Annotated in this window: 98 protein-coding genes and 6 pseudogenes (1 of these 104 running past the window's edge); 59 read left to right on the forward strand and 45 right to left on the reverse strand. The window is 58.7% G+C overall.

Annotated features, from left to right (window positions below; genetic code table 11):
• Window positions 1-75: 75 nt before the first annotated feature.
• Complete coding sequence (gene tnpB, locus AC5ZFO_RS23165) at window positions 76-396, forward strand: IS66 family insertion sequence element accessory protein TnpB (RefSeq protein WP_496122584.1); 321 nt, start codon at window positions 76-78, stop codon at window positions 394-396.
• A 74-nt stretch (window positions 397-470) separates the two neighbouring features.
• Window positions 471-2063, forward strand: a complete 1593-nt coding sequence (tnpC, locus tag AC5ZFO_RS23170; RefSeq protein WP_496122585.1) for an IS66 family transposase — start codon at window positions 471-473, stop codon at window positions 2061-2063.
• Here the strand turns inward: tnpC and AC5ZFO_RS23175 are convergent.
• From AC5ZFO_RS23175 to AC5ZFO_RS23185, 3 genes are all read right to left on the reverse strand, one after another.
• Window positions 2038-2358, reverse strand: coding sequence for a hypothetical protein (locus AC5ZFO_RS23175; protein WP_496122586.1), 321 nt, complete (start codon window positions 2356-2358; stop codon window positions 2038-2040). The two genes, tnpC and AC5ZFO_RS23175, sit on opposite strands and share 26 nt — an antisense overlap.
• Window positions 2359-2472: 114 nt before the next feature.
• Complete coding sequence (locus AC5ZFO_RS23180; RefSeq protein WP_496122711.1) at window positions 2473-2883, reverse strand: tyrosine-type recombinase/integrase; 411 nt, start codon at window positions 2881-2883, stop codon at window positions 2473-2475.
• Window positions 2850-3116 (reverse strand): tyrosine-type recombinase/integrase, encoded by a 267-nt coding sequence (locus tag AC5ZFO_RS23185; protein ID WP_496122587.1) that lies wholly within the window; start codon window positions 3114-3116, stop codon window positions 2850-2852. Before AC5ZFO_RS23185 ends, AC5ZFO_RS23180 begins: the two co-directional genes overlap by 34 nt.
• Before the next feature lie 271 nt (window positions 3117-3387).
• On the opposite strand from AC5ZFO_RS23185, the gene AC5ZFO_RS23190 reads away from it, so the two are divergent.
• On the forward strand, window positions 3388-3711 hold the full coding sequence (locus AC5ZFO_RS23190) for a transposase (protein ID WP_496122588.1): 324 nt from the start codon (window positions 3388-3390) through the stop codon (window positions 3709-3711).
• Here AC5ZFO_RS23190 and tnpB (AC5ZFO_RS23195) read toward each other — a convergent pair.
• Both tnpB (AC5ZFO_RS23195) and AC5ZFO_RS23200 read right to left on the reverse strand, forming a co-directional pair.
• The gene (tnpB, locus tag AC5ZFO_RS23195; protein ID WP_496122589.1) at window positions 3605-4135 is read right to left on the reverse strand and encodes an IS66 family insertion sequence element accessory protein TnpB; all 531 of its coding nucleotides are present in this window, start codon (window positions 4133-4135) and stop codon (window positions 3605-3607) included. The genes AC5ZFO_RS23190 and tnpB (AC5ZFO_RS23195) overlap by 107 nt on opposite strands.
• 15 nt (window positions 4136-4150) lie before the next feature.
• A complete protein-coding gene (locus AC5ZFO_RS23200; RefSeq protein WP_496122590.1) occupies window positions 4151-4549 on the reverse strand; it encodes a transposase in 399 nt (132 codons plus the stop codon).
• A 1566-nt stretch (window positions 4550-6115) separates the two neighbouring features.
• On the opposite strand from AC5ZFO_RS23200, the gene AC5ZFO_RS23205 reads away from it, so the two are divergent.
• On the forward strand, window positions 6116-6637 hold the full coding sequence (locus AC5ZFO_RS23205) for an Lrp/AsnC family transcriptional regulator (RefSeq protein WP_496122591.1): 522 nt from the start codon (window positions 6116-6118) through the stop codon (window positions 6635-6637).
• A 653-nt stretch (window positions 6638-7290) separates the two neighbouring features.
• Here the strand turns inward: AC5ZFO_RS23205 and AC5ZFO_RS23210 are convergent.
• Together AC5ZFO_RS23210 and AC5ZFO_RS23215 are read right to left on the reverse strand one after the other, a co-directional pair.
• Window positions 7291-7617, reverse strand: a pseudogene (locus tag AC5ZFO_RS23210) (IS110 family transposase); the annotation flags it as partial.
• A gap of 87 nt (window positions 7618-7704) precedes the next feature.
• Window positions 7705-8630: pseudogene (locus AC5ZFO_RS23215) on the reverse strand (IS3 family transposase); the annotation flags it as partial.
• Between the two features lie 592 nt (window positions 8631-9222).
• Here AC5ZFO_RS23215 and AC5ZFO_RS23220 point away from each other — a divergent pair.
• The 4 genes from AC5ZFO_RS23220 (at window position 9223) to AC5ZFO_RS23235 (ending at window position 16845) form a co-directional block, all read left to right on the forward strand.
• Window positions 9223-10512, forward strand: coding sequence for an aminotransferase class I/II-fold pyridoxal phosphate-dependent enzyme (locus AC5ZFO_RS23220; protein ID WP_496122592.1), 1290 nt, complete (start codon window positions 9223-9225; stop codon window positions 10510-10512).
• Window positions 10513-10701: 189 nt separating this feature from the next.
• On the forward strand, window positions 10702-11490 hold the full coding sequence (locus AC5ZFO_RS23225; protein ID WP_496122593.1) for an SDR family NAD(P)-dependent oxidoreductase: 789 nt from the start codon (window positions 10702-10704) through the stop codon (window positions 11488-11490).
• Between the two features lie 551 nt (window positions 11491-12041).
• Window positions 12042-14363 (forward strand): CaiB/BaiF CoA-transferase family protein, encoded by a 2322-nt coding sequence (locus AC5ZFO_RS23230; protein ID WP_496122594.1) that lies wholly within the window; start codon window positions 12042-12044, stop codon window positions 14361-14363.
• A gap of 1108 nt (window positions 14364-15471) precedes the next feature.
• Window positions 15472-16845 carry an aspartate aminotransferase family protein gene (locus AC5ZFO_RS23235; RefSeq protein WP_496122595.1) on the forward strand — a complete coding sequence of 458 codons (1374 nt, stop codon included), beginning with the start codon at window positions 15472-15474 and terminating at the stop codon, window positions 16843-16845.
• Window positions 16846-18474: 1629 nt separating this feature from the next.
• Here the strand turns inward: AC5ZFO_RS23235 and AC5ZFO_RS23240 are convergent.
• Entirely contained in the window at window positions 18475-18756 is a 282-nt protein-coding gene (locus AC5ZFO_RS23240) for a helix-turn-helix domain-containing protein (protein WP_354101746.1), read from the reverse strand.
• 463 nt (window positions 18757-19219) lie between these two features.
• On the opposite strand from AC5ZFO_RS23240, the gene AC5ZFO_RS23245 reads away from it, so the two are divergent.
• The 3 genes from AC5ZFO_RS23245 to AC5ZFO_RS23255 all read left to right on the forward strand — a co-directional run bounded on the left by AC5ZFO_RS23245 (window position 19220) and on the right by AC5ZFO_RS23255 (window position 20453).
• On the forward strand, window positions 19220-19498 hold the full coding sequence (locus AC5ZFO_RS23245; RefSeq protein WP_496122596.1) for a DNA -binding domain-containing protein: 279 nt from the start codon (window positions 19220-19222) through the stop codon (window positions 19496-19498).
• Between the two features lie 168 nt (window positions 19499-19666).
• On the forward strand, window positions 19667-19861 hold the full coding sequence (locus AC5ZFO_RS23250; protein WP_496122597.1) for a transcriptional regulator domain-containing protein: 195 nt from the start codon (window positions 19667-19669) through the stop codon (window positions 19859-19861).
• A gap of 46 nt (window positions 19862-19907) precedes the next feature.
• Complete coding sequence (locus tag AC5ZFO_RS23255) at window positions 19908-20453, forward strand: DUF2285 domain-containing protein (RefSeq protein ID WP_496122598.1); 546 nt, start codon at window positions 19908-19910, stop codon at window positions 20451-20453.
• A gap of 231 nt (window positions 20454-20684) precedes the next feature.
• Here the strand turns inward: AC5ZFO_RS23255 and AC5ZFO_RS23260 are convergent, their stop codons facing one another.
• The 3 genes from AC5ZFO_RS23260 to AC5ZFO_RS23270 all read right to left on the reverse strand — a co-directional run bounded on the left by AC5ZFO_RS23260 (window position 20685) and on the right by AC5ZFO_RS23270 (window position 24048).
• The gene (locus AC5ZFO_RS23260) at window positions 20685-21593 is read right to left on the reverse strand and encodes a LysR family transcriptional regulator (RefSeq protein WP_496122599.1); all 909 of its coding nucleotides are present in this window, start codon (window positions 21591-21593) and stop codon (window positions 20685-20687) included.
• Between the two features lie 374 nt (window positions 21594-21967).
• Entirely contained in the window at window positions 21968-22837 is an 870-nt protein-coding gene (locus AC5ZFO_RS23265) for an isocitrate lyase/phosphoenolpyruvate mutase family protein (RefSeq protein WP_496122600.1), read from the reverse strand.
• An 11-nt stretch (window positions 22838-22848) separates the two neighbouring features.
• Window positions 22849-24048 carry a pyridoxal phosphate-dependent aminotransferase gene (locus AC5ZFO_RS23270; protein WP_496122601.1) on the reverse strand — a complete coding sequence of 400 codons (1200 nt, stop codon included), beginning with the start codon at window positions 24046-24048 and terminating at the stop codon, window positions 22849-22851.
• Between the two features lie 346 nt (window positions 24049-24394).
• Between AC5ZFO_RS23270 and AC5ZFO_RS23275 the strand changes: the two genes are divergently transcribed.
• The 9 genes from AC5ZFO_RS23275 (at window position 24395) to AC5ZFO_RS23315 (ending at window position 35890) form a co-directional block, all read left to right on the forward strand.
• Window positions 24395-26038, forward strand: coding sequence for an ABC transporter substrate-binding protein (locus AC5ZFO_RS23275; RefSeq protein ID WP_496122602.1), 1644 nt, complete (start codon window positions 24395-24397; stop codon window positions 26036-26038).
• Window positions 26039-26120: 82 nt separating this feature from the next.
• On the forward strand, window positions 26121-26615 hold the full coding sequence (locus AC5ZFO_RS23280) for a hypothetical protein (RefSeq protein WP_496122603.1): 495 nt from the start codon (window positions 26121-26123) through the stop codon (window positions 26613-26615).
• A 23-nt stretch (window positions 26616-26638) separates the two neighbouring features.
• The gene (locus AC5ZFO_RS23285; protein ID WP_496122604.1) at window positions 26639-27625 is read left to right on the forward strand and encodes an ABC transporter ATP-binding protein; all 987 of its coding nucleotides are present in this window, start codon (window positions 26639-26641) and stop codon (window positions 27623-27625) included.
• The gene (locus AC5ZFO_RS23290) at window positions 27622-28620 is read left to right on the forward strand and encodes an ABC transporter ATP-binding protein (protein ID WP_496122605.1); all 999 of its coding nucleotides are present in this window, start codon (window positions 27622-27624) and stop codon (window positions 28618-28620) included. The genes AC5ZFO_RS23285 and AC5ZFO_RS23290 overlap by 4 nt, the downstream gene beginning before the upstream one ends.
• Window positions 28620-29552, forward strand: a complete 933-nt coding sequence (locus tag AC5ZFO_RS23295; RefSeq protein ID WP_496122712.1) for an ABC transporter permease — start codon at window positions 28620-28622, stop codon at window positions 29550-29552. Before AC5ZFO_RS23290 ends, AC5ZFO_RS23295 begins: the two co-directional genes overlap by 1 nt.
• Window positions 29553-29594: 42 nt before the next feature.
• Window positions 29595-30431 (forward strand): ABC transporter permease, encoded by an 837-nt coding sequence (locus tag AC5ZFO_RS23300; protein WP_496122713.1) that lies wholly within the window; start codon window positions 29595-29597, stop codon window positions 30429-30431.
• Between the two features lie 1268 nt (window positions 30432-31699).
• Entirely contained in the window at window positions 31700-33268 is a 1569-nt protein-coding gene (locus tag AC5ZFO_RS23305; RefSeq protein ID WP_496122606.1) for a porin, read from the forward strand.
• A gap of 588 nt (window positions 33269-33856) precedes the next feature.
• Complete coding sequence (locus tag AC5ZFO_RS23310) at window positions 33857-34672, forward strand: DUF2971 domain-containing protein (RefSeq protein ID WP_496122607.1); 816 nt, start codon at window positions 33857-33859, stop codon at window positions 34670-34672.
• A gap of 117 nt (window positions 34673-34789) precedes the next feature.
• Window positions 34790-35890: a DUF4236 domain-containing protein gene (locus tag AC5ZFO_RS23315; protein WP_496122608.1), complete on the forward strand. Its 1101-nt coding sequence runs from the start codon at window positions 34790-34792 to the stop codon at window positions 35888-35890.
• Window positions 35891-36067: 177 nt separating this feature from the next.
• Here AC5ZFO_RS23315 and AC5ZFO_RS23320 read toward each other — a convergent pair whose 3' ends face one another.
• Window positions 36068-36274, reverse strand: a complete 207-nt coding sequence (locus AC5ZFO_RS23320) for a cold-shock protein (protein ID WP_496122609.1) — start codon at window positions 36272-36274, stop codon at window positions 36068-36070.
• Between the two features lie 81 nt (window positions 36275-36355).
• A complete protein-coding gene (locus AC5ZFO_RS23325) occupies window positions 36356-36760 on the reverse strand; it encodes a hypothetical protein (RefSeq protein ID WP_496122610.1) in 405 nt (134 codons plus the stop codon).
• Between the two features lie 1173 nt (window positions 36761-37933).
• Between AC5ZFO_RS23325 and AC5ZFO_RS23330 the strand changes: the two genes are divergently transcribed.
• Window positions 37934-39346 (forward strand): MATE family efflux transporter, encoded by a 1413-nt coding sequence (locus tag AC5ZFO_RS23330; protein ID WP_496122611.1) that lies wholly within the window; start codon window positions 37934-37936, stop codon window positions 39344-39346.
• Here the strand turns inward: AC5ZFO_RS23330 and AC5ZFO_RS23335 are convergent.
• The gene (locus AC5ZFO_RS23335) at window positions 39340-39498 is read right to left on the reverse strand and encodes a hypothetical protein (protein WP_496122612.1); all 159 of its coding nucleotides are present in this window, start codon (window positions 39496-39498) and stop codon (window positions 39340-39342) included. The genes AC5ZFO_RS23330 and AC5ZFO_RS23335 overlap by 7 nt on opposite strands.
• A gap of 227 nt (window positions 39499-39725) precedes the next feature.
• Entirely contained in the window at window positions 39726-39935 is a 210-nt protein-coding gene (locus AC5ZFO_RS23340; protein ID WP_496122613.1) for a hypothetical protein, read from the reverse strand.
• A gap of 442 nt (window positions 39936-40377) precedes the next feature.
• On the opposite strand from AC5ZFO_RS23340, the gene AC5ZFO_RS23345 reads away from it, so the two are divergent.
• The 4 genes from AC5ZFO_RS23345 to AC5ZFO_RS23360 all read left to right on the forward strand — a co-directional run bounded on the left by AC5ZFO_RS23345 (window position 40378) and on the right by AC5ZFO_RS23360 (window position 43583).
• Complete coding sequence (locus tag AC5ZFO_RS23345) at window positions 40378-41844, forward strand: alkaline phosphatase family protein (protein WP_496122614.1); 1467 nt, start codon at window positions 40378-40380, stop codon at window positions 41842-41844.
• A gap of 196 nt (window positions 41845-42040) precedes the next feature.
• Window positions 42041-42199: a hypothetical protein gene (locus AC5ZFO_RS23350; protein WP_496122615.1), complete on the forward strand. Its 159-nt coding sequence runs from the start codon at window positions 42041-42043 to the stop codon at window positions 42197-42199.
• Between the two features lie 222 nt (window positions 42200-42421).
• The gene (locus AC5ZFO_RS23355; protein WP_496122714.1) at window positions 42422-43306 is read left to right on the forward strand and encodes a helicase-related protein; all 885 of its coding nucleotides are present in this window, start codon (window positions 42422-42424) and stop codon (window positions 43304-43306) included.
• Window positions 43299-43583, forward strand: coding sequence for a hypothetical protein (locus tag AC5ZFO_RS23360; protein ID WP_496122616.1), 285 nt, complete (start codon window positions 43299-43301; stop codon window positions 43581-43583). The genes AC5ZFO_RS23355 and AC5ZFO_RS23360 overlap by 8 nt, the downstream gene beginning before the upstream one ends.
• Window positions 43584-43728: 145 nt before the next feature.
• Here the strand turns inward: AC5ZFO_RS23360 and AC5ZFO_RS23365 are convergent, their stop codons facing one another.
• Both AC5ZFO_RS23365 and AC5ZFO_RS23370 read right to left on the reverse strand, forming a co-directional pair.
• Window positions 43729-44121 carry a type II toxin-antitoxin system HicB family antitoxin gene (locus AC5ZFO_RS23365; protein WP_496122617.1) on the reverse strand — a complete coding sequence of 131 codons (393 nt, stop codon included), beginning with the start codon at window positions 44119-44121 and terminating at the stop codon, window positions 43729-43731.
• A gap of 46 nt (window positions 44122-44167) precedes the next feature.
• The gene (locus AC5ZFO_RS23370; RefSeq protein ID WP_496122618.1) at window positions 44168-44356 is read right to left on the reverse strand and encodes a type II toxin-antitoxin system HicA family toxin; all 189 of its coding nucleotides are present in this window, start codon (window positions 44354-44356) and stop codon (window positions 44168-44170) included.
• 222 nt (window positions 44357-44578) lie between these two features.
• On the opposite strand from AC5ZFO_RS23370, the gene AC5ZFO_RS23375 reads away from it, so the two are divergent.
• Window positions 44579-44815, forward strand: a complete 237-nt coding sequence (locus tag AC5ZFO_RS23375; protein ID WP_496122619.1) for a hypothetical protein — start codon at window positions 44579-44581, stop codon at window positions 44813-44815.
• A 53-nt stretch (window positions 44816-44868) separates the two neighbouring features.
• On the opposite strand, the gene AC5ZFO_RS23380 is transcribed toward AC5ZFO_RS23375, so the two are convergent.
• From AC5ZFO_RS23380 to AC5ZFO_RS23390, 3 genes and pseudogenes are all read right to left on the reverse strand, one after another.
• Window positions 44869-45276, reverse strand: coding sequence for a type II toxin-antitoxin system VapC family toxin (locus AC5ZFO_RS23380; protein ID WP_496122620.1), 408 nt, complete (start codon window positions 45274-45276; stop codon window positions 44869-44871).
• Complete coding sequence (locus AC5ZFO_RS23385) at window positions 45276-45530, reverse strand: type II toxin-antitoxin system Phd/YefM family antitoxin (RefSeq protein ID WP_496122621.1); 255 nt, start codon at window positions 45528-45530, stop codon at window positions 45276-45278. The genes AC5ZFO_RS23380 and AC5ZFO_RS23385 overlap by 1 nt, the downstream gene beginning before the upstream one ends.
• A 155-nt stretch (window positions 45531-45685) precedes the next feature.
• Window positions 45686-46470, reverse strand: a pseudogene (locus AC5ZFO_RS23390) (tyrosine-type recombinase/integrase); the annotation flags it as partial.
• An 81-nt stretch (window positions 46471-46551) separates the two neighbouring features.
• On the opposite strand from AC5ZFO_RS23390, the gene AC5ZFO_RS23395 reads away from it, so the two are divergent.
• Together AC5ZFO_RS23395 and AC5ZFO_RS23400 are read left to right on the forward strand one after the other, a co-directional pair.
• A complete protein-coding gene (locus AC5ZFO_RS23395) occupies window positions 46552-46827 on the forward strand; it encodes a hypothetical protein (RefSeq protein ID WP_496122622.1) in 276 nt (91 codons plus the stop codon).
• Window positions 46828-46844: 17 nt separating this feature from the next.
• A pseudogene (locus AC5ZFO_RS23400) lies at window positions 46845-47323 on the forward strand (PIN domain-containing protein).
• Window positions 47324-47693: 370 nt separating this feature from the next.
• Here the strand turns inward: AC5ZFO_RS23400 and AC5ZFO_RS23405 are convergent.
• The 7 genes from AC5ZFO_RS23405 to AC5ZFO_RS23435 form a co-directional block, all read right to left on the reverse strand.
• Window positions 47694-48935, reverse strand: coding sequence for a cytochrome P450 (locus AC5ZFO_RS23405; RefSeq protein ID WP_496122715.1), 1242 nt, complete (start codon window positions 48933-48935; stop codon window positions 47694-47696).
• 184 nt (window positions 48936-49119) lie between these two features.
• The gene (locus AC5ZFO_RS23410; protein ID WP_496122623.1) at window positions 49120-49629 is read right to left on the reverse strand and encodes a hypothetical protein; all 510 of its coding nucleotides are present in this window, start codon (window positions 49627-49629) and stop codon (window positions 49120-49122) included.
• Window positions 49630-50245: 616 nt separating this feature from the next.
• Complete coding sequence (locus AC5ZFO_RS23415; protein WP_496122624.1) at window positions 50246-51355, reverse strand: pyridoxal phosphate-dependent aminotransferase; 1110 nt, start codon at window positions 51353-51355, stop codon at window positions 50246-50248.
• A 237-nt stretch (window positions 51356-51592) separates the two neighbouring features.
• A complete protein-coding gene (locus AC5ZFO_RS23420) occupies window positions 51593-52198 on the reverse strand; it encodes a CDP-alcohol phosphatidyltransferase family protein (RefSeq protein WP_496122625.1) in 606 nt (201 codons plus the stop codon).
• 7 nt (window positions 52199-52205) lie between these two features.
• Window positions 52206-53009, reverse strand: a complete 804-nt coding sequence (locus AC5ZFO_RS23425) for a phosphocholine cytidylyltransferase family protein (RefSeq protein WP_496122626.1) — start codon at window positions 53007-53009, stop codon at window positions 52206-52208.
• A 358-nt stretch (window positions 53010-53367) separates the two neighbouring features.
• Window positions 53368-54240: a phosphoenolpyruvate mutase gene (gene aepX, locus AC5ZFO_RS23430; RefSeq protein WP_496122716.1), complete on the reverse strand. Its 873-nt coding sequence runs from the start codon at window positions 54238-54240 to the stop codon at window positions 53368-53370.
• Window positions 54241-54859: 619 nt separating this feature from the next.
• Window positions 54860-55198 (reverse strand): IS1096 element passenger TnpR family protein, encoded by a 339-nt coding sequence (locus AC5ZFO_RS23435; protein ID WP_496122717.1) that lies wholly within the window; start codon window positions 55196-55198, stop codon window positions 54860-54862.
• On the opposite strand from AC5ZFO_RS23435, the gene AC5ZFO_RS23440 reads away from it, so the two are divergent.
• Both AC5ZFO_RS23440 and AC5ZFO_RS23445 read left to right on the forward strand, forming a co-directional pair.
• Window positions 55136-55270: an IS1096 element passenger TnpR family protein gene (locus AC5ZFO_RS23440; RefSeq protein WP_496122718.1), complete on the forward strand. Its 135-nt coding sequence runs from the start codon at window positions 55136-55138 to the stop codon at window positions 55268-55270. The two genes, AC5ZFO_RS23435 and AC5ZFO_RS23440, sit on opposite strands and share 63 nt — an antisense overlap.
• 326 nt (window positions 55271-55596) lie before the next feature.
• Window positions 55597-55806 carry a response regulator transcription factor gene (locus AC5ZFO_RS23445; RefSeq protein ID WP_091967237.1) on the forward strand — a complete coding sequence of 70 codons (210 nt, stop codon included), beginning with the start codon at window positions 55597-55599 and terminating at the stop codon, window positions 55804-55806.
• A 1005-nt stretch (window positions 55807-56811) separates the two neighbouring features.
• Here AC5ZFO_RS23445 and AC5ZFO_RS23450 read toward each other — a convergent pair.
• The 3 genes from AC5ZFO_RS23450 to AC5ZFO_RS23460 all read right to left on the reverse strand — a co-directional run bounded on the left by AC5ZFO_RS23450 (window position 56812) and on the right by AC5ZFO_RS23460 (window position 59756).
• On the reverse strand, window positions 56812-57066 hold the full coding sequence (locus AC5ZFO_RS23450; protein WP_496122627.1) for a hypothetical protein: 255 nt from the start codon (window positions 57064-57066) through the stop codon (window positions 56812-56814).
• Between the two features lie 992 nt (window positions 57067-58058).
• A complete protein-coding gene (locus tag AC5ZFO_RS23455) occupies window positions 58059-58895 on the reverse strand; it encodes a Crp/Fnr family transcriptional regulator (RefSeq protein ID WP_496122628.1) in 837 nt (278 codons plus the stop codon).
• A gap of 384 nt (window positions 58896-59279) precedes the next feature.
• Window positions 59280-59756 (reverse strand): Lrp/AsnC family transcriptional regulator, encoded by a 477-nt coding sequence (locus AC5ZFO_RS23460; protein ID WP_496122629.1) that lies wholly within the window; start codon window positions 59754-59756, stop codon window positions 59280-59282.
• Window positions 59757-61189: 1433 nt separating this feature from the next.
• Between AC5ZFO_RS23460 and AC5ZFO_RS23465 the strand changes: the two genes are divergently transcribed.
• The 4 genes from AC5ZFO_RS23465 to AC5ZFO_RS23480 all read left to right on the forward strand — a co-directional run bounded on the left by AC5ZFO_RS23465 (window position 61190) and on the right by AC5ZFO_RS23480 (window position 68904).
• A complete protein-coding gene (locus AC5ZFO_RS23465) occupies window positions 61190-63052 on the forward strand; it encodes an alpha,alpha-trehalose-phosphate synthase (UDP-forming) (RefSeq protein ID WP_496122630.1) in 1863 nt (620 codons plus the stop codon).
• Between the two features lie 977 nt (window positions 63053-64029).
• Entirely contained in the window at window positions 64030-66186 is a 2157-nt protein-coding gene (locus AC5ZFO_RS23470) for a prolyl oligopeptidase family serine peptidase (protein ID WP_496122631.1), read from the forward strand.
• A gap of 738 nt (window positions 66187-66924) precedes the next feature.
• On the forward strand, window positions 66925-67131 hold the full coding sequence (locus tag AC5ZFO_RS23475; RefSeq protein WP_496122632.1) for a cold-shock protein: 207 nt from the start codon (window positions 66925-66927) through the stop codon (window positions 67129-67131).
• A 1047-nt stretch (window positions 67132-68178) separates the two neighbouring features.
• A complete protein-coding gene (locus AC5ZFO_RS23480) occupies window positions 68179-68904 on the forward strand; it encodes an FkbM family methyltransferase (protein WP_496122633.1) in 726 nt (241 codons plus the stop codon).
• 516 nt (window positions 68905-69420) lie between these two features.
• On the opposite strand, the gene AC5ZFO_RS23485 is transcribed toward AC5ZFO_RS23480, so the two are convergent.
• Complete coding sequence (locus tag AC5ZFO_RS23485) at window positions 69421-69687, reverse strand: hypothetical protein (protein ID WP_496122634.1); 267 nt, start codon at window positions 69685-69687, stop codon at window positions 69421-69423.
• Between the two features lie 196 nt (window positions 69688-69883).
• On the opposite strand from AC5ZFO_RS23485, the gene AC5ZFO_RS23490 reads away from it, so the two are divergent.
• The 3 genes from AC5ZFO_RS23490 (at window position 69884) to AC5ZFO_RS23500 (ending at window position 73151) form a co-directional block, all read left to right on the forward strand.
• Entirely contained in the window at window positions 69884-71236 is a 1353-nt protein-coding gene (locus AC5ZFO_RS23490) for a M16 family metallopeptidase (protein WP_496122719.1), read from the forward strand.
• Window positions 71233-72603 carry a M16 family metallopeptidase gene (locus AC5ZFO_RS23495; RefSeq protein WP_496122635.1) on the forward strand — a complete coding sequence of 457 codons (1371 nt, stop codon included), beginning with the start codon at window positions 71233-71235 and terminating at the stop codon, window positions 72601-72603. Before AC5ZFO_RS23490 ends, AC5ZFO_RS23495 begins: the two co-directional genes overlap by 4 nt.
• A 275-nt stretch (window positions 72604-72878) precedes the next feature.
• Entirely contained in the window at window positions 72879-73151 is a 273-nt protein-coding gene (locus AC5ZFO_RS23500) for a hypothetical protein (RefSeq protein WP_496122636.1), read from the forward strand.
• 328 nt (window positions 73152-73479) lie between these two features.
• On the opposite strand, the gene AC5ZFO_RS23505 is transcribed toward AC5ZFO_RS23500, so the two are convergent.
• Window positions 73480-73671, reverse strand: coding sequence for a hypothetical protein (locus tag AC5ZFO_RS23505; RefSeq protein ID WP_496122637.1), 192 nt, complete (start codon window positions 73669-73671; stop codon window positions 73480-73482).
• An 869-nt stretch (window positions 73672-74540) separates the two neighbouring features.
• Between AC5ZFO_RS23505 and AC5ZFO_RS23510 the strand changes: the two genes are divergently transcribed.
• From AC5ZFO_RS23510 to AC5ZFO_RS23560, 11 genes are all read left to right on the forward strand, one after another.
• The gene (locus tag AC5ZFO_RS23510) at window positions 74541-74993 is read left to right on the forward strand and encodes a (2Fe-2S)-binding protein (protein WP_496122638.1); all 453 of its coding nucleotides are present in this window, start codon (window positions 74541-74543) and stop codon (window positions 74991-74993) included.
• A 2-nt stretch (window positions 74994-74995) separates the two neighbouring features.
• Window positions 74996-77314 (forward strand): xanthine dehydrogenase family protein molybdopterin-binding subunit, encoded by a 2319-nt coding sequence (locus AC5ZFO_RS23515; protein ID WP_496122639.1) that lies wholly within the window; start codon window positions 74996-74998, stop codon window positions 77312-77314.
• Window positions 77315-77470: 156 nt separating this feature from the next.
• On the forward strand, window positions 77471-79189 hold the full coding sequence (locus AC5ZFO_RS23520) for a PQQ-dependent dehydrogenase, methanol/ethanol family (RefSeq protein ID WP_496122640.1): 1719 nt from the start codon (window positions 77471-77473) through the stop codon (window positions 79187-79189).
• Between the two features lie 68 nt (window positions 79190-79257).
• A complete protein-coding gene (locus AC5ZFO_RS23525; protein ID WP_496122641.1) occupies window positions 79258-79878 on the forward strand; it encodes a c-type cytochrome in 621 nt (206 codons plus the stop codon).
• Window positions 79875-80528 carry a hypothetical protein gene (locus AC5ZFO_RS23530; protein ID WP_496122642.1) on the forward strand — a complete coding sequence of 218 codons (654 nt, stop codon included), beginning with the start codon at window positions 79875-79877 and terminating at the stop codon, window positions 80526-80528. The genes AC5ZFO_RS23525 and AC5ZFO_RS23530 overlap by 4 nt, the downstream gene beginning before the upstream one ends.
• Window positions 80529-81029: 501 nt before the next feature.
• A complete protein-coding gene (locus AC5ZFO_RS23535; RefSeq protein ID WP_496122643.1) occupies window positions 81030-82544 on the forward strand; it encodes an amidase in 1515 nt (504 codons plus the stop codon).
• A gap of 35 nt (window positions 82545-82579) precedes the next feature.
• Complete coding sequence (locus AC5ZFO_RS23540; protein ID WP_496122644.1) at window positions 82580-83437, forward strand: branched-chain amino acid ABC transporter permease; 858 nt, start codon at window positions 82580-82582, stop codon at window positions 83435-83437.
• A 7-nt stretch (window positions 83438-83444) separates the two neighbouring features.
• Window positions 83445-84662 (forward strand): substrate-binding protein, encoded by a 1218-nt coding sequence (locus tag AC5ZFO_RS23545; protein ID WP_496122720.1) that lies wholly within the window; start codon window positions 83445-83447, stop codon window positions 84660-84662.
• Window positions 84663-84667: 5 nt separating this feature from the next.
• Complete coding sequence (locus AC5ZFO_RS23550; RefSeq protein WP_496122645.1) at window positions 84668-85762, forward strand: branched-chain amino acid ABC transporter permease; 1095 nt, start codon at window positions 84668-84670, stop codon at window positions 85760-85762.
• On the forward strand, window positions 85749-86483 hold the full coding sequence (locus AC5ZFO_RS23555) for an ABC transporter ATP-binding protein (protein WP_496122721.1): 735 nt from the start codon (window positions 85749-85751) through the stop codon (window positions 86481-86483). The genes AC5ZFO_RS23550 and AC5ZFO_RS23555 overlap by 14 nt, the downstream gene beginning before the upstream one ends.
• Window positions 86476-87180, forward strand: coding sequence for a branched-chain amino acid ABC transporter ATP-binding protein (locus AC5ZFO_RS23560; protein ID WP_496122646.1), 705 nt, complete (start codon window positions 86476-86478; stop codon window positions 87178-87180). Before AC5ZFO_RS23555 ends, AC5ZFO_RS23560 begins: the two co-directional genes overlap by 8 nt.
• An 801-nt stretch (window positions 87181-87981) precedes the next feature.
• Here AC5ZFO_RS23560 and AC5ZFO_RS23565 read toward each other — a convergent pair.
• The 4 genes from AC5ZFO_RS23565 to AC5ZFO_RS23580 all read right to left on the reverse strand — a co-directional run bounded on the left by AC5ZFO_RS23565 (window position 87982) and on the right by AC5ZFO_RS23580 (window position 92895).
• Entirely contained in the window at window positions 87982-89043 is a 1062-nt protein-coding gene (locus AC5ZFO_RS23565; protein ID WP_496122647.1) for a LacI family DNA-binding transcriptional regulator, read from the reverse strand.
• Window positions 89044-89129: 86 nt separating this feature from the next.
• The gene (locus tag AC5ZFO_RS23570) at window positions 89130-90578 is read right to left on the reverse strand and encodes an aldehyde dehydrogenase family protein (protein WP_496122648.1); all 1449 of its coding nucleotides are present in this window, start codon (window positions 90576-90578) and stop codon (window positions 89130-89132) included.
• Between the two features lie 74 nt (window positions 90579-90652).
• Entirely contained in the window at window positions 90653-91582 is a 930-nt protein-coding gene (locus tag AC5ZFO_RS23575) for a dihydrodipicolinate synthase family protein (RefSeq protein ID WP_496122649.1), read from the reverse strand.
• Between the two features lie 260 nt (window positions 91583-91842).
• Window positions 91843-92895, reverse strand: a complete 1053-nt coding sequence (locus AC5ZFO_RS23580; RefSeq protein ID WP_496122650.1) for a LacI family DNA-binding transcriptional regulator — start codon at window positions 92893-92895, stop codon at window positions 91843-91845.
• 293 nt (window positions 92896-93188) lie between these two features.
• On the opposite strand from AC5ZFO_RS23580, the gene AC5ZFO_RS23585 reads away from it, so the two are divergent.
• The 6 genes from AC5ZFO_RS23585 to AC5ZFO_RS23610 all read left to right on the forward strand — a co-directional run bounded on the left by AC5ZFO_RS23585 (window position 93189) and on the right by AC5ZFO_RS23610 (window position 99579).
• Entirely contained in the window at window positions 93189-94784 is a 1596-nt protein-coding gene (locus tag AC5ZFO_RS23585; RefSeq protein WP_496122651.1) for an acyl CoA:acetate/3-ketoacid CoA transferase, read from the forward strand.
• Between the two features lie 13 nt (window positions 94785-94797).
• Entirely contained in the window at window positions 94798-95562 is a 765-nt protein-coding gene (locus AC5ZFO_RS23590; RefSeq protein ID WP_496122652.1) for an enoyl-CoA hydratase/isomerase family protein, read from the forward strand.
• Window positions 95563-95606: 44 nt separating this feature from the next.
• A complete protein-coding gene (locus AC5ZFO_RS23595) occupies window positions 95607-96392 on the forward strand; it encodes an enoyl-CoA hydratase-related protein (protein ID WP_496122653.1) in 786 nt (261 codons plus the stop codon).
• Window positions 96393-96499: 107 nt separating this feature from the next.
• Window positions 96500-97846, forward strand: coding sequence for an MFS transporter (locus AC5ZFO_RS23600; RefSeq protein WP_496122654.1), 1347 nt, complete (start codon window positions 96500-96502; stop codon window positions 97844-97846).
• Window positions 97847-97911: 65 nt separating this feature from the next.
• Window positions 97912-99063 (forward strand): hypothetical protein, encoded by a 1152-nt coding sequence (locus tag AC5ZFO_RS23605; protein WP_496122655.1) that lies wholly within the window; start codon window positions 97912-97914, stop codon window positions 99061-99063.
• A gap of 288 nt (window positions 99064-99351) precedes the next feature.
• On the forward strand, window positions 99352-99579 hold the full coding sequence (locus tag AC5ZFO_RS23610) for a hypothetical protein (RefSeq protein WP_496122656.1): 228 nt from the start codon (window positions 99352-99354) through the stop codon (window positions 99577-99579).
• Window positions 99580-99955: 376 nt separating this feature from the next.
• Here AC5ZFO_RS23610 and AC5ZFO_RS23615 read toward each other — a convergent pair whose 3' ends face one another.
• The 8 genes and pseudogenes from AC5ZFO_RS23615 to AC5ZFO_RS23650 all read right to left on the reverse strand — a co-directional run bounded on the left by AC5ZFO_RS23615 (window position 99956) and on the right by AC5ZFO_RS23650 (window position 106799).
• Window positions 99956-101155 (reverse strand): MFS transporter, encoded by a 1200-nt coding sequence (locus AC5ZFO_RS23615; protein WP_496122657.1) that lies wholly within the window; start codon window positions 101153-101155, stop codon window positions 99956-99958.
• Between the two features lie 31 nt (window positions 101156-101186).
• Window positions 101187-101765 carry a hypothetical protein gene (locus AC5ZFO_RS23620; protein ID WP_496122658.1) on the reverse strand — a complete coding sequence of 193 codons (579 nt, stop codon included), beginning with the start codon at window positions 101763-101765 and terminating at the stop codon, window positions 101187-101189.
• A complete protein-coding gene (locus AC5ZFO_RS23625; protein WP_496122659.1) occupies window positions 101765-102076 on the reverse strand; it encodes a chorismate mutase in 312 nt (103 codons plus the stop codon). Before AC5ZFO_RS23625 ends, AC5ZFO_RS23620 begins: the two co-directional genes overlap by 1 nt.
• Window positions 102073-102288 (reverse strand): hypothetical protein, encoded by a 216-nt coding sequence (locus AC5ZFO_RS23630; protein WP_496122660.1) that lies wholly within the window; start codon window positions 102286-102288, stop codon window positions 102073-102075. The genes AC5ZFO_RS23625 and AC5ZFO_RS23630 overlap by 4 nt, the downstream gene beginning before the upstream one ends.
• A 161-nt stretch (window positions 102289-102449) precedes the next feature.
• Window positions 102450-103040 (reverse strand): annotated as a pseudogene (locus AC5ZFO_RS23635) (hypothetical protein); the annotation flags it as partial.
• A 17-nt stretch (window positions 103041-103057) separates the two neighbouring features.
• The gene (gene pabB, locus AC5ZFO_RS23640; protein WP_496122661.1) at window positions 103058-105085 is read right to left on the reverse strand and encodes an aminodeoxychorismate synthase component I; all 2028 of its coding nucleotides are present in this window, start codon (window positions 105083-105085) and stop codon (window positions 103058-103060) included.
• 2 nt (window positions 105086-105087) lie between these two features.
• Entirely contained in the window at window positions 105088-105732 is a 645-nt protein-coding gene (locus AC5ZFO_RS23645) for an anthranilate synthase component II (RefSeq protein WP_496122662.1), read from the reverse strand.
• Between the two features lie 710 nt (window positions 105733-106442).
• Window positions 106443-106799 carry a hypothetical protein gene (locus tag AC5ZFO_RS23650; RefSeq protein WP_496122663.1) on the reverse strand — a complete coding sequence of 119 codons (357 nt, stop codon included), beginning with the start codon at window positions 106797-106799 and terminating at the stop codon, window positions 106443-106445.
• Window positions 106800-108105: 1306 nt separating this feature from the next.
• On the opposite strand from AC5ZFO_RS23650, the gene AC5ZFO_RS23655 reads away from it, so the two are divergent.
• The 4 genes from AC5ZFO_RS23655 (at window position 108106) to AC5ZFO_RS23670 (ending at window position 113094) form a co-directional block, all read left to right on the forward strand.
• Window positions 108106-108405: a hypothetical protein gene (locus AC5ZFO_RS23655; protein ID WP_496122664.1), complete on the forward strand. Its 300-nt coding sequence runs from the start codon at window positions 108106-108108 to the stop codon at window positions 108403-108405.
• A 624-nt stretch (window positions 108406-109029) separates the two neighbouring features.
• Window positions 109030-109986, forward strand: a complete 957-nt coding sequence (locus tag AC5ZFO_RS23660) for a hypothetical protein (protein WP_496122665.1) — start codon at window positions 109030-109032, stop codon at window positions 109984-109986.
• Between the two features lie 554 nt (window positions 109987-110540).
• A complete protein-coding gene (locus tag AC5ZFO_RS23665; RefSeq protein ID WP_496122666.1) occupies window positions 110541-111839 on the forward strand; it encodes a glycoside hydrolase family 28 protein in 1299 nt (432 codons plus the stop codon).
• A gap of 253 nt (window positions 111840-112092) precedes the next feature.
• Complete coding sequence (locus AC5ZFO_RS23670; protein ID WP_496122667.1) at window positions 112093-113094, forward strand: pectinesterase family protein; 1002 nt, start codon at window positions 112093-112095, stop codon at window positions 113092-113094.
• Between the two features lie 828 nt (window positions 113095-113922).
• On the opposite strand, the pseudogene AC5ZFO_RS23675 reads toward AC5ZFO_RS23670, so the two are convergent.
• Window positions 113923-114186, reverse strand: a pseudogene (locus tag AC5ZFO_RS23675) (DnaJ domain-containing protein); the annotation flags it as partial.
• A gap of 695 nt (window positions 114187-114881) precedes the next feature.
• On the opposite strand from AC5ZFO_RS23675, the gene AC5ZFO_RS23680 reads away from it, so the two are divergent.
• On the forward strand, window positions 114882-115343 hold the 5' portion of the coding sequence (locus tag AC5ZFO_RS23680) for a DUF6088 family protein (protein ID WP_496122668.1). The gene runs 132 nt beyond the window's last position; 462 of the gene's 594 nt are visible here — the first part of the coding sequence; its start codon is at window positions 114882-114884; its stop codon lies off the right edge, out of view.

Raw genomic sequence — 115343 nt, forward strand, 5'->3', positions numbered from 1 at the left:
GTGAAATAGGCGAGAAGACCGCGGCGGGAACCAACTTCCCGCCGCACACTCCGCATAATCGTGGGCTCCGCATAATTGCGGTTATGTGGTGCACCACATAACCGCAAGGGTATCGATGGCCTTGTTGCGCTGGTGCGCGATGCGGGCTCGGATCCGTTCGACGGTGCGCTTTATGTATTCCGGGCCAAAAGAGCCGACAGAATCAAGATCGTGTGGTGGGATGGCTCCGGCGTGTGCCTCTATTTGAAACGTCTCGAGAAAGCGAAGTTCTGCTGGCCGCGGATCGGGCATCATCGGGTGCAGCTGAATCCCGCGCAGTTGATGGCCCTGGTGGATGGGATGGACTGGAAGCGGGTCCGGACCATGGCGGTCAAGCCGCCGGAAATTGTTGGGTAAAAGCACTGCGGCGAAGTGAATCAACGGCCTGAAAGGACGAGAGAACCGGAGCGAAATGTGCTCTGGTCGGGTCAATGTCGCCGCCCGATCTCAGCCTCCCGAATGACGTAGAGACGCTGAAGGCCATGGTTCTTGCCATGGCCGAGAAAGTGGCTCGCGCCGATGCCTTGGCGAGCGAAATCGCCGATCTCAAGGGCCGCAACGCCGATGCCGATGCGCGCATCGAGCGGCTGACACAGATCCTGAAGGCCTTCGACCGCGCCCGGTTCGGCCGAGGATCGGAGAAGCTCGGCTCGGCGAACGGCGACGATGAACAGCAGGCCTTAGTCTTCGAGGAGATCGAGATCGGCATCTCTGCGATCAAGGCTCAGGTCAGCAAGGGGCGTGCGCAAACGGATGGCACGCGTGCACCGCGCCGGCGCAAGGGCTTTGCGCCCCATCTGGAACGGATCGAAACCGTCATTGAGCCGGAAGAGCTGGCCGTGCATGCCGGTAAGCAGAAGGTGCTGATCGGCGAGGACGTGTCGGAGCGTCTGGATGTGGTGCCGGCGAAGTTCCGCGTCATCGTCACGCGCCGTCCCAAGTATGCCTTCAAGAACGCGGACGGCGTGATCCAGGCGCCGGCCCCAGCTCATATCATTGAAGGAGGCATTCCGACCGAAGCCCTTCTGGCCCAGATCGCCGTCGCCAAATATGCCGACGGCCTGCCGCTCTACCGGCAGCAGGCCATCTACGCCCGCGATCGTGTCCAACTCGACCGGCAGCTGATGGCGCAATGGATGGGCAAGCTCGGCTTCGAGCTCGAGATCATGGCCGACTACATCTTCAGCGAGGTCAAGAAGGCCGAACGGGTCTTTGCCGACGAAACTACTTTGCCAACGCTCGCTCCGGGCTCCGGATCGACGAAGACAGCCTATTTGTGGGCCTATGCCAGGGATGACCGAACCTTTGGCCGCAGCGGTCCGCCGATGGTGGCTTATCGCTTCGAAGACAGCCGCGCCGGCGAATGCGCGGCCCGTCATCTCAATGGTTATCACGGCATCCTGCAAGTTGATGGATACGCCGCCTATAACAAGCTGGCGCGATCCGATCGCGGCAATGACGGCGTCACATTGGCTGGCTGTTGGTCACACAGCCGGCGCAAGTTCTACGAGCTGCATGTTGCGGGGAGCTCAGAAGTGGCAACGGCGACGGTCGAGCGGATGGCGAGGCTCTGGCAGGTCGAGAAATCCGTGCGCGGTCAAAGCCCTGACACCCGCGTTGCCGCGCGCCAGCTGGCCTCCGCGGCGATCGTCGCAGATCTCTTCGGTCTCTGGCAGCAGACCTTGCGGCGCATCTCCGGCAAATCAAAACTGGCTGAGGCGATCCGCTATGCCGTCTCGCGCCGTGCCATCTTCGAACGCTTCCTGACCGATGGTCGCATCGAGCTCGACTCCAACATCGTCGAACGCGCCATCCGGCCACAAACAATCACGAGAAAGAATAGCCTCTTCGCGGGCAGCGACGGCGGCGGACGAACCTGGGCGACCATCGCAACACTGCTGCAGACAGCGAAGATGAACAACGTCGATCCGTTCGCTTGGCTCACCCTAACCCTTCAGCGTATCGCCAACGGCTGGCCAAGCAGTGAAATCGACGCGCTTATGCCATGGAACCACGCCGCCTGACGGCCTCAGCTTGCCGCTTACGGTACATCGGTGCCTGCAAGCGACTGTGGCCAACATGCAGAACCGATGCGGCATCGACTAGCCGAAGCAGCTCGTCGGTCGAGTAGACATATGGCGTTTGTTGCGGTGGCAGCTTCGGCACGCTCGTCGGGAGGGGCGAGGCACTGACATAGTCCCTGGCGATCGCGAACCGATACAATCCGGATAACACGCTATGCTTGAGCGCCCACGTCGCATTGAGCGGACCTGCACCCCGCAGGAACTCCGCCATGTTCTGCGCTTGGATCTCGTCCATGCGAACGTCTCCCATCGCGGGCAAACTGCCTCAGCAAGCGGTGCGCCGATTCGAAGCGCATGCCCAGCGACAATTGCAGGGAAACATTGGCGTCGATCACGTCGATCAGCTTCATCACAGATCCCCCAGGTCGAAGCCACCGACTTCACGAAGGGCTGCGAGGGTGACCTTCGCGTATATGCTGGTGGCCGATGTGCTGCGATGACCCAGGTGGTCGCCGATCTCCTTGAAGGATAGGCCATCAGCAACCGGGCGCGCCGCGCAGGCGTGACGCAACGCATGCGGGCCGCGGTGGGCGATCTGAACGCTGAGGGTCAGCAACCTGGGACTAACGACGCCATAGATTGCGCCGGGCGTCGGTGGTTGCCCGGGTGACTGCAGGTCGATGAAGATCTCCTGGTGCCGTGTATTGGGGCGGACAGTATCGATGTATCGGGCGAGCGCTTCAGCGACCGACCCAACCAGCGGGTATGCTTGCAGTCCTCGACGCTTCAGGCGAACAGGCGGATGACGCGGTGGCCCCAGTCCACCTGGTCAAGTCGCAAAGATGCAACCTCGCTGGAACGCATCCCATAGATCGCCAGCAACATCAGGATCGCGCGATCGCGCACGTGGCGTGGTCGGTTTGTCAAAGTATCTGCCAACATCCTCTGTACATCGGACCACGGCGGCGCGAACGGCAGTGACTCCTGCTGATAGATTCGAGGACCGCGGATCGCTGCGGCCGGGCGCGGGGCACGCCCCTTCAGACGCTGCATGGCGGAGAAATACCCGCAACGCTCCCGCATTGCTGGCTGTAGAGGTGCGAGACCAACGCTGAGTTCCTGCACTGATGAGGTAGTGATCGACGTCGCTTGGTCTCAAGTTAGACAGCTGTTGGTTGGTTGCCGAGGACCACTGAAGGAACTCTCGAGCCCGGCCTTGCCACTGCTGGAACGGAACCTCGATCACCGGCTCGCGCGACCATTCGCGATATCGGAGCCATGGCCGGGCAATGTCGATCAGTCTCCGTCCGCCACATAATCTTGAATGGCCCGCTTCGTCCCAGGCGAGCACAGTAGCGGCGGCACGGTAAGGCCGCGCGACATCACCAAGGCGGGCAGTTCGATCGCGCGGGCCGTACTGTGTGAAGCTGCTTGGAGCTATCTTACCACGCCGAAGGTCGGGCAATGGAAAGAGCATTGCCCGCCAGTTTCACAAGATATCGCTGCTCTGGCCTGGAAGCGCAGCTACGTCTGCACAAGACCTATCGGAAGCTTACCGCGCGCGGAAAACGCTCAGTCGTCGCCACCGCTGCAGTTGCGCGGGAACTGCTCGGCTTCATCTGCTCCATCGGCCAGCGCGTCCCGCTAGGCGCGTAAACGACCACGCATCCTACGATCCGCATCAGCGCGGACGCCGAGCGCGGCCAATCCCCGCACAGGAGTCTGAGCGACCGTCGAGAACACTCGGCGTCCTCACCCGTGCGGATCGTATGCATTAAACATCCACGTCCCAAAACGGGCGATCGGGTAGCTGAATTCAAAACAGTTGACAAAGGCCATAGGAGATGAACTTGCCTCGATCCAGACGCTTGGCGTTGAGACATGCCAAGCCCGTCATGCCAGAGGAGCTTGACCAGATCGCCGCGGCGACCGCGGAAGATGTAGAGATCACCAGCATGAGGATCGCGCTTCAGGCTCTCCCGGGCCGCAAGCGCCAGGCCTTGCACGCCGCGGCGCATGTCGGTGTGGCCGGTGGCAATCCAGACCCTGATGCCGCTCGGGATCGGGATCATCGCCGTCTCGGAAGCTCAAGAACTCGCTGCAGCGCCTCGTGTCCACGTCCCGGTCAACGCGCACGCGACAGCCGCCGCCAAGCTCGATCTCGATAATGCCGGCCCTTGGACGTTGCGCAGAGACAGCGGTTGTGGCACGTCACTCGAGATCGGAGCCGCCGCAGGCGTGATCTCAACCGGAACAAGCGCCGGCGCGGTATCCGCGCTCAACTTGCCGTCGCACGCCAACCGGCGCCACGTGAACAATTGGCGTGTCGACAGCCCGTTGCGTCGTGCCGTGACCGACACCAGACGCGGCCCGCCATAGCTCTCGGTGACGATCCGCTGCTTTTCTTGCAATGTCCAACGGCGTCGAGCGCTCGTCGAGACGACTTCAAGTCGGGAAACCTTCGGCATAGGCATATGGTCAGTCATACGCCTATGTCTTCATCCTCCATCGAACCGCGCAAAGCGGTCACCGCCGGAGCGATACACCGCAAGTTACGAAAGCGCGGAATCTATCGCGTTCGAGAAGGCGCTAGTCGGCGTCACGCGGACGGTCACTCTTCATCAAAGGTCCGAAGGTCCGGCTGCCTCCAGACCCGCCCCGCCGCGCTCGAGCGGTCTAGCGTCGCGGACGCTGTCCGCGCTGCCGCGAAACTGCAGCGCAGTCTGTTATCGTCGTTCACTTGGTCAATTGCGGATGGGGCGATTATTTATGGCCATGGGTCTAGAATCGGCACGCTCTTGATCAACGCAAAGGCCGGAGTAGTTTCTGCGTCAGTTGTGTGCCGGGACGCGACAGCTTGCGGCCTGGTCAACTACCAACGTTAGCAATTGATCGAGATGACAGGCCCCTGGCAAGCATAGCCTCGTCAAATCGCTCATGTCACACGTCACCTGGTAGCCATTCGCTTGAAGAGCGGTGTCGATTGGTGCGGACTTTGACGAATACTCCCTGGACGTTCCGATCTAACGTTTAGCTCGAACCTGCAGAATACCATGATGAGTGAGATGGTCTTGACCGATAAACATTATTCCCCTTATCGACCAAGTCTGGAGCGGACAGGCTGTCTAGCCGGCAATATCTTTCTCCAGGGCGAATGAGAGTTGGGTCTGTTCGAGGCCCGTACGAATAGCAAGCCAAGGGCGAGATGAGTGTCGACTGATTGGAGAAAAATGGGAACGTCGTGAAAAAGTGAAATGCAAAAAGTCTCCTCCGGACTGCTCAGCGATAGAACCTGGAGCTGCAATCGTACGCGCGCCAGCGCTTCTCCATACCAGAAAAATCAGTTCCGCGGCTGCGCGCCTGACGGTGGAATGTATACGATCTTTACCTGTTGCGATCGCGTCACACCGCCCGAGGTGGCGCCAACTGCCGACGAAGGCGTCGACTTTCTCGGCACTTGGGTTACCTACCCGGCAAGTTTCTCTCGCCGATAACATCGGTCCACCACATCGGCAGCTCTGAAACCAGACGTGGACCAGGACTGACCAAGTTCGCTATTCCGTGCTTATTGGCGGCACCCTCACAATCGCACCTGTGCCTTACAAGGATTACCGAGGCGGCACTATGGGGCGGTCGATCCTAGCCCCGCATTTGGGTGCGCTGACATCCCAAAGAGCAACCCGATCGTCTGTGTTTTATATCTCCCGCCCAATCATTCACATTAAGAAACACGCGACTGGCTTGGTAGCGTTGCGCCCCACTGCCGACCCCGAGGATAGGGCTGCTATGCAAACGGACAGCATCTGCGAGCACATCACTTTAAAACGGTTTTCCCTTCGTGATCCGTCGAGATCGAGCCTTCTTTCCGATCTCACACTGATGCTCAACGGTATCGAGGGCTTATGCTGCAACAGTTTTTTAACGCGGTCGACCTCCGCACGTTCAGCGCCGCTTCCAGCAAGAGAAGTTCTAGGCCGGGGGCGATGTCCTTCAGGCGATTGGCCACCTCGCGGACGCAAAGCATGACGAGAATGTGGTCTTGAGAGATGCTGGTGGACATTCTTGTCACCGGCTGGTGGACCGTGCAGAGGTGTGTTCAAGCCCAAAGGACGACCATGAAGCTCACCAACAAAGATCGCCAATTGCTCACGTTGTTGCAACGAAACGCGCGCGAACCGATCGCGTCGCTGGCGCGTCAGCTGGGTGTTTCCCGCACCACGCTCCAAGAACGCATCAAACGGCTAGAGACGAGCGGCGTCATTGACGGGTATGTGCTACGCCTTGGCAGATGTCTAAGCCAAAACACAATACATTGCTTTACCCTGGCAGTTGTGGCCAACAAAAGGTATGCCGATGTGGAGTGTCAATTGAAGGTCATTCCGACCGTGCAGGCGGTGTATGTAACAGCAGGTGATTGGGACCTTATTATCCATGTCGTGGCCGAAACGCTTGAGCAATTGGGCGTAGAGGTCGCTAGGTTGAACGAGATCGATGGCATTATTCGAACCGTATCTCATATAGTGATAGGAACGAAGTTCGATCGCAACGTCTATCGAGATAACACTCGGCCGTAAGCGGCCAGGTCTGACGCGGAGCACGCCGTCGACGGGGGGATGCCATACATAAAGACGATGATTATTCACCTCTCAGAATGCAAAAGGTAGCATCGCATAGAAATCAGTCCGGCGCGACGCACCCGGATTAAAAGCTTGATTGGATCATAGTCGGCAAACGCGGTCGGCAATCATCTTGATGACAGAAGAACGCATGAGTCGAGATGGCCCGTCGAACCCACTAATTGTCCATGCTGAAGTTTATGCTGGTGCAAGACGGGGCCCAGAGCACGATGCGCAGCCCCTTTTTGGAAGAGCAGTTATCGGTTTATGAAGACGCATAGGTAGGCCTTTCGGTCGATCTGTTCCGCACGATGTCAGCCTCTCGGACGTACGAATGGAAAGCGAGCTTCGGTCTGACTGGCCCCCATATGTGGAACGGCCCGCGAGGCAAGAGCGTTTTCAGTCGATTTCACACATTGGGACGGTGCGGTCATATGTCCGGCCTTTGCGCGCGGCACAATATGGCCGCTGGCCTCGATGAGATCCGCGGAACGAGGAGCCAAATCAAGTTTACGCGCTTGAGCGCACTGGGGCAGTGGCTTCACTCGTTTCGGGATTCGTCCCAAGGGTGCATCGCCTGTTGTTGCACCTTGCCCTCTACCGTCCTGCTGGACGAAGCGTATGGTCTTTCGGGTCACCGCTTCGCTGATGGCCTCTGCGTCCGTCACATCCGTTTTGCCTCGCTTTACGAAGGGTTTGACATAAGCCGGCGGGAAGAGCCGCACCTCATGACCGAGAGCTGCGATCTCGCGCGCCCAATAATGGGCACTACCGCAGGCTTCCATCCTCACCAGGCATGGTGGCAGTTTCTCGAAAAAGCGCAGAACCTCGCTGCGCCGCAATTTCCTGTTAAACACGGGCGAGCCCTCCGGATCCGCGCCGTAAACCAGGAAAACGTGCTTGGCCAAATCTATCCCGATGGTGCTAACCTGTTTCACGGAACGGACTCCTTTGTGGCGTTCGAACAATGACCACGTTCTAGCACTTTGATGCGGTTGGAGCGGGCCGTTCCACCACATCAAGTTTTATCCAGTCCTGAGTTCGCCCTGGCTGGTGGATTTACCCGAATGGGCGGTGGTAGCGACCGGAGCTGGTGCGGAGCCATGGGCATAGCGCAGCGCCAGATCCCGTCGCGGGTTGCAGGTGAACGCGAAACTCAGATGGTGTTTTCCATCCGAGTCGCAGTGTGGTCGTGCCTCGTTATAATCGGCCCGCCTGCATCCGAGCGCAACGCGGGCCTGGGCCAGCGACGTGAACAGCATCTCGTCCAACAGTTCATCGCGCAGTCGGCCGTTGAAGCTTTTCGATGAAGGCATTTTGCATGGGCTTGCCCGGAGCAATGTAGTGCCATGCCACGCGGTTCTGATAGGCGCATGTCAGGATGGCGTTGCTGGCGAGCTCGCTGCCGTTGTCGCTGACCACCATCTTCGGCTTGCCGCGCTCAATGATCAGCCGGTCAAACTCCCGAGCCACCCGGGCGCCGGAGAGCGAGGTGTCGGCTACCAGCGCCAGGCACTCGCGGGTACAATCATCGACCACGGTGGGATACGGAAGCGGCGACCATCGGTGGGCTGATCCGATACGAAGTTGAGCGACCAGCGGTCGTTCGGCGCCATCGGCACCGTCATCGGCGCCCGTGTCCCGATGCCCGCTTGCGACCCCACGGCGACGCACCGTTAGCTTCTCTTCCCGGTCGAGCTGGAACAGCTTCTTGTGGTTGATCACATGGCCCTCCCGCTTGAGCAGAACGTGGAGGCGCCGATAGCCAAAGCGGCGGCGCTCCTGGGCGATCGCCCTCATGCGCTGGCGAACGCCGGCGTCGTCCGCCCGGGTCGTCTGGTATCTCATGGTCATGCGACCAGCCGATGGCTTTACACGCCCGCCGTTCGCTCATTCCGAAGGCGTCTCGGAGATGGGCGATAGCTTTCCGCTTAGCCGCGGGCGTCACCATTAATGGGATGGTCCGCCCCGTCCTCCTCTCTCATTATAGGAAGGTCAGATCAAAAGAGGAGAGTATCATGGCCCATCGCAATGCTCTGGTCCTTTGTCGTGGGCCAGAACGAACTTCAAACTGGAGTAGACCCGCGGGGCAAGGTCAAGATCAATGCAATTTTCTACGAAGATGATCCACAGTCATAACTTTAATCTGAGAGCGAGATCGAACTCACTTAGTTTGTGATTGCTGCTCGGCGGCCTAATGCTGCGACATAGCGCCCAGAATCGGTGCCACCATCCGTTTCAGAAAGTGAAAAAGCAATGCTCACTGCTCTCTGGCCTCCGACCTCAAATTAGAGATTTCAATCGAAATCTGTAATCATTCCGCTTTCGATCACCAAGCTGATCGTCACTGTCGGCCTACGCCGTTGGTCCCATCTGATCTGGTAGCTGCCCAAGTGATCTCGGTGGTGATTTAACCTGTCCGGTCCAAGCGAGGCTGGTGGGCTGCCCGTAAGATGTTCCGAAGCTCCACCGCGGCGTTGAGCTCGCCGGGCACCGGTCCGTCCCACGCATCCAGGCGCTGGGGTGCATGCTTGGGAGATTAAATGGAGAATGAAATGCAAAAGCGGACCCCGCTCTCCGATGATGGTCGGCCGGCCGGACATCTTCGGAACACCGCTTATATGATCAATAAGAGCCGTCCGTATTTTGACGCAGCCCATGAGGCTGGTCTCATGGCCGTCCATGGACGTTCCATGACCGGACGCGCCTTTGTTTTGGGTTCCGGTCCACTTGAAGGTCGAGCGGAAAAAATTGATTTCGTGCGATGTTCCTATCTTGGCTTGGACAATCATCCTCTGATCATCGCTGGCGCGATCGACGCAATCGAGGCGCATCGGTCATTGCACTGGTCATGCGCACGAACGCGCCTCAATTTCGATCTACTGGCAGAGCTTGAGGCGACCCTGTCGGAGATGTTCTGCGCATCCGTGGTCGCCTTCTCCACTGTCATGCTCGCCAATCTGGGTGCGATGCCCCTCCTTTCTTCGGGGCAATTGACGGGCGGAAGAAAGCCGCTTGTCGTATTCGACCGCCTTGCGCACATATCGCTGGCCTATCACAAGCCAGTGGTCGCTGATGAAACGCGTTTGGAAACGACCGAGCACAACGACATCGACGCTCTCGAGCGCTTGTGCCGCGAACATCCAGTGGTTGCCTACGTATGCGATGGTATTTATTCCATGGGGGGGAACGCGCCCATCAAGGAACTGCGCCAACTCCAGGAACGGTACGGGCTCTTTCTCTATATCGACGATGCTCATGGAATATCGATCTTCGGACGCCAAGGTGAAGGATTTGCTCGCTCTCAATTTCCGCAGGTGCTGGGTGACCGCACGATCATAGTAGCCTCGCTGGCTAAGGGCTTCGGCGCATCGGGCGGCATGGTGATGCTTGGAACGGGCGACCAAGAAGCTCTGTTTCGACGGTACTCAGTTCCCTATGCGTTTTCGGTGCCCCCCAATCTGGCGGCGGTTGGTGCGGCGCTTGGGTCTTGCAAGATTCACCGCTCGGCAGAACTCGGCGATCGGCAGAGGCGGCTAGCGCAACGTATCAAGGTCTTTGATCGTCATGTTGCAACCGCCCAGCAAGGAAATGCATTTCCCATCAGAATGATTGCAATAGGATCGGAAACCAAGGCGATTGCAATCGCCAAAAAGCTTCTCGATGCCGACTTCTACACTTCGGTGACGTTCTTCCCAACGGTCGCGCAAGGAAAGGCGGGGATTCGGGTGTGCATTACGGCCGATCATGAAGAAAATGATATTGAGCGATTGTGCGACTGCATCTTGGAAGCAGTGGCAGAGACAACCGGAAAGCCATACCCTCTGAGGTGATGTGATGAATCGGCCGATGAATTCATGTAGCAGCCCGGTACGGTTGCTATCAGGTTATACCGAGAAGGCTGATGAAAGCGCATCAAGTCTCGATCAATTGTTCGACGCCGAAGGATTCTCCGGACCGCTTGGGCCAATGTTCTCGACGGGGCGGTGCTCGCTCCTTACGCGGTTTGCGACAGTCCGACTATGCTGAAGCCAGCAAAACTCAGTGACCAAGGCGACCGGCGCGTTGCGCTTGTGACCGGAGGAGCGCGCGGAATTGGATTGGAGATCGTGCGCCGGCTCTTGGTCGATGGCTATCGCGTCGCTTTTGTGGCGACAAAAGCGGAACACGTGGAGCGGGCGCTTAATCTTCTCGGTTGCCCGGAAGATCGGCTCTATGCTGAGAGGATTGATGTAACGCGACACAACGATGTGCAGGGATTTGTTGACCACATCCGGGAACGTTGGGGCGAAATAGCGATTTTGGTGAACAATGCGGGCATCTCGCCCAAGCGCGTGGACCAAAATGCACCTTGGCTTTCGCAGACGTCCCTAGATGAATGGGCGCGGGTCATCGATGTCAATCTCTACGGCCCGTTCATTCTCATACGGCTCTTGGCGCCAGCAATGATCGCGAAAGGCTACGGACGCATCATCAATATCGGGTCACTCGCCGGGCGTGCCATGCCGATGATCGCAGGCCCGCATTATGCCGCGTCGAAGGCGGGACTGGTCGGATTAACCCGGGCTGCTGCGCGGGATCTCGCTCCACACGGTATTACGGTCAATTGTATCTCTCCTGGACGGGTTCTCAGCGATCTGACTGGACCACCTGAGGCCGCGGTCAACCGCTCCGCTCTCAGCAGGATTCCGGTCGGCCGTTTTGGAACTGCTGAAGAGGTGGCGCACGTCGTGACCTTTTTGGCCTCGCCGATGGCGGGCTTCATCACCGGGGCAACCATCGATATCACGGGCGGCGAGTTTGCCGCGTAAGCCAATGCATATCGCATTTGATCGCCGACAGCACAATATGGCTGCCTCGCTCCGGCTCACGGCATCCTCGAATGCCACGCAGCGTCAAAACAGCATTCAGTCGCGCGTGAACATGAAGAACGTGAATGCGACCGGAGTTGATAGGCCAATCGGCGGCGGGTCCCCTCGTGGTTCGGTTTGATGCCTTCTTCTTTGCAGCAGGGGCGCCCAGCAGCGAATTCGGCGGCGTGGAGAAGGCCTCCGTGCGGCTTGCCCTCCGCAAGGAGGAGACAGAAGAAGTCACCGATCTGTCCCCTTAGCTATTTCGAGGTGAGAAGTTGCGGGGCTCTAGGCTGACGGCACGTCAGTATCGCTGTTCGCGAAAGATCAACGAGGTCATCGGTGCCCGAAAGATGCCAATGTTCGATCAATGCTTGTGTGCGCTGGATCGCGTGCCGGCCCCGCCGCTAATCGCCTGGTAAGACGCGCCGCGCTTGCCGCGCCAAACTGGCCTCCGTTGCGGGCAAGTGACATCGCGGAGTATCAGATGACAGGGAAAAATGGAGCCCTCGATGGAAGTGTTTACGCATCTGCGAGTCGTCGAGATAGGTAGCTCGGCCGCGACCAGCTATTGCGCGCGGTTGTTTGCCGACTTCGGCGCCGATGTTCAGAAGGTCGAGCCGCCAGGTGGAAATCCACTCCGCGGTAGTGCGCCGCCTTCTTGCCAAAGCGCGTGGTTTGCGTTCCTGAACTTCAACAAGTCAAGTGTGGTCATCGATAACAACAACCCCGACGCGATTTCGCAGCTGACGGCATTGATCGAAGATTGCGACATTTTGATCGATGGCCGCGATATTGATCCCGCAGATTGCCCTTCCATTGATATTGCCGCGATTCGCCAGAGACTTCCCAGGTTGATTTACCTCGAAGCAAGCTGGTTTGGCCGCCAGGGACCCTATGCAGGATTCGCCGCAACCGATTCGACGGTCCGCGCGCTCGCCGGCCTCATCAAGCTGGCTGGACCAGTAGAGGGCCCGCCATTGCACGCACCGGATTTCCAGACTGGTATCCTGGCCGGTCTGTGGGGCTTCATCGCCGCGGTTTCTTCGACGATTCCGGAAGAACAAGGCGGTGGGAGAAGATGGTCGTGGTCGCTCAGTGTTTTTGAATCGAGCCTCGTTCTGAGCGAATATCAGATGTTCGAGGCGTATGAGCGCGGGGACGTGATGCGACGGATTGGCATCAACCGCTTCTGGCCGAACTTTCCGGTCGGCATTTACGAGACCAAAAATGGCTGGCTCGGCGTCACGACGATCACTCCGGCACAATGGCGCGCGTTCTGCGAAATGCTCGATCTGACCGAATTGTGTGACGATACGGCTCTCCTTCTCGGCGCCGATCGTCTGCAACACATGGACCGGATCGAACGACAGTTCATCCCGAGGTTGAAAACGCGGACAGCACACGAGTGGTTTACGGAAGGACTGAAACGCAAGATCCCGATCGTGCCGGTGCCAGAAATGTCCGATCTGCTGCAGGATGCGGAGAAGAGGGAGCGCGGCGCTATCGTGCCCGTCCTGCTTGGCAGAGAAGAGGGCTCGACGGCTGGCTCGATGCAGCGGCTGACATCGACGCCGCCGCGCCGGGGCGGCAAGGTTCCGGCTCCCGGCGAGCAGCAGCACTTCTCCTATGCGCGGAGACGTCTCACTGGCGCTGCCCCGGCGTCGCCCGGCCGCATCGATTCCTGCGCGCCGCCACTGCAGGGAATTCGCGTTGTCGATTTCTCGATGGGGTGGGCGGGTCCGCTATGTACGCGCACTCTGGCTGATCTCGGTGCCGACGTCATCAAGATAGAAGGCATCCAGTATCCGGACTGGTGGCGTGGCGTTGACCGACGAGCTGCTTACATTGAGGACCAGATGTATGAAAAGACGGCGCGCTTCTGCATGGCGAACCGCAACAAGCGCGGTATCACACTCGACCTGACGCGGCTGGAGGGGCGCACTCTTGCCAAGCGGCTTGCCGCGCGAGCCGACATTGTCGTAGACAATTATTCGGCCGATGTGCTGCCGAAGTTCGGGCTTGGCTACGACGTGCTCAGCATGCTCAATCCTCGCCTTGTCATGATGTCGATGTCAGCCTTTGGCACGAACAGCGTCCGGCGCAGTTGCCGAGCCTACGGCTCGACTCTCGAACAGGGCTCGGGGTTGCCGAGTGTGATTGGAAGTCACAATGGGCCACCCGCGATGAGCCACATCGCCTTCGGGGATGCCGTCGGCGGGTTGAACGGCTGCGCCGCAGTTCTAGTTGCGCTGATTCACGCCCGCACCAGCGGGCAGGGTCAGTTCATTGATCTTGCGCAGATCGAATGCATGATGCCCTTTGCAGCTCCATGGATCACTGCCCATTCAATCGACGGTGCGCCACCGGTCAAATACGGTAATCGACATCCAGAGTTCGTGCCGCATGGCTGCTTCCGGTGTGCCGGTGAGGACAACTGGATCGTGGTAGCCGCGACCAACGAGCACATGTGGCAGAGGCTTGCCGTTCTTATTGGTCGACCAGATTGGGCCACAGACGTGACGCTGAAATCTGCGGAAGCTCGCCGCGATATCGAGGAGTTGATCGAGAGGGCGATTGAAGACTGGACGATCACCCGCGACGCGGACCAGGCGATGTCCGAGTTGCAGGCCGCAAGGATTGCGGCCGGCGTGGCCCGCCTGCCAATTGATCTGCTCAGCGATCGGCATCTCAGGTTGCGCGGGTATCTGCAAGAAGTCGACCGCGCATTCATTGGCTCGCATCCGCAGCCGTCAATGCCTATTCGGGAAGGTGAAGGACCCTATGCAATCCGCAACCCGGCACCGACGCTTGGACAACACAGGGCTTCTTGAGCTCTCCGACATTGAGATCGCGCACTTGGCTAGGGACGGTATCATCGGTACGGCAATGCTTTCGGAAGGGGAGCTCGCTGAAACAAAGACGGTATCGCCAGGCCGATAAAGTAACCTTACATCAGATTGACGAACTCTCAGGCAGCCGGCGGGTTTGAAATTTATAGTGGCGCACTGTTCAGTGCTCCGCAGCAGTTCCGAACACTACCCCACTGCATGGACTTCATCGGCGCCAACAACGTTGATCATCGGCCGTCCTTGCGCCGATATCGCCCGGACCGCTGGATGGCAACAAAACGCGGTGTACACTTAGGAAACGGTACGAGTCATGCGCTGAGCTGCGTGCGGTGCAGCTACACCAACCGTCAAGGCGCGTGCCGCATGTCATAGCCGGGCGAGTTTACGTCAAATTCAGACTATACGATCCTTAAAACGAATACGCTTGCTCGTGCGTGTGCCGGAAAGAGCGAATCCAAGCCTGCTTCCGACTGCCGAGTAGCCGATGCGCGATCTCCAAGGCGACAAGCGGCGAATACGGTTTCGCGCCGCGCGGCAGGCAACGCGACCTTGCGATCTCATACTTCCATCCGGGCCAAGCGTTGGCGTACGACGGAAATTTAGCTACGTAGCGAGAGCGCTCTCGATAGTCGAAGGCACTATTCTCACCAGAGTAGGTAGTATCTCGATCTATTATTGGTGTGTACCGTCAATTAGCATCTCGCCGTACACGGTTATGATGAAGCTTATCTGAGGGCACCCGCCCAGTCCGCCACACACGCAGTCGTCATTTATGCCACTCCCCGCAATCCCGAATCTGCGATTCCGGCTCACGCGCCCGGCGTGCCTGCCAGCAACCTTGCGACCATCGGGGCTCGAAGATACATGGGAGTACCGAGCAATGTAGAAAGTTGAGGGCATAAGCCGAATGTCGGCGGTTCGGCACGAAGCGATTTTCAGGTCGCCGCGATGCTCAAATTGGCTCGATGTCACCCCAGAGAGACCCTCCGGCACTCCCGGAAGCCGAACAGCAAGGCCCGAAAGTTGTGGCACGCGACGGTTGTTGGTCGGCCCACTCAGCAAAAGTGGCAAAGAAATCGAGGAGGATATTGTGAACCAGGAGATTGCAGGTTCCAATACGGCGACTGGATTTCTGAGCGCTGGGCAGCGGTCCAACGAAAACTTTGTCCGGGCCCAAAAGGTCTTCCCAGACGGTACCTCGCGAGTAACAATTGAACGAAATCCAACCCCGCTCTACATCGAGCGTGGGATGGGCAGCTATCTGTTCGATGCTGATGGCCGCCGGTTTCTCGACCTCAATTGCAACTTTACGACGTTGATCCATGGACATGCCTTCGGGCCCGTGGTGGAAGCGCTAACGCATCAGCTCCAGCGCGGCAGCTGCTTCGCAAATCCGACCGAGAGCGAGATCGAACTCGCTGAACTACTTTGCGGCCGCATTCCGCAGGTTGATCGTGTTCGCTTCGTCAATACGGGAACTGAGGCCGTGCTGTTTGCGATCAAAGCTGCGCGGGCCTTCACCGGACGTTCGAAGCTTGCCAAGCTCGAGGGCGCCTACCATGGCGCCTATAACTGGGTCGAGGTCAGTCAAGCAGCGACACCCGACAATTGGGGGGACGCAATTGAGCCCAAGTCGACGGCGTTCTATCGGGGGATGCCTGTGAGCGTGCTCGACGAAGTGGTTGTGCTGCGTTTCAATGATGTTGAAGGGGTGCGCCGCTTGATATCATCGAATGCGCACGATCTTGCCGCCGTCATTCTGGATCCGATGCCGAGCCGCGGTGGCCTCGTTGCGCCAAAGCCTGACTTCATGGCTGCGGTGCAGGAATCTGCCCGCGAGAACGGCATTCTGGTCATTGCTGATGAGGTCCTCAATCTTAGGCAGAGTTTCCAGGGTGCTTCCGCCCGTTACGGCCTTGTTCCGGACCTCATCACGATGGGCAAGATCATCGGTGGCGGGTTGCCGATTGGAGCAATCGGCGGTCGCGAGGACGTAATGAAGGTATTCGATGCTTCAGCAGGTCGGCCGCTGCTTCCGCAAGGCGGTACGTTCTCCGCCAATCCACTATCCATGACAGCGGGGCTAGCCGCAATGCGGCATCTAGATCCTGCCGCTTTTGCACATCTGGAGATCCTTGGGGACATTGTCCGGGACGGGATTGGTCGGACCCTCTCGAACCGGGGCGCGCCGCTGTGTGTCACCGGAGCCGCCTCACTCTTCCGCATTCATCCGCGGGCAAAAACTCCGAATGACTATCGCGAGGTCTATCCCACGCCTGCCGGAGCAACTCTAATGAAGGAGCTCACGCGTTTCTTTGCAGAAAATGGCGTTATCCTACCGCAGGCTGCCGCATCGATCTCGACACCGATGACGCGCGCCGACGCTGAGTTCATCGTGGATGTGTTCGCAGGCTTTATTGACAGCCATCATGACATGCTAGACTCGATAGAGGTACGCAAATGACCGCACTGTCTCGGCAGTGCTTTTCGACATCATGCCGTTAAGATGATCTTCGGTCAGAGTCTACCGTCCACGGTGATTCCGGCTGGCGAAGCGGGCCGGCGATATCCAGGTGGGACAGTAGCGGCGATGAGTGGTCCATCGGCTGATAGTGGGTCGTTCGGACTCCGCTGCACACGTTGAGCGCCCGACCAGGACCGCGTCGTGAGGCGCTTGGCAACCTCGATCCAAATGCAGTCCGATCCAATGCCTGATGAAGCGATACACCTCAGCCGCGCTCGCGACGTCTCGACCCTGACCAGCTCCCATTGAACGAGCGCTACCGTCGCGCCTTTGTTGAGTTGCAATCAATGGGCCGATATCGATAGCCTGAGTTAAGGGTCGAAGGCGCGCCCCAACCTGACGGCCTCGCAGAAAGGACTTCAGAATTCCTTCCGGGATATGACCATGGGTGAACCCACGCGGCGACAGCGGTCGACGAAGATCCGGCTTGGTTCCCGTCCTCTTGGCGCTGCTCGTGAGAGTCCCACAGCCAACCTGCATGCTTACATAAGGGCGTGGCGGTCTGTTTTCGCGGGGGTCCAGCAAAGCTAACTTAACCTTTCTCAATTGCGCCGATTTGTTAGACCCCGCGCCTCGTGCTGACTGTGGGAAAAAACGAGTTCGATCTCGCTAGGTACCTCGAGGATAGCTTCTGGATGTTGGCCATTCTCACAGAGTGCGTATTTGAGCGCTTGCGCGCGGCTCGCGAACAGGCCACCAAAAATACCATTCTATTCGCGGACGACCCAGTTGCCAAAACGATTCTTGCCAACAAAGACGTTCGAGCTCGTGGAGCGTTCGGAAGGATATTCGACAAGCTTCATGACCAAATGTCCATGAGTTTGCAGCTCCATCGTTTGGAAATCACCGCGCTGAAATCGGTTCGCTGCAGAGCACGAGCGGACCGATTGCCTACGTGTTTTGGTGCCGCGAGACCATCGCCGTTTCGGCTGAGATAGATGAGCTGGAACGGCTCGCCTAGCGCGGCCGCCTCTGAGTTGTCCGCTAACTTCTAGCAGCATCGCGCTATGGTGCCGCTTCTGATTAAAGCTGCTGCACTTTCCTTGGGCTCATGAAATGCGCAACGAGCACTACGCCGAAGTTCGCCGCCGCAGCGCGGCCAAGCGCAAACGGCGTCATTGCCATCGGGATTGTCAGCCAAGCTCGTCGGCTGGCGCCTCCAGGTACGACCGCGCCGGTTCCGCGACGTACCGTCGTGGTATTTGTGAGTGCTGTTGGATACATGGATTACCTATCGGACTTGGCATCTGCAGCTCCGTTCTTAGATCGCGATTAATGAATAGCGGGATTCGTTCCCTTTGTTAGAGAGCCCTCAGGATTGTAGTCATCTGGCACGATCGTTGCTGATCGCGGTCACCAATTACGGCGCTTTAGCTGCGAACCGGTCGTCGATCTCGATGGCGAAGTCTACAGACAAACACGAAGCGACACCCGCTACCAATTCTAGTGAGAAAGATCGCTTTCGCCTTCGCTGGAAACGAGGAAACGCGCCCTGCCGTCATTTGCGGCAATTGCGACATTGATGTTTGCCGCTTGGGCAGCAAGCGCAAACCCCGTCATCGAGGAGTGCTATTTCGTTTTTCGACGTGAACGTGCCGGCTTGCGACCCTTACGCAAGGTCTTTGGCGGCGCCGCACCTTTGGGTGGTTGAAGAAAGAATTCAGACAAATGAACATCAAGCGTTTCTGCGATGCGCTCGAGAATATCGATTGTCGGGTTCTCCGATTGCTGCTCGATACCGCCCAAATAGGAGCGGTCAACCCGTGCATCGTACGCCAACCCCTCTTGCGAAATACCGCGATCTACGCGGATCCGGCGCACATTCCAGGCGACAAGCGCACGAGCTTTCATGCGCTAAAGCAGCCATTCTGACGGCCATCAAACCACTGGCTATAACCGGCCTATTGCGGTAGGTTCGCCTCGAATACAGATCAGCAGAGCCCGCGCGTAAGCTAAGTGAAAGTGCTGGTACTGGATCCAGACGTCGCTATGTCGCGATGGGTGAGCCAATGCTGTCGAGTCATGACGAGAAACATCCGATGTCGACCTCTTGATTCGGGCCGACGGCGCCGCACGCAGGACGGCAGTTCTGCTGATCGCGCTCTGAGCGTATGACTGCGATCAAATGCATTCTGGCGGTTGTCGGAGTGAGCGAAATCGAAGGGAACGACGGGAATAACCGCTGCCAGCCGCTAATTGGCTTTGGCAAGGAATGTTCCTGCAGACCGCGACAATCGGTTCTCTACGAAGAGGCTCTGAATACGGCTACTCTCGCTTAAATCGATGCTTCTCAATCTGATAGGACTTTCGGACAGTGCCGCCCGATCCCAAGATCGCAGATACCGCGCCTAACGCGCCCCAGCTCACGCCGTATGACGAGCAACATGCCGTCACCTATATGCGTCTCCTGGATGCCGAGGCCGATAACGCTGATTGGCGCGAAGTTGCGCGCATTGTGCTTGGTATTGATCCTACCCTTGATCCGGATCGCGCTCGCCAGACTTTTGAAAGTCATCTGGCTCGCGCCAAGTGGGCGGCGGATCACGGATTTCGGCATCTCCTACAGCGCGGTTGGCCGAAGAGTGAGGAATGAGCGCGTTTGGAACGGACGTCACTTGTTGATGTTCGATCGCAAAATTAAATCGTCCCATCGCGTAACTGCATTGATAGCGAATATTTGCATCGGCACAACCAGAAATAGTCGCATTTCTCGGGCGGCAATCCCTTGCGTGCGTTAAAAACATACAGGGAAAGTAGTACGATGCCGGGTGCAGACTGGAAATCAGCGGAAGCCTATCCTGACGCCAAGAAAGCAGAAGCTGCGGACATAGCTTGGGAGTGGCTGCGCCGCAATTGCGGGTACCGAAGGGACTATATGGCCCTGGCCGCCAGCGAACGATCCGGCGTGATGGCGGACCACTTCCGACAGCAGTGGGGGCTGTCTTTTCGCAGCTGATCCGCAAAAGACGTTCGACCAACAAGCCATTTTCTGGGCGCCTGAAGTGCTGTCGACCGTGCTGTCCGTGCGCGCGGCCGTCCGCTCGACGGCGTCCAAACGGTACGATCTAGATTTCAGCAAGCTAGCGGGCAGCGAGCTTCGTTGCGCGCCGGATGGATGGCATGCCATCGTGGCGCTCGGAGGAGCGAAGCATCGCCTGTGGCTAAGCGAACTTCCATCGGGCGCCTCACCGGTTGCTGTCGACCTGCCGCTCGATCGCAATTTCGAGGTTCGTTTGCGGGCAGCTCATCGACTTTGGCTGGCGCTCGAACGGCGGCCCCTTGGACCACCTCCTCTGGCGCTGCCAATCTTGACCCGTCATCGGCTCATCCTCGCCTTGCGTGCAGTCGATGGATCGCTGGAAGGAAATAGCTATCGCGAGATCGCGCAAGGCCTATTCGGTAAGCATCGTATTCCCGATCGCGGCTGGAAAACAGACCATCTCCGCAGCCGGACCATTCGCCTAGTCCAGACGGGACTGCGTCTCATGCGAGGCGGCTATCGCGCATTGCTCCGCCGTAACCGCAAAGACAGGGGCGAGGGGTCCTGAGCTTTTGGTTAATGGTACGGTCTGAATGTCTCACAAGACGATTGTAGTTGGCCGGTTTGAAGGCGGAAAGGGTTCTGGCGGGGCGCGGTTAGCGTTCTGGACTGCGGGTTGGCCGCGGTACTTGCCAAAAAAAGTGCCTCCCCGTCGATCGGGAACGATCTGCATGTGCAAATGGACGCGCTAGCATTATTCAAAGCATCGACCGAACTTCTGCTATCTCCGAATACGCGGTTAGGTGGCTTCCGGAAGTGCGGCCTTTTTACAGAGCCGAGCGACCCATCGGCAAAAGGCACGAGCGACTTCGGGATTGTCACTTCGGTCCACCGCATAGGCCCGATACTGCATGCCGCTTGAAGTACGCGATCCCGGTATCACATGGAGCGCCCCCGTGCGCACGAGATCGCTGACAATGATTTCAGGCGCTACCAGCAGGCATTTTCCGGTTATGACGGCCGGCAAAGCAAGGTAATTATGATCGTATCGCGCCCCCGACTTGATGTCCTTTGCGGTCAGGTTCATGGCCCTGAGCCATGTGGGCAGTATGTCGGGCCGCGATGTGATGTTCAGAATTGGCATCGAACGGGCAGTTGCAAGCGTTTTTCCCATGACGTGATTTGGCGAGCCTACGCATACGAGCGTCTCATTGTGGATTGCCCAATCGTCGGCCGGTTCAACGACACAAAGATCGCGAGTAAGCAAGATGTCGTAATTGTCGGAGGATCTCGGCGGAGACAATGAACTGATCACATCAACGACTACACCGCCCATCTCAGCAGAGAACGCCTGGAGATTCGGAATCAGAAAGGAGTATGCGAAGGTGGAAAGAGACGTGCGGACCACGATTCGATTAGCGTCCGTTCGGCTTCTACGCCGCATTCTCTTCGCGGTGAAACACACTGTGTCGAGCGGTTCGGCAACGGCGTTCGCGAAGAGCCTACCGAATTCTGTCAATTCGCTCCGCCGGCCTCGCCGGTGTACAAGATCCGTACCAAAGTAGTCTTGTAACACAGCCAAATAACGACTGACCGAGCTCTGTGTCGTTCCCAATGAGCTCGCGGCACGCGTTACGCTTCCCTCGCGCGCAATGGTCACAAACGCCCGGATAGCATTGAGAGGCACGTCATCGTGTTCGGCAGCCATCTTCTGCTCCGGTAGCTTCTGGATTGTCCGCTGATTGTCACGGCGGCCCCATTGCCAGTAATCAATGCTCCATCACATTATTCGATGTGTATAGCCGGATTACCGCGTATAAACGATATCTCGCGCACAAAATCCGCCTTCTCCGGTACGGTTCGTGCGTCGGGCTCGCGAATTTCGATTGCTTTCGACGTCTTTTTAAGAGGCGGATCTCCAGGTGCCGGCAAGGGTGACCGATCGCCGATGTCGCAATCGACATCGAGGGCCGTCTAGATGACAGGCCCGCGACCTCTCAACAGCGTCAGGATTGCGCCCGGGCAGGGCTCGGTGCTGAGTGCCGTCGCAAAAATCTCGACCGTAGGTATCAAGCGCAGCGTTCAGCGAAGGAAGCGAGCTTCAGCCGCCTTAACTTCGTGCATATTCTGGATCCTGAAAATCTCATCCACCGGCACAATATCCTTGTAGACGTTCTGGACGCCGCCGTCAGCGATGATCCGGCGGAAAGTCTCCTGCATGGCGGTTGCAGCAGCACGGATGCCGTAATTGCCATAGATCATCATGCAAACATTGCCCAGCGCTTTGACCCGCTTGGCGTCGAGGTCAGGGTAGGCGTTTGGCACGATCACCAGCGGAACCGATCCGGTCCAGGCGCGCGAAAAGCTTTCGATTTCGTAAGGAGTCTTCCTTTTCGAATGGATCAGGATCATGTCCGCGCCAGCCTCCGCATAAGCGTGCGCCCGATGCAGGGCCTCCGCTTCGCCGAGGCTGGCGATCAAAGCTTCGGTGCGAGCGATGACGAGGAAATCCGGATCCGATCTTGCCGTGATGGCAGCCTCGATCTTTCCCTGGAATTCTTCAATGCGCAACAGGTCCTGACGGCCGTCGGCAACAAGGCTCGTCATTTTTGGAAAAGTCTTGTCCTCGATGACAACGGCGCTGGCGCCGGCCCGCTCATATTCCGTGATAGCGTTTATGACGTTGATCGCATTGCCATAGCCCGTATCGATATCGGCAACGATCGGCAGCCTCGTGCGTCCGGCGATCGCCCGCAGCATGTCAAGATGCTGTGTCATCGAAATCAGGCTCATGTCCGGCAGCCCATAAAGCGCTGACAGCTCGAAGCCGGACGCCCACAGTCCGTCAAATCCAGCTTCTTCCGCGAGAATCGCTGAAAACGGGCTGTGGGCGGCCATGATGTGGACCAGGCCAGTTTCGGCCATGCGGGCGCGCAGGCTTTTGGGGGACATCAGAAGATCTTTCAGGAAAGGGTCGCGCAGGCTGCAATGATACGGTCGCAAGCCCGGGTGAGCTCCTCGGGCGAGGAAGCATAGGAAATCCGGATATAGGGTGATGCCATGAAGCCGCTGCCAGGCACGACAGCCACGGCGAAAGCGTCCAGCAAATACATGGCAAAATCGGTGTCGCTTTCGATCACCTTGCCCTCCGGCGTGCGTTTGCCGATGACACCCGCGCAGGAGGGGAAAACATAAAAAGCGCCGTCCGGCACACGGCAAGAAAGCCCCTTGGCCTGATTCAGCTTGGCGACGACAAGGTCGCGGCGCTCCAAAAACGCGCGCACGAACTCTTTGATATGGTCCCGCCTTCCTGACAGTGCCTCGAGCGCGGCATATTGAGAAATCGAGCTGGTGTGCGAGGAGGTCTGGCTCTGGATGAGGTTCATGGCCTTGATCAGCGCCAGAGGTCCTGCACCGTAACCGACGCGCCAGCCCGTCATTGCGTCTGCCTTGGATACGCCGTTGACTGTCAAGGTGCGCTCGTAGAGGTCCGGCGCGACCGCGGCCATCGTTGCGAAGTCGGCGTCATAGGTGAGCTTTTCATAGATGTCGTCGGATAGCACGTGCACATGGGCATGCTCGCGCAACACCGCGGCAAGCGCGACCAAATCACTTCCGCTGTAGACCGCACCGGTCGGATTGCATGGCGAATTCAGCATCAACCATTTGGTGCGCGGCGTGATCGCCTTCTTCAACGCCTCGGAGCGCAACTTGAAGCCATCGAGTTCATCGCAGGCGACGAGCACCGGCTTGCCGCCGGCTAGCGCCACCATGTCGGGATAGGAGACCCAGCATGGCGTCGGGATCACAACCTCGTCGCCCGGATCGAGGCTGGCGAATAGTGCGTTGAACACAACCTGCTTGGCGCCACAGCCCACCGTGATCTGGTCAATACCGTAGTCGAGCCCATGATCGTGACGCAGGCTCTCGCGAATAGCTCCCCGCAGTGGCTTGATTCCGGCGATCGCCGTGTATTTCGTCTGCCCGTCGCGGATTGCCCGGATGCCAGCTTCACAGATAGCGGACGGCGTGTCGAAATCCGGCTCGCCCTGGCTGAGCGTAATCACATCGGCGCCCTGATCGCGCAGCTCGGCGGCGCGAGCCGTCATGACCTTGGTTTGAGAGGGGCGGACGACCGTGAGCCGTTCTGAAACGAGAGACAAGACACAATATCCTATGAGCTCGAATGAGCAGTTCGTGGGGATCTATCCGAACGTGAACGGCCAAACTAACCGGGTGATCGCGTCTTTGGATAAAATCATCGAAGATTGCGATAGCTGTATCGCTTCTTCGTGCGGCTCTGTGGGGCGCTCGCGCAGTGCTTTGCGTCGCAGCTTTTCCTCTTCATCAGCCTGCCAGGATCGCCGACCATCGCATGTTCGCAAGCTTACATCGACTTATTCGATGAATGTCATTCTGACGTAGCAGTTCAGGTTTTTAAGGTCGCGCACAATCGCGAATATGCCTGAATGACACAAGCGCCCAATTTCGGTGGTCCGACCAAAGTCCGTGCCGATCTTAAGAATTCACGCTTGTGGCATTTGTATCAATGGAAGTGAACCGGAGGCGGTGATGACCCGTATTGATCTGACGCGACGCCAAGCCATCGCAGGCGCCGTTGCCGCAAGCGTGTTCGCCAGCGCAGGCGCCGGCGCTGCGGAGGGCGAGCCTAAGACATTGACGCGTCGGCGCCTTCGGGTCGGCATGCCCGGATTTCCGCGATCCTTCGACCCGGTCATCGCGACCGATACTGCCATTCGCCGGATCATGCCGCAGCTTTTCGATACGCTGATCACCTTCGACCACGCCCACGACATGGCACTACGACCCAGCTTGGCTGAGCGTTGGGAGCGGATCAATGCGCAGTCGCTGCGGCTGTTCTTGCGCAAGGGAGTGGCTTTCCATGACGGAACGCCTTTGACGGCCGAAGATGTTGCCTTTAGCCTTGGTCCTGACCACCTGCTGGGACCGGGACGCAGCGGAATGTCCGAGGCGCTTCAGTCGCTTGATCGGCTGGAGAAGGTCGAAATTGTCGATCCTTACACCGTCATTGTGCATGCAAAGGGCGGTGACGCGCTCCTTGAGCAGCGTCTGGCTGCTTGGGGATCGGAGATCGTTAGCCAGCGAGCCTTCGTGGCGGCGGGCTCGTGGGAGCGCTGGACCACAGCCCCTGTCGGAAGCGGTCCCTACAAGCTCGTCGATCACAAGCTCGATATTCGTATCTCGTTGACCGCCCACGATGCGTATTGGGGCGGGCGGCCGCCGTTCGATGGCATCGAATACCGCATCATTCCCGAACTTTCCGCGCGCGTGAACGGCCTGCTCGCCAGTGAGCTCGACATTGCCACTGACATTCCGCCGGACCAGTTTGCGGGCATCGAGACGCGTGCTGATCTCGAGGTCGTGGGTGGTGCCGTGCAAAATATCCGCTCGCTCGTCTTCGATCAGACCGCCCCCCTTCTGAAGGATGCGCGTGTTCGCCGTGCGATGAGCCTTGCGCTCGACCGCAAGCTGATCGTACGGAGCTTGTGGGAGGACCGGCTCCCGATTCCGAACGGTTACCAGTTGCCGAGCTACGGCGAAGGCTACATCCACGAGTTCCCCTCGCTTGCCTATGATCCCGACAAAGCCAAGGAGCTGCTGGCCGAAGCGGGCTACAAGGGAGAGCAGATCACCTATCGTCTGCTCAACAATTACTACCCCAATCAGGTCTCTGGCGCGCAGACCATGATCGAGATGTGGCGTGCGGTTGGCCTGAACGTCAAACTTCAGATGATGGAAAACTTCGCGCAAATTCAGCGCCAGCCGGTGCGTGCCATCTTTGATACGTCCAATACGGCGCTCTTTCTGGATCATCTCGGCCATCCCTGGCGTGAATACGGTCCGAGCGGCACCCTGCCAAAGTCGATTGGAATCTGGAGGAACGAGGAATATTTCGCGCTCGGCACCAAGCTCCAGGACACCGTTCAGGGCGAACAGCGCCGGCCGATCATCCGTCGCATGCTCGAGATCATCAACGAGATCGATCCGCCTTGCGTGATCCTGCACGTGTCCGGCCAGTTCTATGGCAAGCGTCGCGACGTGCCGTGGCTGCCGGGGCTGACGCTCGACCTCAATTTCGGCCCGTTCAACAGAGCTCTGATCCGGACCTGATCGCGATGACGCACACCTTGAATCGACCATTGTGCGATAGCAATCCCCCCTCGGAGCTAGCCCTCGGCCAGAGGTCTTGGCGATGACCTGGTTTGACGACAACCTTGCCGCTGGCGATCTTGCGATCCTGTTCAAAGTCTCGCGGACGATCCGACGGGACAGCCGCGCCGCCTGGAAGGCGCGGACGCTGCGCCGCATTCATCAAAGCCTGGCTCCGAACTGCGCCGACAATCTGACAGCGCGCCGGCAAGTGACGGAGCGCCTTGAGATCGGATGCGAGGTCAAGACTGTCGGGGGTACCCGGCCCATGTTTGAAAGCTGCACGAACATCGGCCGTTCCGAGGCGCATGGTACGATCTCATTTGGGGAGCATTCGTGCTCCTATGCAGACGTTGTCGATGCCAGCAGTTCCAGGCGCGCGCGCGCACCTGTCGCGCAATTGTCCCGCTGGGTAGGCACGCTTGCCGCTGATCACCGAATATCGGCGGAGTTGCCACCCGAGGATGCCGCCGTAGCGTCGTTTCTCTCCTGCCGCGGCAAGGGCGGCGTTCCAACCGACCTGGTGCAATCCCTATGATGCGGGAAGGGCAGGGACCTCGCATGGAGCCGCTTCTTCAGGTCGCAGGTTTGCGTGTAGCGTTCGACGGTGTGCCGACGCTGCGCGGAATCGATCTCACTCTACGGCGTGGCGAGTCGCTGGGCATGGTCGGCGAAAGCGGTTGCGGCAAATCCGTGACATGGCTCGCTGCGCTCGGACTATTGACGCAGCGCGCCAAAATAACGGGCAGCGTACGCCTGGCCGGAAAGGAGCTGCTCCATGCGCCAGCCTCTCGCCTCGACAAGGTGCGCGGCGGGCAGATCGCCATGATCTTCCAGGACCCGGCGAGCGCGCTTAATCCTGTGCGCACGGCGGGCGATCAGATCTCTGAAGCCCTGCGCCTCCATCGCAGCATGGACCGCCGCACGGCGCTTGCCGAAGCGCGACGTCTGCTCGACCAGGTCGGCATCCCCGATGCAGCGCGCCGCCTTGGCGCCTATCCCCACGAATTATCCGGCGGGCAGAACCAGCGCGTCATGATCGCCATGGCTCTCGCAGGGCAGCCCGACATCTTGATCGCTGATGAACCTACCACCGCCTTGGATGTCACTATTCAAGCGCAGATCCTTGAGCTTCTGCGGCAGATCCAGCGCGAGACAGGCATGGCGCTGGTCCTGATCTCGCATGATCTCGGCGTCGTCAGCGAGATATGTGAACGCATCATGGTCCTTTACGGCGGGCACATCGTCGAAGAACTGCCGGCCTACCGTCTTTTTGAGCATTCCGCTCATCCATATACGAGAGGTCTTCTTGCGGCTCTTCCAAGCCTGGATGCGCCGCGGCAACGCCTCTTCGCCATTCCGGGTGTCGTGCCAAACGCAGCCGATTTTCCGCCAGGCTGTCCTTTCACCCCTCGTTGCGATCGACGTATCGGACGCTGCAGTGAATGGGCAATTGAGCTCGCCTCGCTGGATGGCGACATCAGACACAGGGCCGCCTGCTTGCATGTCACGAGCGAACCGCCCGCGGGCGAGGTCGTGGCTGCATGACCGGGACTGCTCCGCCGATCCTCCAAGCCGATGGGCTTGTCCGCCGTTATCGCTTGCGACAGGGCCTTTTCCACCGTGCAGCGATGGTCCACGCGGTCAATGGGCTCTCCCTGCGGCTGGCTCGCGGCGAAACGCTCGGACTGGTTGGCGAATCCGGCTGCGGTAAGTCCACTACGGGCCGGCTCCTGATCGGCCTGGACCGGCCGGATGCCGGCACGGTGACCTTCGCCGGAGAAGCTTTGCCTGCTATGGGCGATATTCGATGGCGCCGGCTCAGGATGCGAATCCAAATGGTGTTTCAGGATCCGCTAGCTGCGCTCGATCCCCGCCTGACGATCGGCGCGCAAATGGCCGAGCCGCTCGAAATTCATCGGCTTGGCAGCAAGTCGGAACGAGACGGGCGGGTCAATGCGCTTCTCACGGATGTGGGGCTCAGGACCGATCACCTCAGGCGCTATCCGCACGAAATTTCAGGCGGCCAGCGTCAGCGTGCCGTCCTGGCTCGTGCGCTTGCGACCGATCCAGATCTCATTGTCTGCGACGAGCCAGTATCAGCGCTCGACGTCTCGATCCAGGCGCAAGTGATCAATCTTCTACGCGACCTGCAGGAGCGGCGGCACATGGCGATGATCTTCATCAGCCATGATTTGCGAGTAGTCCGGCTGATCAGCGACCGGATTGCTGTGATGTATCTCGGCGCCATCGTCGAAGAAGGCGCCTCTGAGGCGGTTCTGCTGGATCCTTTGCATCCTTACTCGCGGGCGCTCGTTTCCGCGGTGCCGAGGCCGGGGAGACTTCGGTCTCGCACGATCCTGCAAGGAGATCCGCCCGATCCGGCTGCGCGACCGGGCGGTTGCGCATTCCATCCTCGCTGTCCGGTAGCGCTTCCACTTTGCGCGCGGTTCGCCCCAGAGCTCAGATCCGCTCCTGACGGGCGCCGCGTCGCCTGCCATCTGATCGGCGATCATGGTGCCGAACTCGACAAGGAGGCATGATGGCTCGCTTCATAGCGGTCCGCTTGGCGCGCGCGTTGCTGACCATCGGAGTTGTGGTCACATTCGCGTTCGTGGTGCTGCGCGCCTCTGGCGATCCGGCCCGCGCGTTGCTGTCGCCGGAAACCCCGGCGGAAGCGGTCGAGGCCTTCCGAAAGGCCTGGGGCCTCGATGCGCCACTCTGGGAGCAATACGCCAGATACCTCTTTGCGGTCGTTCATGGAGATCTCGGCCAATCGATGCGTGATGGGCGTTCCGCGATCACGGTCGTCGCCGAGCGCATTCCTGTCACGCTGATGCTGACTGCGCCGGCGCTGATCCTCAATCTGGTGATCGGCATTCCGGCCGGCATCTACGCGGCTCTCAAACGAGATAGCATCGCGGATCGATTGGTGATGATGATAGCGGTCGTGGGCTTCACCGTGCCATCTTTCGTGCTTGGCCTCGTGTTCGTACTGGCTTTCGCAGTCGAGCTTCCCTGGTTCCCCTCGGGCGGCGCCGGCGGTTGGCAGCATTTGGTGCTGCCTGTCATCACGCTGGGTCTGGGCGGCGCGGCCGTTTTGGCGCGTTTCAGCCGCAGCGCCATGCTCGAGGTTCTTGGGCAGCCCTATATTCGTGCCGCCAGCGCCAAGGGTGTCCCTTGGCCCCGCGTCGTGACCGGCCACGCTCTGCCCAACGCGGCGATAGCGGTGCTGACCATCGTCGGCTTCATGGTTGGTAATCTCATCGCGGGAACGGTGCTCGTCGAAAGCGTTTTTTCGTGGCCAGGCATTGGTAGCCTCCTGGTCGTCTCAGTTGCGAGTCGTGATTTGGCTGTCGTCCAGTGCATCATGCTCGTCGTGGCCGCCGCCATGATTACCACCAATGTCACGATCGATCTGCTCTATGGCATGCTCGATCCACGTTTGCGCGACTTGCGCTCTGGGAGGCGGTAAGTGTCGAGCATTTCTGCAGAAAAAGTTCTGCCGTCTTCGAGGATGCGCAGGCTGTGGTGGTGGCGCGACCACGCGATCGGGATAGCGGTTGCCTGGCTGGGCCTCATGCTTCTTGTCGCAATCTTTGCTGATCGCCTCGCCCCTTATGACTATGCAGCCCTCGACCTTCATCATCGCCTTGCTGCGCCTCTTGGCCTCGGCGGAACCATCGCGCATCCCTTCGGTTCGGATGAGCTCGGCCGGGACGTGCTGTCGCGCCTGGCCATATCGATCCGCATCAGCCTACTTATTGCCTTCGGGGCGACGTTGATCGGCGCCGTCCTTGGCATCACGCTTGGCATTTTGGCCGCTCACTTCCGCGGCTGGGTAGAGCAGGTCATCCTCGGTTGTGTTGATTTCCAGGCAAGCATGCCGTTTCTCGTTTTGGCACTCGCAGTGCTTGCCTTCTTCGGCAACTCTCTGCTGCTCTTCGTGGGGCTCATTGGTCTGCACGGATGGGAACGCTACGCCCGCGTCACCCGCGCGCTCGCAATGAGTTCCAACGAGCAAGCCTATGTGATCGCCGTACGCCAGCTTGGCGCAAGGCCATGGCGCGTCTACCTGCGCCACATCATGCCGAACATCGCGTCGACCTTGATCGTCACCATGACGCTCGCGTTTCCGGACATCATTCTGCTCGAGAGCGGTCTTAGCTTTCTTGGACTTGGAGTGCAGCCGCCGCTTACGTCGCTTGGCAATATGGTCGGCTACGGTCGTGACTATCTGACCCGTGCTCCCTGGATCCTTGTGCTCCCCTCGCTGGTCATCTCGCTCACGACTTTGTCAATTTCGCTTGTTGGCGATTGGCTGCGCGACCGGATCGACAAGACATTATCGTGAGGCCTCCAGAACCCTGCTGTCGATCCGACAGCCCCGCGACATCCTGCCTCTCGACTAGCTGCACCGATCCCGCGGCCGCCGCATTCGATGGCAAGGGCACTTCGTTGCCCGGAGCCAGGATCCGCAGGGAGGCCCGAGCGGCTGAGTTTGATGGACCATCTGGGCATGTGAGCTGTTGCTGGTCGAGACGACAAGCCGTGTGCCAGCGCTAGGTGAGCGTGGCAATATTACCAATCGGCTGGATAAGCTAATCATGCGGTGACGTACACACGCACCATCATCTTGGGCGTGAGGGCGAAACTTCAGAACAGTTATGGTCTGCTGACTTGCTACATGCGGGCTTGATGATGAGCTCCAGGATAATATCTGCAGCTGCGGCTGGGCGCTCCGCGTCGGGCATCACCTTTGGATGCCTGATCTTGAATCCGCGGCTGACGGGTCAATGGCGGAGCTCTCTCTCTGGTCGGAAAACGAGAGAGGATACGGATCGCGCTGGTCGCGGGATCGGGAAGTTGACCCGGCAAGGACACTAGGCTCGTGGCGCGACTTGCGATCGGTGCTCGTGGGCGTGAATTCATATCGAGTCTCGCGCGTGCATGTTTGACTGAGTCTACGCCGGAGTTTGCATCTGGCTACTCAACGAGCAAAAGGTCGCGTTTGGCGCTCTGATCGAGTACCTGCCTGCCTCAAGCTCATTACTGGCCGGAAGTCGGCTGGTAGAAAGAGTCGAGCTTTACGCACTTTCCGCCCGTTTTTGGTGAGCCGATTTCCGGACACCGCCACCTGCGACGCTCACTCCGCGTCACCTGATCGACGATCGACTCGGCTTCAAGGTCGTTCCTTTGGCATTCAGCGCGACCGGCAATATCAAAGCTCCATGCCGATCCCATAGTACCCGCATTAAGTATCGGCCAACGCAACCTTAGCTCTGACCAAGCCACCCTGACTTGGCGCGCAAACGCGACAAAGGCGGCTGAGAGTGCAGCTGCAAATGCAGTGTGCCCACATTCTATCCGCTGAGGTGCTGCATCACGGACACGCAACAGGAGGAGCCAGAAAGCTCCGTCAAGCTCTCAACGGAGTTGCTTGGGTCACTTTGGGCGTCGACCCGCGATCGATATTGCGCCTGTTTCAAGACGGTCGCGTTTTCTTGGAATGCCATCATCAAATCAGAACGTCCCATCGCACGATTTGATGTCTGTCACCGAAGGTTTGCGCGACGACGATACAGCCTCGCCCGCACAAGTTCTGACCAAGAGGATAGGGCAATGACATTCTCAAATTTGAGCTCTCCACATCAAACGATCAAACGGCTTGTACTGACGTCAGCGGCAAGCTTATTCGCGTTGCAAGCTGCACAAGCAGGCGATCTTCCTGCCAAGTCCAAAGCGATCGAGTACGTGAGGGTTTGCGCGCTATATGGCGCCGGCTTCTACTACATTCCCGGCACGGACACGTGCATCAAGCTGGGTGGTTATCTGCGCGCTGACTTGGTGTTGAACAGCAATAGCGACTTTGACCCCGCAGCTAATGGTGTTGCGGGAGCTCGAAATCGCCTGAGCAATTCCTACACCTGGCGGTCACGGGAGGGCTTGAGTATCGACACGCGCACTACGACCGAGTACGGCGCGGTTCGCACCTTCTTCCAAGGCGTGTTCAGCTGGACCTCGGGTGGCTATATCGGTGCCGGCACAGGCGAGGTCGCAGGCGCAACCACCTATAACGCTGCTGTGTCCGGAGGACAGGGCAGTGGTGCGATCGCACAGGGATCGCTCGGCGTCTACTCCGCGTTTATCCAGTTCGCCGGCTTCACCGTGGGAAAGGCGGTCTCGCAGTTCTCCGCGCCTTGGACCAACTATCCGGCGAACGAATACGACGATCTACCCGGTGGCGGCGGCTGGGTCACTGGTGTGAACCAGTTGACCTATACTGCCGACTTCGGCCAAGGCATCACAGCGTCGCTCTCGGCCCAGGATCAAGTCGTTTATGGTACAACGAACATCTGGAACGTGAGCGGCGCCACGGCTGCCGGCCTCGCGACGGGGGCCTACGGCACCAACGACATCGGCGCTTCGCGCTCGCCTGACCTTATCGCGATGGCCCGCATCGATCAGGCCTGGGGCCTCTTTCAGGCGTCACTCGCTGCGCATGATAACCATGCGGCCTACTACGGTGTTGACGAAACCACCGGCCATCCAGGGGACAAATGGGGCTGGGCTGCTCAGTTGGCCCTATCACTCAAAAACATCCCGACAGGGATAGGTGACACAATCAACTTGTCCGCCGCGTATACGAATGGTGCGACCCGCTACAACTTCAACGATCTGATGGCGACCACCTACGCGATGTACGGCGGTACGGGCCTGGCTGGCGGTTACCAGAGCGTCGGCCTGGCCGGTCTGTCCGACTCCGTGTTCGTTGCGGGCGCCAGTCAGGAGTTGACCACGACCTACGGCTTCCGTGGTGGCTATACCCATAACTGGGATCCACAGTGGAATACGGCCGTTTATGGCGCGTGGGCCGCCGTTCGGCATGGAAGCACTGCCAAGGGCTATATCTGCGGTGCGTTCGTTGCGGGACTTGCGCTTTCGAGCGGCATGGCTGGCTGTAATCCCGACTTCAATTACGGGGTTGTTGGCCTCGTGACGCGCTGGACCCCGATCAGGAATCTGACCTTTACGGCCGACCTCGCCTACACCATGCTCGACCAAAAATACGCGAGCGGAAGCACGGTAACATTACCGCTGCTTTCGGCTGTCGCCAAACCAGCTGCGACCTACGCGTTAAAGGACCAGAGCACGCTGACACTGCTGCTCCGAGCTCAGCGCAACTGGTGAGTCTCTGCCAAGCCCCAGCGATAAGGAGAAAAGAAAAGGCTCTATCGATCCACATTAACCTCCAAGGAGGCCTTCGGCATGCCCGCCGAGGCCCTTCTTCATCTATGGGCAACTTTTGGTCAGAGGGGGCACGCCCGGTCATTTGCGCAGATAAAGGCCTCGAGCTGAACGGTGAGACACCGAGGCACTTGGGAGATCGAGTGCGCCAGTATATGAATTGTAGGCCCCAACTATTGAATGTTGATTGAAAACGGGCCAGGGGGCGTACTGGAACGGAACTCAAGGACGTAATTGGAGCGACAATCCACCAGGTCCGCGGCCCGAGTGGGGATCGCCCGATTGCTGTGCTCTCTCCGGGGGGGAGGCCGAGATCAGGATCCTCAAGGCACAAATTGAGCACACTGAGGTGGATCAGCTCATCCCTGTCACTGGGTGCTGGCGCATGGCCCAACGCCGCCCATTCTGTCGAGGCTCAGTCTCGATGAAGATCAGTGTTCGAGACATTCGCGATCTCTTTGTCGAAGTCGACCGCAAGCGGCCCGGCATCGCATTTGTTTGAAATCCATCGCTCGGCCATCGAGGAAACGAATGATTCTGTACCACTACACATCCGCCGCAGGGCTCCATGGCATCGTGGCCAGTCGCTCGCTTTGGACGTCACACTATCGCTTTCTCAACGATACATCGGAGTTTCTGCACGGCTGGAAGATCGTGCTCGACGCAATCGATCGTCGTGGCGCCGAGATCAGAGATATCTCATCGCGTGCCTGGGAGACGGTCGCACTCTTTCGTCAGCATGGCAGCGAAGTTCATGGCTTCGTCGGATCTCTGACGTCTGAAGGTGATCTGCTCTCGCAATGGCGAGGCTACAATCGTGGACAAGGCTTCTCAATCGGGTTCAATGCAGACTGGCTTTTGCAGAACGCCGCGGCCCAGGACTTTGATGTCACGCCGGTCCTCTATGACACAGAGGAACAGCGAGCGGCGGCTGACAGGGCGGTGACGCTGCTCATCGGACGGCTGGTGGAAGGGACGGATGAGCCGGAGGGCGCCCGCGCCCAAGTCAGGACCTGGTGGCCGCATGCGCTGAAGACAGCTCTCGTTCTCAAGAACCAGCACTTCCAAGAGGAGCGCGAGCAGCGCCTGGTTTGGGTCGGAGTTTCCTGGCCTGCCGGCCTGAAGACGCGTGTCTCACGAGCCGGCCTTGTTCCTTACCGGGCTTGTCAGTTCGACAAAGTCGTCATCAACAATGCCGCTCTGCATCCCAATAATTGCGGCATCGAAGAAATCATCATCGGGCCCGCGTTGGGGCGACAGCAAACGTTCGCAGTGGAAGCCCTGTTGACCACGCATCGTATGCGCTTGACGATCAAGCGGTCGGATATCCCTTATGTTGCGGACTGAGCGGCTTGGGCTTCCCGGTCCGGGCGGCTTTGATCTGCAGTCTCCTGTCTTGCCGCTTGAAGGCGTTCGATCTATGCGCGATAAGAAGCAAAGTCACAACTTGCGACCGATTTCCAGATGGGTTTCCGATTTCGCCGTAGTTTTAAGATTATCCCGGGCGTCCGCTTAAATCTAAGCGGCAGCGCAGCGAGCGTCTCGCTTGGCCCACGCGGACTGCATTACACCATCGGGCCGCACGGCACGAGAACGACCGTCGGCCTGCCAGGCTCGGGCGTTTCGTGGACGTCCTATCAGCCTTACGCGTCGGTTGGCGCATCGCCGCCCCCTCTGCCGGAAACGCCCAATTCCCCAACCCGAAAACTAAAGGCTTCGGACCAGGGCACTATCATCGACAGTGCTTCTATCGATGAACTGGTCGCCAACTCGACTATCGAGATTACACAGACCTTGGCAGCCGGCCGATCCCGTTGGCGCCGATACAAGATACTCATCGCGATATTGTCGGCGATCTTCGCGTTCGGCGCCCTCATGCTCGCGGGTTCAGCTTCGGCCGTTCCTCCTGCTGCAGCCTTTGTCCTGACTGCCGGAGCGGTGCTTGTCCTCGGATCTCTGGCCATCCATGGCCGCGAAACGAGCACCGTGTCGCTCGAGTACGAGCTGTCAGCGGAGCAGTCAGCGCGGTTTGAGGCCCTGACCCCCACATTCCATGACTTGGCGAGTTGCGGTCGCATATGGAATGTCCCTCGTGAGCGAAAAGAAACGGACTGGAAACGCAACGCGGGCGCCTCGAAGCTGATTCAAAGACACCAGATTTCGTTAGGCAGGGACAAGCCACCTCTGGTCAAAAGCAACGTGGATTTCCTAAAGCTGCCACTCGGAAAAGAGACGTTCTATCTGACGCCTGACGCGATCCTGATTACGGCCGGCAAGACTGTCGCCGGGTTCGCCTACGAAGACGTTGAATTCATGTTTCGAAGCGCTCGCTTTATCGAGGAAGAGACGCCGCCCGCCGACGCGACCGTCGTAGACCAGACCTGGCGCTACGTGAATCGTAAGGGCGGCCCGGACCGGCGCTTCAACAACAACCGGGAGCTACCGATCTGTCTATATGGTGAGATCGATCTTCGCTCGTCCAACGGCGTGAACGAGCGGATCCAGTGCTCGCGCGTTGATGCAGCCGAGAGATTTGTCGCGTCCCTCGCTGCAATGTCTGCTTGAGAATGCGATCCCCGATAAGCACTTTGCACGGCGCTCCGATGCGGACGATAGCGCTGATCGTCCGTCGGACAGGAAACGGCTGCAGCGGCAGCGGGGGATGTGCTGAAGCCGTGTCGCGCAAGCCAGAAGCGAATTCAGAACGTCAAAGAATCCGGCAGGTTTCTCAGGGCAAGTCGATCAGCTGATGCGCAGATTTTCAGCGCTCATCTTACCCGAACGATCTGCCATCAGCTCATAGATGACCCGAACGCCTTCCGCGAGATTGGTGTAGCCGGCCTTCTCGACCGCGCTGATGTGAACGAAGACGTCAGCTCCTCCGTCTTCCGGCTGGATGAAGCCGTATCCCTTGGCCGCATTGAACCACTTCACAGTCCCCGTTGCCATTGCATTATCTCCAACCTGAACGTCCGCGATCTCATCGAAAGGCTGCCTGACCAATAAGGACTTCCGCGCGATAGGCACATCTCACGCTGAGCGCCCCTCACGCGTCCACAATCGTTTACGCCGAGGACGGTTTCTGCGGGCGATTGGTCGTGGCGGCGCAGCCGGCAATGGCGGTCGCTCATCGCCAGCTGGCTCCTCGGCCTGTGCCTCGGGTTGGCCTTGCGCCACAGATCGATCGAGCTTCTCAAGGGTCTCAAGGAAATTCCGTCCCTCCTCAGTGATGGTCCAGTATCCGACCTTCCGGTCGATGAGCTTCTGTCCGAAGATATCGAGGTTCGGCCCGCGGCTCGCGATGCGCTTCATGCGCGCCGGCCACTCGGGCCCGCTGGTGTAAAAGATGGCCAAGTGCTGTTTGACGAGTTCAAGACTGGCTCGGCCGCCCGGCTGCCCGGCAAGTATCTTCAGTATGGACAGCTGAAAGCTCACATGCGCACGCAAAGATTCAATGAAAGCACAACAATACCCGCGCTACCCAAGGCCGTGAAGCGCACATCATCGCTTTTCAAACGGAAACCTTGCCGGGTAAGGCTAACTAAGGGGGCGAACTATTGTAGTCCATATGCAGCCTTCGGATCCGCCACTTTTCATGTGCCTCGCAGCTCGGATCGTGCTGCCTGTCTGGGCCGAGCCGCTCGCCGCCCAAAAACTGCCGATCGGGGACTCGATTTGTTGTCCTTGTTTGTTCTCGCGCGATCGACCCGCAAGCTGGCGCATGCCGTCACCCAAACAGATGAAAAAAAGCTCTGCAGCCACCGAGTGGAATGTGTCCGCTGTGGACGAACTGGACAAGCCTGCGTAAGGCCAAGGGAGCGGAAGTCGCCATTGAGGTCTATGCTTCCTGACTTGTGACCCAATACCGAGAGCACCTCATTTTCCGAGGCGCCAAGACTGGGATCGAGGCCGCGCAGCCCTTGATATGTGACTGCATATCGATGTCTGTGATCCAGTCGAGCAGGCGCGAGCCTACAGAGCTTGTGACGAATTATCCCGCCAGATCTTCATAGCCGATGAAATCGCCACTCATGGTGTGTTCGCAACGCCGCCCTCAAAAGCTCGAGCGTGCAATGCCGATTGTCTTATTTGCGACATGCTGTTGATCCCGCGAGAGGGCGCTTGGATAAGCAGCATCTATAATCAAGCTGTCGCATTTGGCACGGGCTTTGAAGAGTGGGATCTCATCGATTGCTCAGGAGTGCAGGGATGGCTTACGGGATGATGGGCCCTCAGTTCATGGCGTGGATCGGGTCCGAGTTCGGGGCCTCCAATCTTCGCATCAACGCAGTGGCTCGCGGATGAATTTGGCTCCGTGATCGACCTCGCTCGAGCCCGATGCGCGCCGTCACCATTGCGCGATTGCGGCGATTGGCCAAGTCCGGGCGGCATCTGCAACCTCTCCTTGGGGCTTATCGCATGGAAAAATCGAGACCGCGCTGGTCGAAGCCAGCGTCCAGGCCGTGGTCGGTTTTTGCGTCTAAACGTGCGGCCGCACGAGGCTGCCTGTGAGCCAGCATCGCGGGCTGACCGCGAGTTCAGGTCAGGAAGCGGATGCTCCCGTGAAAGAGGCGGCGCTTCGTTACACACAAACCGCGGCATGATTATATGGGCAAGATAGCGAAGACGAAGTCGGTATCAATCGCGCAACCAGAAGTGACGAGACGTGCAGCTGTCCATCGTTTCGCTGTCGAGCTCGGCGAAACTGCGAAACTCGCGTTGCCGATGGTGCTGGCGCAGGTCGGGCAGATTGCGATGATGACGACTGATCTCGCCTTCATCGGGCGCATCAGCGCCGAGGCGCTCGCCGCGGCCGCGCTGGCAAGCCGGTTCTATCTCATTAGCGTCACCTTCGGCGTGGGGCTACTAAGTGCCATCGCGCCTTTGGCGGCGCAGGCGTTTGGGGCGAATAATCTAGCTACGGTACGGCGTACGCTGCGCATGGGCTTATGGACGGCCCTGGTCCTGTCGTTCCCGATCATTGCTGTGGCGCTGCAAGCAGAGCAAATACTGCTTGCGTTGGGCCAGGCCCCAGATCTGGCGCGCCTCGCCCAGCAATACCTCTTCGGATTAGCCTTCGGCGCGGCGCCAGCACTGGCGTTTTTGGCTATCCGCAGTTTCATGGGGGCGGTCAATCGGCCACAACCTGTCTTCTGGATTGCGCTATCAGCCATCCCCCTCAATGCCTTGCTGGTCTATATGCTGACCTATGGGAAGCTTGGCCTGCCCCGGCTGGAGTTGTTCGGGGCAGGGCTTGCGACCACGCTGGTGAACTGCAGCATGCTTTTGGCCGGTTTGTGGTTCGCTGCACTGCGCCGGCCGTTCCGTGACTACCATGTGCTTGCGCAACTCTGGCGTTTCGATTGGCGCGCAATGCGGCAGCTCATCGCAATTGGGACGCCGATCTCCATCGCTTCATTGATCGAGTCGGGACTATTTTGGGCTACGTCGCTCCTGGCGGGCTTGATCAGCACCAATGCACTGGCCGCTCATCAGATCGCTGTTCAGATCGCCGCGATCCTGTTCATGATTTATCTCGGCGTTGGCACGGCCGCAGCCGTACGCGTTGGCCATGCAGCCGGCCGCGACGACAGTGCAGGCGTCAAGCGGGCAAATCTGGCCGCGATGCTGATCGGTATTGTCACCGCTGCAATTCTAACGCTCGCGCTGATCGCCGCGCGTTTTGAGATCGTTGAGCTGTTTCTGGGCAGATCGGACCGCGATTCCGAGGCAACGATCGGCCTCGCTGCAAAGCTCCTCATCGTCGGAGCAACCCTCTTTATCACTGACGCCGCCCAGTGCATTGCCGCAGGCGGCCTGCGCGGACTGAAGGACACGCGGGTGCCGCTGCTATTTGCGGCCATTGCTTGGTGGCTGATCGGCTTTTCCCTCAGCTATTGGCTCGGTCTAAAGGTCGGTTTGGGCGCCATTGGTATATGGATTGGCTTGTCGATCGGAACGACCATCTATGCGGCGCTCCTCGTCCTGCGGTTCCGCCACTTGACAAGCCGCGCTCACTGATGCGCGCTCATCACTGATCCCAAACGGCGACGATACGCCAGCAGGCTTGCCGGTGCCGATGCGATCGGGTCGACCGCAAGATGGCTGAAAATTGAACGTTGCGCTTCATGGCGCAACTGCAAAGATAGGTAAGAAGAGATGGTGACTATCATCGTATTCTTCGATCATTTCATTTCAAAAAACGATAACCAAACTGGTTAGCTCGTTTGAGAGCAAGTAGGAATCCTCAAAGTCTCCTTTGGCGATTTGCAGGCTTTCGAACTTGTCACTCTTGGCAGAATGGCTCAACGGGTCCCTCCCTTCGAGAGCAAAGCCAGCAAATTGTGCGGCCCAGCGGCGGGCACCGGGCGGCGATGCGATCACCATTAGTCAGGGCATATCAATTTTCGACATGCCGACCGGTGTCTGCAAGCTTCACAGCTGCGGAATTCCTCCCAAGCATACGAGATGCATCGCAATCGCTGGAATCAAGCCGCCACGCGAAACGAATCGCATCAGCCACGATTCCGAGCTCAATCGCGATGGCGACCAGATCAGGATCGGCTACGGCGCCGAGCAGGTTCGCTTGGACGCGGCATTTGCCAATCATGCTTGCGAGGCCATGCTATCGACGGCTTGCTGGATGTCCTACCTAACGTTCTTGCCGGGGTCGGACTGCCCTCGGGGCCTGTGATGAATTCCGTGGCTTTGCGCTGCGCCCGGGGACGTGCATCAGGCGATCATGCTCAGACCAAACTGCTGACACTGCAGCCGCCGTCCAATCCAACCCGGCCGAGACTACGGCTGAGGAGAGCTGCTGGCGCTCGCGCGCAGTTAATTCCGGCTCGGGACCGGTCGACACGCTGGCCGGGCTTTGGTCAGCATAGCCGGGAGCTCCATACCCTCATTGCGCTAGCGACCAACGTCGGGTCCCAGTCGATGACGCTGGGCTGCGTCAGCCAAGTCCTGGCCGCTCCCGATCCGCTACCTCCCAGCTAGACGAAAGCTTTACGAGCATGTTCAGCCGACCGCACCGGAATCGGGTTCTCATCGTGCTGTTCGACGGCCTTCGCCCCGATCTCGTCAAGCCATCACTAACGCCGAATCTGGTCAGGCTTCAGCGCGCCGGTGCGGTGCTGGCCCGGCAGCGCACCGTCTATCCCAGCGAAACACGAATAGCGCTCACGAGCCTCGTCACGGGCGCGACGCCGGATCGCCACGGCATCGTTGGAAACTCATTTCTCGACCGGCAGTCGCCGATTCCGCGTTCCATCGACACGAGTGACGCGCGCCTGATCGAGAATCTTGATGCCGCGAGCGGCGGCCATCTACTCGGTGTGCCGTCGCTTGGCGAGATCCTAGCGGCGAACGGCAGGACTTTCGCGGTCCTGGCTTCCAACTCGGCAGGGGCAACGCGCCTGCTGAACCACAAGGCTCGAATGTTCGGCCAAGTGACGCTCTCCGGCCACTTCCCTTGCATCGCGACCTCGGCCGAGATGCTCAGAGAGGTGGAGACCCTGCTAGGGCCGACGCCGGCGCCCCCGCCCACGGGCACCCCAGATCTTGCCTCTCAAGCCTTTCTGACTTCCGCGTTCCTCGACGTAATCTGGCCTCGGCTTCGGCCCGACGTCGCAATCCTCTCCTTCGGCGAGCCCGATATCTCCTCGCACGATTGTGGGACTGGCGCGCCAGAGACGCTTGAAGCAATCAGCTTTGTCGATCGGCAGTTTGGCCGCGTGCTCGATTGGTGGGAGGCTGAGGGCGTGTCCCAAGGCGTGCACCTGATCGCCGCCTCCGATCATGGACACGTGACGGTGCATGCGCAGGCCGATCTATTCGAGACGCTTGAGGCTGCGGGGCTGCGTTGCGGCCCGGCACCGGCGGCCGGGATCGATGCCATCGTTATACCTGGGCAGGTCGGAGCAATTTACCTCACCGAGCCATCGGAAACCGTTGTCCGCCGCGCGGTCGGGGCGATGATCGAAAGGCCCTGGTGTGGGTCGGTGTTCACCGCGGGTGGCGCGGTCGATGGCATTGCACCGGGCAGCTTTGCCCGCCATTTGGTGTTCGCCGACCATGCCCGATCGGCGGACATCCTGTTCTCGTTCCGGTCGGATGACAGACTCGATCCATTTGGCCTTAGCGGCCGCACTTGGAGTGCGGATGGGCCTGTCGGCTTCGGAGTGCACGGCGGGCTGCATGCCAAGGAGATGTCGTCGGTCGGCATTTTGGCGGGACCGCTGATCAAAGGCGGATTCGCCTCACAAGTCCCCTCGAGTATTTGCGATTTGGCGCCGACAGTGCTTGGTCTTCTGGGCCTCTCGCGGCCGGCAACGATGACCGGTCGTGCGCTGGCAGAGGTCTTTATCCATGATGGAGAGGACCTGCCTCCTACGATTGAGGAGATATACGAGACCAGCAGCGGCGCATACCGGCAGCACCTTCGTCGTGTGCAGGTCGGCGAGGCCGTCTATCTTGATTCTGCTGACGTCGTAGGTCGTCCCAACAACCTGACATAAAATGAAGGTCGACCAGCAAACCTCATCAAGGGGATAGTCGCGTTGCGCATCTCGATCTTTGATCGATGGTGAAATTCGTCGAGAAATTCGATGGAGCGCGAAATTTATGCGTTGACCCCAGCGTTACTGCATCAAATCAAACCCACATGTTTGCTATCCTGTGCGAATAAATACCATCCATCGGGAAGGGCCGATTATGTCGAAAGTGTCACCATTTCATTCAAAGAAGCCCAATGCGCGAAACGTCTATCACGACAACGACAAGTGTACCGAGGGCAATAACATCGAACGGCAATATCTCGCCTCCGGCACCGGAGGGCGGCCGCGCTGCGAACATTGCGAGCGCCTGGCCTAGTTCGCAGCTGGCGTGGCGGGTAAAAAATGAGCCCCGCCTCGCCACGCAAAAATCCGCTCTTAGGCGACCGGAAGCACTTCGGCGCCTGGTGGATCTGGCATTAAGCAGGAAATGATGCGCGCGGCTCAGGGCTGCGAGATCGGTCGATTCTAACTAATGATCCGAAAGTCCAACGGTGGACCCGGGCCTTCTGCGCCCATTGCCACCAGATCGTAGGAGCCTATCGGGGCACGCAACCGCCGCGCCGACTATGTCCACTCTCGCGAAGAGGGCACCGCGAACGAGCGCGTCATGCAACGGCTGGAGGCAGATCAACTCGACGTTATTGTCCAAGTCCGAAAGCTCGGAGAGGGCTTCGACCATCCGAAACTTGCAGTTGCCGCGGTCTTCAGCGTGTTCGGCAATCTCTCGTCGTTCGTGCAATTCGTCGGACGCATTATGCGGGTGACCGACCAGAACAATCCCGCGAGCTTGCGCAACCGTGGCGTGGTCGTATTTCACGCGGGTGGAAACGTCGCCCGCCGTTGGGAAGACTTTCAGCGGTACTCCCAAGCCGACCAGGAATTTTTTGATCAGCTATTGCCGATCGAGGGGTTGGATTTCAGGGTTGGTGACGAGCTCGAAATCGAGCCGGCGGCCCGGGACATCCGGGAAGGCCTGGAAGTCCGCGGGCAGACCGGTGTGCATCTCCAGGAGATCCCACTTCTGCACGACCAAGCCGCGATCGAGGCGCTCCACGTGCTTCAAGGACGGGGATACACTCCAGATCAAGTCCGGGACGCCATGCAGGAGCTACAGCCCGTCCCGGTAACCCGTCAGCGTCAGCGTCAGGCAGCTCGAAGTGAATTGGACGCTCGGATTACGACCGCAACCGGACGTGTCCTAGCCGAGAGACAAATCAACCCCGAGGGCCGAACGCTGGACCGCAGTCGCCGAGGCCTCAGCAACTACGTTGTTCTGAAATCTGCGATTGACCGCCAGGCGTTTGCGCTGGTTGGCCGTAGCTCTCGTCAGCGGCATGAGTTCTCGCGCGACGAACTCGACCGAATTGAAGATGACCTTGACGGAATCGTCGCCCGAGCCGTCGCGGAGGTGTTCGGTGGGTAAGCTTCGTTCGCTCGTCATCAGGATCGAAATCGGCGCCGCGCTGCGCGCTCACAAATGTCAGGCGAACGCGCGTCACGAGATCAAGCGGGGTGATCAACGGCTTAACGTGCGGGCGGGGCGCGGTTGGGATAGATATTGCATGGACTGTGCCCGGAAGATTGTCGACGCGAGCGTTGCCTCGCTCATCTCAGTGTCGCGCGCGATCGCATTCCGCGAAACCCTGTCCGACGGCGAAGACGAACCGGATCTTCCACTTCAAGAAAGGTCGGGTGTCTAACGTCTCGACGAGGTTACAGGTCCTCTGCTTCCTATAAGCCCTAAAGCGAGGCCCACTCCCTACGCGACGCTGATTGGCGTGCGACTTCAGCCGCAACAGCTTGCGGCGCTCGGAGACGGTGCAGCTTGATCGGATGCAGCTCTAGTCAGGCAGCGATCGCTTTCTTCGCGGCCTGCGCAAGAAAACCGGATCGAGTGAAGCCGTGTTGTTCGGCATAGTGGTCGATCTCGCTCAAAACGTCGGCGGGAAGGGTGACGTTGACGCGCACACTCTTTACCTCTTCCGCAGGTGCTGGAATGAGCACGGCAACGCCGTCTCTATTCTCGGCGCTCGCCATGATCTCCTCGAGAGAGGAGGGTTCAGGTACGGCTTCGCCGTCCTCCGCCAGTCCCTGTAGATGAAGGGCCAAGGCTTCAGCGGCCATAGCGCGCGCATCGTCCAGATCCGTACCAGCGGTGATCACGCCGGGGAGATCAGGAAAAGAAACGCCGTAATCGCTGTCCGCGTCCTTATGGATCAGGGCAATGTAGTGTCGCATGAAAGCTCCCCTCCTTGGGTGGGCCGATGGCCCTCTCTATGCGCTGTCATTTTAACTTCAAATCGGCTTGCTTCTCGATGCTCTTGAGCGTTCCGATCGGGACATCCCTCTTAGGGTGCGGGACCGTGACGCGGCCCCTCTTAGTTGGATGCTTGAACTGAACGTGGCTACCCTTGTGGGCGACCTGTTCCCAACCATCGGCCTTAAGGGCATTGATGATATCCGCCGATTTCATGTGTGTATTTGTACACACGCGTACGGCAGATGGTCAACACATAAATACACACTGATCCCAAACGTTCCGTTCAGCGGCTCAATCGGGCCTGCGTTAACCGGGCAATTCGCGTATGTGGAACCGCTTAGCGTTGCCAAAGCGTCGGCAACTCAAGCGCCAGGTTGTATATAACTAATTGATTTATTTAAAAAATCCGGCTGGCAATATTGACCGATCTGATCGATGAGCTCGGGCGAACCATCATTCAGTGGGCTGTCCGTGCTGGAAACGCATGCGGCCAAGCACGTCTCGCGGGAGTTGGGCAGCGAAACCGTGTTTGGCCGCGCTGAAATTCGCGGCCTCGCGGCCTATACCGGCCATGTCGGACTGAATGACGCCCAGGACGAGCTCAGATTGGCGATGGGCAAGGTGATGAGCAACATGCGCGCTTCGCCTGAGGTGGCGCGTGACCGAGCTTGAACTCGTAAGCGGGGCGGGACGTCCGGGCCCTGGACCGAGCCTGGGCTTCTCCTTCAGGTCCTCGCGTCCCAGGGATTGACGACCGAGGCACCTGTGTCCTCGAAGTCTGCGACGTTGCGGGTCACGAGGATGAGGTCGTGGACGATCGCGGTTGCTGCGATCAGCCCATCGATGTCACCTCGCGGCCGGAGGGCCGCGATCCGTCCCCATTCCACCGAGATCTGGTCAGTCACTGGAAGGATACAATCAGCATGATCGTGGCGTAGCTTACGAAGCCATTCGGCGAGATGACCGGCTGCCTTCGGGTCGGATCTCTGCTTGAGCGCAATGCCACGCATGATCTCGCCGAGGGTAAGTGTGCTGAGGTGGATCGTGGACGGGTCGACCGAGCGCAGCCACGCGGTCGCCTGCGGAGAACCCCGCCGCGCCTCCGAGACGACATTGGTGTCGACGAGATACATCAGAGCGCCGCGTCGCGGCTTGGCGTCTTGGCACGCCACGTGACTGCCTCGGCGAGTTCGTCGTCCCAAGTTGGACCGGCGAGCAAGTCGTCGACCAAGGTAGGTCGACCGGCACGCAGCGCGTCGTAGTCGGCGGCCGACAGTACAACGGCAGCGCGCTCGCCCCGCAGTGTGACGATCTGTGGGCCTTCCATCCGCGCCTTCTGCACCACCTTGGAGAACTGGTTCTTTGCGTCTTGTAGCGGCCATTCCATTTTTGAGACACCTAGCTAGACTGTCTAGCTATATAGTAGTTAATCCGGCGGGTCAACTGCGGTTTTCCGCGGTTTTCGGGTATGTCACCAGCACTGACACCGCTTGAGCGGCCGGATACAAGCCGCATCTGGATGAAGGGAGGGGATTTCGGCGTCAAGGCCCGGGCCTTGGTGAGGTTGACGCGGAAGCGCTCGCGCCGCCGCTGGTAGCGGCGAGCCATTTCCGCGCTGGCATCGCCGAGCTGCTTCTGGACGTAGCGCTCGTCCACCTCGGCCGAGGAGGCGAGGCCAGCGCGCAGCGAACGTCCGGCCGAACTTCGTCTCGCGCTCGCCCTCCGGCAGATTGTCGGCGGCAAGGGCCGCGCGTTTGACCAGCCGCGCGACCTGCTGGTCGGTCAGGCGATTGGGCTCGACGTCCTTGCCTCGACCGCGCACCCGGCGGAACAACTGACCGTGGCCGATCCGCGCCAGCTTCAGCCAGGTCCGCAGGGCGACGATCAGGCCCTTGTCGAGGGTCTCGACCCAGCCTTCGCCGTCCTCGGTATCGCTCCGGTCGGCGTCGAGACCGACGATCTCCGAGCGCTGTAAGCCACCGGCAAAGCCGATGAGCAGCATCGCGCGATCGCGCAGGCCGCGGAGCGTGCCGGGATCGAGCGTCGAGGATGGCGATGACATCCTCGGGCAGGACGGCTTCTTTCTCCTGGGCGGGGCGGCGTGAGTTGCGGATACCGGCAAGCACGTCGCGAATGCCGATCCGCGCGGTCGAGCGGCGTTCCGCGCTGGGCAAAATTCCAAGTCAAGGCCGAGAGCCGGCGCTCGATCGTCGAGACGAATTGGCCTTGCGATCGGCCATCGCCGTGCCCAAAGCGCAGGCGGTCATGTAGAGGCCAACGGTTTGTGCCGACGGTGGCAGGATCTTAAGATCCTGGCGCCGACACCACTCTCGCGGTCACAGACGAGCCGCGACCTTCAGCGAACCGAATATTCGGATATATAACCAGATATAATAACGAGGCGATCAGTGAGCAAGAGCGCACAGAAAAGGGCGATCGAAAATTACCGATCCCGGCTGACGAAGCGGGGCATTGTGCGGTTCGAACTCCAAGCCCTAGAGACCGATCGCGACCTCATCAGAGCACTTGCGCGCAAGCTGACTGATGAAGGGGCGGAAGCTGGCAATCTCCGGCTCACAGTTCAACTGGCCGTCTCGCCCTCCAAGCCCGGTGGCATCTTGAACGCATTGCGTCGCTCGCCACTCGTCGGCGCCGATCTCGACCTGATGCGCCCGCGCGAATAAGAGCGCAAGGTCGATCTGTGACGCGATATCTTCTCGACACAAACATCATCAGTAACGTCGTCAAGCTGCAGCCGTCAGAGTTACTGTTGGCCTGGATGGCAGCACAGCGAGACAAGGATCTATTCATCGCATCACTGACGGTCGCGGAAATCCGGCGCGGCATCCTTGAAAAGCCCCCGCGGGAAGAAGCAGGAGCATGGTTCTCCGGTCCGGAGGGACCTCAGGCCTTTCGCGGACCGCATCTGCCATTCGACGAGAAGGCCGGGCTTATCTGGGCGCGCCTGATGGCGGAGGGCAAAATCGCCGGACAGAGCCGCCCAGCGGGCTCAACATGATCATCGCAGCCGTTGCGGGAGCCAACGACTGTACCGTTGTAACGGATAACGAGAGAGATTTCACCGGAGTTAAGATCATAAATCCGATGTGCACGGACGCACGTCGTGAGCGGCGTACGGTGCATCGACTGCAGCTCACTGACGACCTCGTCGACTCATGAGGTGAGCGGTGGTGGCAGAACATTGCAGCGCCACCTCGCCCTTCTCGTCGACCACTCAAATTGCCCATCTCCGGAGGACCGCGGCCAAAGGTTCGGTTATACGGGTCTCTTTGCCGCTTACCCACCTCATACGCGCCCCGTGTTCCGCCCTGAATCTGATTGTGACAGAGTTCCCGGACATGGACTTGATGGGAGATGCGTCACGCGAAGCGTGGTGGTGGACCAATGCAAGTGTCGGTCAAGAGGTGCCGTCCGGCCCGGATGACAGCCTTCAGCGGCGCGCGCCGGTCCGGTGCAGTGGGGCGTAACTGGTCATCAAGGCACCGACGGTCCTGCCGTGCAGGTCACGCGTCAATCAGGGCGTCACAGCCTAGGCTATGATTCGGACAGGGAGTGCGGAATAACCGTGCACGAAGTTCGATGCAACGCGCTCCGGCTCGCCAACGATCTCGACCTCCACGTGTTTATTCAGTATCTCCTCCCAGAGGACTTTCAGCTGCAGCTGCGCGAGATGTCGACCAAGGCAACGATGGATGCCGTATCCGAACGAGAGATGTTCGCGCACGTTCTTGCGATCGATCGCAAATTTGTTGGCGTCCTCAAAGACCTCATCGTCCCGGTTGCCAGAGATGTACCACATCACGACCTTGTCGCCTCGCCTGATTTGTTTTCCTCCCATGATGATGTCTGCGGTGGCGTTGCGGCGCATATGTGCGATGGGCGTCTGGTATCGAATAATCTCGGACACAGCGCGCGACACCAAGGCGCGGTTATCCCGTAGCTTTCGTAGTTCGGATGGGTGCTGGTTCATGAACAGCAGGCCGCCGGTGATCGAATTGCGCGTGGTATCGTTGCCGCCCACGATCAGTAGTATGAGATTGCCAAGAAACTCACGTGGCTCCATATGCCGAGTCCCGGACGAGTGCGCCATCATCGAAATGAGATCAAATCGTGGCTCGGCATTTATCCGCTCCCGCCAAAGCCGAGTAAAATAGTCCAAGCACTCGGACAGGATTGCGCTTCGCTTGTCCCAGCTGTCGATCGCCTGGCCAGCTGTCGGCGCTGCAACGGCGACGTCCGACCAGTACGTCAGGAGCCGGCGATCCTCGAACGGAAAGTCGAAAAGCGTGGCCAGCATCTGCGTCGTCAACTCGATCGAGACCATATCGACCCAGTTGAAGGCATCATTGCGCGGTAAGCCATCAAGGATCGTTCTGACACGACTGCGGATTAATCCTTCGAGTTTCTCCAAATTGTCCGGTGCGACTATCGGACTTACTGTGTTGCGCTGCGCGGCATGTTTGGGAGGACCCATCTTGATGAAACTCGGAGTCCAATGTTCCTCGGGCACGTCGAGGATCGTGACACCTTGCTCTGACGAGAACATTTTATGATTTGTATCGACGTCCACGATATCGCGGTATTTTGTTATCGACCAGTATGGACCGTATGGGCTGTCTTGGCAGTAGTGAACGGGATCTTCCCTTCGCAGCCGCTCGAAGCAAGGCCATAAGCTGTCATCTTGAAATCGTCTTGGTTCGCTTACATCCAGATAGCTCAACGGGATGCCACGCGCAGCTACGTCTCCGCGCACGTCAAAGAGCGTTTTCATGATCGTGTCCTTTGGTCGTTTCTCTTTGGAGAGCCCATGATCTCGACAGGTTCGCAACCGCATGGATTGCGTGCCGAATGTTTCAGTTGGGAAGAGCGTCTCGCCGAAGTGGCAAATAATATTCAAAAAACTCAGCGGCGCCCCCCTACCAATTCCGGCAGGAGCGAGATCGTCGCCACTTTGTCTATGCGAGCGGAACGCCGCCAGATGAGTCGGCCACGTCTCTTTGCGGAACACTCGCCGCGGTCCGCTCGTCAGGCCGCCTTTTAATTGTGTTTCCTCGTCCAGCTTCCTCCGAACGCTGCACCAGCCGGATGGTGGCGTTCGCGCCGTCGTAGCCGGTGAAGGTCGTGGAGACGGCGCGAACGTGGCTGAGCACTGGACTGTGGTTGACCGGTGCCACGATGGGGTCACGGTTTTCCAAGGTCGCGCAGCGCCTCATGATGATGCCCGGGCCGGACGCCTCAGCGTTTGCCGTGGAGTGCGGACGAGCGGGCGTCAGCCGATTGACCCTGCCCGCCACAACCACGTCCCAGCAGGATAGCGCCGGGACGTTGAGAAACGGCGTCGGCATCTCGTCAAATATGATCTGACCGGTTTTGCTTGGCCCCAGTCGAACGATGTTGCATCGACCCAGATGGCCGTGGAGAATGACGTCGATCGACCGGGCGAAGGCGCCTTCGCCTTTGTTCATGCCGCCCGCTTATCGGCCTTGAGCTAGGGCCATTTCTAGCAAAGGCGAAGAGTTACCGCGTCAAACAGGTGCGCCGGCACAAGAGCGGAAAAGTCGACAGTGAGGAAGGTCAGAGGATCCGCAGCGCAGCGCCCGCGCATCGGACTTGGTCTTCTCTTCGAACTGTGGCCTTCCCTTCGTACCTCACCTCGTGCGATCATTCTAATCGCTTTGGTGAGGCGTACGGACAAAGCGGCGTACGCATGCCCCCGTATCGATGCAACTGCTTGCCGGATGCCGGATGCCGGTTGCTCCGGTTCGTAGGGCGGCGGAAGGCTGGCGCAGGGCCTCCAAACATACCAGATTAGGTGGGCATGAAGATCAGCCGCCGTGCTGTACATAGCCGATCCGCGCCGGAGGATTGCGGTCGCCGACCGCGCGTCGAGAACCGCGATGTGATTGCGCAGCGCCTTGATCTGCTTTGATTCCGCTCGACCGACCAAATAGAAGATTACGTAATGGAGTTTGCTTGGCCCGCTCCGGCGGAACCGTGGGCTGTGCCTTTCGCGCGGTGTCAAAGAAAGTCTTGGGGAGCTGTCCCGGCGAATGCGAAGGGTCGGCACCGGGGCCGGTTGCGCTAATCAGCGATGTCTTTCAGTGCTTCCACCAAAAGCTTGTTGTCTTCTTCAGTGCGGCTTGCGATGCGCAAGAATCGTTTGCCATTCTGAAGCGTCTTGCCGCCATTGTGCCTGATCAATATCCCTCTGTCGTTTAAGAGTTTGGAGGCGATCACGTCCCCATCCGGCCAATGGGGCGGGAGTTCGCAGAACACGAAATTTGCATCGGGCTTCAGAACTCTCATTCCGTCGATGCTGCACAGGTCCGCGAATAGTTTGTCCCTGTCGCTGCCCACCCTGATCCAACTCTGCTTTGCCGCGTGCGTCAGGTGAGGAAGCTTGCTTAGAAAAAATTCCGCAAACGTATTGACATTCCACGTGGGCAGGGCAGCTCTAAGTTCGTTCATCGTCTGTGCATTTGCCGATGCCGCATACCCGATCCGCAAACCGCATGTCCCGTAAATCTTTCCCAGGCTTTTGAGAACGATCACATTGGGAAATTCGAGCAAGTGATTTTCCAAGCTCGCACTTCGTCCGACTTCACTAAACTCGATGAATGACTCATCGATCAATAGGAGTTGCTGTTGAGCTCGAAGCGCGGAAGCGAGATATAGCAAATCCGCATAGGGAACGATCCGCGAAGTTGGATTATTCGGCGATATCACGACCGCGCCGTCGACACCATTCGCACGCGCAAATGCTGCATAGCATTGCACATCGAGTTCAAAATCTGGCGGTGGGAGGATAAAGCGCGACAACCGCCCGGGCAAGGCGGTGGTTTCATAGGGATTGAAGGTCGGGACCGGGACCGCAATCCTCATACCCAGTCGACCAAGAAGGATGGGAATCAGTTCAGCCACGCCATTGCAAATGACAAGATTATTCGCCGGAATCTTCACCGCATCCGCAAGAAGCTGAACCATCTGCGCATTAGGAGAGGGATAGCAGGTGATAAGCCGCGGTAGAGCTTCCCTAAGTTCGTCAAGGAACGCTTGCGGCGGAAAATAAGGATTCACCAGAAGGACGAAGTCCTTGATGTCATATTTCCAATAGCCGCCGGGGAATCGGTTGACGAGGTCAGAGATGTCGTCGGACCTAAGCGGTACGTTGATCTGTGCTGTGCTGTTCATGAGTGAGACTAGCTGAAACGTTTCAGGGCCGACGAAAATTCCAGAGCGATCGCGTTCTCTCGACTAGCTCACGGCGAACAAGCATCGAGCAGCGCCGATTCGCGCGGAAATTACCCGGCAATAAGACTGGCGCGCGCGCACTGCGATTGGGGAACTACACGTCATCACGTGACCTGCATGGTAGGGAACCCTGCAACACGCAGCAGCTCACTCGCTGGATCATACTTTCATCCCCAATCAAAACGACCGACTGGTTAAAGCCACCGATGATGCGACGGCGAAGATGCTTATCGCCGCATACATTGTTGCGCTGAGTGGTGGCACACGAACAGGCGCGACATGCGCAATAGCGAGCAGCAAGAAGCCAATGTTCACGACGTCAGAAAATGCTTCATTAGGAATGAGAGGCTTGAGAAGAAAAAAGAGCGCCAGGAGCGGCACGTCGTAAGACAAGGGAACGCCCAAGAAGCATTCATCGCACGACCTGCCAAAGTTCGCAAAGTAGCTAAGCCTTATTGCACCAGCCACCAGTAGCGTGGTTGCGGTCGCAAGAGCGAGAGGTGAGGCTTGGCTGACTTGTACCACAATTACCGCAGGCAGAACGGCTCCATAGACAATATCCGCAAACCCGTCGAGGCTCGCTCCCATCTTTGCAACATCTGGATCGCGACCCTTCGTACGACCCGCCACAAACCCGTCGAGGTGGTCCGATAGAACAGCCCAAAGCGCTACTGCCACAGATAGCTCGAGGCGCTCAGAGAGAGCAAGAAATAGGCTGGTGGAGGAAAAGAGGAGACCTGTGATTGTTATGGCGTTCGCTGGATCCCAAAGGTATTTTAGCATTGGACTCTCACCTGGTCTGCGAATCACGTGTTGGCGTGTAGGCGTTCATTCGGTTCCTGAAAATGCGCTCGGCAATTTGTAAATCCTCAGCATTATCAATTTCGTACCAGCTGAGGCCATCGCATCGCGCCGCTGCGAGCTGTAAACCTCGTCTTTCTATCAGATAACCCAAAAGTTCTTCGGTGTAGGTCTGCCTGGCCCCGGCGGCGACGATATCGTCCAGCGTCGGAACAATCGTTGCCTTGAGTGTCGGCGCCGAGAGACGTAATAGGTTCATCGTCTTGAATAGCTTTGGGCCATCCGCAACTAGATTTGACGCGGTTTGCTTCAATCGAAAGCCTGAGATGAAGCCGTTCTGCGACAACAGAACGGCTGATCCTTCCATTGAATCATCGAAGGGAACGACTGCAGCCACGTCAGTGCCCCGGCAGATTATCAAGTAGCGCAACGCATCCTCTTCGAAAAAGACGTCGCCCTCGAGAAGAAAGCAGTCTCCGGAGAGAAGAGCGTCGCGCGCCAGCCACAAGGAATAGGCGCTTCCGGTGCGGTCGAAAACAGTCGACTCGACATATTTGATTCTGAGTCCGCCGAAGCGGCCGCCGCAGGCATACTGAATGGCGTCTTTGCGGTAACCCACGACGATCGTCACCTCTTCCACGCCGACGGTTTCCAGATTGCGCAGAGCGTTGTGAAGAATTGAAGTGCCATTGACCTCGATGAGCGGCTTCGGCCGCAGATCTGTCAGAGGACGCAGGCGAGAGCCGCAGCCAGCGGCGAGAATAACGGCGTTCTTGGGAGCATCGGTAACCATTTAGTTCCTTTTCGTCGCGCCGCTAAGATGAAACACCGAGTGTCTTCGCCCGCAGCGTATGCTTGCTGAAGCGAAATCAAGCCTGCCGGAGCCTTTGAAAATGAATCCCAAGCGTGAAGGCAGACAAATGGTCCTCGTCGGTCCTTCTCCAAAGAGGAGGGTGGCCATGGATCCGATGCCTCGAGCTGCTGCCCAGATGGCAAAATGCGTATTTCAGCCGAGTGAGGCGTGCTGCGCCATCTAAGGAAACCTCAGTACAATGAAAGCCATTTGAGATTGAAGTCGCACCTGGCCAGCTAGCAGGAAGTCCAGGACGGTAGGTCTTCGGCACCGAATACACTCCTGTGTCGACGAAATCCTATTTGCGCAATTCAGCGTCGGGCCGCAGATATAACGCTTCCGCACGGGCGAGTTCGCCGTACTTCAAAAGTTCGAAGACTTCGTCGAGAGTAGCAATATTCGGCTCAACGCTCGCGGTGTTTTCCTCAGCGATGATGCGACGGCAGACTTGTCGCATTGCCGCTACTGCCGCTCGCATGGAGTGGTTGGCCCAGATCACCGTGGAGATGCGGGCTTCACGGTATACAGAGATCGGCGTTCGGTAGTATTTCGTCGGAACGATCACGACGGGCAATCTGTTCTGCCAAGCGCGCGCGAACGAAAGGATTTCGTCCGCGGTGCTCCTTCGCGAATGAATGAGGATCGCATCTGCTCCCGCGTCGGCGTAGGCGTGAGCGCGCAAAAGTGCCTCGTCCGTCTCATACCCAGCGATCAACGCCTCAATCCTTGCCACCAGAACCAAGTCGTCTGCGACCGTATCCTTCACTGCCCGGAGGCGGCCCGAGAATTCGTCGATATCGGCGAGGGGGTGCCGATCCCCAACAAACGAGTTAATCTTCGGAAAACAGCTGTCCTCCAGTGCGACGCCGGCAGCGCCGCGCTGGAGGAGCTTGCGCGCCAGCAGGCGAGCATTGTTGAAATTCCCGAAGCCGCCGTCGCCGTCAACCAGGACAGGAAGTTGGCTTGAGTCCACGATCCGCTCGACCACCTCGACGAGGTGACTCCATGACGCCTCGTTGGCGTCGCGGTATCCAAGAGAGCAGGCGATCGACAGGCCCGACGCCCAGAGACCCTTGAAGCCTGCGCGCTCAGCAATCGACGCGGAGAGTCCGTCATGCGCTTCCATGAGGAAGGAAAGTTCACTGCTAGAACTGATTTGAGCGCGCAGCAGTTCAACAAGTGAGGGGTCAGCGGATTGATCAGGGCCGTTGGCGAGGAGAGATTGCGAGTGGTCTTGCATGCCGATTGCCTGTGCGTTGACCGGCCGACGTTCATCACTCGATAGGTGACACGGCGCTGTCATCTACATCAATTACGAGAGTTGATAGTTGACTGAGGCACAGAATTCGTACATCTCGACGCAGCCGCCCAGGGATGATGTCTAAATCGCTCCTCGAGCCTGCGGTCCCCAGCGGACGAAGCCCCCTAGCTCGGGGTGAAAAATCATCGACCTCGTCCGCTATCGGGACGAGCGCGGGACGCGGTTCAGCTGCGCCCAGGGCTCCGCGGGCCAATGATTGCCCCGGCCTAAGGCCCCAGGGTCTCTGATGTCGGGTGTTCATCTGTCGGGCCCATGACGCGTCCGACTAAGCAAATAGCGTTTACAATCAGGCTATCGAATTTGGCATGAGCAGAATGAGGCCATGTCAACAGCAGCGCCCGTGCAAGGAGCGGCAGTGGTGGCTTACAACATCATCAGCTCTCAGTTAATTGTCTGGGGCGGGCACGAAATCGATTGTTCCAATGACGCGACCCATCTCAATGCGCATGTGGTTTTGTCAGCATGACGATTATTGGATCGTGGTCCGCGATAACATCGCTATGCGCTCGCGCCACGGTGCTGCGCCTTTGCCTGACCCTCGACCTGCCGGCAACAATATTCGACAGACAGCCGTCTTCAAACGGCTTGAGGCCGAGGTTCGGCTCATGGACCTGGCGCGCCTTGCGGGCATCGTGGGCTGGGCACCAAAATCACCATCGGGATCAGGGATACTGCAACGCCCTTCGCCAGCCAGGAACTGGAAGAGATGGCTATCCGTCCAGCCAAATGCCGCCTGAAGCGCCAGATGCAGCCGATCAGGGCTGCCGGCCGTTGTCCTCCGGAAGACGTCGGCGGTGCGCCAGGCTATGCTGGATACCTCGATGCCATCCGCGACCCGCCCGAGGCGACACGCTGGAAAGGAAAGCTTTGGTGTAAATGAACGGATCTCGGCTCGCGAGCCGGGTGCTACGGCCCTTCACTGAGGATTCACCCCTGGCGGGAGGAGCGCCTGGTCAAAGGGTGATATCCAGCTCACACAGATGTTGACGCAAAGATCGACTGCTACAATTGTCGGTAAATGCCGCTGTTGCGTTTACGACATATGTCGCAATCCCGTCGATAGGGCACTGCAATTGGATGGCAGTCTCCCGAGAATGGACCGGCAATCTCCCAAGAACTTGTCCTACCGCGAGAGTTTGCGGGTGCCACTGAGTGGTATGGCATTTGCTGATCGCGTTCTAGTCCTCTCGGCTCCAGGAGAAATTTATGGCGGATGTGCAAGAGGTTGTGCTGTCGGAACGGGAAAGGCAGTGTTTGCGATGGGTCGAGGAGGGGAAGTCCTCCTGGGCCATTGGCGTCATCCTGGAAGTGAGCGAGAACACCGTCAACTTTCATGTCAAGAATGCGATGCGAAAGCTGGAAACGACCAGCCGTACCCAGTGCGTCGTCAAGGCGCGGCGTCAGCGTCTTATTTAACTTAACGGTCGCGCTTCCGTTCCTGCTGACGCAGATCCGGCGAAATGTAAGGCGCGACTGTGGGTTGCTCCGGCGAAACGCCAAGCAAATTACGCGCCCGCAGCTGTATAGCCATAATACAGGCGCTGTTGCTATGAACAGGGCGTGCTTTAGTTCGTCGCCGATCGTCACTGTGGGGCGCCGCGGACCACTAGGCGAGGTGAGATCATCGGCGCATAACGCTCTTGAAAGCTCGACGGCCGGTTGGGTCCCAATGTCAACGTTGTGATTGTTCCGTCCCCCTGCTGCGGACGCAGCGGTCGTATACGTGTCGCAAATTGAAGTGTGGTGATCGTAGCGGCTTGGGTACTGAAGCCGTGGTCATCGGAAAAGCGGCGTACACGGTGTGGGCCGGACACGATGACGGCAATCATAGTCCGTAAACGCAATCCCAAAAGCGCGCTACTGGTAGACGTTGCACGATACTCTAGCGCTCTGCGGCCTCAACCAAGTTCGCGCGATCCTCACGAAGCTTATTAGCTTAGTGAGCTACCTTTTCGCAGACCACCAATGCGAAGGTTGCGTTCTTCGATGATCTAGCGGATTCGAGTCGTAAGCTGAATAATGTTTGCGGCGGAACGCCGCGAGTCGGTTGTTTCTGAGTATCGCTGCGAATGAGATAGCGTTAGGCGAACGCAACCGCCTCAAGATAGTCCGATGCAGATGAAACCGACTAGTTCTTTGAGTTGTCGCTTGCGTAATGAAACGCGTGCCGGATCGAACAGTCGATGGTGCTTCCGTCTCTCATCTTAGGTCGTCGCACGGAACGAGGCAGGACGGCTAATGTTCAGGTGTATATCGATGTGAAGCACATCGAGCGGAATCAATGATTGGCCGATGATTGTCGACCGACAGAACCTGCGCGGAAGCCGGTGGGCTGCCTAATTGAAGGTTGAAGTGCGCACGCTCAAGAACATCGGTTAACGAGTGCCCGGCTCCGACGGGTCGGCGGATGCAGAAGGGCGGTCAATCCTTCGTTTTCTGCAGTTCTTCACGGGCTGGAATATCGAGCTCGATCTCACGCGCCACTTCGATGATGCTCTCTGGATGGCGCCCGTTCTTGAAGAGAGCGTATTTCAGAGCTTCAGCGCGGTTGATAAAAACCCCGCCAAACGCGCCCCGTTTTTCGCAAACAACCCAGTTACCGGCCCGATTTCTGCCGACAAAAACAATCGGGGAAGCGCAGTCACCTGAACGGGAATTGAGGACCTGTATCACCATGCCCCTTCGGTGGGATGACAGCTCATACTCACGTGGAACAACCCATAGCGGAAGTGCTCCGGCTCGCGATCATAAAGCGACTGTCGACTTGTGGTGCTACTCACATCGCAGCATTCGAAACCAGCATCACCGACTTCAAAGTTCGGCGATTTGGCCGCCAATCGGCAGTGGCCTTGCTGGGCGGCAAGTATTCATCAACCTGGAAGGAATAGCTCAAACGGAAACGGAGTTCTCCTATCAGTTCTGAGAAGAGGAAAAGGGGGCCTTACCATTGACTACCAGCTTTTTCGAAAGGGACATCACGCATGCGCGGCGTACCCCATTGAAGAAGAGGGCTGGGGCGGTGCTGACGCCGTGGAAAATGTGATGATCAATATACAAGATGCGACAGCCTTCGGGCTGTCGGCAGCGGCCGAACTCGTTGGGCTAAGGCAGCAGGATCTTGCTTTATCCCCGACGTTAGCGCGCGTTTTGAGCTAAGAGACCAGCCGGTGGGTAGTTAGACTGCTCACGTGCCGGCAATTCGCTTCAAGTCAACATGCGCCAACTGCCCCATTCGTTTCATCATCCCCCGGACGATGATAGCAGCACTTTCGATCCCGATGACTTGGCCTCGATGAGGACCTGAAGCGTCCGCTACGAGTGGTTGGTTGTTGATTAAACCCGCTGGCGGTTCCAGGCTTTACAAGGATACCGACTTCACGAAGTGCGGATGTCGCACCCAGCTTTCCGGCTTCGTTGCGCCCAGGGATCCTGCTTGAGCACGCGGGATCGGTTGTCCAGCGTGCCCGCTTACCGCGGACCGCATCGACCCGTCAACTTTGCGACAACCGCAAGCTGACAAGCTCAGGTACCGCCGATGATGGTACCCACCACCAGCTACACGACGCAAGGGAACGATTGGTTCGTGAAGGCGAGACCTTTCTCGCGGCGAATTGCCTCAACTTCGCGTCGTAAGAACCATGGGGACGCAGAACGCCAGTCGCGGGTTGCTAGCTCGTCTGTTCTTCGCCGAGAGTGCGGACTGATGAGGACGCATAGGCAGCTGAGACGAGCTTGTAACAACAGCATGCTTTCTCTTCGAGCAATTTGTGTTCATCGATCTGCAAGACGCCCCGCATCTTGCGAATCAACCCTTGCTCCTCGAAGCGGATCAATGTTTCGGTCACCCCGGCACGGCGCAGCCCCAGCACCGAGGAAAGGTAATCGTGGGTGACTGGCAGCACGCGGGCATCAACAGCTTCACTAGCAAGGCAAATCCAGCTCGCGAGGCGCTGTTCACGATGGTGCCGAACCCCGCACAATCCTGTCTGGACGCACTGAAATGTCAGCGCTTGCACGTACTCAAACAGATGGTCTCTGATCTCGGGATGCACCTTCATGATCCGACGAAGATCCTCGACGCGAATTCTGTACGCGTTTCCGGGGAAGACGACGACAGATTGGTTGCTTGAAAGATGTGCTGCCCACAAGAAAGAAGTGCCGACGACGCCCCGATAGCCTATGACTGCCGTTTCGAGCATGCTGCCCGCGGCAACAACTCTTAGCGAGACGAGGCCGCTCTCTACAAAGTAGACGTGCTCGACCGGTCTTTTTGGCTCTTGCAGAACCATCCGTTCGTTCAAGACGACCGGCTTGAGGCACTCCCCTATTGCCGCAAGCTGCTGGATAGAAAGACGCGCCAGGATTGTGTTCTTCACAAAGGGCCGTTTCGCAAGACGCACCGGAAGAGAACGCAGAGGCTCCGGTCGTGTGCCAGGCAGCTGCTTGAGAGCTCTATCTTGAGAGCAGTCAAGCACTTCGAAGACGGCGGGCACGCGATCGGTCATGGTCCCTCTCCTGATAGAGGCTGCTAGCCTGCGCCTGACCGTAACGAGAACGTGATTGCGACTATAGCAAACGTCTTCATCTTGATTGATGCAACGAATAACTCATCGGCGCCCAAATCCCGCGTTCGCGGGCCAGTCTTCGACGAATTTCGACCAAGCGATTGGACGTGTTCGCACCGGCTCGGACTCAACGCGCCACATTCTTGCTTTTGCACCTTGTCGCTAGCGATACGATGATCGCGTCCATGACATTGCCGTATGACCGGGCGCTACGTGCGTCTTTTCTCGCTATCTTGGTTGAGATCCCAAGAAGCCAACTGAGAGCGGAACGATCAGGTCAACAGCTCGATAGCGGGCGCGAGATGATCGCCCGCATCTGTTCAATCAATCGTCTGGGGGAAACTCAACCGGAACAGCAAATCCAACCTTTACGCGATTCAATATGACAATGCTCTTAAAGCCCTTGATGTCGCGATTCTCGTAGAAGAAGCGCCGCGTGAACTGCTCGTATTCCTCCATGGACCGCGCGGTAATGTACAGGACGAAGTCGGCATCGCCGGTGACGTAAAAGCCATTGACGACGTCGATTGATGATTTGATGGCTTTTTTAAACCTATCGATAATATCGGCGCTTTCTTTCTCCAAGGTCACCAGTGCAAGCACTTGAATAGGTCGTCCGACTGCCCTCGGCGACAAAACCGACACGTCGGCCTGGATGATGCCCTCCGAGCGGAGCCTCTTCAACCGTCGTTGGCAGGCGGTAGGAGAGATCCCAGCCATCTCGCCAATCACCTCTGAAGTCAGACGGTTATTCTTCTGCACGATCTCGAGAATGCGGGCATCTATCCGGTCGTACTGCATAACCACCTCCGGCCTGAGATGAATTTCGCCGCGAGATGATCAATCCGCGCAGGAAATCCTCGACTTTGAAAAATACGAGGAAATCTTCCGTGACAAACGCCCAACTTGGATGGGTATTGATCAAAGTAGGAGGGCCTTACCGTCGGCATTCTGCGGCGCGGCAGGGAGGGAAGCCGCAAAGCCGGCCTTTCGGATAAGATCCGGGCCTTCGTTTTTCGGCAAAGATGTGAACCAAAGCGAAACCGAAACGCAATCGAGCCGTGCCGCGTGATAAATTCGTGCGGAAACGGCATCTTGATTGAGGCCAGCCAGCTACTCGCCCTGACGAGCGCGCGCCAAGGCGCCGTTTCGCCTCTGAGAGGCGAACCTTTGGGAGCGACTTCGTCCTCCAGCTCGATAGCAGCCGCAACATGAAATCATGACTGCGATGGTGCATGCACCAACTGCGGCGCTCCGGTACAACCCGGATCGCAAAGGGCCTTTGTACGCGGCTCGTTTTGCGCGAGTCAGCCGCGACCGGCACAGGCTGTAGCCTGCTCGCAACCCCATCTTGCTGGAGACGCGAAGCGCTGTCCTCGGCCGCATTTTCGGCGGTGATGTTGCTGTCGACGCACACATCAGTGCGCAAGTTACAGCTCATATTCTCCGCGAGCTGGGTACGGTTCCGTACGAAGTCATTAAGGACGCACGCCCCGCCAAACTGGTCGAACATTCGAGCTGCAATTTCGTTCGTTGGCGCGTAGTCGGTAGCGCCTACACTGCTAGTGCCGCCGGCAGAGCATTAAGCCCACCACATCGGAGGTATCCTCCTCACGGTATGAACAGGGCATGTTATGGAAGCGGACCTATCACCGCGCAGGGCGACAACCTGATACAGTCAAGGTTGTGAGCCGCGGCAGTTTGAGAGAAGAAGCTTCTCTGCAGGTTACTACCTCGTATTCGGATGCGCGCTGATCGCCGCGGGCGGACCACGCCAGGACTCTATGATGACCGTCTATATCATACCGTCGGAAGGCCGGAGCGGGCGGCCGATATTGGCGAGCAGGATCTGCGACATCCAGAGGATTGACTACTCTATAGGCTCGTCAATGCGCGCTGGCGGCATTCAAATGGTGCCGATCAGGACGGTGACCTCGCCACAGCGCCCGAGTCTTCGTAGCGTCGAGGCCATTGTGCGTCGTCGCCTATAACGACAACGCTCTGCGTGTACGCATCAAATCGATGAAGCCAAACGCCGTCCTGCCTTAATCCGACATCTCGTCGCCTCATTCGCCACGACTGCCTCGAAGTCCTGGATGGATGCTGCAATCGGACCGTTTTGCTCGACCGGTCAGCTTCTCGAAAGCTAGACCTACCATCCTGGAGAAGTGGAGATATCTCGGGGCTGATCTGCGTCTGCAGCAAACGTTAACATCGTCAAACGGAGTTGCGAGATGGTTCGAATCCAAGACACGCTCGATACGGCAACGTTAGACCCCGCCAGCACATCAGCCGCCACCGGGCAAGATGAAACCATAGGTCAAACGGCCTTTGACCAGCACCTGGACGAGAGACCACAAGAGCAACTAGCTAGTGCAGGTTCTTCCGATCCCAGTGTATCGGACGAGGTGGAGGAACGCCTTGATGCTGTCAACCAGCAACGCGATTTGAAGCTTGTCGTCATTTCGAACCGCATTGCGCCGTTCGACCCCAGTAAACCCCAGACCGGCGGGCTCGCCGCGGCTCTCGAGCCGGTGGTGGAACGTTCCGGCGCGGTTTGGATAGGCTCTTCGGAGACCCGCGGCGACGGGATCGAGCGGTCCCTGCCACTGGTGCCGACTGGTGCAGGCCACGTCGCCAGGCTCGATCTGCCGGCCGCGGACCATGCCGGCTACTATCGAGGTTATTCGAATTCAACGTTGTGGCCAGCATTGCACTCCTTGCCGGACCGCATGTCGGGATCGGAAGAGGATTATGGCAGCTACCGAAGGATCAACGACTTCATCGCGCGCGCGGCTTTCGACGTACGAGATAGGGACGCATTCTGGGTTCATGATTATCATCTGCTTCCGCTTGGGGCCGAGCTGAAAGACCTGGGCATTGAGCGGCCAACCGGCTTTTTCCTCCATACGCCATGGCCCACGCCCGACATGATAGAGTGTGTACCCAACCATCGCGAACTGATGAAATCGATGGTGAAGTACGATCTGCTGGGCTTTCAGACGAACCCGGATCTAAACAATTTCCTGGCCTGCCTGCGAACCCATTTCGGGCTGGAGAGCAAGGATGGCGTTGTGACCACGGACCATGGCCAGACGCGACTTCAAACATTCCCAATCGGTATCGATCCCGAGCAGTTCGCAGCGTATCTTGCGGCAGACCTCTCTCCCGCAGAGCAAGAAAAAGTCTCGTCATTATTGCAAAAATTTCAGGGCGCCAAGTTTGCCATCGGCGCAGACCGGCTCGACTACACGAAAGGCATCGATAAACGGGTCGAAGCGTTCAATGAGCTTTTGAAGAAGGAGCCGCGGAGCATCTCGCTGTTACAGATCGCCCCGTCCTCGCGCGCCGACGTCGACGAGTATCAGAAGTACAAGGAGGACGTGGAGAATGCGATCAACCACGTCAATGACGATCATGGCACCGACGAGCGGAGGCCGATCCACTACACGAATGACTCGTTCAGCCAGGCTGCACTCGCGCGCCTCTACCGCGAGGCACATGTAGGTGTGGTCACGCCGCTGCGTGACGGCATGAATCTGGTAGCGAAAGAATATGTTGCTGCCCAAGACCCGGAGGATCCCGGCGTTCTGGTCCTATCGAAGTTTGCGGGGGCGGCTGAAGACTTCAACGAGGACGAGGCGCTGCTGGTGGATCCAAACGATCCCAATGAAATCGCAGACGCTATTTCAAGAGCGGCCAGCATGCCGCTTGAGGAGCGTGTCCAGCGCTGGCGGTCGATGATGGACAAAATTGAATCCTATACCATCCACGACTGGTCGGCAGACTACGTCCGGGAGCTGGACAAAAGCCGTGTCACCGTTCCGGCTGATCAGTGCCTTATTCTCGGTCGCGGCTGGACCAACGTGGCTCAGATGCCGCTGTACCGGAACCATGCCGACGCGCTGGCCACCTACAACGAGATCGACCCCGCGGATGTCGCCCTGAAGGAGGCTGCCCGTGCAGACGAGAAGAAGGCTTATGAAGCGCTAGAGACGCGACTGATGCACACACAGGGCAGACTCTGGGAGCTGCCGATAGCCACAGCTTCGCTCAGCGGTCCTTCCGAACAAGCGCCCATTGTCGGGGAGAATTGAGCAGGCGAGGAGCACAGCGACGGCAGATTACGCTGTTCTGCAGCAGCACAGAGGAACGATCCAGATCTTTAGCGCTGCTGACGCGGTTCTTGCAGGTTGCGCAAGCCTGGGTGATGACCGGGAATGTTGAACGAGCTGCATCAAGGTATCACGCGAGTGATCCATAATGGAGCGGGCGGTGTGCAGCCAACGCGTTGTTCCGTACCCGTAGACGATGCTTATGCAAGTGGCGTCCGCATCAGCGAGCTTTTGGTCGTTCCGCGCCGGAAGGCTGCCCGTTGCAATGGAGGCCCGCAAGCACCGTTAGCACAGAGTGGCTCGCACTCGCCTCGCGCCTGCCAAGCTGCTCCGCCAGCAGCGGGCATTCTCGATCGACATCGCCCCTTTGTCCTTTGGTACGCCTTCGATGAAGGACCACGGGCTCGTGCGCCCGTTGCCGCTGGTAGGGTCGGGATTGTTTGAGCCTGACCCTAGCGACAAAAGAACTGCTGATGACAGCTTCGTTTCGTCATCTTATCGAAAGATAGAACCTGACCCGGCGCTTGAACCCGTTTGGTTAGAGCCTCGACCTCAAGACGCGTTGCTACTAAGAGCCGTAGTCTTTGGTTCTGCCCTCATCGTCTTGAGTGCAATCCCCTGGGAAGGACGCTGCTCTTTGTCATGATGACCCCGTCGACAAATCTGCCAAATGAAATTGCCCGAAGGGATGTATACAGGCGGGGGCATCCGTTCTTGGCCGCCGAAACCTAAAAGACCGGTGCCATCTGACAGACTGTCCGGCCGACACGTCGTCGGTGTCTGCTTGGCAACCAGTGTTGCGAAGCGGACATCGTGCTTCAGCCGGAGCGGTTGAGACTTGCGACTCTTTAGCCGGCACGCAGCTTGCAGTGAACAGCCCGCGACATAGCGCAAGCCGCGCTATGTCATGCGCTTGCGCGCTTTCCGCCGCTTCTGCTCGACGCGCCAGGCGTGCGAGCGTGGCCGCCTATCTCATCGGGAGGAAGTCCACGAGCACACCACCACTCTTCTCCGCGGTGTTGCCTTTGGCTGCCAGCGCCACGTCGACGGCGCTTTCACAGGAGCGAACGACCTTGGCGACGACGAATGATCCATTCCTCTGGCTCGAGGACATCGAAGGACAAGGCGCATTGGCTTGGGTTCGCGCCGAGAACGAGAAGACGCTCGGGGTGCTCCAGTCAGATCCTCGCTATCGGCGCTTCTACGAACAGGCGCTCTCCATCCTGCAGGCCAAGGATCGGATCGCATATGTTTCATTGGAACGGCGCGGTTTGGACAATTTCTGGCAAGACGAGAACCAGGTGCGCGGCGTCTGGCGGCGCACCACGCTCGAGAGCTATCGTAGCCAAGACCCACAGTGGGAGACCATCCTCGACGTGGACGCCTTGGCGGTCGCCGAGAACAGGAATTGGATCTTTCAAGGTGCCAGCTGCCTTCCGCCTGAAGAGCGCCTCTGCCTGATCAGTCTTTCCGATGGCGGCAAGGACGCCGCGTCCATACGAGAGTTCGACCGCGACGCCAAGGCGTTCGTTGCGGACGGCTTTTATCTGCCAGAGGGCAAGCAGCACGTCAGCTGGGTCGATGGCGACACACTCCTTGTTGCGCGGGACTGGGGCGAGGCGACTTTGACGCAAGCCGGATACCCCTTTGTCGTGAAGGAGCTCAAACGCGCTCAGCCGCTCAGTGAGGCTCGCGAGATCTTTCGTGGCGAGCCCACCGACGTTCAGACGCGCCCTTTCGTGCTTCGTGACAGCGAGGGTCGTATTCATGTGACCGGCGCGACCCGCGTGATCAGCTCTTCCGAGTACGAGTATGTGGTCTTCCGCCCCGATGGGCCCGTCAAGCTCAATCTGCCGAAGAAGGCCGCGATGATAGGACTAGTGGGTGGTCGCCTGCTTGTGAAGCTGGACGAAGAATGGACGCCGCCCGGCGATATCAGCTTCGCCGCCGGATCGCTGATTTCGTATGACTTGGCCCAATGGAAGCAGGATCCGCTGCGCGCCAAGGCCTCGCTTGTCTTCCAACCTGGGCCCCGCCAGGCCCTGAGCGAGTTAGGGGCCACAAAGAATTTGTTAATCTTGACGATCCTTGAGAACGTTCAGAGCAAAGCGTTCGTTTATAAGTACGATCAGGGAGCTTGGTCGGCGACGCCGATCCCGCTGCCGGAACATACCGATGTCAGCCTGTCAGCCGCCTCCGATGAAGCGGACCAGGCCATGTTCACCGTCTCGAGCTATCTCAGACCAACCTCAGTCTGGTATTTTGATGCCGAAAGCAAAGGCCTTGAGGAATTGAAGAAGACACCTTCCGTCTTCGATGCGTCCAACCACGTCGTGGAGCAGTTCGAAGCCACTTCGCGTGATGGCACGTCAATTCCCTACTTTCTGGTGCGACCGAAGAACGCGAGATTTGACGGCGCAATTCCGACACTTCTTTATGGCTATGGCGGGTTCCAGATTCCGCTTCTCCCCTCTTATCTGGGACCCGTGGGGCGGCTATGGCTCGAGCAAGGCAATGCCTATGTCGTTGCGAACCTGCGCGGGGGCGGCGAGTTTGGCCCACAATGGCATCAAGCCGCCCAAGCGGCAACGAAGCAGACGACATGGGATGACTTCATTGCCGTTGCCGAGGACCTGATCCGCCGGAAGATCACCAGTCCGCGCCGGCTAGGCGCAATTGGCGGCAGCCAGGGCGGTCTGCTTGTTGGCGCCGCAATCACCCAACGTCCCGAACTCTTCAACGCGGCGATCATCCAGGTGCCGCTGTTTGACATGCTTCGATACACCAGCCTTGGCGCGGGCGCCTCCTGGATCGGCGAGTACGGTGACCCCGCCATCGCCGAGCAGCGTGCGTGGATCGAAGGCTACTCGCCCTATCAGAAGCTGGTGGCGGGCAAGACTTATCCCGTTCCCTTAATTCTTACCTCCACGAAGGACGACCGCGTGCATCCAGCGCACGGCCGCAAGGCTGCCGCGAAGCTCGCCGCGCTGGGCCAGCCTTACTTCTATTACGAGAACATCGACGGGGGACACAGCGCCGCGGCCAATCTCATGGAATATGCGCGTGAACTGGCCCTTGAATTCACCTATGCATCGAGGCGGCTTTGTTCTGAGTAAGTTCGGAGGACGGGCTGATCGAAGCCGATAAGGTCAAACGCTTCGTCATATCGACGTCGCTACCCCGGACAGTCGAATTCATCCAGCCGCCAGCAAGGCGATACCACTGAACGAGCCGATCGTAGGCAAGATGAACCGAGTCAGGTGCGCAAGTTACCGGTTTGAACCGCCTTCACCGGTGGCGAGCGGGCTTCCTCGTTCCAAACCCAAAAGGACGAGCGGGCATAAGTGCCAGATGCGCTTCCTTGAGGATTGTCTCGGCAGAAAGCTGTTCGTGCGACATGGCCCGGCGGTGCGGCGCGAACAGCTAAAGCGTAGCCCTGCGAGTCCCTTTGTGCTTGAGAAAACTTGTCAGGTAGCTTCAATGCGGGCATGGCGCGCATTGATGATCCTGCTCCAGGCTGCGCGAAGAAGCTCACGGCCGCACTGTTGTTCGACGTCGATCAAATCCATCCGCCATAGCTCGGCGCCGGATCAGCGCGGCGTGTTCGAGGCTCTGCAGCTCTTCTGTAAGCCACTAGCGTGCGACGAGTGAAGCGAAAGTCAAAACGTCATCTGGATCCTGAAGCCTTGAATTGAAGAGTCGTCATCCTTAAGGTACTTTCTGTCGTTTGCACAATGCGGCTGCAGCGAAAAAACGCGTTACCAGCGCAGCAACGGCGGGCGTCTCTTGCCGCCGGTCTTGATGGCCGGGAGACTCTTCGCTAGATCACAACGGTTCACTATGGAGATGCCGCCGTGGCAATGGGTATCGTGAAGTGGTTCAATTCGACCAAAGGTTATGGGTTCATCAGGCCGGAGGACGGAGGTCCCGATGTCTTCGTGCACATCGGTGCCGTCGAAAAGGCCGGTTACACCACCCTCGAAGAGGGGGCCCGGGTAAGTTACCAGTCCAAGGTCGGGCCTTCGGGCAAGATTTTAGCTGAGGATCTCCGGGTTGGCTGATCCGACTCGCAAACTGCTCTCTGCAAAGCGTGTTCTCGGACCTGTCCGGCGATGCCTTGTCACTGCACGCCGAACCGTTTGGCCTTTCGACCGTCTCTGCCAGCCATGAGGCAAACCGCATGACAGTCTTGATCTCCTGAAGCTGTCGACTGATCACTGCCGCCCGAGTTAGAGGGGTTGCCCAGCGCGGTCGCAGTGTGGGCGTGGCAAGATATTCCTGCAGCGGGCCACGAACGGTCCGAACCCTACGCTCGTGACCAGCACGCCGGGACGTGCACGCCGCGCGCGTCGTCCCAGCTCAAATCCAAGGGCACCTACTTGATTAGCCAATATAGTTGAGGTTAACGGCGCCGTGGCAATCATGGGCGGAAGGGCCTCGCCCATTGAGACCTTGAAGCTGCAGCAGTTCATCATGCCGCGAGGAATTGCTGCCTGTGTATGGCCAGCCATCGATGAAAATTCAGTGCTAGGCTCCCAAAGCAAGCAGAGGGGAAGCATATCGAGGTGCAACTTCGTGCCGATCAAAGATCCGCAATCGGCGCGTTCATAGAGCATCCTGGTGTCTCACATGAGGAGCTGAATCCGGAGCGAAGGCTGTTTTGGAAGCCCTTGAAGGAGCCCGACAGTTGTTTTCGGCGCGAATGTCCTCGGCGAGCGCACAGCCGTCATCAAACAGTCCGGTCCTCCTCGCAATAGAAGCAGCTGCGAATGAAGGCATCGAAGCCGGATGTACTGAGGCGGCTTGGCTCGCTCAATTGCGGTATTTGCCGATTGAATATTTCTCACGCCGGCCCGTCCATTTCCGGCCTCACCAATGCTCCAGCTTTCTTTTGCGTACTGCAGATGCGTTCGCCTGCGGCCGTCAAACCTGACAATGGCAGCCGTGCTCTTTAAGCATCCGGACGCCGGAGAGGTGCAATCCCGTGAGTCATGGATCATGGGCAGCTCCGTCAAGAGTTGATGTCAACTATCAGCATCGTCAGTTGTCCCCGCGATGACTGCCATGCGACAGCTGTTTTTAGCAGCTTATATTGGAAGGGTAGCTATATGTTTTCCGAGTTTGAAAACGAGTGCATAAACCGGGAAGTCGAGAGGCTCAAACTTCCCAATTCTCGGATCAAGCACTTCGCCCCAGCTAGCTACGCACAAGGCGGAGAAGACGTTATTCTAGAAGGAATGTTGGCCGCAAGACTCCGTCGAAGCCAAAGATCTTGGGAGAGCGTGTTCTATGTCGAGATCGGCGCCAATCACCCCATCTCCACCTCGAATACCTACCTTATGTATCAAAGAGGCGGACAAGGTGTTCTAGTCGAACCCAATCCTGAATTGGGGGCGCTGATCCGGACAGTGCGCCCAAGAGACGTGCTCGTGCCGTCCGTTGTCTTGCCGGCTCCGCAGGCGTCTGCCACGCTCTTCATCGGAAACGCCCATGAGCTGTCTTCTTTGGATGAAGCACATATCAAAAGCTTCGGAGACTTCGACGGCTTGGGAGGTGTCCGAGAGCATATCAAGGTGAGCGCCGTCGGCATCAACGAGCTCTTGGCCCCTTATGCAAACAAAGTCGATTTCTTGTCGATCGATTGCGAAGGACTAGATTACCAGCTCGTTAAGGCTATCGACTATGAGCGCATCAAACCTGCTGTGATCCAGTGCGAGCCAAGTGAGCATTTTCACGATGGCAACACGGCACGGATCATAAATCTGATGGAGAGTAGAGCCTATCGTTTTGCTGCAATGACTGAAAGAAACGTCATTTTCGAGAGATTGACCTAGTGCGCCACCAGAATTGACCCTTGCCATCAAGGATTCACATGCAGGCCCGCGATCTTCTCGAGCCGTTGACCGGCGAGCATGATGAACTGCACAGCGCGAGCACTGGGAGGGATGAACCGGGGTATCGGGCATTTCAGAGCTGCGCGATCTCTTCCTGGTTGAGCCAGCGCGTGGCCTGAACCTTGGGCGCGGTCAGAATTGCTGAACCGGATTGCAAGGAATGCTGAAGCGCCCCGGGGATCTGTTCCGATAATCGTTGTCGAACTTCAGGCCCCAAGCGTAGGCGGCGATGACGCAACATCGCACGTGGTCCGCCATCGAGCGGGCGTCGCACTTGTAGAGCGGCCGGATGAGCTCGACATTTCAAACTCGATGTCGCCGAGCGTTGCAGCGATCTTGTTGAGGCCTTTCTGTGGCAGGACGCGCAGAGTGAATGCTGATGCGGCGACCTCTGCGAATTGGCGAAACCAACTGACTACATGGTTCGATGGGCTGGCTCGCGTTGGCTGTTCTCGGCTAGGCGCTCAGTGCCAGCGACACCCTACGCGGGAAGCAGGAGACTCCTCGATAGCGAGACCTGTTGCAAACCGCGCGCACCGTGTCCGAGGTGCGACGATGTGTGAAGATGCGAACAGGGGGCTTTGGGCGACTAATTTGCTCGACCAGTTGTAATTCAAAGAGTTCCTCTTTGGCATGGCTAATGCTTTGGGTAGTTGGCGACGCGCCGGAGCCTGGCGCTTCGTTATGCAAAGCATGGAGCGGCAGAGAGATGACGTTGATCATGATCTCATTCCTTATACAGAAGGAACTGCAATGGAGCTTGCAGAAACTCGTGCCGCTCCAGCGCCCTGCGAACCATGCTGGTAACAATGCCGCGTCCAACCGGCCGGCGCGGCGTTCTTTCGTTCCGAAAATCCTAGCCCGAGTGCTGTCAAGGCTGCCGACATCTTCACCTCCCTCGGTTGCTTGCCTTCTAGCGCTGGCCCTGACCTGCGTTTTCTTGACAGATGGCGGGTCAGCCGAGACTCCTTCGAACTCCGTGCCGCCCACCACGTTCACGCTTGACAACGGCCTGCAGGTGGTTGTGATCCCGGACCATCGCACACCCGTGGTGACCCAGATGATCTGGTACAAGGTGGGGTCCGCAGACGAGGCGCCGGGCAAATCGGGGCTGGCCCATTTCCTCGAGCACCTGATGTTCAAGGGCACCGAAAAACACCCGGTCGACGAATTCTCCCAGACGGTACATCGCATCGGAGGCAACGAGAACGCCTCCACCTCGGTCGACTACACCAACTACTATCAGCGTGTGCCGCGCGAGCAGTTGCCGGCCGTGATGGAGTTCGAGGCTGATCGCATGACTAGGCTTGTGCTCAGGGACGAGGACGTGCTGCCTGAGCGTGATGTGGTGCTCGAAGAACACAACATGCGCGTTGCCAACAGCCCCGCCGCGCGGTTGAGCGAGCAGAGTCGCGGGGCGCTCTACCTCAATCACCCCTATGGACGGCCAATCGGTGGTTGGCGGCAAGAGCTCGAAAAGTTGAATCGCGAGGATGCGCTAGCGTTTTACCGCCGCTTCTATGCGCCGAACAACGCGATCCTTGTGATCGCCGGCGACGTCCAAGTCGCCGACGTGCGCCCGCTGGTCGAGCGCAATTTCGGCCCGATCCCGGCGCAGCCTGCGATCCCCGCGCAACGCATTCGTCCGCAGGAGCCGGAGCCGGCCGCCCCGCGCACCGTTACGTTGTCCGATCCACGGGTCGAGCAGCCCAGCCTGCACCGCTATTATCTGGTGCCTTCGGCGACCACCGCTGCAGCCGGCGAGAGCGCCGCGCTCGAAGTGCTCGCCCAACTGATGGGTAGGGGCAGCAACTCTTATCTCTACCGGGCGCTCGTCATCGAAAAGCCGCTCGCAGTTTCCGCCAGCGCCAGTTATCGGAGCATCTCGCTCGACTCGAGCGAGCTATCGATCGCGGCCTCGCCCAAGCAGGGTGTCAGCTTCGCGGAGGTCGAGCAGGTGATTGATGACGTGATCGCAGACATCGTAAAGAACCCGATCCGCGCCGAGGATCTCGGGCGGGTCAAGACTCAACTCATCGCCGGGGAAATCTACGCCCGGGACAATCAGGCGGTGCTGGCGAGCTTGTATGCCAGCGCACTGACGACGGGCCTGTCCGTCGAGGACATCCGCAGCTGGCCTGATCGCATCCGCGCAGTCACCGCCGAACAGGTGCGCACCGCCGCGCAAAAGTGGCTCGAGAAGAAGCGCTCGGTCACCGGCTACCTGATCAAGGACACCGCGACTGCCAAGCCCCAGGAGAAGCGTTCGTGACCTATCCCTTCCTTCCCGTGTGCCGCATCGCGCTCTCCGTCATCACTTCCATGACTCTCTCACTGGTGTCGATCTCGCCGTCTCGGGCCGCGGCCAAGATCCAACATCTGACATCGCCCGGCGGCATCGAAGCCTGGTTCGTGCAGGACGCGACCGTGCCGCTGATCGCGATGGAGTATTCCTTTGCCGGCGGTGCGTCGCAGGATCCCAAGGACAAGCCCGGCGTCGCCAACCTCGTCGGCGATCTCCTCGATGAAGGCTCCGGCGACCTCGACTCCAAGACCTTCCATGAGCGGCTCGACCGCCGCGCCATCGAACTCTCCTTCAGCGCCACCCGCGATACGTTCGGCGGTAGCCTGCGCATGCTCCGCGACACCAGGGACGAGGCTTTCGACCTGCTGGGGATGGTGCTGACGTCACCACGTTTCAACATCGCGGATGTCGAGCGCATTCGTTCCCAGGTCATCTCGGGGCTGCGCCGCGACACCACCAATCCCACCGCGCTGGCCAACCGCAAGTTCCTGGAGATCGCCTTTGGCGATCATCCCTATGGGCGGCAGACCAGCGGGTCACTGGACAGCGTGCCGAACATCACGGTTGCCGACATGAAGGATTACGTCGGCCGCGTGCTAGCCAAGGATACGCTGAAAATCGCCGTCGTCGGCGACGTCGATCCGGTAACGCTCGGTCAGCTGCTCGATAAGACGTTTGGCAGCCTGCCGGCCAAGGCGAACCTCACACCCATCGCCAGCGTTGAGCCGGTGGCGCCGCCGCAGCGCGCCTTCCTGCCACTCGACGTGCCACAGGCCGTGATCACCTTCGGCGGGCCCGGCGTGAGGCGCAGCGATCCGAACTTCACGGCTGCCCTTGTCGTCAACCATATCTTCGGCGGCGGATCGTCCTCCCGGCTCTATCGCGAGGTCCGCGAGAAGCGCGGGCTCGCCTATTCGGTGTTTGAGCAGCTGGTATGGATGGAGCATTCGGCGGTGTTCGTCGGCAGCACCGGCACGCGCGCGGAACGCGCCGGCGACACCATCGACGCCGTCGAGAGAGAGGTGCGCCGCATAGCTGAGGGGGGACCAACGCAGACGGAACTCGACGAAGCGAAGTCTTATCTCAAGGGCTCGCAGATGCTCGCCCTCGACACTTCCTGCAAGCTCGCGCAGGCGCTGTTGCGCTATCAGCAGGACAAGCTGCCGATCGACTATATCGAGAAGCGCAACGCCAGCATTGATGCCGTCACGATGGATGACGCCAAGCAGGCTGCCAAGCGGCTGTGGGGTCGGGGCCTACTGACCGTCGTCGTCGGCCGGGCACCCCAGCCGGCCGCGCAGCCCGCCGCAGCAACCGCGCCAAAGTCGGACTGAAGTGTCTTATTGCCAGCAGCGCTCGATGAAATCGAGTTCGGCACCGCGCACTGAGGCGAAAGGACGGAGGCAATGCGCTTTGGCTCTACGGAAACGCTGGCAGGCTGGACTGCATTTGTTGACAATGTTCATTGTGACCGTGAGGGCTGACGGCATTATCGTCGGCGCTCCCATCAATGAGAAGTGGCTGAGGGTTGGGCTGCCCTTTGTAGCAACCAGCGTCTCGGCCACGTCCGGGTTCGTCTAGCGGGCCGCACTGCGCGGGAGAGCGTCAAATGCGTGATTGGAAGAGCGAACTCGATGCGCTCGTTGCTGAAGCGATGGCGTTCGCCGGATCACTGAAGGTGGAGATCGAGCGGCCCCGGCCTCAATTGAAAGAAGCCGCCGACCTGGATGGCCAAAGCGTACCCGACTATGTTAGCAGCGAACGCGAACAAATTAGGAAGCGGGCCGAGAGCTTCAAAGCGCATCAAGAACGATTCATGCGCGAGCGCGAGGAGTATGCCAATTCCCTGTTGCGCCGGATCAGGCCGATCATCAAGTCCTAGAAGAGCTCCTTGAACTTTTCACGAGCGCCGATCGGCAGACGGATTGCGACGAACTATTTGGCATACAGCTCGCGACGCCATCCGGCGCCCTAACGCGAAGAGTTCCGCCGCGTTCTCATCTGCGGCCAGAAGCGCGGCGTGCCCCGTCCGCTGCCACTATTAAATTGACCCCGACATCGGACTGGCCAGAGCTTCCTGGGGCGTGCGCGCTGGCTTCAGTCGCTTTCGGCGCTGCCGCCATTAGCCGAATCGTTAATACTCGTTTTGGATGGGGCCGTGCCGGTGGTGCCTGTCGGACCTGTCGTTCCCCTTGGTGTCCTTGGTTGATTTAGGTCCAACTTTCCGCCCACAGAGCTGTCGTGGTTAAAACCTCATCATCGATCTTGGCGCCCTGCACTGTCTTGCCTTGCAAGCCGCTGCGGGGCGTCAGGCAGTCTGAAGGAAGTCCTTGCGCGAGGGCAGGTCGACAAGCAAGGCCGAAGGGGCGCATACGAATGGCAAAGGTCTTCACTAAGTTCATTCGAATGTCCTGGGTCGTTTCGCGCTGAGCCGATTTCCGTGATTTCCGGCCATTCCCATGCACCGGACCGGCCGCATTAGGTGGTGAGAACAGCGAGCGGGTTCGTCAACTGCTTGGTGTGGTCATCGTGTAGCGATTTCGGCCACTTTCGCGGGAAAACCTGATCGACACGCAATGGCGCACGGCAACGTTCGCTTCGGCGTGGCGGTGCTTTGCTTGATGCGAGCAGCTCATCTTTTCTAGTACGGGCTTGATGGTCGCATATCGAACGGGGCCGGACTAAAATTGATCCACCAAGTCAGGGCAGCAGCCAAGAGGATTGTGGAGAAGATATCGGCGCGCTTGTCATAGCGGGTTGCGATGCGCCGGTAATCCTTCCGGCGGCAGAACATGCTCTGGATGATGCGGCGTCCCTTTTAGTTGGGTTTGTTTTTGCGTCGGACGGTGGGGTGCGAGTGCCGCCATGAGGAAGCCGCTTGACGGGTTGCGGTGCGACATTCGCCCTGCACGGAATGTGTCTGATCCTCAACGCTCCAAATGCCTGTCTCCGGTGTTTGATGGATTTTGATCAACGCGGAACGGGATTGCAGGCATCGGCCTCGGTATCACTGTTCTGACAATTGTGATCTTCGGAAGAACTGAGGACAAAACGGGAGGATGACGACAGGCACGGAACGCGTGCGGTGCCGATCAATGTCCAGGCGATGAGCCACGCTCCTTGTTGAGCTCGATTAATTTCGTCGACAGCTGCGAGACTTCGTGTCTGGGGACTCGGGTGCTGTTGTACGTCTGCCCGGGCGTATCGTTCCCTCAATCGTCTATTGCTTAACTCGTAAACCGGAAGGCTGGCGAGCTGGAGGAGGTCCGACATGGGTATTGAGCTTACGATAAACAAGAGGCCTCATATCGTCGACGTGTCGCCTGACACTCCGCTGCTGTGGGTCCTTCGCGATGTGATCGGACTGACGGGCACGAAATATGGGTGCGGAATTGCGCAGTGCGGCGCCTGCACGGTGCATGTAGGCAACGATGCAGTGCGTTCGTGCATTACGACCGTAGGTGACGTTGCGAAACCAATCACCACAATCGAAGGATTGGATGCAGACGGAAATCATCCTGTTCAGCGCGCATGGCGCGATGAGCACGTCCCGCAATGCGGGTATTGCCAGGCAGGGCAAATCATGCAGGCAGCGGCGCTCCTAGCTGAGACCAAGAACCCTTCTGATCAGCAAATCAGCGATGCGATGTCGGGAAATATTTGCCGCTGCGGCTGCTACCAACGGATTCGCTCGGCGGTGCGCGTCGCCTCAAGGGTGGGCTAGCCATGAACATGCGTGCGACGAGAACCTCATCCAGTCCCTGCGTGAGGCTTGAGAACGTTAGTCGCCGCCAATTCCTTCGCTCGACGGCAGCGGTGGCTGCATTTGCTCTAGCTGCCGAAATTTCTGGCGGGGAGAGTTTCGCATACGAGACCGGCGGAGCTCAGATGCCGCATGGCATCGTGAATGATCCGCACATCTTCGTATCAATCGATCCCTCCGGTATCGTTTCGATTACCGCGCATCGCTCCGAAATGGGCACAGGGATTCGGACGTCACTTCCGATGGTGGTGGCGGACGAGTTGGAAGCGGATTGGTCAAAGGTTCGCATCGTCCAGGCGCTGGGGGATGAGCCGCGATATGGAAATCAGAATACCGACGGCTCTCGCAGCATGCGTCACTTCTTCCAGCCGATGAGACAAGTCGGAGCGGCCATGCGCCAGATGCTGGAACAGGCGGCCGCGACCCAGTGGGGCACTCCGTTATCAGAGGTGCAAGCGACCAATCACGAGGTGATACATCGGCCGACAGGACGCAAGCTCCGCTACGGTGAACTCGCCAAAGCCGCGATGGACTTGCCGACCCCGCCAGTAGACAGCTTGAAGTTCAAGCCCGACAATGCGTTTCGGTATATCGGCCACAGCAACATCCCTATTTATGACCTGTTCGACATCACTGTCGGGAAGGCGCAGTACGGATACGATATCCGGCTGCCCGGTATGAAATACGCCGTGATCGCTCGTCCTCCCGTTGTGGGCGGGAGGATAAGATCCTTCGACGCAACGGATGCCCTCAGAGTTCCCGGCGTCGAAAAGGTATTGGAGCTCGAGCTCAGCTGGGCGCCGCCTGCCGCATACTCACCTCTTGGAGGAATCGCGGTGGTGGCCACCAATACGTGGTCGGCCATAAAGGGTCGAGAAGCCCTGAAGCTTGACTGGGAAGATGGCGACAATGGCGGCTATGAGTCCGCCGGGTATCGACGACAGATGGCCGAACGCGCCAACAAGCCGGGTCGCGTCGAGCGCAATCAGGGAGACTTCGACAAGGCGTTCGCCGCCGCGTCGAAGGTGTTATCGGCCGAGTATTACGTGCCGCACCTTGCTCAAGCAGCGATGGAGCCGCTGGTTGCCACCGCGACCATTCGCAACGGCGAATGCGAGGTTTGGGCTCCCTTGCAGGATCCGTTCGGCGCACGCGAAGCATTCGCGAAAGTGCTTGAGCTGCCGATCGAGAGGGTGAAAGTGAACGTCACTCTTCTTGGCGGCGGCTTTGGCCGAAAGTGTCAATCAGACTTCGCGCAGGAAGCCGTACTGCTTTCGAATGCACTCGATGGCGCGGCTGTCAAGCTCGCCTGGACGCGAGAGGACGATCTCCATCATGGTTTCTATCATACGGTCACTTATTCGCGCTTGGACGCGGGCCTTGACTCGTCGGGAAAGGTGATCGCATGGCGGCATCGTTCGGTCGCGCCGACCTTATTTGCGAACTTCAAGCCCGACCCAAAGCGCGAGCAATCAATTGAACTCGGTCTGGGGCTTGCAGATATCGCCTTGGACGTCCCTAACGTGCGGGTTGAGACGGGCGAAGCGGCGGCCCTGACGCGAATTGGCTGGTTTCGGTCGGTTAACAACATACCTCATGCTTTTGCCGTCCAATCCTTCATTGCAGAGCTGGCGCACGCCTTGGGGAGCGACCCCAAAGAGTTCCTGCTCGAAATCATCGGCCCACCACGAAAGCTTGAGCTTGAAAAACTCGGGCTGGCGGATCCGCTCTGGAATTACGGCGATCCATATTCAACCTACCCAATCGATACCGGGCGTCTCGCCAATGTGGTGAGCTTGGCGGCTTCGCGCGCGAACTGGGGAAGATCTCTCCCCAAGGGGAGCGGGCTCGGAATTGCAGCACACCGGAGCTTCCTATCCTATGTGGCGACCGTCGTCGAGGTGAGCGTGGATAGCCAAGGAAAGCTGACCATCCCGCGTGTGGAAACCGCAATCGACTGCGGCTTTGCCGTCAACCCTGAGCGGATTCGGTCCCAGATAGAGGGGGCGGCCGTCATGGGGTTCAGCAATTTCATTGGCAAGATTTCGTTCGCGAAGGGCCGCGCCGAGCAGGGTAATTTCGATAACTATCCGGTGGCCCGCATCGACAATGCACCGATAAATGTGCGTGTTCACATTGTTCCGAATGGTTCTGACGTTCCTGCGGGCGGGGTCGGTGAGCCAGGAGTGCCGCCGTTTTTGCCGGCGCTCTGCAACGCGATCTTCGCGGCGACAGGCAAACGTATTCGTTCGCTTCCAGCGGGCGATCAGATCCGCGTCTAGACGACCAGGCGTCAGACTCGATCGCCTTGAGCCGCGATTGAGCTCGAACAGAATAGACAAAACAGTCACCGCTAGAGGAGTGAAGGGATGTCCAAGGCGAGTAGGACAAGAGTTGGAGTGTGGGAGACCGTCAGCACGGTCGTGGGGATTGGCCTAATGGCAGGCCTCCTCGCAAGTACCGCGGCTGCTTCCGATGAAACGACGGAAAAGCGGCTTATGAACGCAACGCAGGAAACCAGCAACTGGCTTCATCATCACCGTGACTACACGGCACAGCGTTATTCGCCGCTCAACCAGATCAATCGCAACACGGTCAAGGGGCTACACGTGGCCTGGACGATGGCTCTGGGCGGTATCGAGGGTGGCGGTATTTGGAGCCATGGCGGTCTCGAGGGCACGCCGATTGTCGAGAATGGATTCATGTATGTGACCGACGGGTGGGGATCCGTCTACAAAATCGATCTGCACGGCGGAAACGGAAGCCTGGTCTGGAAAATGGATCCAAAGACCGATCACGACTGGGCCGGCGCCATTGCTTGTTGCGGGGTTAACAATCGAGGGGCTGCGATATGGGGAAATTTTGTCGTCTCTCATACCCTCGATGGGCGATTGGTTGCGACCAACAAGGAGGATGGCAAAGTCGCTTGGGAGCGCAAGGTAGCCGATCCCGACAAAGGTGAAGTGATCACGGGCGCGCCATTGATCGTTAACAACATGGCTATTACGGGCGTGGCGGGTGCCGAGTACGGCATCCGCGGCTGGATCGCTGCCACTGACTTGAAGTCCCAAAAGGAAATTTGGCGTACCTATACGATTCCAGGCAACGGCGAGCCAGGCAACGAGACCTGGAAGGATGATCACGATGCTTGGAAGACTGGCGGGGGATCTACCTGGGTGACCGGGTCGTACGATCCCCAACTTCATCTGATCTACTGGGGCGTCGGAAATCCTGGGCCGGATTTTGATACTGAATACCGTCAGGGCGACAACCTCTACACTAACAGTACCCTTGCGCTGGATCCGGACACCGGGACGGTCAAATGGCATTTTCAGCACACACCGAATGATCCGTTCGACTACGATAGCGTTGCAGAACGAGTGCTGGTTGACATTCCGTTCAAGGGAAAGACGCGCAAGGTCGTACTTGAAGCCGATCGCAACGGCTTTGGTTACGCGCTCGACCGCACTGATGGCTCTTTCCTTTGGGCAACCCCGTTCGTGAAGAAGGTGACCTGGACGAGGGGCATCAACCCAGAGACCGGAAAACCGACCGAGTATGATCCCAGTAAAGCGGTGCAGACCTATGATCCTCAGGCAACGCTGAACCGGAAGAACGCGCATGTCACCATCTGTCCCGGACATAACGGTGGCAAGAACTGGCCGCCTACCGCGTACAATCCAGACTTGAAGACCTGGTACATCCCGGTCATCGAGAGCTGTGACGAGTTGGACAACAAGAAAACAAGCCCTGGCGATTGGAAGCCTCGTGAATTCTTCACAGGAGGCGGTCCTGTCGTGAAGATGCCGATAACGGGAAGCGTAACCGCCATTGACGCAATCACAGGCCAGGTCACAGGCAAGTATGAGACCAAGTATCCAATGCTCGGCGGGTTACTTGCAACGCCCGAATTGGTGTTCGCTGGCCATCCGTCCGGAGAGCTCTACGCTCTCGATGCGAAGACTCTGAACAAGGTATGGGAATTCAATACGGGTGGCGGCGTCAACGCTCCCCCCATGACGTTCGCAGTCGACGGAAACCAATATATTGCGATCCTCGTCGGACTGGGCGGCGCCTGGGACAAGTGGAACCTCGATTCCACAAAAGGCCTGGAGAAGGTCCCGCCGGGCTCCATGCTGTATGTTTTCAAGCTGTGATCCGCAGCGCGGCGAAGTGGGACGGAAGTATGCTCGTCCCCACTTCGTAGGAAGGTTAAGAGGGCAGAATGGAATTGAAGGTTGTACGCCCCAACGAGCGGGCAAACTGCGCGCTTCGCGTTAGCGCGATTGGCTTGATCGTGGGTGGTGGCTTGGCTTTCCTCGCGACAGGAGACTTTGCTTGGGGCGAAGGTGGCACGCCTGTCCCGGGGCAGGTTATCAACGGCGCGCACCGCACGCAGGATGAAGGGCAGCGCATCTACGAAAAGGCAAATTGCGTAGGCTGCCACAAATGGCATGGCGACGGGGGCGGGGGCTATGGAGGCGCAGCGCTCTCGCTGCGAGCTACGCAGCTCACGCGCGATCAAATCGTTGAGGTTGTCCATTGCAGGCGGCCGGGAACGGGAATGCCGCATTTTGATCGCGACGCGTACAAGGACTACCGATGCTATTCGGGTCTCACGGCTCAGGATCTGGGCAGGGACCTGCCTCCGGATGCAGCTACATTTCTCCGGCCGAGCGAGATCGAAAAGGTCGCCGATTATGTTCTGAAGCATATCAAGGGCAAGGGTCAGACGAGCTATCAAGACTGCACTGACTTCTTCGGAGAGGGCTCGAGGGCTTGTGATGTCTACAACCAAATCTCGGGTCGTCACTCCCAAGTAACTGGCACGGAAGATAAGCAATGACTCGTCGACTTATGATGTGGGCGTTGCCGCTGTCCCTTCTCTTGGCCGTTGGCCCTAATGCCGACGCAGGCCTGGCTGCCGACTTGCGCGACCTGAGTCTTGGGATGTCGATCGGGAACATCCCAGCGGAGGAATATGTCGGACTTGCGTGTGCCGACAAGGAGGGAGCCAAGCTGGCGGCCTGGAGCGAATTTCGAGCATGTCCAGCTGATGAAATGGGCTTGCGGGCTATTTCCTTTCGCTTCAACAACGAAATTAATCCGCTTGCGGCTGTGAACGACAAGTATGAGGGTACGAGGCTCGGCGGCCATCCCGTTCTGCTGACGGGGCTCGTCGACAGGAGCGGAGTGTTGAAACGCATTCGGATCGACACAGATCCGAACGCACGCCCGTTCTGGCATAAGAAAGCACATCTGTTGGCACTCATAGTTAGAGCTCGATATGGCGACGACGAATGGACTTGCCGAGACGCGGAGCGCCATGAGGGAGAAACTTCGGTGGGCGGTCTGCTTATCAAGGAGCGTTGCGAGAAGCGCTCAGAGCGCCGTCAGTTGGTTCTATATCGGGAAGTTTACCGTCGTGCCGGTCAGCCTCTGTCGGACTTTGTCAATGCGACCCATTTCACCATCGATCAAGCGATGGACCGATGAACGAGCGGTGCGGGAGACTAGCTCACGACATCCCCCCAGCATTCTGCGCGGCCTCCGTCAGACCAAGACTGTTGCGGTGGAATGGTGACCGGCGCCGGTCATTATCCCAGCATGCTATGATGAGCCAATAGGCGCGTGGCTTATCTGGTGCACGCGCATCGTGCTTGATCGAACCCGCTGGCAGACCGGCCTCGTCTGCTTCCTCCCTCGACTTAAGCCGCTGTTGGACAGGTCCACCAGCGGCCTTTTTCTTTAGCGCCAGTGCCGGAGGTGCGACGAGCGAACCTTCAGCTGGTCGAAAGCTCGAGCGGGCGCCTCAAATGCCTGCCTGCAATGTTTGATGGATTTTGATCAACAAGGAACGGGATTGCGAGCTCCGGCTTTGGCTTACTGCTTTGACCTGACCTTCTGCATGTAAGGACCGTTGCCGTCGAAAGTGTAGGCGGTCTTCACCCCGGCGGCCGTACTTACATGCTCGGATGAAATCTTTAGGAGAGCCTCGTGTCAGTTGCCCTTCCCACGTCAACCCAGCTTCGCAGCGTCGCCGAACAATGCGGCCTTTCGCTGACCGATGAAGATGTCGTCTCATTTCGTGGCCTGATGAAGAGCGCGATCGGCGCCTATAACCTCATCGCGGCGATGCCCGACGAATTGCCGCTGGTCAATTATCCGCGCACGCCAGGCTATCGGCCGTCGGCGGAGGAGAATCCGCGCAATGCCTGGTACCGCAAGACTAAAATTCAGGGCGCCACAAGTGGAAAGCTGAAGGGCAAGACGGTTGCGCTGAAGGACAATATCTTGCTGGCCGGCGTGCCGATGATGAACGGCTCGGCGACGCTCGAAGGCTATGTCCCCGATTTCGACGCCACCATCGTCGCACGCATGCTCGACGCCGGCGCCGAGATCGTCGGCAAGACTCATTGCGAATCGTTCTGCCTCTCCGGCGGTAGCCACACCAATGAGACCGGCGCGGTGCACAATCCACACAAGATGGGCTATTCGGCTGGCGGTTCTTCCTCGGGAAGCGGAGTTGTGGTCGCGCTCGGCGAGGTTGACATGGCGATTGGTGGCGACCAGGGCGGTTCGATCCGCATGCCATCCTCGTTCTGCGGCACCTACGGTATGAAGCCGACCTGGGGGCTCGTTCCCTATACGGGAATCATGCCTATCGAGATTTTTATCGATCACACCGGACCGATGACGGCAACAGTGGCCGACAACGCGCTGCTGCTTGAGGTGATCGCCGGTGACGATGGCTACGATTCGCGCATCAAGGCACCAAAGGTCGATGAATACACCAAGGCCTTAGGAGCGGGCATCAAAGGGATGAAGATTGGTATCCTCAAGGAAGGCTTCGAGCAGCCGGCCGCGGAGGTTGCGGTCAATGAAAGCGTGCACGAGGCAGCCAAGCGCTTCAAGGATCTCGGTGCGAGCGTTGAGACAGTCTCGATCCCGATGCACCTTCTGGGGGCGGCGATCTGGACCCCGATCGGCACTGAGGGCTTAACCCAGACTCTGATGTTCGGCGACGGCTATGGTATCAGCCGAGGCGATCTATACCCGACCTCGCTGATGGATTTCCACCGCGGCTGGCGGCGGCAGGCGGACTCGCTGTCCGAGACCAATAAATTGTTCCTGCTGCTCGGCGCCTACATCAACAACACCTTTGGTTCCCGGTTTTACGGCAAGGCGCTTAATATCTCCCGCCGCCTGGCTGCGGCCTACGACAGGGCCTTGGGGACGTACGACCTCCTGCTCATGCCGACGACGCCGATGAAGGCGACGCCGCTACCGCCGGCCAATGCCAGCACCGAGGACTACTTCACCCGTGCGACGGAGATGTTCACCAATACCGCGCCGTTCGACATTACGCATCATCCAGCGATGTCGCTGCCCTGCGGCATGGTTGACGGGCTGCCCGTCGGCCTGATGCTCGTCGGCCGCCATTTCGAGGAATCCACCATCTACCGTGCCGCCCATGCCTTCGAGCAGATCGGCGACTGGAAGAAGATGTGAAACAGAGGTGATGGTGGCTGGATGGATCGCAGCGTATGGCTAACGCGTTCGTCGCGGTATTCGAAATCCTGAGCTTCGGCGCGATCATCGTCCTGATCGTGTTAGGCTTGGGAATCATCGCCAGCATGATGGGGATCTTCAATTTTGCCCAAGGCGAGTTCGTGCTGCTCGGTGCCTATATCACCTACCTCGGCCATAGCCGGGGCCTTCCGGTCTGGGTCGGTATGGCGGTGGCGCCGTTTCTGGTCGGAATGCTCGGTTTTGTGCTCGAAGGGCTCATTATCCGTCGTTTCTATGCGGCGCCGATCGTGGCGATGCTCGGCACGTACGCGCTTGGCCTGATCATCCGCGAAACGGTGCGCGGCCTGACCGGCGGCCTCTATCTGACGGTGCCGGAGCCGATCGGCGGCTCCATCGATATCGGTATAATCCATATATCGGCTTGGCGCTTCACCATCGTTGTCATTACGATCCTGGTCATGGGCGCCTGCTATGTCCTTTTATCGCGGACGAGCTTCGGCCTGCGCGTGCGGGCGACGCTGGAAAACCCGGCGCTGGCGCGCGCCTCAGGCATTTCGACGCCGTTCATCTATGGCGCCACCTTTGCCTTCGGTGCGGCGTTGGCGGGGCTCGCGGGTGCACTGATCGTGCCGGTGTTCACCCTCTTCGCCGATCTCGGCATTCGCTTCCTGATCCAGGGCTTTGTTGCCGTCATGGTGGGCGGCATCGGCTCCTTCATAGGGCCGGTGGCGGGTGCCGCTGCTATTGGCGCACTGAGCGCGGCGCTGCCCTGGGTCATCGCGCCTGTCGTCGCGGATGTCTTCGTATTCGTGCTTGCCATCGCGTTCATCAAATTCCGGCCGCAAGGCCTCATCGCGGGAAGGGGAGTGTAGCCATATGATTGCTGATCGCGCTCAACTCACACGTCGTCGTTTTCTTTCGAACTTTGCATTTGCGGCGGGTGCAATGATCTCTGGCGCCGGAGGCTGGGTGATCCGCCCCGATTGGGCCAATGCGGCGGAAGGCCCGATCAAGGTCGGTATTGCCACTGATCTGACCGGACCGATCGCCTATGCTGGAAACGCTGACGCCAATGTCGCCAAAATGGTGATCAAGGAGATCAACAATGCTGGCGGCATTCTGGGCCGTCCGCTGGAATTGTATATCGAAGACACCGCCTCCAATGAATCGGTTGCGCTGGGCAACGTCCGCAAGCTGATCCAGCGCGACAAGGTCGACATGGTGTTAGGGGGAATCACAAGCTCGATGCGCAACGCCATCAAAGACCCGATCACGGCGCGCGGCAAGACGCTGTACATTTATCCGCAGCTCTATGAAGGAAAGGAATGCACCCCCTACCTCTTCTGCACCGGCCCCACCCCAGCGCAGCAGTGCGACGAATTCATCCCCTGGCTGATCAAGAATGGCAGCAAGAGGTTCGCCCTTCCAGGCGCCAACTATGTCTGGCCGCGGACCCTGAATGCCCACGCCCGTACGTTGATCGAATCCCATGGCGGTGAGGTTGTGTTTGAGGAGTATTATCCACTTGACCAGCTGGAGTTCTCCGCAACTGTCAATCGCATCATTTCCAACAAAGTTGATATGGTCTTCAACGCCATCATTCCGCCCGGCGTCGGTCCGTTCGTCAAGCAGCTCAACGAAGCGGGCTACGTCAAGAACGGCGGTCGGCTTGCTGCCGTGACGTACGATGAAAACATGCTCAACATTCATCAAGCAAATGAAATTGAGGGGCTTACCAGTTGTCTCGACTATTTCAACGCCGTTGCCAAAGATGATCCGGTGTCTGCCAAAATCCAGGCGTCCTATGATAAGGAATTTCCCGGCAACTTCTTGTTTGCTGCGGGCAGTGCTGCGACTGGCACCTATCGCGGACTAAAATTATGGGAAGCGGCCGTCAAAGAAGCCGGCAAGACCGATCGGGAATCGGTTGCCGCGGCCCTCGACCACGCCAAAATCGCCGAAGGTCCGGGTGGACCGGCCGAGATGGTGCCGGGCAAGCGGCACTGCAAGATGAACATGTACACGGCAGTGGCCAAGGGGGGCAATTTTGAGATCATTCGACGCAGCAATCAACTCGTTGATCCCAAAGAGTGCTGAGGAAAATGCTAAAGGCGAGGAGCGCGGCAAGAGAGGCCATGGACGCTAACATCGGGGGTGAAGCCAACGTCAGGATGGCTCCAGGCGAACCCGCGGAAGGAGCTGCCCTTCCGAGCAAGATTCTACCAATCATCGAAGGGCTGCTGCTCATCGCGGCATCAGTCGTGCCGTTGGTGCTGCAGGACTATCTCACGGTGTTCGCGACGCGAGTGGTGATCCTGGCGCTCTTCGCCCTCTCGTTTGATCTGGTGTGGGGCTATGCCGGCATCATGAGCTTTGGCCAGGCTCTGTTCTTTGGCTCGGCCGGGTACGGCGTGGCGCTCCTGGCACGCGACCTCGATGTCACCTCAATTTTTGTGGTGCTGCCGATCGGTACGCTGATCGGCCTTGCCTTAGCGGTTCTGCTCGGCGGATTCCTGCTGCTCGGCCGGCATCCGTCGAGCGTGATCTTTGTCGCGCTCGGTACCTTGACGGGCGCCTACGCAGCCGACCGCCTCGGACGCGGGTGGTACTATCTCGGCGGCCAGAACGGTATTCCCTCGATCTCGCCGATGACGTTCGGCTCCTACGAATTCACGGAGGGGCCCGCCTATTACTATCTTGCGCTCGGCCTACTCGTGCTTGTCTATCTCCTCTGCCGGTTCCTCGTGCGCTCGCAGTTCGGCCTGGCGCTCGCGGGCCTGCGCGAGAACGAGCAGCGCATCGCGTTTTTCGGCTATAAGGCACAGCAGCTGAAAGCAATCGTGTTCACGGTCGGCGGCGCCATCGCTGGGCTTGCCGGCAGCCTCTACACCTTTCATGAGGGGTTCGTCTGGCCCAACATGGTCGGTGTGGTGGTCTCCACCCAGGTCGTGCTGTATGTATTGTTCGGCGGCTCCGGCACGCTTGTCGGCGCGGTGATCGGCACCGCAATTGTCGAAGGCCTCAGCTTTTGGTTGTCGGACCACTATCGCGACATATGGCCGATCATTCTAGGTGTCCTACTGCTACTCGTCATTTTGTTTCGACCGCTCGGCCTGATCAGCTTCGTGCTCGGTGAGCGCGACCGTGTCGGCAGGTTCGGTCTGGCCGCCAAGGAGAAGCGCAATGCCGCTTCTTGAAGCCTCCGGCATCTCCAAGATCTTCGGCAAGCTCACCGCGCTGGACGGTGCCGCGCTTGCCGTCGGCGAGAGGGAGTTTCACGGTCTGATCGGGCCGAACGGCTCGGGTAAAAGCACCCTGATGAAGTGCATTGCTGGAGCCGAGGTGCCGACCCAGGGCCAGGTGAGGTTCATCAACACCGACATCACGCCATTTACGCCGACGGAGCGCGCCCGCGCCGGCATGAGCCTCAAGTTCCAGATCACATCCGTGCTGCCAACTCTCACGCTCTACGACAACATCCTCTTAGCGTGCCAAGCGCGGTCCTCGCTGTTTGATCTCGTACTCTCGCGTACTCGCTGCGCGCTCCACGATCAGGTCATGACATTGTTGAGTCAGTTCCGCCTTGCCGACCGCGCGCATGACGCGGCCGCAACGCTCTCGCATGGCCAACAGCAATGGCTGGAGATCGCAATGGCGCTGGCAGGCAAGCCGCGCCTTCTGCTGCTGGACGAGCCAACCGGCGGCATGAGTCTCGAGGAACGCCGCATCACGGGCGAATTGCTTCAGCCGATTAAACAGCATTGCTCGCTCGTCATCGTCGAGCACGATTTGGATTTTATTCGCGACATCTGCGACCGGCTCACCGTGCTGGACCAGGGGCTTGTGCTGGCCTCCGGCTCGGTTGCGGAAATTCAGGCCAACAAGGACGTCCAGGAGATCTATTTGCGCCGTGCCTGAAAAAGAATTTCTCAACATACGGCATCTGGACGCCGGTTATGGCCGCAGCCAGGTGCTGTTCGATGTCACACTCGGCATTCCCTGGCGCGGCGGCGTGGCCGTGCTCGGCCGCAATGGCGCCGGCAAGACCACGCTGATGAAAACGATCATCGGTGAGCTGCCGACCTCAAAGGGTGAGGTGTTCTTCGATGGTCGCGTTATCAGCGGCCGCCGGACCGAAGAGCGGGTGCGGGCAGGCATCGGCTATGTGCCGCAGGAGCACTCGGTGTTCGCGCGGCTGTCGGTGCGCGACAATCTCGCGGTCGGCTCGCTAATCAACAGGGCTGCGGGCGCGGCAGTCGATCGCGTGCTAACGATCTTTCCGAAGCTCGGCCAACGCCTCGATCAACCCGCCGGCACACTCTCGGGTGGTGAGCGCAAGATGCTCGCAATAGGTCGCGCATTGCTGGGCGATCCGAAACTCCTGCTGCTGGACGAGCCGACTGAGGGAGTCTGGATCGGCGTCATCGAGGAGATCGCCGAGCGCCTGACTGACCTCGCCAGGGAAATCGCGGTCATCATCGTTGAGCAACATCTTGATCTCGCATTGCGTGTTGCGGACCACGTTTACGTTCTCGATCGCGGTCGCATTGCGTTGGAGGGCTCGGCCGGCGAGGTCCGCGGCAATCCCGAGCTTCTACGGTACCTCGCGCCTTAGCTCGTGTCATCAAGTCTAGACGGAGGCTTTTGACGGGCTCCGGCAGACCGCGTTTATCCAGCTCATCGGGATTAGGAGTAATTGTGCCCGCTCGATCATAGGCGAGCCTAGCTGGCAGGCCCAGCCGCAGCTCGCCCCGCGGGACTTGGCGTTCCCCTTGGTGAGGGTGAAGGTGCATCCGAAGCTGATGCAACTCCGCCTCCCTCATGATGCCGGACAAGCCCAACAGCAGGCGGTCGTGGGAGGCGCGCGGATCGTAAGGCCGCTCACGATCCGCAATGAGCACGCCAAATAAAGAGCACAGTGCGAGAAGTGCCGGTTATTGCGGGCTAAGCGAAAAGCGTCGAGGATCCCCACAAGACCCGCGTTACCAGGCCGATCTCAGCAATGAGCTTCTGGAAACCATGACGATCCACACCGCCAGCACCGGATTTGCCAGATCCCCGACCGGCTCTTGCACTAGCCACGTGCTGGCTATCCGGCGGCTGCCGAAGGATCCTCAACGGCAAATAACATCCCGTTCATTGCGCGCCGTTCAAAGTCGTCTTCAACAGCCTGCCAACGCTCTTCGGTGCCTTCATCAGACAAAGACGTGGTGAAATACGAGCCGCATGGGTAATGCGTCGGCAAGGCCAATGACGCGCTGGAGCTTATCATGCCCGATCGCAACGAACCCGCTGGCAGTCCGGCCTCGTCTGCTTCCTCCCCACTTAAGCCGCTGTTGAAGAGGTCCAGCAGCGGCCTTTTTTAAGTGTCCAGGACAACCATTGTGGGCGAGGCGCCAGCCTGCTACTCGCTTGGCTATACCGATAGCATCCCGTTGCGAAGACGGCTCTCGTTGCAACGGTCAGATGTTGCTAGAGATTCTGCGGTGATGGTGAGGAACGGGACGGGAGCGCCGCTCAGGTCAACGTCGATTAGCCCGAGACGGCGCAACACTGTATCAAGCGAGCGTCGCGCCTGGGTTTCCTGCGCCCCGTCGAGGCAGATGTCCATCAAACCGGACCGGAGACATTTTGCAGTGCTGTGAGTAAGCGCGTGGCCGATCCAGAATACCTTGGCTGGATGAGCCTTCAAAGCCGCCGCGATTCCTTCTGTTCCGGCGCCCACACTGTACAGTCCGATAACGGAATCCTCGTCACGCAGCGCTTCCGTCAGCCTCTCTGCCGAAAATAAATTGTCGTCACGTCCGAAAATGACTCGGTAGAAACTGTGATCGCCACTCATGTGCTGCGTCAGATAGTCGGAGAAGCCCCGTATGCGCTCCCTATGTGCCCGGTAGGCTCCGCTGTGGCAGATGGCGAGCAAAGTCCCGCTACTTCCCCGCAGCATACGCGACATATAGTAGGCGGCGGTCCGTCCTGCCGCGTAGTTGTCGATGCCGATATAGGGCACATCCTCGCCGGCGCTTCCCGTCAGCATCTGTACGACTTCCACGCCCGACACGCGAGCTTGGCGGATGCTCTCTGTAATCTCCGGGTAGTCTGGAGCCAGAACGATGAGACCGGCTCGGCGAAGAGGGGGCCTTGCAATATGTCGGGCGACGCCAGGAATGTCGTCCTCGCGCACGACTGTCCGGTGCACTAAAATAGTTGGGTCCAAGGAGGCCGAGATCCGCTGGAAGGCAGCGTTGAGGTCGGCATAAAAAAACTCGGCCTCAGGCTGAACCAGAAGCACCTCAATCCGAATGATGCCGCGGTGAGGCGTCAAGCGCCGGTCGCCATATTTCAGCTTCTTTGCTGCCTTGATGACCCTTTCTGCAAGTTCGGTCCTCACGCCGCCACGGTCATTGAGAACCCGCTCGACGGTTGCGGTACCGACATTTGCCTCACGCGCAATGTCTCTGATGGTTGGACCACTCAAATGCCTGCCTCCGGCGTGTTTTAATCAACACGGAACGAGAATTTGCGGCTTCGGTGCACTTACCAACTCGACCGGCTCTTGTGCAGTTAAGGGCCGTTGCCATCGAACGTGTAGGCGGTCTTCACCATGGTATAGAACTCCTGCGCGTAGCGGCCCTGCTCGCGCGGACCGTAGCTGGAGCATTTGCGGCCGCCGAATGGCACGTGGTAGTCCACGCCAGCGGTCGGAAGATTCACCATCACCATGCCGGCCTCTGCATTGCGCTTGAAGTGGCTCGCGTATTTCAGGCTGGTGGTGCAGATCCCCGAAGACAGGCCGAACGGCGTGTCGTTGGAAAGTTCTAGCGCCTCGTCGTAGTCCTTCACCCGGATCACGGTAGCGACTGGCCCGAAAATCTCCTCGCGCGCGACACGCATCTCATTGCTCACTTCCGTGAGCAGCGTGGGCGCGAGATAGAACCCGGGCGCCTCGCGGTTCAGCAACTCGCCCCCGGCAACAAGCTTTGCGCCTTCCGCCATGCCTATGCGGATATACTTCAGGTCCTGTTCGAGTTGGGCCTGGTCTACGACCGGGCCGACATGCGTGCCAGCTTTCAAGGCATCGTCAACGACAAGACCCTGCATCCGATCCTGCATGGCGGCTACGAATCGATCGTGGATGCCATCGGTCACAATCAGCCGGGACGATGCCGTGCAGCGCTGGCCGGTGGAGAAGAAGGCGCTGTTCACCGCGCATTCCACTGCCAGCGTCAGATCGGCATCATCAAGGACCACCATAGGGTTCTTGCCGCCCATCTCGAGCTGAAGCTTCTTCATCGGCTCAGAAGTGATGCAGGCCAGGGCGATCTTGCGCCCCGTCGGCACTGAGCCCGTAAAGGAGATGGCAGAAACATTTGAGCTGTTCAGCATCGTCTCGCCAATCACCGAGCCCCGGCCCATGACCAGGTTGAATACGCCTGCCGGTACTCCGGCGCGGACGATGATCTCGGCGAGCGCATGAGCCGAACCAGGTACGAGCTCGGCGGGCTTGAACACAACGGTGTTGCCGTAGGCCAGCGCTGGCGCGATCTTCCAGGCCGGAATCGCAATCGGAAAGTTCCAGGGAGTGATGAGCCCGATGACGCCGACCGGCTCGCGGGTGATTTCCACATCGACGGACGGCCGCACTGATGGCAGCTTCTCGCCCGCCATCCGGAGGCACTCGCCGGCGAAGAATTGGAAGATTTGTCCGGCACGCGCGACCTCGCCAATGCCTTCTGGCAAGGTCTTGCCCTCCTCGCGGGAGAGCAGACGGCCGAGCTCATCCTTGCGAGCGTGGATCTCGTCGCCAATCGCCTTTAGAATGTCATGCCGTGTCTGGATGGTGGAGCGCGACCAAGCCGGAAACGCTTCATAAGCGGCGGCAATCGCACGCTCAGCCTCAGCAGCCGAGGCACGGGCATATTCGCCCACAACATCGTTTGTATTCGAGGGGTTGATATTTGGGGAGGCCTCCGCGGCCCGAAGCCATTCGCCGGCAATATAGTTGCTTGTCATTTGAAGCTCTGAACTCGATTGATTTTTGTAGGTGCATGAACTCTCGTGCTTGCACCGGCTTCAGGCAGAACTATTCAGCGTCCCCAATGGAGGGCCAATGGGTCAACCCCGCGCGCAAGCTCAATCAGCCCCGCTTTCGTTTTGGGGTGAATTTGCTCCAGGGGATGCCGCACGGCGTCACATCTGATGACGCTGCCTTCTCTCATCACGCTCTTGGCAGCGCGCAGCCCACATTGACGGTTCTCGTAGTTGATGAGCGGCAGCACTTTTGCATAAGCCGCGGCCGCTTCCGTGCTCCGACCCGCCATATGGTGATCGAAAATAGGGCGCAACAAATCGGGACATAGCGCGCTCGACATCGTCCCGGTCGCGCCGGCTTCGAGATCTGCCATCATGGTAATGGCTTCTTCTCCGTCAAACGGACCTGCTATGGCAGTATCTCCTGCCTCGATCAAATTGCGTAGCTTCGCTGCAGCAAACGGGACTTCGATCTTGAAATAGCTGACGAGCGGGACCTCTTGTGCCAGCCGTACGAGAAAGGGTACCGAGAGCGTTACGCCGCTGAGCGGCGCATCCTGAACCATGATTGGGATTTTTGCCGCATCGGCCACACGAGCGAAGTGCTCGATCATATGGGCCTCGTCCGCCTTGAGACCTGAGCCGTGGTAAGGCGGCATCAGCATGAGAAGGCTTGCGCCTCGTTCGGCTGCATAACGTGCGCGTTCCACCGCGATACGAGTGCTGAAATGGCTGCATGTCACCATGACCGGCTTGCGGCCACAAACGTGTGACAGGCAGAGGTCAACCAATAATCTGCGTTCTTCGTCTGACAGGAGGAACTGCTCGGAATAGTTGGCCAGGATGCAAATTCCGTCGACCTTCTGATCGATCATGCAATCCAAAACACGTCGTTGCCCTTCAAGGTCGATATCTCCAGATTCCGTAAATGGCGTCGGCGCGACGGGAAACAGACCACGATAGAGGCGACTTGTTTGGACATGCATGAGCCAAGATCTCCTTCGGATGGTATGAGAAGCATAGGGACGAGCCGCTGGTGCGCGGCCTGTCCATGGAGAATCGCGAATGCGCTACGGCTTGAATGTGAGACCTGTGCTCAAGCTTCGAGCCCGTGAAGCCGCTATTCGGCCGATAGTTGGAAGCCCTCCTGCTGGTTGTCCGGGATCGAAAATCGGCATGAGGTGGGCGCGAACATCGATTAGGAAGGAGGAGATCAGCCAGGCAACACATGCGGATGCGGCTTCTGTCATTGTCGATCTCTCGCGGGCGCAGTCGATTCTCGAACGATCAACCGCGTTTCGAGATCCACCCTGGAGTGTATATCCAGCGAATTCTGATCGGCCAAAAAGTAGTTGGCGGCCTCTTCGCCCATCAGACGAGCCGGGACGTCAACCGTCGTAAGGCCGGGAGTGAGATATTCGGCAATATCGAGATTATCGAAACCGATCATCGATATGTCTTGGGGGACGCTCAATCCAGCATCCTTGCAGCCGCGCAATGCTCCGACAGCAAGTACGTCGCTCCCACAAAATATCGCCGTCACATTTTTGTTTTGATTGAGAATGATTTTAGCTGCGGCTCGGCCGCGGCTGAACTCGTAAGGTGATTCCACAACAACAATGCTGGAGCGGTCAATTCCACGACGTTCAGCCATGGCGAGGAAACCCTCAAGGCGACCAGATGCACGATCGTTGTCGCGCGTTACGCCGGCAATGACTGCAAGATTCTTGTGACCGAGGTCTGCAAGGTAGTTTGCCGCCAAAGCACCGCCACTGCGATTGTCAAAACCCATGCTGGGAATGGAAACGTCGTCCGAGAGGGCGTAGGTTACAGCAAATCTGACCTTGTGTTCACGTAGGAGTTTGAGGGTTTCCTTTCGATGGCAGGAGCCCACGAGAATAACGCCATCGACGCCTTTTTCGATGAGATTACGGACGACGCGAATTTCCCGGTCCAGGTCGTAACCTGTTGCGGAGTAGACCAGCGACGCACCGGCCGGCGCTAGCCGGCTCTCCAGACCTTCAAGCATGCGAGTGAAGATCGCGGCGTCTAACGTCGGAACTATCAAGCCAATCAGTCGGGAGCGCGAGGATCGCAGTGCGCGGGCTGATCCGTTGGGAACGTAGCCGAGTTCATCCACAAGCCGGAGAATGCGTTCTCTCAAATCGATCGCGACGGTTTCCGGTCGATTCAACACACGCGAAACTGTGGCGATCGAACATCCCGCACGTTTGGCTATCTCGACCACGGTCGGTGATTGCCTGCCGTGGTCAATGCGGGCCGTTTTTTCTAACGCCATGAGCCTACTTCCTTCTTGCCTGCCGCCCGGCAAACCGCGCGTGAGACGCCTGCCGTGAAATCGTTATCATGATACATGGCGCTGCTTGGTTGATCAATCCAGCAAAAATGCCCACGAAATGCGCATATTGGCGCCAATTTCGGCCGTTAATAATCTTTTCTCTTGTGCAAGGGGCTCCAGTAATGTAAACCTTTTCATAGCGCGCCACACGGAAGGCAGGCGGAAGCCGCGTTTGGCTGCAAGGCAGGCGCGGCCAGGAATAGCGAGCCGGCGGTTCGGCCAGTGGAGAGAGTATGCAAGCGAAGAAGAAGCGTACGGGCGAGGTGCCAATCATTACGGCTGAGCAAGCCGTGTCGCTGATTTCCGATGGCGATTGCGTCTATTTCGGTGGTTCAGCCGGCGTTGCGATCCCCGAGCTCATCATCGAGGCGCTCCGCGACGTTCATGCCGAGCAGGGGTCTCCTAAGAACTTGATGCTGGTTGGTACCGTGGCCATCGGCGATTGGGCCACGACCGGCTTCAACAAATTGGCGGCCCCGGGCCTGGTGCGTCGAGTTGTGGCGAGCGGTTTGAATAACTGCCCTGCGCTTGGACGACGCGCCCTGGACAATGAAATTGAAGCGTACACCTTGCCTCAGGGCGTCTTGGCGCAGCTCGCTCGCGAAAACGCAGCAGGGCGCCCCGGCGTGATTACAAAAGTTGGGCTCCGGACATTCGCCGATCCCCGGATCGGCGGCTGCAGGCAGAGTGAGTGCAGCAAAGAGGATATGGTTGCCGTTGTCGATATCGAAGGGGAGGAGCACCTGCTCTACAAGACCTTCCCGATCCAGGTCGCGATCCTGAGAGGCAGTATTGCGGATGAGAATGGAAATATTTCGCTCGAGGACGAGGCGTATGTCGGCGAAAGCATGTCGATCGCGGCGGCTGCGCGCCGCGCTGGTGGAATGGTCATCGTCCAGGTCAAGCGGGTAGCTGCATCCAATACGCTAAACCAACGAGAGGTAAGAATACCGGGGGTTTTGGTCGACTATCTCGTCGTCGATCCCAATCAGCGGCAGACCTATGCAACGGAGTATAGCCCAGCCTATGCTGGTAAAATACGCGTGCCGGATGGAAAAATCGACTCGCTGCCGTTCGATGTGAGAAAGGTAATCGCGCGACGCGCAGCCCTTGAGTTGACCCCCGGAGCTACCGTCAACATCGGCTATGGCATCTCGAACGGAATTGCGGTCGTAGCCGCCGAAGAAGGAATATATCGCTCAGTCACACTGACCGCTGAGCAGGGGGTTATCGGCGGCATTCCTGCACCCGGACAGGATGCCGGCGCCGGTACGAACTACGACATGATCGCGCCGCAACCGGATCAGTTCGATTTCTATGACGGCGGAGGGTTGGACATCGCATTCCTGTCTTCTGCGGAAGTCGACCGACATGGCAACGTCAATGTGAGCCGCTTCGGCGACAAGATCATAGGACCTGGCGGCTTCATCAACATTAGCCAGGGCGCCCGAAAAGTAGTTTTCTCCGGCACTCTTACGGCATCGGGACTGAGGGCGATCCCGGATGATGGCTCTCTCATCATTGCTGAGGAGGGAACGGTCAAAAAATGGGTGAAGGACGTCTACCAAATCACCTTCAGTGGAGCATTTGCAAAGGAGCGCGAGCAAGAGGTCGTATTCATCACCGAACGTGCCATATTCAAGCTAACGCCGAAGGGCCTGATGCTGACCGAAGTCGCGCCAGGCATATCGGTCGAAAACCACGTGCTGCCGAACATTGAATTCGACGTACTCGTGTCGCCCGACCTGAAGCTGATGGACGCCCGGATATTTAAGAATGAGCCGATGAACTTGGCGGTGCGGTTCCACGATGGTGCCGAACAGGCGTAGGGGAGCGGCTGACGTGGACTTCGTTTCAAGAGAATGCGAGGCCAAGGTCGAGATCCTGGCGATGAACAGGCCGGAGCGACGCAACGCTCTGGGCGAAGACATGCTAAGAGATCTCGTTGAATCGGTGAGCAGGGCGGCCAACGATGAAAACGTCAACGTCATATTGCTCGCTGGAAACGGTCCCGGCTTCTCAGCCGGTGCAGACCTTAAAGATTTTTCGGCCGGCGGCATCAACGATACCTTTGACTTGAATCGGCGACTGGGTGCATTTGTGCGCTCTCTGGCTCTTGTCAGAAAGCCTGTGGTCTGCGCTGTCGATGGCTTTGCCTTGGGCGGCGGTTTTATGCTCGCGGCCTCATGCGACGTTGTCGTAACGGCTCGAGTAACGCGCTGGCACTTGCCGGAAGTGTCTCTAGGCTGGTTGCCGGGCTTCGGACTGGACACTTTAGCTGCACGCGTTGGACCGTTTGCGGCTCGCTCCTTGAGCTGGAGCCCGACTGCGATCGACGGCGTCGAGGCTCATCGGTTGGGGCTGGCTGACATTCTGTCGCCCCCAACCGAAACTGCTCGCGAGGCGGCGCTCCGCTACGCCAAAGCCCTGGCGGCTATGCCGCCTCATGCCGTGCTGACTACGAAACAATTTTTCTCCACTTCGGTAACTGCGAGGGCGGAAGTCATGGATGACTTGGCGAACCGTTACTTTGCTCAGGACATCCGACACGAGACGGCACGAGCAAATATGCAGCGCTTCCTTCCAAAGAAGGCCGCCGGTACCTAGCCTCGTAAAAAGGCTCTCCGCGCGGGTTGTTTTCAAGGAACGATATGAACCACCTCACCCAGTCCCTCATCGTCGTCGAGCGGCCTGACCCGGCCATACTCCTATTGCGGCTCAATCGCCCAGGGCAAAGAAATGCACTGAGTGCTGCCCTGCTGGGTCAGCTTGCCGATGCGCTTCGTGCGGCTCGTTCCGATGAGTCTGTGCGATGCGTAGTTCTCACTGGCGATGAGCGCGCCTTCTCTGCTGGTGCTGACATCAAGGAGATGCAGCAGCACGGCTTCAAGGCGCTGAGTGATCCCACGCGGCAGGATGCATGGGATGTCATCGCCAGCTTCCCGAAGCCGCTCATTGTGGCCGTTCGAGGCGTGTGCGTGGGCGGCGGCCTTGAGCTCGCGATGCTTGGTGACATTTTGCTGGTGGCGGAAGACAGCGTGCTCGCGCAGCCGGAAATCACGATCGGGATCATGCCTGGAGACGGCGCTACCCAGCGCTTGACGCGGATCGTTGGCAAGTCCCTGGCCATGCAGATGGTGTTGACAGGTGAGCCAATCAGCGCGGAACGGGCAGTGGCTGCGGGACTCGCATCCGAAATACTGCCCGCACCCGAGTTGATCGGACGCGCGCTCGCAATAGCGCGGGTCATCTCGAATCGTGCGCCGATCGCTGCCCAATTAGCCAAGGAATCAATTCAGGCAGCTTACGAAACCCCACTGTCGGCCGGCTTGGCGATTGAGCGGCGCGCGATCCGGTACGCCTTCACCACCGATGATCAAAAGGAGGGCATGGCTGCCTTCGCCGAAAAGCGGCAACCGGTATTCTCCGGACGTTGACGAGACAGAACTCGGATGGCCCTAGCGGTCGTCCGCAACGGCAACAAACAAAGTTTTGGCCGTACGGAAATGTAAACGTTTTCATTATAAGGGAATGGAGGAAATGAATGACCACTGTTGCTGAACGCATCGCTTCGGACACGCCGCAAACCACCGCGCCAGCCACGCCGCATGAAAAACAAGTTGCCACTAAGAGCATGACCATAGCTTTGGGCGGTGGCGTAGCTCTGGAGTGGTACGACTGGACCGTCTACGGAATGATGGCTTCTTTTCTGTCGCCACTCTTCTTTCCTTCCACTGACCCGACGACGTCCCTGCTCGCCGCACTTGCCGTGTACGGCGCGGGCTTCTTCGCACGACCAATAGGCGCAGCGATACTCGGTCCTATTGCCGATCGCATCAGCCACAAGCGGGTCATGATGATCTCCGTCACCGCGATGGCATTGTGCTCCCTGCTGATTTCCGTCTTGCCGGGTTACAAGGAGCTCGGCGTTGCGGCCGCGGTGATATTGCTGCTCATCCGGCTCATCCAGGGGCTCGCCACCGGCGCTGAAGCGGGTGTCGCCAACGCCATTGCAATCGAACTTGCACCGCCACGCGAGGAGGGGCGATATCTCGGTCTGATCAGTGGCACATTTATCCAACTCGGTGTCTTCGCATCCAGTATGGTTGCCTTTTTCGTGAGTGCGTCGGTGTCCCCCGAGACAATGCACGAATGGGCTTGGCGGCTGCCCTTCGCGGTCGGCGGAGCGCTCGGCCTGCTGATCATCTATTTGCGCAGCAAACTACCAGAGACTTTAATTAAGCACGTCATGCATCGGGACGAACTGTCGCGCACTCAGGAGACCACAGGCGACGTGTGGAAGACGCTCTGGAGTGTACGGCTCTCGCTGCTCGCCGTCATCTTGGTCGTCGGAGCGGTGCAAATTGCGAACTACGCCTGGAACGCTGGTTTGCCCAACCTGGCGAACGGGGTGTTCAAGGAGAACAGCACCTGGGTGTACGGGATTACGACCCTTATGGGCCTGATCTGGATCGTCACGGCGCCCTTCGTGGGCGCCTTCGCAGACAAGGTCCGACCGTCTCGCGCGTTCACGCTACTCCGGCTGCTGCTCGTCGGGTGCTTCTTCCTCACGTTGGTTTATTCCGAGAAGAGCATTTCCACGTTCTTCTTCGTGATGGTGTTCGGAGGTGCGATCGTCGGCTTCAACATGGCTCTCTACAACTTCATCGCAACCACCCTGATGCCGCGCGCGGTGCGTACGACGGGTATCGCTGTCGGGTATGCGCTCGGAGTATCATTGTTTGGCGGGACGTCACCCTATTTGCTGGTGTGGTTGCAGCATGCGCAGATGGCCTGGATGTTTCCCGTGTATGGATCTCTGATCGCGGTGCTGAGCGTGGTCGTTTATCATGTCGCAAAGAAGCGCGGTCACGTCTACATCGGGGACTAAATTCAAGGCTTCTCGCTTCACAATTCGGGCTCCGTCTCGGCCTGACAGCTTTCTTGGGAGAAATCATGTCGAGCAACGACTTCTTCGCCGCGCGCGAGCGCATGCTGATGCGCATCGCGCAAACGCGGGATGCTTCCGGTGCTGGCCTGCCACATTGGGCCCGCGTCGAGGATGGAAACTGGACGTTGACGTCGGATGGCGATTGGACCGGCGGAGCATTCGTCGGCGAACTCTGGCTTGCCCATCTCGCCGATCCGCAGCGCTTCCCAATATCTGACGCGCATGCTGGGCTGGCCCGGATGCTGCCTCGAGCCCAACTCCGGACGGCATTCAAGGGTTTTGGCTTCTACCACGGTGCGGCGCTCGGAAGCATCCTCTTCGGGGATGAAATGGCGCGCGACGCTGCGCTCACGGCAGCTAGGTCGCTGGGGGAGATGTTTGACCCGAGACTGGGCTTGATCCCGCTAGGCCAGGATGCCGAGGAGGCTAACGCTGTCGGTGCAGCCGAAAGCAGCATCGACTCCCTCCAAGCCACCGGCCTGCTTTATTGGGCCGCGGACCGGCTGGGTGACCCGTACCTGGAGGAAGTCGCTAACTCCCACATGCGGAGGGTATTGGAAATCCATGTGCGAGCCGATAACTCGGTGATCCAGTCATCCACACTCGACCCGCAAACAGGTAAGGTGCTGAGAACGCACACGCATAAAGGATACAGCGATGTGAGCACCTGGGGACGTGCGCAGGGTTGGGCGATGCTCTATACCGCTCATGCGGCCATGGTTCGCCCCAAAGAGCCCTTGTGGCGCGACTATGCGGTGCGCGTGCTCGACTGGTGGATCAACCACGTGCCCACGGACTTGGTTGCGTACTGGGACTTTGATGATCCTGCAATTCCGTGTACCAGCAGGGACACCGCGGCCACTGCTATCGCCGCGGCAGCATCCTTGCGACTTGCATCCGCACTCGGCTCCACCGGTGGCGCCAAGTATCGAGACTTCGCGGAACGCACCGCAACCAAGCTGGTCTCGAGCTTCTTGACGCCCACCGACCCAGGCGATCTGCGTCCGATCGGAATGCTTACCGGAGGATGCTTCACCCGAAAAGCAGTGGCGCGGGACATCGACACAGTGCAAGACGCAGAACTGATATTTGGTAGTTATTTCCTGTTTGAGTGTCTTGTGATTCTCACCGGCCTCATGACCGTGGGGCGGATCTGACCCTATATTCGCTCCCTTGAGATAACTGGCGCGCGCCGAATGAGTCGCGCGGGGCCCGAGGCATGGGAAACGCGCCTGATTTCCATCACCTTCGCGCCCACGGCCTACGCCTCTGGCTCCTCGATGTCCGGGGAGACGCCCCATCCTGGAATTGGTGCAGGGGCCGTCGCCAAGATGATCTCGGTCATCATTATCATCGTGACCGCGGCATTCGCCAATTGCTGCTCAAAGCGCGCCGTTGCTGCATTTGGTCTTGCCGGTCGCGGGCTACTATTATTCTGAACGCAATTGTTCAGACCTCTGACCGCCGACCTGCCGTCGCAGCGCTGGCACGAGAAGGGTGCCACCTGCCGATCCGGTGGCCTCGGCAATTCTGCCATGGGCGGCAAATCTCCTGCCGAAGAACGCAACTCTTGGGACGCGATCGGGCGCATCGTCGACACCTACACGTCCGCAGAATCTAAAAACTACTTCGCCGCCGCCGGCTATTTGCAATCTGATCGGTGCACACTCTAGCCAGAAGCCTGGAAGGAAAGGCCTTATTCCCACTCCGGCACTTAACTTCTAAGGCTTCAATCGGAATTCGCAGAAGGCTCGGCCTGCCTCTTCATTTACCTGAAGTTTGCGGGACTCAAAGAAGAGATTTCGTAGGGACGAGAGACGCTCAACATACGGGACGTGGAGGCAGCTTTCGACTGGAATCTCGTTGCAGCCGCCAGGGGGCGGCCCCTTAGTTGTTTCGTACGAGCGCGGAACGCGTGCGACTTCGATCCAAATGCTTAGCATGCTGCGGAAATGCCGTTTGGGGCTTCCAATCTCCTTCACAAATCTTCGCGGGCGTGCGCAACCGTCCTTAATTTTGGGACGGCAATAACTCGATCGTTGACCGATATCATCTCGGACATGCTGCAGTCGCGGCTTCTGCAGGTGCTGCATCACGGATGAAGGCAACAGCCAGCCCGATGCCGATGAGACCAATCATGATCGATGCCGCAGCCAGAGACGCGACGCCGCCAGTCTCGACAAGGATGCCGCCGAGAAAAGCGCCGATGGCGATCCCCGCGAAGGTGGTAGAGCTGTTCATTGCCAGCACCAGCTTCGACCTATCTCCGGCCAGACCGAGAAGCCGGTGCTGGATCGGGACCAGATACATGTAGCTCACGTTACCCCAAAAGAAGGCGATGAGTACGGTGAGGGCACCATGCTGTCCGAACGCAACCAAACCTACGAGCAGGATGAGTTGTGCGCCTACAACCGCGATGAGAACTTTATACGGGCCAAAACGGTCAGTCAAAACGCCGCACGCAGCGTTTCCCGTCACGGCTCCGAAACCGTAGGCAAAGAGTGCGGCTGAGAGCAGCGGCACCCCGGCAACCAGAGAACCGATGATGAAGACGCTCACATAGGAATAAACGATGAACTCAGAAACGACGATGAATAGCGTCACGGAAAGGATACCGTAGATAGTCTTGGAGAGGCCTTTCGAGATCGGGCCGTTTACGCGCTCCGGCGCCTTGGCAGCTATTCCGGACATCATCGGGGCGAAGATTATCAATGCGAGAAGACCGGCAATGACGACGAAACCGAATGAGAAGCGCCAGCCGATAGCATCTGCGATCCAGCTTGTGGCAGGAACGCCCGCAACCTGTGAAACAGTCATGCCGCCAAAGATGAGAGACAACGCGAACCCTTTGCGGGCCGGGGGCAGGAGCTCCGCGGCCAGCGCGGTAGCCGACGGGGTGAACATCGCCGCGCCGTAGGCCGAAATGACGCGCCCTGCAGCAAGGGTTAGGAAGTTCGGAGCGACCGCGCAGATCAGGTTACCGATGATGAAGATCGAAACGGACAGAATCTGAACCCTGTGGCCGCTCATGGCCTTGAACATCCAGGCATTCAGCGGCGCGAAGACGGCGTAGCAGAGCGCGTAAATCGTGATGATCCAACCCGCCGCGCTGGTTGAAATCGCGAGATCACGAGAGATTACATCGAGTGCACCAATGATGACAAACGTGTCCAAGCCGATAGCGAACGCAGCGATGGTCAGAGCAGCAATGATGAGTTTCGTTCGCGCGTCGGGAGTGGATGAGGTCATGACGGTGCTCGTTCATGTTGTTGTGATGTGTTCAAGGCAGCGCGTCATGCAACTCAGGATAGGGGCTGGCGATGATCGTACCTGAGTAGCGGCGACGTGGACCGTATAGCAGCCACGTCGTCACCACCTCGCCGATTTCCTGCACGATCTCGAGCTTGTCGGGATGTTCGAGCGCCGATCTACTGTAAGCAACCCCCGCATCATACACTCCTTCAAGGAGTTTTTTCTCGACAACCGGCTTTGTTGTTTCGAAATTCAGCTTGTTCCATGCTTTTGGGTCGATATACCCCACCGTCGGCTCGGGGAGGCCCAGCGTCCGAGGCTCCTTCACATCCTTGCGTTTAATGACCGCGATGCTCTGGGTGGGTAGTATGAAGGTGTCGACGACCTGGAGACGATCGCGGAACTTCTCGATCACGAGATGGACATTCAGGTGCGCGCTGCACTGAAGGACGTAGCTGTCTCCGCGATCCGCGGCCTCGCCCGCCGCAGCCACGAGATCGTCGACGAGTATGATGTCGCGCTCCTCAATTCCTTGGAACTCAAGATACTTTGAGGTCGCATGATGGTGACAGCTTCTCGCTGGACCGAGCGTGTAGATGCGGACCATCAGGTGACAGCCTTCTGCTCGTCTATGATCATCGCTTCGAGCTCGCAGGCTTCGCCTATGATTAGCGCATAGAGATCTGCGGTGAATTCCTTGCGCAAGCCACGTTCCGCCCCCATCTCGGCGCAACGTGCCTTTACCTCTGCAACGCGATCGGGTTGCATCATGGCGATTCCTCGTTCCTTCTTGTAGCGGGCAACCTCAGCGCAGACGGAGAGTCTTTGGCTAAGGATCTCCACCAGTTGGTCGTCCAGCTTGTTGATGAGGTCCCGAAATGGAAAAAGGCCGGCGTTGGGGCTCGAGGTATCCGTCATTTACCGCTCCTGCCCGTTTCCTTGATTCCAAGTCGCAGGCCCGTGGCTAGATGCTTTGCGCAAGCCGACAACGTGTCCAGGCGGTGGCCGCCCTCCTGTATGATGCAGATCGGCTTGCCAATAGCAGCCAATGCCAGGCCGATTTCTCGGTAGCTTTCCGGCGGAAGCGTCCAACAGCCATGCGGATCTCCGACGACGATATCGAAACCCATGCGGACAATGAGAACATCCAGCTTGGTAGCCCGGTCGGTTGCAGAAGCCCGCGAAGCGCCGACATGTATTCTGCCGGGCTCGGGTCGGTCAGAAATTCAAGATACCTGTGACTGTCGAGTGCTGGTTGAAGTTGCGGGACGGCGTCAGTTCGGGCGTGCAGGCTGGCGAACGCGATATCTGGGTGCGCGCTCAGCGCATCGCTCGTTCCGTTGCCAGGGTGGAACTCGAGGTCGAGGATCGCCACCTTCCGGAAGCCCGATTCGCGCAAGGTCAACGCCGCCACCCCTACGTTGTTCAGGAAACAATACCCACTCGTGAAGCTCCGCCCAGCATGGTGCCCGGGCGGCCGACATAGTGCGTAACTTACCGGGCTTCGCTCTGAGGCGATTGTGGACGCGGCTGCGAGGCCAATAGCGGCGGACAAAAGCGCGCGCTGATAGCTTCCTGTGTCAACGGATGTGTTCTGCGGCACACCGGGCGTGGCATATCTTGTGGCAAGCTCGGTGATTTCTGGCTCTTGTGGATGCGGCCCGAGCCGGAGTGCATCAAGGTAGCCGGGATCATGGAGGGCTCCCAGGATCGATACCACCTTGTCTGCCACGTTTTCAGAGGGCGGGATAAACTGGACGCTGGGTGAGCTCTCCAATCCGGTCCGGATCTCGTGGAGTCGATCCTCCACTTCCCTTGAGGGCTTAATCGTTCCCGCCGCATTGGCGATAAGGCCCCCAGGGCTGGATGACGCCGGAGTCATGTGTACGGTTAGCCAGGTCACGGAAGTCTCCTTCGTCGCCGCTCTCCAGCCGATGTGAAGCCCATGCCTTCATAGAATGCGACGAGCCTCTCGGTGCCGGGACGGTCGCTTAAGGGAAGAGACACCTCGATCATGGACCAGCCCCGCGCCCGCGCCTCACGGTCCACTGCAGCCAGAAGCCGTCTTCCATTTTGGGCCGAGCGATAGCGCGGATCGACCCAGAGCTCCTGCAAGATGCCATAGTGGCCTGAAGCCCTGACCGCGGTGACCTGGGAGACGACCGCAATGCCGATCACTTCGGCGGTCAGCATATCCTCCATGATCAAGGCGAAGCCAAGCCGTGGATCCATCGCCATTTGCCCAGCGACGCTGACCGCCACTTGCGGATCGAATTGCGGCCCCGGTCCTCCGAGCTCCGTGAGAAGCGTATCGACACATTGTGCGATCGTGTTCCGGTGCTGGAATGTCGCCAGGCGCAGACGATGTGCGGAATTGGGTACCGCTTCCTTGCCAGCATCGTCATGCGCTCCATGGATCTCGACACTATGATCCGGGTCGCCTGTCACGGCCTCGACAATCGCACGGATCGGCTGGCGTGCCTTGAGGAGAATCTCTTCGAACTCCGCGCTGGGGGCGGACAACGCGACGATGGCTCCGCCGCAACCGATGCTCAGGTGGCGTCCCCGGCAGATGATCGTCCGAATAACAATATTCAGGTCCAACTCGCCGCACACAGACAGATAACCGATCGCCCCCGAATAGATTCCTCTCGGCGCCTCCTCCAGTTCATCGATGATGTTGAGAGTACGGATCTTGGGCGCGCCCGTCATCGACCCGCCCGGGAAGCAGGCAGAAATGCAGGGGATTATACCGCCGGGCGACGGCAGTTCGCCACGGATGGTGCTGACCAGCTGGTGCACGGTCTTGTAGCTTTCGATGTGCATGAGGCTTGGCACATGAACACTTCCGATGCGGCAGACGCGACCGAGATCGTTCCGCATCAGGTCCACGATCATGAGATTTTCGGCCCGGCTCTTCTCGTCCAAGCGCAATTCTTCAGCGATCCGCTTATCTTCGTCTGGGTCTTGGCATCGAGGCGCGGTGCCTTTGATGGGCTTGGTCTCGACAATGAGGTTGCGATCGATCCTGAGGAATCTTTCGGGGGAAGAGCTGGCAACGCAAATATCTCCAAGCCTGAGGAAAGCTGAGTATGGGGCCGGATTTCTCCGCCTTAGGATCCGATACAGGTCGAGCGGGTCGATCTCTGTTTCAATGGTGATCTCGTTCGTCAGACAGATCTCGTAGGTTTCGCCGGCACGGATTGCGGAAAGGCATTTTTTGATGTTTTCCAAGTATCGCACCCGTCCCTGACGAAGCTTGAACTGAATCGGAGCGCGATTTGCGTGGGGGGAGGATGGGGCGACGCCAGCGGCGGGCTCAATGCGTTGGATCTCCCGCTTGTTCTTGCTGACCCAGAGGGCAGCCTCATCAGCCAATGCCGTCTCGGCCTCGGGATAGAGCGCAACGATGTGAATGCGGCCATTCTCATGATCAAAGGCGAGGAATCTTGTGCAGAAAATGAAGAATGCATCCGGATATTTCGACGGTTGTGAGCTGACGCCGCACGTGAGTGACTTGAGTTCGTAACCGAAATAGCCCACGTGGCCACCTTTGAAAGGGATGTCTCGCACATCAGCCTGGTCTTGCAGCTTGTGGGCGGCACGCCTAGCGGCAAGAAATTCGAAAATCGATTTGGAGATGATCGTCGGTGTTGCCTCGCCGTCTTGAGCGATCCCGATTTCCTGACGACATGCATCATAGGAGGCCAGATAGCTGCCTGGCCCGCCAAGCCCACCCATGAAGGACCACCGCGACACCCCGGGCTCCAGCATGCTGCTGTCTAGCCAGAAAGCAGGCTGCACACCGCCAAAGAGGCGCACGAAAACATCCTCTGCACTTACCGTGCATGGGGTCGTAGAACTTCTCACCCCGTACGTGGCCGTCTCGAAGAGAAATTTTCTGGGGTTCGGGACGTCCTCTTCCATGTTCAGGCCGCCTCTAGGGCTCCGAGCGAGGATGGGGCCGCCGACGGGGCGCACACATCGGAGAGGAAGTTGGCAAAAAGTTCTCGTCCGTATTGGGAGCAGATGGATTCCGGGTGAAACTGCACACCGTAGTGAGGCGCGTGTCGATGGCGTAGGCCCATAATGACGCCATCCTCACTCATAGCGATACATTCAAGGCATTCCGGAAGGTCACCTGTCACTGCCAGAGAATGGTATCTGGTCACATTGAAAGAGCGTGGCAGCCCATCGAACAGGCCTGTTCCGGAGGTTGTGATGCTGCGGATCCGGCCATGGAGCGGTTCTGGTGCGCGGGTAACGGATGCCCCATGAAAATGGGCAATGGATTGATGTCCCAAGCACACGCCCAAGACCGGAACGGCGCTGCCGGCCAAAACATCCATCGTCGAGCCGACATCCTTTGAAGATTGAGGTCTCCCTGGGCCGGGCGAGAGAATGATGCGATCGTGAGGTATCTTGCGAATTTCGCTCCATGGCACTGTGTTATCCAAGACTATGGCTTCCCTGCCATTCACCTCGCCGACCATCTGGGCAATGTTAAATGTAAAGGAGTCGAAGTTGTTGATCAGGATCACCGACCTATCAAAGCCTCTCTCGTTTGCTGCCATCTTCATCTCCTGCTGCGCGCGAACTAATCCCAACCAAAGGAGAACTTAACTGCGCTGAACGGCCTCGGCGGGCATTACCTAGTATTGCCGTAGTTGTGCTTCTCTGGCATCTGCCGCGGGGCCGTCCAAGGCGCGAGGCGTTTGAGCGCTTAGAGACTCGGCAGGCGCGCACTGAACAGCTGACCATGCCGTACCCATGGGATACTCTGCTGTTGAGCGCGCTGTGTTTCTGCCGCTGGCACGTCAGCACACGAAGTCCGTTCTCCTAGAGCGGATTGGTTGCTGTGAAATTCTTTGTGCCTGCGTACCAGAGCGCTAGATCAGCCCAACATTCTGATCAGCCCAACATTCGTTAACCGATTGTCCCCGTATCTTCATCTCGATCAATCACTAGCGTTGGTAGTTGACGGGGGTGCAAAATTGCCGACCTTAAATTCGGCCATCGGTGCTCTCATAGTGAGGGTGAAGTACAATCTCATCAGGCGCGAACTGGACTGTCACTTCACCCTGGCGATGTCCGCTGCAGGTTCTGCCCGTCTAGTCTCTACACCTTCTCCCCGGCGGTAGGGGAATCGCATATGTCGCTGGAGGGGTGTTGCCAAGCGGTGCAGGAACAGCACGCAATCCCGAAGCGCGCAATTTGCCGTCCTTTCATCTGCCTGAAGGCCGGCAGAGGATCCCCGATAGCAGCGCGGCTCGTCCCAGCACGTCTATGTTGGGCGTAAAGATCCGATGCGGCGGCATCCGCTTTGATTTGCTTCCCGATCACATGGACGACAGAAGCGGTTCGCGCGTCGGAAGGATTGAACGCGCCGACCGTGTGCATCAACTCGCTGGATCGCGACAGTCGAATGATTGACTTGTCGCTTCATGATTACGCCGTTCAGGATCTGAGGCGAACGATCTTGCATTTGATCGATATGGACGCAGATATCGAGCAGTCGCCACTGTCCAGCGGTCAGGCCGACGCTGACGAACGGAAGTGCATCGTCGTTGCGCCGTGCCAGCGTGTTTTCCGGATCGAACCGCGCCCAACGTCGCGCCGCGTCAAAGTCGAATTCCGCCACGTTAGAAACCGAGCTTCAATGCTGGGTCGATCTTGAGACTGCTTGAATGCCTCTACCAATTTGTCCTCGAGTGCGACCGTCGCCAACGCAAACTCGATCAAGTCCGTGTTCGCCTCGATGTCCGTCTGGTGCTTGGCCTGCCGGACCAAGGCCGGCCTCACCCGGCGACCGATGCGGCTGCCTTTTTCACTCAAAAGGCCAGATCGTTCCGCCGCCAGCATGACCACTTCAAATCGTGCCTTGCTCGCGACAAGCCCGCTGATCGCCAGCTATCGCTTAAAGGGTTTTATCAGCACCGAGCCACCCTTGGATGCAGCTCTTCTCCGTTTCGCCCGGAGGGCGTGGGCTTGCTCGCCGATCTTTTTGCCATACTTTACCCGCCTGTCGAACAAAAACGAAATTTGTCTAACATCGTCCTTTGCTGCTTCGACTTCAAAGGCGTCTCAGGGATATGCCGCCCTCGGACCAAGTCGACAATCACTGGAAGGAGTTGTTGGCGCAGCTGCGCTGTCGATGCTGCCCGTCTGCTATTGGCGCGTCGCTTCTCTGGTAGTCGAGCCATCATCAGCGGCGTCCGCGAACACAGGCCTAGTCGCTTTGTAGCGAACCCCGATCAACGAACGGCGTGCGGCCGGTGAAACCAGGTCCCAGCACCGATATGAAGCTTCGGCGTCCCCGTTGTCGCGTCTGAAACAACCATGTCTTGAACGAGACAGCCAAAGCCGCAATCACGACGTCCATAGCAGCGCTCACCATCGCAGCGCTCAATAAAGGAAAGATTTTGCCGACATCGTCCAGAATGCTCTTCACAATTTTTGAGCGGCGCGTTGGTGTATGAGAAACTTTCGGGACTACCAGGGTGCTCCGATCTCGCCTGCAACCAGGTGGGGCGGGAAAACTACATCGTTTGTTCCTAAAACCGCTCAAGCGGCATTGGCATGCCGGTTGCTTGAAGAGTTGGCGAAGCGACTTAGGACATGATGGTCATTCAGAGCCCGATACAGGCATTCAGTTGAACTTGCCCGCTTGATCGATGGCAGAGGCCGCCTGATGCGCGCGCGCCTGCGTCGCGAACTCTAGCATCTTTGGACCGCGCTTCGGTTTGCCGGCCAGGATCCGATTGTCTTGTAAAGGGCTCGCGACGAATGGCGGTCGTCAACAAGATGGTGCATACCAGGGTAAAGGCGTTATACCTCAGGACGATTGTTTGCGTCACTTTTGGCCGGTGGCTCAAGCGCGGGCATCTGCGAGACGCCGAGTCTGGCTTCGTGAAGCTAAGCGGCGGTCTTCAATCGGTGCTTTGCACATGGTCAAAGAGCTGATGCAGGACGATTGGGATCCTGAGAAAATACTCAGGCAACAGGACGATCTCAAGGTCAAGCTGCTTCGCGCCCAATCGGTTGTCGCCGAATGTAAGGCAGGATTGGCGGATCTGGAGCGGAGGCTTGAGCGTCGAGCGGTCTCATCGTCGATCGATGAACGCCAGCGCAACTCCCCAGCAAATGATTCAATACGTAACGCACGACCGCGCCAATCCCGAAGCGTCGACGATCTTGTTGATCAGAATGCTGCTGTGGCGTTTTCGAGCCGATCATGGGACCGTTGAGAATTGCCGCCGCGCACGTTAACCGGAGAAGTTTTGTCATGGACCTGGCGAAGATCTCGAGACGCATCGTGTTGCGAACCCGGCGAACGAACTAGACAACGGGGGCGGCCCTGTCGCTAAGCTCGGACGTTTTGGACGCGTTGCGTTGGGAGTACGGGAACGTATCTTCGCGTTTTTGACGAGAGCCTCCTGTTTCGGGGGAGCTGCTCACGCAATTTCGGCGGATGTCAAAGAGCTATCCACCTGGACCCAGGGCTAGTGGTCGTCTTTTCTCGTCTTCAAGTCGTTCAAATTACTGGTAGACGTGTCTGGAGGGTGGGCGTTCAATGGTCACGTTGGTGCGCGGCCGTGGGGCAGGGCATGGGATGTCCCGGACGGTGCTGATCGGGGACGCCGACCATGTCTCGTCCGGCATCGCATGGATGATGACGAGAACTGGCTGACTATGTCGCCGCAAGAATGCGATCCGGAAGAGAGCGGGTAACGGCAGTTACCTAAATTCTTGAGACGCCAGGAAGAGGGGTCCCAGGGCGAATGCGATCCGGTGCCGGCCGTAGCCTCGTCAGCTTCTCGAAAGCTTGCCCGATTACGGACTAACCCACCGATTCTGGACGAGAGGCCGACGTGGACTCGCGCGATTTCGATATATCCAATGCAGCACCTCCGGCATCGGTACAGCATGCTGTTGGTGACGATCAGCAACCCAACCAGGCGGAACAAGACGCCCTTGAGCAGCAATTGGATGCAGCGCGTGTGGCCGACCCTGCTGGGCCTGCCCGACGCCCCGGTCGCAAGCCGCCGCCGAATGTGTCGCGCGCGGATTTTGATTACATTCACGAGATGATGAGCGGTGTCAGTACGCGCCGAAACCTGTCACCGTTGACCGCCGACAAGTATGTTCAAATGCATTACAAGGTGGCGAATTACCTCGGGGAGCGCGGCCAGTCGCTCGAAGCCAGTGATGATAATGCACTAAATCAGCTCTTTGACACCGTGTTCAAGGAGAACAAACACGTAGGCATGGCTTTGCGGGCGCTTCAAGAACAGCGCGGAGGTTCATCGGCAGTCAGGGTCCGGCGCGTGCGTACCGCGGCTTCGGCGGGTGCCGGGCGCACACCTGTTGCCCCTACTGAGGCTGATGCGCCGCTTATCGAAAGCGTCATAGACGAAGGCATCAAGAGCAAGCACTGGGCGCCGGCTACCGTCCAGCATCATGACACGACCCTTCGCAAGCTGTCGAACAGTCTCGGCACGCGGGGCGAGACGCTTGCTGGAACAAGCGACGATGCGCTGTACGACTATGTTAAGGAAGTCTTCCCGAAGAACTGGAAGAGAATGACGGGTTCGCTCTGGGCGCTCCGTGAGCATCGGGGGGGCTTGGAAGGTTCGGAGCACTGGTCTTCCGCATCAGACGGCGTTGACCGGGCCAAAAGCAGCGCCGCCGGCGGCTCGCCAAGGTCGGATGTCGTCCCCGAGGCGTTTTGGGGCTCCTTGATGATGATGGCGCCGGATATCGGCCGCATCTTGGTGACGGTTCGTAGTGCTGGATGTTTCGCCCCTTGCCGATCTGGCAGCGGCTAAGTAGCCGGAGCTTAATCGAAGCGCAGCGGATCGCCTTGGACAAAGTTTAGCGCCAGCGGCGATGAACACTTATGTGCCTAACCCCGCGGGCGCTCGATCTCGATCTCGCCGCCGTGAAAGCCGATCCGGCCGCGCGTTCGTCCAACGACGTCTCGCTACACATCTTGCGGCGCACCTTCCGGGCTGAACGGCAGCTTCGGTGTCGGGTGACCCTGGGCGCGGCTGTCAGTTCTTGTAGTGAAGGTCTTTGATCGAACGTCGATGCGACGGAGCGTACGGATTGACGCGCAGTTGAGATGCCGCAAATCGGGACCGGTTGGGTGCTTAAACGCTGTGAGAACGCTGAGAGGCTGTTTGGACTATTCGCACAACGCTTCGTCTTTTCGCGCGTAGGCAAGGTGCTACGGCGCGATCGCACGGTCGAGGCCAGTGCTGCGTCTTATAAATGTCATCTTGCGCGAGCCAGTGACGCGCGCGGCGGCTCGATCGAGCCAGCGCTCAATACCATACAAGGCACGCGTCAAGCATGCGTGTGACAAAGCACGAGCAGGTCGATGATAAAGCGTTTTCGCAACTGGGCCCTATTGTCCATACTCACCTCCATGGTTGTCTGCCCCGCCGCAAAGGCGCAAGACCGCCGGACTATCGCCGAACCTGTTGCACCTCATACGGTCTGCGATCGCCCAGTGCCTTCCGGCAAGAACGATACAGTTAGCCTACAGGACGCCATCGAACATTGCCCTGCTGGCGCTGCGGTTTATCTCGGGCGCGGCGAGTTTCACTCAGGTCCACTCGAGATGAAATCGGGCGTGACCTTATGGGTCGGACGCGGTGCGACGCTGATTGCCATTCCCGAACCTGCTGCTTACGACAAAGGCCTCGGACAATGTGGTCGCATCGCGGAAAAGGGGGACGGTTGCCGGCCATTCATCAGCTTTTCTAAAACGCGTGGCGGCGGCATCTACGGAGAGGGCATCATCGATGGTCAGGGCGGAGCAATTATTGGCGGCGGCGCGGAAAGCTGGTGGCAGCTAGCCCGCCGTGCCCAAGCCCAGGGCGGCAACCAGAACGCCCCGCGCTTGATCCAGATCGATCATGCGCAGGACATCACGTTCTCTGGTGTCACCTTGCGCAACGCTCCCAATTTTCATGTCGCGATGAGCCGGGTCGAAGGTGCCACGTTTTGGCGCCTCACGATTGATTCACCGGCGGATGCCCGCAACACCGACGGCATCGATCTTGGCGCGAGTCAGGATGTGACCATCACCCACAGCTTGATCCGTACGGGTGACGACAACGTCGCAATCAAGGCCGGCGATAATGGCTCAAGCAGCCATATCTCGATCATTGATAATTATTTCGGCTGGGGGCATGGCATGTCGATCGGCAGTGAGGTGAATTCCGGGGCCAGAGACATATTGGTGCGTAATCTGACCCTGGATGGTACGACGTCTGGCCTGCGCATCAAGAGCGATGTCAGTCGAGGCGGTCTGGTCGAGGGCGTGACTTATGAGTACGTGTGCCTGAGGGGCAACAGGTGGCCGGTGGCTTTCGATACAAAATATGATCCGCGCGCACAAGGCACGAGGATTCCGGTCTATCGGCAAATCGTTCTCCGTCATGTGCATGGCGACACTGGTGTGCTGCTGATGCGCGGCCTAGACGAGGGGCATGCACTTGACGTGACACTCGAAGATGTCCGATTTGCCAATTCCGCGACTTGGCAAGTTGAACATGCGAACGTCACCGCAAAACATTCTGACGTATCACCGCCGCTGCCCGGACGAGCTGCAGAACCGCTGCTGCGCGGATCGGAGGTATGTTCCAGGGCATTCCGCGACGGCAATCAGTAAGCACTCCACCCGGTGCCGAACTCGGGTGCTGAGTTCCGCATCGGGGCAAGATGACCGGTGCTGACGAAGGTCAGCCTCATGCCCCGAGTTGGTTGCAATTGTCCGATGGTTTGCAGGCCGCGAATGCGAAGGTGACGTGCGGGTTCTGATTCGACGCGAGAAATGTGTCGACCATGCGCGGCGGCTATCCCGCGGCGAGATCTTTTATCGGCTGCGTCGAACGTGCCGCCAACTCAACGAAGAGTGAGATCACATGCGAGTTTTCGTGCCGTCTGCGCTTCTGGCCGGATGTTTCTTCAACTCGGCAGCGTACGCTCAGCCAGTATCGGTGTCGCATGCCGGAAATGCAGACTATGACTCCGTGCAGCAAGCCATCGACGCGTTGCCAGCGGAAGGCGGAAATGTCCGGATCGCGCCGGGCGTCTATCGCGAGAAGGTCAAAATCTTCAAATCCGGTGTTCATATGGAAGGCACGGGCAGGAAGCCGGAGGATACGGTCATTGTGTTTGGCGACGGCGCGATCAATGTAGGAGGAACCGCCCGTTCGGCGACGCTGGATGCGGTTGGTGATGACTTCCGGCTCGAGAATCTGACCATCCAGAACGACTACGCCCTCAATCCGGCAAATCCACCCTCACAGGCAGTAGCGCTGTCCATTACCGGAGACAGGGACGTCGTTACGCGCGTCCGCCTGCTCGGTGCCCAGGACACGCTATTTGCCGGCAAGGGTCCAAACGGCAGAACGTCACGACAATACTTCTCGAACTGCTACATCGAAGGGCATGTCGATTTCGTATTTGGCAACGCCAAGGCCTGGTTCCGGCAATGTGAGTTGCACGGCATCGCTAATCAAGCGGTCGTCTTTACGGCACAGAGCAAGGCAGCTCCCGATGAGGACAGCGGCTATGTTTTTGATCATTGCAGCCTAAGTGCCGACCCTGCCGCGCGCGATATCGCGCTTGGCCGCCCTTGGCGGCCCTACGCCACAGTGGTCTTCCTGTCGACAAAGATAGATGCGCAGGTCGTTGCGGAAGGCTGGCGAGAATGGGCTCCCGGCAAAACCAACTCCTTGAGCACGAGCTATTATGCCGAATATAGATCCTTCGGGGCCGGGGCTAACCCCTCAGGCCGCGAACCTCACTCCCATCAACTGACCGATAGCGAAGCCTCGAGATGGTCGCTAAGAGTGTTCTTCGGAGGTGCCACAGATTGGCTGCCAACGGAACGACATCGAGGGAACACAAAGCAACACTGACGGTGAGGAAACGATGGTGCTCCTTGGATAAATGACGGAGGAGAGCGGATAGACGGCGGCGCGTGCCGTCACGCCTCACCGACATCGCACTGGGCGCCGTCGTCGGAGGACAATTTGTGGGAAATCGAAAGCCTTACCAGACGGTTACTCACGAACAGGGGAAACGCCCTCTAGCAGCGTGCGATAGCCGAGTGCTTGATGAACTCGATGCACGTTGAAGGCGATCAAGTTCACGATGCCCACCTTGCCTCGCGGCGATCGGCAGGCCCTTGAGATAGGTGAGTGGCACGGGGCGCTGCTCCCCCTGGCTATGTCAGAACCGGCCGTGAACCCCGCGATTCATCGGGCTCTCGTGATCGATCGTTGATCCGGCACCACCGAGCGAATAGATCTGGACGGGTCGCTGCAGCGCCGTAACCCTTTCCAGACAGCCAACGCGTATCCCCGGAAAGGTTTGTACTTTCGTGTTGCCCCTCGAACAACGGAGGGATCGATCGTGCGCAACTCCTGTTGAAGCTTCGAAGATGCAACCGCCGGTAGTAGCGACTCAGCCGTCAGAACTGGACAGAACCGTTTGGCATTTCCACGAACTCACCGCTCGGCCGATGCAGCCGCCACTTGCGCACGGTCTTGGCACATCCTTTTTCCGGCCCTTCTTCCTGATCGCTGCGCGGAACGAAACGAACCGCTTATCATGTCAATTGTTCGCCATGCTCGGCCGAAAGCGTTAGCCAGGGAAGTCAAACTGCCAGCGTAACCAGAGCGAAGCTCTGGGTGGTTCCGTCCTCCACTTCCGATGCGCCGTTGAGGCCCACTGAGATGTTCGGGCTAGCTCTCGCGCACCACGGTCTTCAGGTACTGGTAGGCCTTGATGATCTCGACTAGGCGATCCTCCGTGGAGCGGTCGCCGCCATTGGCGTCGGGATGGTGCTGCTTGACCAGCGCCTTGTACTTCGCCTTGATATCGCCGAGCGTCGCATTGGAATTCAGGCCCATCACCTGCAACGCTTTGCCCTCGGCATTGAAAATCTTGCGCGCCTCAGGCTTGGCCTCCGCGCGGTGGCGGGCGCCGGCGCGTCCGTTCAGCTCGACGAGCATGCAGAGGGCATGCCAGTCGTCCTCGAAATTGGCAGTGCTGCCGGTCATTTTGCGGGCGCTGATGCTCTCGCCCATCCTCCAGGTCGGACGATGACCGGTCAGCGCGTCCTTCTGGTAGCGCGCGCGCCCGCTTCCGCGTCCAACCGCTTTCGAGCCCTCGCGCCTTTGGCGGTTTGGCGACGACGGGAAATGCACCGTGAATCAGAAATTGGATCTCGATTACGCCGTCGTCGGGTACTGGAATGCATGACCCAAAACAAGCGAGACGAAATGATCGTGTCGATCACTCAGCGAATAGCCCTCGAAATCCGCGGCACAAGCCGGAAGGCCAGCTCCATAGCCAATCCTTCCGATCCAGCCTCGCTTGCGGATTTCGTAGACCAGAGTCTCGTCGACCCAGAAGAAAGAAGGGCATCGTTCATTGAAGGTCGGTCACCACAGTATCTGAGACGCCCAGAGCTGCTCGTCTGGCTCTAGGGCCGCAAAACACCTGGCGGGCTGAGACAACGAACCGGGTTGAGGACGGCCTAGGAGTGGCCGGGGCCGGAATGTGCTCTTTTTGGCTCTTTAAAAAGGACCGATTCGGTATTATATTGGTAAGTCATTGATGTTATGGTGAAATTGTTTCGTAACTCAGCTCTTGTAGAGTGTCAGAAGTTCTCCTATGTTTCTGACATGGAGTATGTGCCATGCCCCCCCTGAGCACCCAAATTCTAGAATTCACCAAAGAACTGCCCGAAGGCGCGCCCATTGCTGCCAAGGCCTTTTTGCATCTTGGAAAGCGGGCTGCCATCGATCAGGCTCTTTCGCGTCTTACCGAGCGAGGAAAGCTCCTGCGCGCGAGGCGAGGGGTCTATTTGCGGCCGGTCGAAAGCCGTTTCGGAGTTAGAGCTCCGTCGGTTGAGAAGGTCGTCGAAGAGACCAAGGTTCGTAGCGGTGAAACCATTGTGTCCAGCGGAGCTGCGGCAGCTAACCGTCTCGGTTTGACAACGCAGGTCCCTGTTCGCCAGGTTTATCTGACGTCCGGTCCTTCTCGTGAGCTTCACCTCGGCAAGCAGATCGTGGAGCTCAAGCATGCGCCCGGTTGGCAGCTGGCTCTCGCAAACCGTCGAGCAGGTGAGGTGGTGCGCGCGCTTGCCTGGATTGGTCCC

The sequence above is a fragment of the Bradyrhizobium sp. Unk1 genome (assembly GCF_059512345.1).

What these genes read in the sequence shown, in the direction of transcription:
- tnpC (WP_496122585.1), top strand. Translation starts at nt 471, where the DNA reads ATGTCGCCGCCCGATCTCAGCCTCCCGAATGACGTAGAGACGCTGAAG.
- AC5ZFO_RS23175 (WP_496122586.1), bottom strand. Translation starts at nt 2,358, where the DNA reads ATGGACGAGATCCAAGCGCAGAACATGGCGGAGTTCCTGCGGGGTGCA.
- AC5ZFO_RS23185 (WP_496122587.1), bottom strand. Translation starts at nt 3,116, where the DNA reads ATGCAGCGTCTGAAGGGGCGTGCCCCGCGCCCGGCCGCAGCGATCCGC.
- AC5ZFO_RS23190 (WP_496122588.1), top strand. Translation starts at nt 3,388, where the DNA reads ATGGCCCGCTTCGTCCCAGGCGAGCACAGTAGCGGCGGCACGGTAAGG.
- tnpB (WP_496122589.1), bottom strand. Translation starts at nt 4,135, where the DNA reads ATGATCCCGATCCCGAGCGGCATCAGGGTCTGGATTGCCACCGGCCAC.
- AC5ZFO_RS23200 (WP_496122590.1), bottom strand. Translation starts at nt 4,549, where the DNA reads ATGACTGACCATATGCCTATGCCGAAGGTTTCCCGACTTGAAGTCGTC.
- AC5ZFO_RS23220 (WP_496122592.1), top strand. Translation starts at nt 9,223, where the DNA reads ATGGAGAATGAAATGCAAAAGCGGACCCCGCTCTCCGATGATGGTCGG.
- AC5ZFO_RS23225 (WP_496122593.1), top strand. Translation starts at nt 10,702, where the DNA reads ATGCTGAAGCCAGCAAAACTCAGTGACCAAGGCGACCGGCGCGTTGCG.
- AC5ZFO_RS23230 (WP_496122594.1), top strand. Translation starts at nt 12,042, where the DNA reads ATGGAAGTGTTTACGCATCTGCGAGTCGTCGAGATAGGTAGCTCGGCC.
- AC5ZFO_RS23240 (WP_354101746.1), bottom strand. Translation starts at nt 18,756, where the DNA reads ATGAAAGCTCGTGCGCTTGTCGCCTGGAATGTGCGCCGGATCCGCGTA.
- AC5ZFO_RS23250 (WP_496122597.1), top strand. Translation starts at nt 19,667, where the DNA reads ATGCCGGGTGCAGACTGGAAATCAGCGGAAGCCTATCCTGACGCCAAG.
- AC5ZFO_RS23260 (WP_496122599.1), bottom strand. Translation starts at nt 21,593, where the DNA reads ATGGCTGCCGAACACGATGACGTGCCTCTCAATGCTATCCGGGCGTTT.
- AC5ZFO_RS23265 (WP_496122600.1), bottom strand. Translation starts at nt 22,837, where the DNA reads ATGTCCCCCAAAAGCCTGCGCGCCCGCATGGCCGAAACTGGCCTGGTC.
- AC5ZFO_RS23280 (WP_496122603.1), top strand. Translation starts at nt 26,121, where the DNA reads ATGACCTGGTTTGACGACAACCTTGCCGCTGGCGATCTTGCGATCCTG.
- AC5ZFO_RS23285 (WP_496122604.1), top strand. Translation starts at nt 26,639, where the DNA reads ATGGAGCCGCTTCTTCAGGTCGCAGGTTTGCGTGTAGCGTTCGACGGT.
- AC5ZFO_RS23290 (WP_496122605.1), top strand. Translation starts at nt 27,622, where the DNA reads ATGACCGGGACTGCTCCGCCGATCCTCCAAGCCGATGGGCTTGTCCGC.
- AC5ZFO_RS23295 (WP_496122712.1), top strand. Translation starts at nt 28,620, where the DNA reads ATGGCTCGCTTCATAGCGGTCCGCTTGGCGCGCGCGTTGCTGACCATC.
- AC5ZFO_RS23300 (WP_496122713.1), top strand. Translation starts at nt 29,595, where the DNA reads ATGCGCAGGCTGTGGTGGTGGCGCGACCACGCGATCGGGATAGCGGTT.
- AC5ZFO_RS23305 (WP_496122606.1), top strand. Translation starts at nt 31,700, where the DNA reads ATGACATTCTCAAATTTGAGCTCTCCACATCAAACGATCAAACGGCTT.
- AC5ZFO_RS23310 (WP_496122607.1), top strand. Translation starts at nt 33,857, where the DNA reads ATGATTCTGTACCACTACACATCCGCCGCAGGGCTCCATGGCATCGTG.
- AC5ZFO_RS23315 (WP_496122608.1), top strand. Translation starts at nt 34,790, where the DNA reads ATGGGTTTCCGATTTCGCCGTAGTTTTAAGATTATCCCGGGCGTCCGC.
- AC5ZFO_RS23320 (WP_496122609.1), bottom strand. Translation starts at nt 36,274, where the DNA reads ATGGCAACGGGGACTGTGAAGTGGTTCAATGCGGCCAAGGGATACGGC.
- AC5ZFO_RS23330 (WP_496122611.1), top strand. Translation starts at nt 37,934, where the DNA reads ATGGGCAAGATAGCGAAGACGAAGTCGGTATCAATCGCGCAACCAGAA.
- AC5ZFO_RS23335 (WP_496122612.1), bottom strand. Translation starts at nt 39,498, where the DNA reads ATGATAGTCACCATCTCTTCTTACCTATCTTTGCAGTTGCGCCATGAA.
- AC5ZFO_RS23340 (WP_496122613.1), bottom strand. Translation starts at nt 39,935, where the DNA reads ATGATTGGCAAATGCCGCGTCCAAGCGAACCTGCTCGGCGCCGTAGCC.
- AC5ZFO_RS23350 (WP_496122615.1), top strand. Translation starts at nt 42,041, where the DNA reads ATGTCGAAAGTGTCACCATTTCATTCAAAGAAGCCCAATGCGCGAAAC.
- AC5ZFO_RS23365 (WP_496122617.1), bottom strand. Translation starts at nt 44,121, where the DNA reads ATGCGACACTACATTGCCCTGATCCATAAGGACGCGGACAGCGATTAC.
- AC5ZFO_RS23370 (WP_496122618.1), bottom strand. Translation starts at nt 44,356, where the DNA reads ATGAAATCGGCGGATATCATCAATGCCCTTAAGGCCGATGGTTGGGAA.
- AC5ZFO_RS23375 (WP_496122619.1), top strand. Translation starts at nt 44,579, where the DNA reads ATGAGCTCGGGCGAACCATCATTCAGTGGGCTGTCCGTGCTGGAAACG.
- AC5ZFO_RS23380 (WP_496122620.1), bottom strand. Translation starts at nt 45,276, where the DNA reads ATGTATCTCGTCGACACCAATGTCGTCTCGGAGGCGCGGCGGGGTTCT.
- AC5ZFO_RS23385 (WP_496122621.1), bottom strand. Translation starts at nt 45,530, where the DNA reads ATGGAATGGCCGCTACAAGACGCAAAGAACCAGTTCTCCAAGGTGGTG.
- AC5ZFO_RS23405 (WP_496122715.1), bottom strand. Translation starts at nt 48,935, where the DNA reads ATGAAAACGCTCTTTGACGTGCGCGGAGACGTAGCTGCGCGTGGCATC.
- AC5ZFO_RS23410 (WP_496122623.1), bottom strand. Translation starts at nt 49,629, where the DNA reads ATGAACAAAGGCGAAGGCGCCTTCGCCCGGTCGATCGACGTCATTCTC.
- AC5ZFO_RS23415 (WP_496122624.1), bottom strand. Translation starts at nt 51,355, where the DNA reads ATGAACAGCACAGCACAGATCAACGTACCGCTTAGGTCCGACGACATC.
- AC5ZFO_RS23420 (WP_496122625.1), bottom strand. Translation starts at nt 52,198, where the DNA reads ATGCTAAAATACCTTTGGGATCCAGCGAACGCCATAACAATCACAGGT.
- AC5ZFO_RS23425 (WP_496122626.1), bottom strand. Translation starts at nt 53,009, where the DNA reads ATGGTTACCGATGCTCCCAAGAACGCCGTTATTCTCGCCGCTGGCTGC.
- AC5ZFO_RS23440 (WP_496122718.1), top strand. Translation starts at nt 55,136, where the DNA reads ATGCAGCCGATCAGGGCTGCCGGCCGTTGTCCTCCGGAAGACGTCGGC.
- AC5ZFO_RS23445 (WP_091967237.1), top strand. Translation starts at nt 55,597, where the DNA reads ATGGCGGATGTGCAAGAGGTTGTGCTGTCGGAACGGGAAAGGCAGTGT.
- AC5ZFO_RS23450 (WP_496122627.1), bottom strand. Translation starts at nt 57,066, where the DNA reads ATGGTGATACAGGTCCTCAATTCCCGTTCAGGTGACTGCGCTTCCCCG.
- AC5ZFO_RS23455 (WP_496122628.1), bottom strand. Translation starts at nt 58,895, where the DNA reads ATGACCGATCGCGTGCCCGCCGTCTTCGAAGTGCTTGACTGCTCTCAA.
- AC5ZFO_RS23460 (WP_496122629.1), bottom strand. Translation starts at nt 59,756, where the DNA reads ATGCAGTACGACCGGATAGATGCCCGCATTCTCGAGATCGTGCAGAAG.
- AC5ZFO_RS23465 (WP_496122630.1), top strand. Translation starts at nt 61,190, where the DNA reads ATGGTTCGAATCCAAGACACGCTCGATACGGCAACGTTAGACCCCGCC.
- AC5ZFO_RS23480 (WP_496122633.1), top strand. Translation starts at nt 68,179, where the DNA reads ATGTTTTCCGAGTTTGAAAACGAGTGCATAAACCGGGAAGTCGAGAGG.
- AC5ZFO_RS23485 (WP_496122634.1), bottom strand. Translation starts at nt 69,687, where the DNA reads ATGATCAACGTCATCTCTCTGCCGCTCCATGCTTTGCATAACGAAGCG.
- AC5ZFO_RS23500 (WP_496122636.1), top strand. Translation starts at nt 72,879, where the DNA reads ATGCGTGATTGGAAGAGCGAACTCGATGCGCTCGTTGCTGAAGCGATG.
- AC5ZFO_RS23505 (WP_496122637.1), bottom strand. Translation starts at nt 73,671, where the DNA reads ATGAACTTAGTGAAGACCTTTGCCATTCGTATGCGCCCCTTCGGCCTT.
- AC5ZFO_RS23510 (WP_496122638.1), top strand. Translation starts at nt 74,541, where the DNA reads ATGGGTATTGAGCTTACGATAAACAAGAGGCCTCATATCGTCGACGTG.
- AC5ZFO_RS23515 (WP_496122639.1), top strand. Translation starts at nt 74,996, where the DNA reads ATGAACATGCGTGCGACGAGAACCTCATCCAGTCCCTGCGTGAGGCTT.
- AC5ZFO_RS23520 (WP_496122640.1), top strand. Translation starts at nt 77,471, where the DNA reads ATGGCAGGCCTCCTCGCAAGTACCGCGGCTGCTTCCGATGAAACGACG.
- AC5ZFO_RS23525 (WP_496122641.1), top strand. Translation starts at nt 79,258, where the DNA reads ATGGAATTGAAGGTTGTACGCCCCAACGAGCGGGCAAACTGCGCGCTT.
- AC5ZFO_RS23530 (WP_496122642.1), top strand. Translation starts at nt 79,875, where the DNA reads ATGACTCGTCGACTTATGATGTGGGCGTTGCCGCTGTCCCTTCTCTTG.
- AC5ZFO_RS23540 (WP_496122644.1), top strand. Translation starts at nt 82,580, where the DNA reads ATGGCTAACGCGTTCGTCGCGGTATTCGAAATCCTGAGCTTCGGCGCG.
- AC5ZFO_RS23550 (WP_496122645.1), top strand. Translation starts at nt 84,668, where the DNA reads ATGCTAAAGGCGAGGAGCGCGGCAAGAGAGGCCATGGACGCTAACATC.
- AC5ZFO_RS23555 (WP_496122721.1), top strand. Translation starts at nt 85,749, where the DNA reads ATGCCGCTTCTTGAAGCCTCCGGCATCTCCAAGATCTTCGGCAAGCTC.
- AC5ZFO_RS23570 (WP_496122648.1), bottom strand. Translation starts at nt 90,578, where the DNA reads ATGACAAGCAACTATATTGCCGGCGAATGGCTTCGGGCCGCGGAGGCC.
- AC5ZFO_RS23575 (WP_496122649.1), bottom strand. Translation starts at nt 91,582, where the DNA reads ATGCATGTCCAAACAAGTCGCCTCTATCGTGGTCTGTTTCCCGTCGCG.
- AC5ZFO_RS23580 (WP_496122650.1), bottom strand. Translation starts at nt 92,895, where the DNA reads ATGGCGTTAGAAAAAACGGCCCGCATTGACCACGGCAGGCAATCACCG.
- AC5ZFO_RS23585 (WP_496122651.1), top strand. Translation starts at nt 93,189, where the DNA reads ATGCAAGCGAAGAAGAAGCGTACGGGCGAGGTGCCAATCATTACGGCT.
- AC5ZFO_RS23595 (WP_496122653.1), top strand. Translation starts at nt 95,607, where the DNA reads ATGAACCACCTCACCCAGTCCCTCATCGTCGTCGAGCGGCCTGACCCG.
- AC5ZFO_RS23600 (WP_496122654.1), top strand. Translation starts at nt 96,500, where the DNA reads ATGACCACTGTTGCTGAACGCATCGCTTCGGACACGCCGCAAACCACC.
- AC5ZFO_RS23605 (WP_496122655.1), top strand. Translation starts at nt 97,912, where the DNA reads ATGTCGAGCAACGACTTCTTCGCCGCGCGCGAGCGCATGCTGATGCGC.
- AC5ZFO_RS23615 (WP_496122657.1), bottom strand. Translation starts at nt 101,155, where the DNA reads ATGACCTCATCCACTCCCGACGCGCGAACGAAACTCATCATTGCTGCT.
- AC5ZFO_RS23620 (WP_496122658.1), bottom strand. Translation starts at nt 101,765, where the DNA reads ATGGTCCGCATCTACACGCTCGGTCCAGCGAGAAGCTGTCACCATCAT.
- AC5ZFO_RS23625 (WP_496122659.1), bottom strand. Translation starts at nt 102,076, where the DNA reads ATGACGGATACCTCGAGCCCCAACGCCGGCCTTTTTCCATTTCGGGAC.
- AC5ZFO_RS23630 (WP_496122660.1), bottom strand. Translation starts at nt 102,288, where the DNA reads ATGGGTTTCGATATCGTCGTCGGAGATCCGCATGGCTGTTGGACGCTT.
- pabB (WP_496122661.1), bottom strand. Translation starts at nt 105,085, where the DNA reads ATGGAAGAGGACGTCCCGAACCCCAGAAAATTTCTCTTCGAGACGGCC.
- AC5ZFO_RS23645 (WP_496122662.1), bottom strand. Translation starts at nt 105,732, where the DNA reads ATGGCAGCAAACGAGAGAGGCTTTGATAGGTCGGTGATCCTGATCAAC.
- AC5ZFO_RS23655 (WP_496122664.1), top strand. Translation starts at nt 108,106, where the DNA reads ATGGTCAAAGAGCTGATGCAGGACGATTGGGATCCTGAGAAAATACTC.
- AC5ZFO_RS23665 (WP_496122666.1), top strand. Translation starts at nt 110,541, where the DNA reads ATGATAAAGCGTTTTCGCAACTGGGCCCTATTGTCCATACTCACCTCC.
- AC5ZFO_RS23670 (WP_496122667.1), top strand. Translation starts at nt 112,093, where the DNA reads ATGCGAGTTTTCGTGCCGTCTGCGCTTCTGGCCGGATGTTTCTTCAAC.